Source organism: Cryobacterium frigoriphilum, assembly GCF_004403305.1.
In the GTDB taxonomy this organism is placed as follows: Bacteria; Actinomycetota; Actinomycetes; order Actinomycetales; family Microbacteriaceae; genus Cryobacterium; species Cryobacterium frigoriphilum.
This window is the reverse complement of record NZ_SOHE01000018.1, coordinates 115,344-212,635: the sequence shown is the minus strand read 5'-3', so window position 1 is coordinate 212,635 and position 97,292 is coordinate 115,344. Positions and strand designations below refer to the sequence as shown.

The following is a 97,292-nucleotide window of genomic DNA, read 5'->3' as shown; positions in this document are numbered from 1 at the left end:
CGGCGCCGGCCACAGCGGTTCCAGCGCCGGCCGCAGCGGTTCCGGCTCCGGCGCCTCCGGCAGCGGCGGCGCCCGCCGCAGCGGCGCCCGTGCACGGCACCTCCGGCGGGTCGGGGGGCTAGCCCGTGTCCCGACCGGTCAGCGCGGGCGACATGATTGCCCGCGACGCCCTGCGCGCCGTCTTTCACGACACCGATACCGTTCCGCGCAGCATCTCACGGCGGCAGCGCCTCATGGGCGGCGGGGCCACGATCACGCTGGTGGGGGCATCCGCCGACCTGCTGGATGCCTGTTTCACGCTCGCCGACCGGTGCGAACATCGGTGGAGCCGATTTTGGCCGGACAGCGATATCTCGCGCCTGAACTGGGCCGAGGGCCGGCCGATCGAGGTCGACGCGCTCACCGTGCGCCTGCTCGACAGCATGCGCGACGCCGGCCGCCTCACCGCCGGCGCCTACGACCCGACCCTGCTGCCGCTGCTGCTGCAGACCGGGTACACCGCCTCGGCGGTCGATCCGGCGCGCATCACGCGGCTGCCGACATCCGCTCGGGCACCGGGAAATCTGGCCGGAATCGAGAGCCGCGACGGCGTGGTCTTCATGCCGATCGGCACGACCCTCGACCCCGGCGGTATCGGTAAGGGCCTGACCGCCGACCTCGTCTGCGAGTTCGCACTGGACGCCGGTGCCTGGGGTGTGATGGCCGAAATCGGCGGCGACATCGCGGTGGCCGGTACCGCGCCTGATGGGGCAGCCTGGCGCCTCGGCGTGGAGAACCCGTTCGATCTCAGCGAGCGGTCTGCGGTGGTGCGCCTGAGCCAGGGTGCCCTCGCGACCTCGAGCCAGCGCAAGAAGCGTTTCGGGACCGGACCCGGGGATCGACACCACCTGCTTGACCCGGCCCGACTCGCGAGCGCGGCTACCCGTATTCAGACCGTGTCGGTGATCGCTTCCTGTGGCGCTCGTGCGGAGGCCCTCACCAAACCCGGATTTCTGCGGAGCCCCGACGATTACCTGGCCTGGCTGCCCACGATCGGCGCCGCCGGATTGCTCATCGACGATGCGGGGGCCCAGATGGCCTCCGAGAACTGGAACCTGTACCTATGATCGATCCACACCTCTGGTGGTATGTCACCCGAGCGAGCGCCATCATCGCCTGGGCGCTCATGACCGGGTCGGTGCTGTGGGGCATCCTGCTCTCGACCCGGGTGCTGCGCCGCATCGACAGCCCCGCCTGGTTGCAGGACCTGCACCGCTACCTTGGCGGTGCCGCGCTCGTGATGGTCGGCCTGCACCTGGTATCGCTCATGCTCGATCCGTGGCTGAAATTCACCGCGGCCGAGGCGCTCGTGCCCTTCGCCACGGATTTCAAGCCGCTTCCCGTTGCCCTCGGCATCCTCGCCTTCTATCTGCTGGTCGCCGTGCAGGGCTCGTCGCTGCTGATGCAGCGCCTGCCGCGTCGATTCTGGAAGTTTCTGCACCGGGCGAGCTACCTCACCGTGCTTCTCGTCTCCCTGCACGCCGGGTTCACCGGTACCGATGTGGGCACCTGGTGGTATCGAGCCGTGGCGATCACGCTCATCGGCCTCTCCACCCTCGCCGTCATCGTACGGATGCTCGCGGGCGCGCGGTTCGGTGGCTCGCGAGCCGAGCACCCGCAGCAGAAACGGAGCCTGATTGTGGTGAGCGTGACCACCGTCGCCGACGGCGTGCGCGGCATCCGTCTGGAACTGCCGAACCGGCGGCGGCTGCCCGCCTGGCAGCCAGGTGCCCACCTGACCCTGCACCTGCCGAACGGTCTGCAACGCCAGTACTCGCTCTGCGGCGACCCGGCCGAGCGTCATCACTACGACATTGCCGTGCTGCACACCCGCGAATCGGCCGGTGGCAGCGCCTGGATTCACCAGAACCTGCTGCCCGGAATGACCATCGAGGTCTCGGGGCCGCAGAACCACTTCGCCCGTGAACCGGCCCCGGAATACCTCTTCGTGGCCGGCGGAATCGGCATCACACCGATCAAGGCGATGATCGAGTCGCTGCCGGCGCATCAGGTCTGGCGACTGATCTATGCCGGACGCAGCCGCAGCACGATGGCCTTCGCTGACGACCTCGCGGCGCGGTATCCGGGCCCGGTACGCGTTCACGCTGCTGACGAGAACGACGCCGTGCTGCACCTGGCCACGATCGTGGCCGAGGGTTCACCCGAAGCCGAGGTCTACTGCTGCGGACCCGAATCGCTCATGACCGCGGTCGCGGCCCTCGTACCGGCCAAGCGGATGCACCTCGAGCGGTTTGTTGCCGTGCGGCGTGCGGCGCCCGCGGCCGAGCCGGTGCTCGTCTCGTGCCGCAAGAGCCGGCGGGAGGTGCTCGTGCCGGCCGGCCAGAGCATCCTCACCGCCCTGGAGCAGAACGGGCTTCCGGTGCTCGGATCGTGCCGCACGGGGGTCTGCGGCACCTGCGAGCTGCGAGTGGTCGCGGGCGCCCCGCTGCACCTCGACTCGGTCATGGACGACGCCGACAAAGACCGTCTGCGCATCATCTACCCCTGCGTGAGCCGCGCAAGCACACCCATCCTCGTGCTGGACGTGTGACCCGCACTGCTCACCTGGATAGCCCCGTAGCTAGCCACCGAAGGCGACGAGGTGCCGTTCGGAGCCGTTCAGCAGGTTCTCGTAGACCGCGAGCACGTCGGGGGCCGTGACTCCCTCGGTCGCGGCGGTGAGGTCGGCGATGTCGAGCTCTTCCGCGGTGCGGGCCGCTTCCAGCGCGGCGTCGAGGTTCACCGAACCCTCGGCGAGCAGCGTGTCGTAGAGGTCTTGCGTCACGTCGGTGGAGAAGACACCGGCGGCCAGACCAACGGTCGGGTCGGTCACGTCGTAGCGTTCGAGGAGCATGCTTACGGCGTCGAGGTGCTTGGTCTCGGCCGAGGCGACGCGGGTGAAGACCTTAGCGTCGTACTGGTCGGCGAAGGCGATGTACAGGTCGTGCGCGAGCTTCTCCTCGGCGGCCATCGCCGCGAGCGCGTCGGTCTGCTCGGCCGTGAGGGTGCCGCTCTCGAGGTCCGTGAGGCAGGTGCCGGTTCCCTTTTCGGTGCCCGAGCCCGTCTGCGTTCCCATTGCGTTGCCCTGGCGTCCCGCCGGTTCGCGCTGTTCTGAGGTCGTGCCGGCTGCGTTGCCGGCTGCGTTGCCGTTTCCGGCGGAGTTGCCGTTCCCCAGACCGGCGGCCAGGCTCGGCGTGGCGAGGAGGGCTGTGATGACGACGCCGGCGGCGACGCTGGCCGTGATGATGATGCTCTTACGCATGGTGTGCTCCTGTAGCTAATTCCCTGAGCGGGACCTCGGCTGGTGTGCCTCGGTAACTAGACGATGACGCCCGGGCGTGCAGGCGAGTTGGCGACCGTGTGGAGATGATGTGGAGAACGCCCGGGAGCCGGCATCCGCTCGCGCGCCCGGAGCTAGGGTGAAGTATGCCCACGGTGCTGATCGTCGAAGACGAACGCGATATTCGCGAGCTGCTGCGTCGCTATCTGGAACGTGCCGGGTTTTTCGCCCTCACGACGGGGTCGGGCGCGGAGGCACTCACACTGCTCTCGGCCGCCGACCTCGTCGTTCTCGACCTCGGCCTGCCCGACATTGACGGCACCGATATTCTGCGCGAGATCCATCGGCTCGCCACGCTGCCGGTCATCGTGCTGACCGCGCGCAGCAGCACGGAGGACCGCATTCACGGCCTCGAACTCGGCGCCGACGACTATGTGACCAAGCCCTTCAGCCCCGCCGAAGTGGTGCTGCGGGTGCAGGCCGTGCTGCACCGCTACAGCGGCGTGCCGGCCGACGCGGGGCCGGTCAGCTACGGCGATCGGCGGCTGCGCATCGATGAGGGCACCCACCGCGCGTGGCTCGATGACGTCGTGCTCGACCTCACGCCGACCGAGTGGGGCCTGCTCGCCGCCGTGGCGACCGCGCCGGGTCGGGTGTATTCGCGCTACGAACTGGTCAATCGGGTGCGCGGCTACGAATACGCCGGGTACGAGCGCACGATCGACTCCCACATCAAGAATCTGCGTCGCAAGCTCGGCGCGACCGGGGCGGATGTCGTGCAGACGGTGCTCGGAGTCGGCTACCGGCTGGGCCTGACCCAGGATGTGCCGTCATGATGAGCCGGGTGACCCCCCTCGGTTCGCTCGGACGACGGCTGCTGCTCGCCTTCGTGCTGGTCGCATTGTCGTCGGTGCTCGTGCTCGGCGGCGCCGCGCTGATCGGGGTGGATCGCGGCGTGCAGGTGGCCCAGCAGGATGATCGCGAGCGGATAGCGGCCACCGCGGTCTCGGTCGCGGCCGAGGTGTACCGGCAGGCCGATGGCTGGGAGTCTGCCGACCTGAGCCGGGTCTTCGCGGTCGGGGACGCGGCATCCGCTCGCCTCGCCGTGCTGGATGCCAACGGGGCCACGCTGCAGGCTGACACGGGCGGTGCGGGCGGTGCGGGCGAATCCGGAGGCTCGGGAGGCGCGGGTCAGGGCGCCGGGATGGGCCAGAACGCTGTGACGACCCCGGTTCTGGTCGACGGAGTCAAGGTCGGCGCCGTGCGCCTGAGCTTCGGGGGCACTGCGGGCACCCGCGCCCTCGCCGTGGCCTGGAACTGGATCGCCGTGGCCGCGGGGGTCGCACTTATCGGGGCTCTCGCCGTGAGCTGGCTCGTCACGCGCAGGCTGGTGCGGCCGATTCGCGCCATGACGGACGCCGCCCGGTCGTTCACCGCTGGCGACCGCGAGTGCCGTGTCGCGTCCGGCACCGCATCGCGGGCGCCCGGGGAGCTCGGTGAACTCGCCGTCGCGTTCAACGGCATGGCAGATTCGGTCGTGCGCTCGGAACAGGGCCGCCGCACCCTGACGGCCGATGTCGCCCACGAGCTGCGCACACCGCTGGCCGCGCTGCAGGCGGGGCTCGAGGAACTGCGGGACGGGCTCGTGCCTGCCACTGCCGAAGGGATTGCCGGACTGCACGACCAGTCCCTGCGCCTCGGCCGGATCGTGGCGGACCTGGCCGAGCTGTCGGCCGTCGAGACATCGGAACTGTCGTTGCAACTGGCATCCGTCGATCTGGCAGGGATTGCCCGCGACGAAGCAGCTCACCACGAACCGCGGTTGCGAGCCGCCGACCTGCGCGTCACCGTCGAGGCCGACGATCCGGTTTCGGTGCGAGCGGATGCCGACCGGCTGCACCAGGCCATCGGTAACCTGCTCGCGAACGCTGCCCGGTATTGCCGACCCGGCGACAGCGTGACGCTGAGTGTCTGGGCGGCCGGCGGCGAGGCCATTCTGCGGGTCGCCGACAGCGGTCCCGGAATCGCCGCGGATGAACTGCCGCACATTTTTGATCGGCTCTGGCGGGGCCGTGGTGCGCAACAGATCGCCGGGTCAGGCATCGGCCTCGCCCTCGTGCGCGAGATCATCTCGCGTCACGGCGGAACCATCGTCGCGACGTCGGTGCTGGGCGAAGGCACGACCGTGACCATTCGGCTGCCTGGCCTGCCCTGAACCCGTCGGCGGATGCGCGAGACTGGGTGTATGCCCGACCTCACCCTGCGCGGCGCCGCCGGCAGCCGGGTCGACGGCGAGATCGAGATTAAGCACTCCCGCTTTCTCTGCCGCCTGGTCAGGACCGAGACCGAGGCGGACGCGCAGTCCGTGGTCGACGACGCCCGCAGGGAGCACGTCAAGGCCCGCCACCACTGCTCGGCGTTCGTGCTCGGGCCATCGGGCGCCCCCGATCAGGTGCGACGTGCGAATGACGATGGTGAACCGTCGGGAACGGCGGGCCGGCCCATGCTCGAGGCCTTGACCGGGCGCGGTCTGGTGGACTGCGTGGCCGTCGTGACGCGCTATTTCGGGGGTACTTTGCTCGGTGCTGGCGGACTCGTGCGCGCTTACTCTGACGCCGTGCTGACCACCATCGACGATGCCCAGCGCCGCAGGCTCGTCGTGGGCCGCGAACGCCGCGAACTGTTCACGCTCGCACTGGGCCATGCGGATGCGGGTCGCATCGAAGCCGAGCTGCGTCAGCGCGGAGTGCATATTCTGGGCACCGACTACGGGCGTGAAGCGGTGCTGCGTATCGCCGACGATGACGCCGAGCGGCTCGCCGCGATCGTCGCCGGGGTAACGGCTGGAAGCGCCGCCGCGCAACCGGTCGGCCATGAATGGGTCGACATCGAACCGTGAATTCTCAGGTGTCGGCCGCCTGACGCTCGCGGAACGCGATCATGTTCATGCGATTGCCGCAACGCACACTGCAGAATCGCTTGGACCCATTGCGTGAGAGGTCGAGCACGAGTCCAGAGCAATCATCCGCTTCGCACAGCCGCAGGCGCGCCATCTCATTGCTGCGAATCACGTCGATCAGCGCCAGGGCGGCCTCGACGCGCATCCGCTCGCCGAGGGGCGCCTCGGGCACGGTCGCGTGCAGGTGCCAATCAGACACGTCGTGTCGGGCGAGCTGAGGGAGCGCCTTCGCGTCGCGCAGTATGCGGTTGACCTCGCCCACGGCGTCGTCGCGGCCCTGGGTCCAGACTCGGCGCAGCAGGGCACGGGTCTGCCGCACGTCACGGAGTTCGGCGTCATCGCCGTCGATGCGCCCCGTGAAAGGGATCGGGGCGAGCAGGGCGGCGAGGTCATCGAGCGTTTCAAGCTCGTCCCGGCCGCTGCGGGACGCCCCGGGGTCGGTGTTGCCGAGCATGACCGCGAATTCCAGAGCCTCTTCGGTGTCAGGGGCAAAATGCAAGTTGACTCCTTGCGAGTTCGGTCCTACTGTCAGTGGTATCAGCCAGTTTAGACTATGACAGGCGCGACCGAAGGGCTCACCGTGCAGCTGACAACAACACAGCTGACCACCATGAAGCTGACAACAACGAAGCTGACGTCGATACCGGGCGGCCTCGCCGTCGCGGTTCTCTCGGCCGTGTCATTCGGCACTTCCGGCGCACTCGTGAAGCCGCTGCTTGAGGCCGGCTGGTCGCCCACGGCCGCCGTTACCGTGCGTGCGTTCGCCGCCGGACTCGTACTGTTGCCCCTGGCCTTCGTGGCGCTGCGGGGCCGTTGGGCCGCACTATGGCTCGGGCGCTGGCGCGTGCTCGGTATGGGCGTCGTCGGCGTCGCCGTCACCCAGCTGGCCTACTTCGCCGCGATTCAGACCATTCCGGTCTCGACCGCGCTGCTCATCGAGTTTCTGGCGCCGCTGATTTTGGTCGGCGTCGCCTGGGCCGTCTCACGGCGGATGCCTCGCCCCGCCGTGTTTCTCGGCTCCGCTCTCGCGGTCGGCGGCCTGGTGCTCGTGATCGGGCCGGGGGCGATTCAGGCGGTCGACCCACTCGGCCTGACGTTCGCTTTTCTCGCCGCGATCGGCTGCGCCGCCTACTTCTTCATTGCGGCCCGACCAGACCGCGATCTGCCCCCGGTCGCCCTTGCGGCGTTCGGTCTGATTGTCGGGGGTCTTATTCTGGGGGTGCTCGGGCTGACCGGGGTGCTGTCGTTCACCGCGACGTTCGGTGAATTGCCGCTGTTCGGCGCCGTGGCGCCGTGGTGGGTGCCGATCGCGCTGCTGGTGGTCGTCAGTACGGCCGTGGCCTATGGCACCGGCATCACCGCCACCGGCGTGCTCGGGTCGAGGCTCGCCTCGTTCGTGGGGCTGCTCGAGGTCGTTTTCGCCTCACTGTTCGCGTGGCTCTTGCTCGGCGAGCAACTCACCCCGCTGCAGCTCGTCGGTGGTGTGCTGATTCTCGGCGGCATCGCGGCCGTGCGTTCGGAGCGGGCCGAGGTGCTGCTGCCTCCGGCCGCGGCAATGGTGCCGGCCACGCGGATGACCGCGGAGGCGCCGGAACCGGCGCCCGCGGCATCCGTTCGGTGAAGAGGGCGCTCGGTGAAGCAGGCGCTCGGTGAAGCAGGCGCCCGGCGAAGCAGGCGCCCGGCGAATCGCAGCGGCCGTTAGCGCAGCACGCGCAATTTGCCGCCAAATGTGCGGTCGATCGAGACGCGGCCGGGGCCACGATGTCGGTGGCCGGCACGCCCATGTCGGCGAAGGATGCCTGAGTGCCGGCAATCGTGAATTGGTTGTACTTCTGCAGTCCGTGCTGCAAAAAGACGATCCCGAGAACCACGCGCAGTGCCGTGATCCCGATCTGGTTCAGGGTTGACTTGGATCAGGCTGCAGACATGGGGTCACTTCCGACGGGGCGAATGCGCCGCACAAGTCTGCCACTGGCACCGAATACCGGGAACGAACACAGACTTCTCCGGCACTGGGTCTCTGCCAACCGTACGTGGCCTCGCGCGCACGCCGGTCGGCAATCGCCCGTGCAATCCGATTGCCAGAGTCTGTGCAGGCGCGAGGCGCGCGACGAGCCGCTTTAGACCAGCAGCACCGGGGCTGGATCATCGATCGTCGGCGGGTTCAGTACAACGTCGAGGGCGTCGTTTCGGCTGAGGGAACCCGGAAAGTTATAGCGGGCGAAGCTGCCCGTGGGGTCATCACGCGACTGCGGTACAGCGATCGATGACCGACGAACGATCTCTGAGACGACCGCGGTGACGGCCGCGGAGAGGGTCTGGCCCCGGCGACTACGCAGGCGAACGGAGGCCCGCGGGCCGTTCTCGGCGCCAAACCGCAGCGTGAGCATGCGGGTATGACTGCGCTGTCGGTCGAGCATGTCGAGGCGGGCCCAGGTGATATTGACCAGCGGCGCGGCCCGGTGGCCCGCCCGCAACTCGCCGGTGTCGAAGTTCACCCACGGCTGCGGGTAGCGCAGTCGCTGCACCAGGTAGAGCAATGAAACCAGCGGCACGATTGCGCCGACGGAGAGCAGTAGCCCCCACCAGGCCGAGACATCCGCGGCTCGAGCGAGAGCGGAACCGAGGTTGACGGGCACGATGGCGACGAGCGCAATGTTGCCCGGACCGGCCGCAAAGGTGCTCCACCAGCCCGCCCGGTCGAGTCGTGTCCAGCCAGAGGAAAGCCGTGCCGCCGTCCGCTCGCTGTTTTCACTCACTCAAATAACATACCACTCGCCCCGCTTAGTTTCGCGCGCCGGGGGTTGGGCCGCGCTCGTCGCGCAGGGTCAATATTCAGCCCTTCGATGCGCCTGTGCGTCGATTTCCGCTGGTTGCCCCAGAGTCACGCCCGGAGTCACGCCCGGAGTCATGCCCGGAGTCACGCCCGAGGATCCAGGTCATGGGGCCATCTGTGACACTGCGCGAGCGAGATGTCGGAGAACGCCCCTTGGGGGGAGGGCGGATTCAGGAGCGAGGCACCCATATCGGTGCCTGAGGCGCGGCGTCGACGCCGCGTCCCAAGCGTGTTTGGTCAGCCGAGGCCCGCGTCGTGGATGCAACGGGCGATGTTGACCCGGTTGGTGGCGTCGAGTTTGGTGAACAGATGCCCGACGTGGGTTTTGACCGTCGCGACGCCCATGAACAGTTCGGCGGCGATCTCGGCATTCGAGAGCCCACGCCCGATCGCGACCGCCACCTCGGTTTCGCGGTCGGTCAGCCGCTCGAGCAGCAGTCGGGCGCGCTTTCGGCGGTCGTCTGGTGCAGCGATCACGGTCGCGATGAGCTGCGCGGTGACGCTTGGCGAGAGCATCGGCTGCCCATCGGCGACGCGCCGCACGGCCTCGACGAGCTCGGCCGGTGGCGTGTCCTTGAGCAGAAAACCGGCGGCGCCGTGCCGCAGCGCGGTGAGTACCATGTCGTCGGTGTCGAAGGTCGTCAAAACGATAACCCGGGCTGGGTCGCCGCTCTGCTGCAGGGCTTTCGTGGCCGCCAGGCCGTCCATTCGCGGCATCCGGATGTCCATGAGCACCACGTCGGGTGACTCACGGCCGATCAGCTCCAGCGCCGCACGCCCGTCGTTGGCCTCGCCGACGATCTCGATCGTGGGGTCGCCGCCGAGGATCATGCGCAGACCAGCGCGCACGAGGGCGTCGTCGTCGATGAGGGCCACGCGTATCGTCAGGTCCAAGGCAGCCACGCCCTCAGTATGAAGGACCCCGCATCGGTTCCGTGCTCGATGCGCCCGTCGGCGAGTTCGGCACGTTCGCACAGACCGATGAGACCGACCCCGCCGCCCTGCAGGCCTGGGTCCGCGTGGGGGAACACGGGGTTGGCTGCCCTGAGCAGCAGCAGGTCGCCGCTGTGCTCGATGTGCAGAGTCACCGGCTGGCCGGGCGCGTGCTTGCGGGCGTTGGTCAGGGCTTCCTGAATGATCCGGTACGCCGTTCGGGACACCGTGGGGGACAGCCCAACCAGCTCGGTGATGCTGCCGGTGACGCTGCCGGTGATGCTGCCGGTGACGCTGCCGGTGACCTCGGCGGCGTCCAGGATGGCGGGCGTGGGGGCATCCGTCGCCGCGACCCTGACGGTCATGCCGGCCTCGCGGGCCTCGGCCAGCAGGGCGGGCAGTTCGGCGAGGGTCGGCTGCGCGGGTTCGGGCGGGCTCGCATCGACGCCGGCAGGCCCGCTGCGCAGCACGCCGAGCACCTGACGCAACTCGGTCAGGGCGAGGTGCGCGTTGTCCTGGATGATGCCGGCGGCTTGAGCGGTCTCCTCGCGGGTGAGGTCGGTGCGATAGGTCAGCGCACCGGCGTGCAGGGCGACGAGGGAGATGCGGTGGGCGAGCACGTCGTGCATCTCGCGGGCGATGCGAGTGCGTTCGGCGTCGCGAGCGGATGCGGCCCGCAGCGCCTGCTCGCGCTCTGCGGTCTCGGCCCGCTCACGCAGGGAAGTCAGCAGCGCCCGGCGTGCTCCGATGTAGAAGCCCGTGGCCACGCAGATGGCGTAGATGGCGAGCGCCAGGCTGCCGGATGCCCACGGCCCCGGGTACATCGTGATGCCCGGCACGCTCGCGCGCAGCACCAGCTCGTAGACGACGGTGGCCAGACCCCAGATCACGCCAACGACGGCGACGCCCTTCCAACGTCGGTGGGTGCTCATCGAGATGGTCGCCCAGATGGCCGGGGCGAGCGACGACGCCGACACGGCCGAGAACGCTGCCGTGATGGCGGCGATCGGCACGGGGTGTCGCCGACGCAGCGGCAGGAGGCACAGGGCGAGGGTGCCGAGCGCGATGTCCAGAAACAACAGCCCGCCGACGTAATTCTCGACAGCGGGCGCCAGGTCGTCGATGGAGGGACCGAGAAAGTCGACGGACACGAAGACGAGAAACAGGAGACCGGTCACGGCGGTCACGAGATACCGCCAGATACGTGACCACGGCCGCAACCGCTGCACGTGATCGTCAATCTCCGGCGCAGTGGGCAGGGCGGGAGCGGGCCAGGGGATCATGCTCCCCAGAGTAGGGGGAAGCGTACCGGCCGACCTCCACCCTGCGTCTCGGGTGCCTCCGCCCACAGGTGGAGGCGTCCGAGACCCCGGGGCGATCCGCCCGAAGGTGAGCGCCGAAACGATGGAGACATGATTCAAGCAGAGCACCTCACCAAGCGATACCGTTCCCGGCTGGTCGTCGACGATGTCTCCTTCGTCTGTCGACCGGGCCGGGTCACCGGATTCCTCGGCCCCAACGGCGCCGGCAAATCCACCACGATGCGCATGCTGTGCGCCCTCACCACCCCGAACTCCGGGCGCAGCCTGGTGCTGCAGCATCCGTTTCGAGAATTGCGCAACCCGGGCCGGCACGTGGGCGTGCTGCTTGACGCGAGCGCCCAGCACGGCGGGCGAACGGGCCGCGAAATTCTCGCCCTGTCGGCGTGCCTGATGAGCCTGCCCGCCGCACGGGTGCAGCGGGTCGTCGACGTCGTCGGGCTCACCGCCCGGGAAGCGGATGCGCGCACACGCACCTACTCCCTCGGCATGCGACAGCGGCTCGGGCTCGCCCATGCGCTGCTCGGTGAGCCGCAGGTGCTGATTCTCGACGAGCCCGTGAATGGCCTTGACCCGGCGGGCATCCGCTGGATGCGCGGGCTGCTGCGGTCCTTCGCGGATGCCGGCGGCACGGTGTTGCTGTCGTCGCACCTGCTGCACGAGGTCGAGGCCATCGCTGACGACCTCATCATCATCGGAGGCGGGCGTATCCTGGCTCAGGGCAGCGCGGCCGAACTCACGTCCACGTCCGGGGGGCTCGAAGAACTGTTTTTCGACCTGACGGCACAGCATGGTCGAGGGCAGCATGGTCGAGGGCAGTACGGCCGGGAGCAGTTCGGCCGGGAGCAGTTCGGCCGAGAAGAGGTTGCCTCATGAATACCCTGACCCTACCCGGCTCCGTCCCGACCCTTCGAACGCCCGGTGGCATCACGTTCACCCGACTCTGCGGGGTCGAACTGCGCAAACAGGTCGATACCCGCGCGGGGCTGTGGCTGCTGATTGTGATCGCCCTCGTGAACACGGCGCTCATCGTGCTCACGCTGACGACCGTGCCGCCCTCCGAGCTCACCTGGGCCAATCTGACCTCGACCGCCTCTCTGGCCCAGTTCGTGCTTCTGCCGTTGATTGGAGTGATGGCCGCGACGAGCGAGTGGTCCCAGCGCACGGGCCTCACGACCTTCGCCCTCGAGCCCCGGCGCACGCGGGTGAATCTGGCGAAGCTGGTCTCCGCCGGCCTGCTTGGGCTCTTGGTGATGCTGCTCACCGTGATTGTCGGTGCCGTGCTGAACGTGGTCGGCATCGTCTTTCGCGGCGGAGACGGATCGTGGGCGATGGACTGGTCAATGCTGGCCGGCGCCGCGCTGGCCCTGCTGCTGCTGGTCGCCCAGGGGGTAGCGTTCGGGCTGGCCTTTCTGAGCACCCCGATCGCCATCGTGGCGTACCTGGCGTTGCCGATCGTGTGGACGACGCTCACCATGTTCATCTCCGGGCTGGCCGGACCGGCAACGTGGCTCGACATGAACGTCACGATGCTGTCGCTGATGATGGGAGAGATGAGCGTTCTGGGCTGGGCGCAATTGACCACATCCGTTGCCGTCTGGGTCGGAGTGCCGCTTGCCGTGGGTCTCTGGCGCACCGCCCGCCGAGACGTGGCCTAGCGTGGGCTGCATCACGAAAGGGGGTGGATCGTGATCCTGGCAGTTCTCATCGCTTGCGAAATCGGCTTCTGGGTCGTGATTGTGCTGGGCTTGCTCGCCCGGTACCTCCTCGAGGCCAGGACGCTCGGCCTCATCCTTCTGTCTTTGGCGCCGGTCATCGACCTGGTGCTGCTGATCACGACCGCCGTGCATCTTCGATCCGGGGCCGAAGCCGAGTGGGTGCACGGCCTTGCCGCGGTCTACATCGGGTTCTCGGTCGCGTATGGCCATCAGCTGATCCGCTGGGCCGACATCCGCTTCGCGCATCGCTTCGCCGATGGCCCCGCGCCGATGCGGCTCGTGGGCGCGGATCACACCCGGGCCCGGTGGACGGATGTCGCACGAACCCTGCTCGCCGCGGCGATCTCCGCCCTGGTGCTGTCGGGCCTGACCTGGTTGGTCGGCAACGCCGCGCAGACGGCCGCCCTCGAGGGCGTGAACCGAATTCTGCTCGTGATCTGCGGCCTCGAGTTCATCTGGGCCGTGGGGTACACGATCTGGCCCCGCCCACCGGCTCAGCGTTCCACGGGTGCTGCCTGAGCGGATGCCTAAACTGGGTCGATGCTCTCCTGCCACGACGCGCTGCCCCACCGCCCGCGGCGGGTGCTCGTGGCCGGAGTGTCGGGTGCGGGCAAGACCACGCTCGCCCGACGGATCGCGGCCGTCACGGGAGGTCGGCACACCGAGATTGACGCCCTTTACCACGGCCCGGGGTGGATTCCCCGGCCGGACTTCGTCGACGACGTGCGGGCGTTTATGGCTGATGAAGCCTGGACAACAGAGTGGCAGTACACCGCGGCCCGTCCGCTCCTGGCTGAGCAGGCGGATCTGCTGGTCTGGCTTGATCTGCCGTTTCTGCGCGTGACGCTGCCCCGGGTGGTGTGGCGCACCATCCGTCGCCGAATTCAGCGTTCTGAGCTGTGGAACGGCAATATCGAACCACCGCTGCGCACGATCCTGACTAACCGGGGGCACGTCGTGCGCTGGGCAATCTCAACCCGGAACACGTACCGCCAGCGGGTGCCGCCGCTGGAGGCCCGGTACCCGCAACTCGTCGTCGTGCGGCTGCGGTCGCAGCGCGCGGTCGAGCAGTGGCTGGCGGGTGCGCTCAGCCGGGCGACGCTCTGACGCGGGCGACGCTCTGACGCGGGCGACGCTCTGACGCGGGCGACTGAGCAAAATCGGGCGAACATGCGCAGCGGTCTGGGCAAGAAATCTGCGCCGGCATGCGTGCCCACATGCGTCACGCCGCCCGTGAAAGAAGGCAAAGAATTCGGGTGAGTCTGCGTCAGGCGCCGAGTGACCGAATACGTCGCTGGGCCAAGACGGCCACGCCAACCGCGGCGAGGGCGAGCCAGGCCGCCGCTCCGAGCCCGTGGTGAGAAAAGTTAATGGTGAGGCCACCGGAGACGATGAGAACGATCAGCAGGGCATCCGCTTGCCAGATGATGGCGTTCAGAATCGCGATGTCGCCGACCGGCGTGGGTACCGGCAGCAGCAGACCGATCGGCATCGGTCCTTGTGCAGAGTCGAAAACGCGCACGAGCACGATGAAGACGGCCACGAGCAGCCACCAGAGAAGCGCGGCACCGGACACCCCGGCGATGACGGCCCCGAGCGAGCCGAAGACCAGCGCGGCCAGAAGCGGAAACGCGGTGTGGTATCCGATCATGATTCGGGCGTCGCGACCATAGAGCGACCCGGGCGCCGCATTCTCGGCGGCATTGCGCAGGCCATCACAGCACACGCCCACGGCAAGATAGCCGATACCCGACCCCGCGAGGGCCGTCAGCCAGCTGAGGCCATCGGGCACGGTCGACGTCACGGTGGTGAGCCAGCCGGCGCCGACCAGTGCGACGCAGCCGAACGCGCTGCGCAGGGGAAACCGGCGTGCGGCCGTGAGGTCCCGGTGCAGAATCGCCCACCACAGCGGCCCGGTCAGGGGCATCTGCAGGCGCCGGCCACGCGTTGGCGGGGCGCGCAGCGCGCCAGAGGCCCCCGCAAGGTCGCCGGTCTGCACCAGCGCCCCGATCGACTGCCAGCGCCGCGATTGTGCCATGATCTCGGCGCCGCGCAGATTGTTGAGCAGCGCGGGCACAGCGAGAAGTGTGAGTGGCGACACGGCGAGCGTGATCGCCGGCCACCACAGGGGTGCCGTGCCCGCACTCACTGACTGCCAGAGTAGGGCGAGCCAGCCGCCGGGGGTGATCCAGAGCACGCCGTCACTGCCTGCCGTGAGACCCGTCACGACGAAAATCACGGCCAGCGTCGCCGTGGCGCGGCGAGGCAGGCTCTGCCCCATCAGCCACAGCACCGCAAGCAGCGTCGCGAAGGCGAGGCAGCCGAACACGACTAAGACGGCCGAGACGGATGCCGCCTCCCCGCTCACGATCCGGGCTGCGATCACGAGGCCCGCCGCGGTCACGGCCAAGCCGACGAGCACGCTCGCACTCGCCGCGAAGGGCCGACGCAGGGTTGAGCTGCGCGGCAGGTCGCTGCCGGCGAGAAATTCGGCGAGGAACGGGCTCGGTAGCACGGGACCGCGGGTGCGTCCGAGCATCAGGGCTGCGGCGGCGAGGAATGCCGCAACGACTGCGACGATGCGATAGCTGTCAGGGGAGTCCACCGCGCTGAGAACGTGGGGCTGGGCCAGCCCGCGAACGATCGAGAGCGCGGCCGGCACCGCGACGAGGGCGATGATCAGTAGCACGAGATAGATCAGGTAGCCGGTGTCCCCGGCCGACCTGGCGGGTGCGCCGCTGCGGGTGGCCAGCACCAAGCGGGCCTGGGCGAGCACCGGCGGCTGCCCCCTCACTGTTCGCCGAGCTGTTCGCCGAGTTGTTCGCCGAGTTGTTCACCGAGAGTTATGGTCGTGTCGGCGATCGAGTGCACCATGTCGGCGTTGTGGCTCGCGAAAACAACGGATGCCCCACGGTCGATCTGCGCGCTCAGCGCCGCGACTACGAGGTCTCGGCGGTGCGCATCCAGGCGTTGCTCTGGCTCATCCACGACGAGCACGTCGAAGGGGCGAACGAGAGCCGTTGCCACCGACAGCAACTGAGTCTGCCCGGAGGACAGCTCGTTCACGAAACGGTTGCGGAGTTCGGTGATGCCGAGGGCCTTCATGGTGGCGTCGGCGGCATCCGTCGCCGTGGATCCGGTGCGGCCCCAGGTCGTGGCGATGAATCGCAGGTGTTCGTGGGCGGTCAGTTCGCGGGCGAAGGCGGGCAGGCCGATGCGGGCGGAGATGGCGCGCCGGGCGCCGCGGTTGCGCTCGTCGATGGGGTGGCCGTCGAGCAGAGCCTGGCCGTCGGTCGGCTGTAGTTGACCGCTCAGGATGCGCAGCAGCGTGGTCTTGCCCGAACCGTTGCGTCCCTGCACGGCGAGGGCCGTGCCGGGCTTGACGGTCAAGGACACGGGCGCGAGCAGAACTTCTGAGTCAATCGAAGCGGACACGGCACGGGCTTCGAGGTGGGGCACCGCTCCATCCTCTCGCATGCTCGCCCGAACGAGTGTCGCTACGCGTGTCGTGCGAGGCACCGCATCAGCGCAACAGAGCGAACATGCGGAGAGCGTTCGGGGTGAAATCTGAGCCTTCGGTGAACCCCAGCGCCTGATAGAACGCACGCTGGCCAGGTTCATCGTCGGTGATCAGTACCGTCTGGCGGACATGCGCGTAGTGCTGGGTGACCTGGTCGAGCAGCGCCCGGCCGACTCCGCTGCCTTGGTAGGTCGGTGCCACGAGGATGTCCTGCAGGTAGCAGATTGTCGTGTCGTCGGAGATTGCCCGTGCCAGCCCGATGAGTTCGCCGTTCTCACCTCGTGCGCTGACCACGAATGACGAGTTGTCCAGAGCGCGCCGCAGAGCGAGTGGGTCAGCGGTGTAGGTGCTCCAGCCGACAGAGGCATAGAGCGCGAGCGCCTGGTCATCGGTGATCGTGTCATTCAGGATGGTCGTGAAGGGGAGCATTCACCGAGTCTGGCAGGTGCGGCGTGTGAGGTCACGGGCGTGTGAGGTCACTGGTGTGCGCGGTCCGTGGCGTGCTTGGTAGGTGGCCTGCGCGATCAGTGGCGCCAGAAAAGAGCGAGTTCGAGGGCGTCTGCGCCGACATCGCTCCCGACGCCGACGGCTCTCATCGCACAGCGGTGCACCCGCTCACGCGCGGTCACGGGGAGAGCGGCGGCTCATCGGTCATAGTCGGAGTTGAGGACATCGCGGGTCGTTGCTGAGTCCGCGAGCTAGCAGCCCAGGATCTTCTGGAACACCAGTTGAGTCTGTCACTCGTCTGAGGGAAGAATTATCTCTGATTATTCTGACAATCACTCATATATAGTCTTGAAGTTGAATTCTAGACCCGCGATACTGAGAATATGTCATTGACACTCCCGTCGGACACAGATTCCGACCACGAAGCGGTTGAGGCGCTCGCTGAGATTCAGGAGCGTCTCGCCGAAGTTCTTGCTGGGCTCACCCTCTCACGACCCTCGGACATGGCCGCGGTCGGGGTGTTGGGTGGGTTGGAGGGCCTGGGCCGGCTGGTGGATGCCGCCCGGGTGATCTCCGCGCATGATGTGGCGGGGCGGGCGGCCATTGACTTCGGGTCGGGCAGTCTGATCAAGAAGCTGGGCTGTCGCAACACGGTCGACGTGATCACGGCGGTCACGCGAGTGTCGGTGCGGGAGGCCAAGCGGCGCCTGGCGTTGGGTGCGTTCACTCGGGTGCGCGCGGGGGTCGGGGCGACGTTGCCGGCGCTGTATCCGGTGGTGGGGGCGGCGTTGGCTGCGGGCGAGATCGGGGTGGATGCCGCCGAGGTGATCGTGAACGGTCTTGACGTGGTCTCCCGCCGGGCCGAGCAGAGCAAGTTGGAGGCCGCCGAGCAGGCGTTGGTCACTGTCGCGACCGGTGCGCAGATGCTCGATTCTGACGGTGACCCGTGCCCGGGGCTGGCGTTGCCGCCGGACAACCTCCGTGTGTTGGTGGCGGCCTGGCAGGCCCGGCTCGACCCCAACGGTATCGCTCCGACCGACCGTGCCCGGGAGGCCAAGAGCAGTATCGGGTTCGGTCTGTTGCGCGATGGTCTCTACCCGTTGATCGGTGGTATGACTCCGCTGGACCGCGGCATCATGGAGAAGTTCTGGGCCGCGCACTTCGCCACCAGCAGTCCCACCTTCACCCCCACCGAGAGCACCGAAGGTGCTGATGGTGCTGATGGTGCTGATGGTGCTGAGGGTGCTGATGGTGTTGAGGGTGCTGAGGGCGAGGGCAGCGACGAGGAGGCCCGACAGATCGTCTGCGTCGACACCCGCCCCGCCGGTGAGAAGCGAGCCGACATCGTGCGGGCGCTGTTTGTGGCTGGAGCCCGCGACCCCGGCGCTCCGAGTATCGGCGGTGCGGCGCCGACCGTGATGGTGCACGTCAACGCCGCCGACCTCGAAGCCGGCCGCGGCGTCGGCTGGATCGACGGCCTCGACGCCCCTCTCTCGTTGAAAACCGTCACAGACCTGATGAAGGTCAGCAGCGTGGAACCCGTCGTCTTTGACACAAACGGGCGCATCGTGCAGGTCGGCAGCGTGCAGAACCGCCGCAAGCGACTCTTCGACCACCTGCAGCGCCGCGCCATCACCGCCCGCGATGGAGGCTGCGTCATTCTCGGCTGCACCGTGCCCGCGTACTACTGCGAACTCAACCATGTCGTGCCCTACAGCGAAGGTGGAGACACCGTCATCTCCAATGGCTGCGCCGTCTGCTGGTGGCATCACCAGAGCCTGGACAACATCGGCGGCTGGCGCATCCGCATGATCAACGGCCGACCCCAAGTCAAAGCCCCACACTGGCTCGACCCCACCGACAGCTGGCGCGCACCACAAAAACACCGCGCCACCACGCCCACAACCACTCGGGACTAACGGGCCGAACTGATAGCGGTGCTCCGACCACGTATCGTCGGGAGAGACATCGACGTTTCTCGTTCAGGGGTTTTCGTCGCCGCATCGAAAGGAACCCCTTGGACCTCGACGTGAACGCCCAACTCTTGCTCGCACGCCGTGCCACGGATTTCTTCAGCGACACGCTGAGCGTTCTCCCCGACGCTGAACTGGGTGGCGCGTCACTTCTCTCAGGTTGGACCCGAGGCCACGTGGTCTCACACGTTGCCTACAACGCCCACGCCATCGCGCGGCTCGTCGAATGGGCGCGCACCGGCGTGGAGACCCCCATGTACGAGTCCGTTGCCGTGCGCAACCGAGAGATTGACGAGGGCGCCGCCCTCGACGCGGTGGCGCTGCGCACCCTGTTCAGTGAATCTGCGGCGCACCTCGACGAGGCCTGGAACGACCTGCCGGCGGATTGCTGGGCCCGCCCGGTGCGAACCATGCAGGGGCGCGAGATTCCGACATCCGGCACAATCTGGATGCGAACCAGGGAACTCTGGGTGCACGCGGTGGATCTCGCGGCGGCCGACACGTCGTTCGCGGACGTCCCCGCCGAGGCCATAGACCGGCTGCTCAGTGACGTGGTCGACGCCTGGACGAGCCGCGGGGACGGCGCAGGCCTCATTCTGAACGTGACCGATTCGGCGCTTCCTCTGCGGTTCGGTGAGACCGATACAGAGACCGACACCGCGTCTGAGACCGACACCGCGTCTGAGACCGACACCGCGTTCGCGACCGAGCACACTGACACGGTGTCTGGCACCCGGGCCGCCCTGGCGGAGTGGGCGACCGGCCGCGGCGCCGCGGACGTCAGTTCGACGTCGGGGGAGGTTCGAGTAGCGCCGCGCTGGCTTTGAGCCACGAGCGGGGTCCGGCCGGACGGGTCAGGCCAGGGCTGCCGCGACGTCGAGCCCGGAGCGCACGGCGCGCTCGATTCCATTCGGATGATCACGCAACAGACCGAATCCATCGCCGGCCACAATGACACCGGACGCACTCTGCTCGGCGTCGAAAGTCGCGTTCGGCACCGTGATGCGGGAGTCCGCATAGCGCCAGCGCTTGAGCTCCGAGTTCATGACGCGGGCACCGGGGTAGAGGCGGCGCAATTCGTGCAGCAGAGCGGCGTGCGCGAAATTGGCGTCGACGTGTGCGTGCAGGGCGCTCCACTCGTAGTTCGCGAAGAGTTCCAACCAGACCAAGCCCGTATCGTCGCGGTGGCGCATCCGAATGAGGTCGATCACAGCGGATTCGTCGAGAAAATGTTCGCTCTCTTCCGGGCCCACCACGACGCAGAGCAGCACGTCACGCCGCTCGTACGTCACGGCAGCGAGCGGGGGAGTCGCGTCCGCGCCGCTCAGGCGCAGAATTTCGGCGCTCTGCGGCAGCGGAGCGGTGAGCACGAGCTGTTCGGCCGCGATCGCGTCGCCGGTGCCGTGTGGCACCACGTGGATGAGACCGTTCGTCTCCACCTCGAAGTGAGTGACAAACGTGTGCCGGATCACGGCACCTGCGGCCCACCGCGCGGCGATGTCACCGGCGGGTTCGGTAAAGTTCCATTCGCTGAAACGGTCGCTCCCGGATGCGGGGGTGAATTTGGCTCCGGTACGGCGGGTAATCTCGGCCATCACCTCGTCATCGTCAGCGATGACGTTGGCGACGGATGTGTTCAGCAACATTCCGCCGAGCGGCCGGCTGGCCAGGCGGCCACCCGGCCGCGACCCCTTGTCGAGCAACAGCACAGACCGCCCCCGCTCCGTGAGCGTGTGGGCGATCGTCAACCCGCACACGCCCGATCCCACCACGACGACATCCCACGTTTGCATGTGCGAAGGCTAGTGCACTGCCGACGGGGAATGTCAGAGGTGCCGCGTAACGTTACCCGGACGGGTACCCCAGCGAAAGGACCTCACCACGACATGTCGAACACACTCGAATCCAGTCTCGAATCCAGTCTCGAATCCAGTCTCGAGTCCAGCCTCACCGCCGCGAGCGCCGAGGCCCTCAGCGTACGCGCTCTCTACGAAACGCTCGAACAGCGTTTCAACGGAAAGACCTGGTCGCTCAACGAAATGAGCATCGGGTTCTCCAACGATGTCGGCTACATTGGTCGGCTGTTGCTGGCCCACGACGGCACCTGGCCCATCGACGGTGACGAAACTGCCGAGCTGAAGCACAAGCTTGCCGAATCCCTGTGGTGGACGTTTGTGCTCGCGGACAAGCTCAACATTGATATTGATCAGGCCTTTGCGCAGACGATGACGACCATTCGGGCTGGCCTCGTCGCCACGATCGAGCGCACCGCCCCAGAGGCTGCTGTCGAACGGGAGCCTGCTGTCGAACCGGAGTCTGCTGTCGAACCGGAGCCTGCTGTCCAACCGGAGCATGCTGTCGAACCGGAGCCTGCTGTCGAACCCGGGGCTGCCCGGTAAGGAGCGACGCAGGCCCCGCTTGGGGGTCGGCCCGTCCGCGGATTGGCCGAGGCCGCCGAATAGAGTGTGCGTATGAACCCCGTGCCCCGGAACGACGTGCCCCGGAACGACGTGCCCCGGAACGACGCCGGTGTTGGCGAGTTGAACGTCGATGAGCCGCTCATCGTTGCCCACGAACCGGCAGCCCCGAGCGAAGATTTGCTCGCCCTGGCCCGCGACCACGGCGTGGACACCTGGTTCTGGGGTGACGCCGGCGCGCAGATTCAGGTGAGTCGCATCACCCTCCTCGCCGTTCTGGACGCACTCGGCGTCGCTGCCGCGACCGCGGCCGATGTCGCCAACTCTCGCCGCGATGTGGTCCTCGCTCCCTGGCGCCGACTGCTGCCGCCGGTCGTGGTGCTGCAGCACGGCGCCGCCGCCGGCCTGCCCGTGCACGCGCGGCAGGGCGCATCCGTCGCGGTGTGGCTGATCTGTGAAGACGGCAGCCGCCGCGACCTGCCGCAGCAGGACGAGTGGTGGGACACCCACAACATCGACGGCGTGACGGTGAGCAGACGCATCTTCGGCATTCCGAGCGACCTGCCGCTGGGCTGGCACATGCTGCACGCTGAGACAGCCGGGAGCGTCGCCTCCGCCTCGCTCGTGATCACTCCGCGGCACCTCGACAATCCGCCGGCACTTGACGGGCGCCGCGCCTGGGGCCTGATGGCGCAGTTGTACTCGGTGCGGTCCTCGCGGTCCTGGGGAATCGGCGACTTCGCCGATCTCGCCGACCTGGCCGCAATCGGCGGCGCCCAGTATGGTGCCGGGTTCGTGCTCGTGAACCCGCTGCACGCGGCCGCGCCGGCGCCGCCCGTGGAACCCTCGCCCTACCTGCCGACGAGCCGTCGGTTCTTCCACCCGATCTACCTGCGCATCGAGGACGTGCCGGAATATGACTACCTGCCCGCCGACGACCGCGCCCAGATCGAGTCCCTGGCGCAGCGGATGTACGCGGCCAACAGTGATCCCGACCGTCTCGACCGCGACGCGACCTACGGCGCCAAGCTTGAGGCGCTCGCCCTGATTCACGCGGTGCCGCGCCGCGCGGCCCGCGAGCAACAATTCGCCGCCTTTCGGGCACGGGGCGGAGAGGCACTCGAGGACTTCGCGCTCTGGTGCGCCCTCACGGAGAAGTTCGAGCCCGATGCGCCGGAATGGGACGTGCAGCCGAGCGGCCCGCGCAGCGTTTTCGCTCTCGGGCAGAAGGCCGCACTCGCCGATCGAATCGAGTTCCACAGTTGGCTGCAGTGGCTCTGTGACGACCAGCTCGAGAGCGCTCAATGCTCCGCCCTCAAGGCCGGCATGTCGCTCGGGATCGTGCACGACCTGCCGGTCGGGGTACAGGCCAGGGGCGCGGATGCCTGGACCCTGCACGACGTGCTCGCCGCCGGTGTCACCGTGGGCGCGCCGCCGGACATGTTCAACAACCAGGGCCAGAACTGGTCGCAGCCGCCGTGGCATCCGGGTCACCTCGCCGAGACCGGCTACGCGGCCTACCGCGACATGCTCCGCAGCGTCTTGCGGCATGCCGGCGGTATCCGTGTCGACCACGTGCTCGGGCTGTTCCGGCTGTGGTGGATTCCCGCGGGCGCCAGCCCGACCCAGGGCACGTATGTGCACTACGATCACGAAGCCCTGATCGGCATTCTCGCGCTCGAAGCTCAGCGCGCGGGGGCGATCGTCGTCGGCGAAGACCTCGGCGTGTTCGAACCCTGGGTGCGGGATTATCTCGTCGAACGCGGAATCTTCGGCACCTCGATCCTGTGGTTCGAACGGTATAACGGCGTTCCACTGGCGCCGGAACTGTACCGACAGCAGTGCCTGACGAGCGTGAACACGCACGACCTGCCGCCCACGACCGGATACCTCGCCGGCGACCACGTCACGCTGCGCGAGTCGCTCGGCATCCTCGGCCGCCCGGTCGCCGAGGAGCGGGCGCTCGACGCGGCCGAGCAGGGCGCGGTGCTGCAGCTCGCACGCGAGCGGGGCCTGCTGACGGATGCCGTGGCACCTGTTCAGAAGACCGCCGAAGTACAGACGACCGCCGAAGTACAGAAGACCGTCGAAGCGCTCTATGCCCTCACCGCGCTCACCCCGTCGTCACTTCTCGGCGTCGCCCTCGTCGATGCCGTCGGCGAGCGGCGCACCCAGAATCAGCCCGGCACCGTGGACGAGTATCCCAACTGGCGGGTACCGCTCGCCGGCCCCGATGGTCGCCCCGTACTCGTCGATGACCTGCCGACCAACGAGCGCTTTGCCGCCCTGGTGCGGGCGATCGACGGCATCCGCTAAGCCGCGAAAGTGGGTGACCCGTCGGTCTGGCGGCCTCAGACCGACGCCTCACCCGCTCTCGCGCCGAAGGTTCGTGCGCGGTCGCTGAGGCGGGGGAGAATGGGCGACTGCCGCACCCCGACGATGTTTGGCCTGTGTCGTCACCTGACGAAAACGATCCGCGACCGGCCCCGTGCCCCGCGTCGTGCCGTGCCGTGCCGTGCCGCACCGCCGGAGGGACTTTAGCGTGGGCGAACGCATCCGCACCGTCAAACCCGGGAGCAAGTATCACGGCCAGCGTGGATTCGTGGTCGCGGGGTCTCAAGAACTACCGGGTACAGCTCGATTCGGGCGTTGTGCTCGTCGCGTCGCCGGCGCTGCTGCACCCGGAATAGCCACAGACTCGGGTAACGTCGATCCATGCCGATATGCGACCCATGCTGATTCGCGCGTACAGCGCGCTCGACGCTGAGGCCACACTGGACGTGTTCCGGCGTGCGATTCGGGTCACTGCCAGCCGCGACTACGCACCCGAGCAGATCGCGGCCTGGGCGCCACAGGACATGAACGTCACGGCCTGGGCCGCCAAGCGTGCGGCGGCCGCGACCGTCGTCGCGATCCTGGATGGCCGCGTCGTGGGATTCACCGATGTCGACGATCGCGGCTACATCGACATGATGTTCGTCGACCCGCACGTTGCGGGTCGGGGAGTCGCGACCGCGTTGCTGGCGTGGGTCGTCGAGGGGGCCGAGCTCCGCGGCATCCGTCAGCTGACCAGTCATGTGAGCGTCACCGCGCGACCATTCTTCGAGAAGAATCGGTTCGTTGTCGTCGAGGAGCGGCATCCGGTGCTCAACGGTGTGGCTCTGACCAACTTTCTGATGCGGCGCTCTGAGGTCGACTCCGAGGTCGACTCCGAGGTCGACTCCGAGGTCGACTCCGAGGTCGCCCCTGATGCTGGCGCGACCTAGGCTGGCAGCCATGACGGGCAAGAAGGACCCCAGCGACTCCAGGCTGAATGTGGTCCGCTATCAGATTGAGCGGATGCTGCCCCCCGAGAACCGCGAGGTTTCCGGGCCAGACCCAGAGACCGACAACAAGACCGACAACAAGACCGAGAACAAGACCGAGCGCAACGCGGCCGGGCAATCCATGATGGAAGCCCGAGCCCAATACGTGGAAATGGCCATTCAGCAGGCCATTCGCCGCGGCGAATTCGACAACCTGCCGGGCGCCGGCAAGCCGCTCGCGAACCTCGAGCACGGCTACGACCCGGACTGGTGGATTCGCCAGAAGATCGAACGCGAGAAGATCACCGGCCTCGGGCCGCCCGCCCTCACGCTGCGCACCGAGAATGCCGAGCTCGACGAGCGGCTTGATCGTGCGGCATCCGAGGCAGCGGTCATCGGCATGCTCACCGACTTCAACGCCCGGGTCGTGGCGGCCCGCCGCCAGTTGCAGGGCGGGCCGCCGGTCGTCACCCCCACCCGTGATGTGGCCGAGCAGCTGGCACTCTGGCGACAACGCCGCGCCGCCCGCAGCGAGGCCGCCAAGCAACAGCGTGAGCGTGAGGCCGCTGAACTCGCCGCCATGACCTGGCGCGAGCGCCGCCGAGCCGCTCGCGCCCGGCCCTCTCGGGGCTGATCCGTTCTGAGAAGAGTTGACAAGGGTTGACAAGGGTTGAGAAGGGTTGAGAAGGGTTGAGAAGGGTTGAGAAGGGTTGAGTTACGGAAAAAGCACCCTCGTCGTCGTGACGAGGGTGCTTTTTCCGTAACTCACTGCGGGGAGGCCCGGACTAGCGGCTCGCGCCACCCTTGTCGGCGCGCAGCTCGATGAGCTTGCCGCTGATGCGCGTTGCGGAGAGCTTCGAGAAGACGTCGTTCGACAGATCCGCCGGAAGCTCGACGAGCGAGAACTCGGGAAGAATCTTGATGTGCCCGAAGTCGTCACGGCTCAGGCCGCCTTCGTTGGCGAGCGCTCCGACGATCTGGCGCGGCTCCACCTTGTGGCGCTTGCCGACCTCGATGCGGTACTGGGCCATCGGCTTACCGCTTGAGCGCACGGGACGCTCGCTGCGGGGCGCGTGTTCACGGTCGCCGCGGTTGCCGCGGTCTCCGTAGCTGTCGCGGTTGTCGCGACGGTCATCGCGACCATGACGGTCGTTGCCGCGGTCGCCACGCTCGTTCGAACGGTCATTGGAACGGTCGCCGTAGCGCTCATTGCTGCGCTCGGTGCGCTCTTCACGGTCGTGACGCTGCTGCGCACGCACGTCTTCGGCGTTGAGCAGCAGGGGAGTCTCGCCCTGCCCGACCACGGCGAGGGCCGCTGCCACATCGACCTCCGGCACGTCGTGGTGTGACACGTAATGCGCGATGATGTCGCGAAACTTCGAGATGCGGTCGGTCTCGTCGAGCGCGGCGGTGATGGCGTCGTCGAAGCGGGTCAGGCGTGTGACGTTCACGTCTTCAACGCTCGGCAGCTGCATCTGAGTCAACGGCTGGCGGGTGGCCTTCTCGATCGCGGTCAGCAGACGACGCTCACGCGGGGTCACGAAGCTGATCGCTGCACCGCTGCGACCGGCGCGGCCGGTGCGGCCGATGCGGTGCACGTAGGACTCGGTGTCGATCGGGATGTCGTAGTTGATGACGTGGCTGATGCGTTCGACGTCGAGGCCGCGAGCGGCGACATCCGTTGCGACCAGAATGTCGAGCTTGCCGCTCTTGAGTTGGTTGACGGTGCGCTCACGCTGCACCTGCTGAACGTCACCGTTGATGGCCATTGCCGAGTAGCCGCGGGCGCGCAGCTTCTCGGCGAGCAGCTCCGTCTCGCTCTTGGTGCGGGCGAAGATGATCATGCCCTCGAAGTTCTCGACCTCGAGGATGCGGGTCAGCGCGTCGAGCTTCTGGCCGTAGGACACGATCAGGTAGCGCTGGGTGGTGTTGACGCTCGTCGTGGTCTTGCTCTTGACCGTGATCTCGGCCGGGTCGTTGAGATACTTCTTGGAGATGCGGCGAATCTGCGCCGGCATCGTCGCCGAGAACAGGGCAACCTGCTTGTCGTCGGGGGTATCGGCAAGAATGGTCTCGATGTCTTCTACGAAGCCCATGTTCAGCATCTCGTCGGCCTCATCGAGCACGAGGTACTTGAGCTCAGAGAGGTCGAGGGTGCCCTTGGCGAGGTGGTCCATGATGCGACCGGGGGTACCGACAACGATGTGCACACCGCGGCGCAGCGCAGAAAGCTGCTGGCCGTAGCCCTGTCCGCCGTACACGGGCAGCACGTGCACACCCTTCAGGTGGGCGGCGTACTTCTCGAACGCTTCGCAGACCTGCAGGGCCAGCTCACGCGTCGGCGCGAGAACGAGCGCCTGCGGGTTCTTCTGCGACAGGTCGAGACGGTTCAAAATGGGCAGCGCGAACGCTGCCGTCTTGCCGGTACCGGTCTGAGCAAGGCCGACGACGTCGCGTCCCTCGAGCAGTGGGGGGATCGTCGCGGCCTGAATGGCGGACGGTGTTTCGTAGCCGACGACTTTGAGCGCCTTGAGCATGGCGTCATTGAGTCCGAGGTCGGCGAAAGTGATCGCAGTTGAGGCAGCGTCTGCCTCGCCCTGCGTGGTGGTGTCAGAATGCGTCATACTATCAACGGTAGTCGAAGTCTGCGGTTCGCGCGGTCACTTCGCCGCCCAGCCAAGCCACCAGGGCATCGAGTAGGGCGGCGCTGGCGCTCAGATCGAGGTCGCGGGGATCGGGCCCGAAGATTCCCCAGAGCGGATGCTCCGGGTCATGACGCTGGGGCCCCTGGTCGTTGTCGCCCGGATCGATCGCTGCGTGTTCGGACAGCGCCGGCAGCCGGTCGACGTGCACGAGCTGCGGCCACAGGGCGTGCAGCAGGGTCGTTTCGAACACTCCCGCGTGGTCGGGCGCAATGGGCGCGGTACCGCAGCGATTCACCGCGGTGGCGAAGACACGCATCGTGTGGGTGCCCCGGTCTGATCCCGCGACCGCCCAGTCGGCGGCGATCGTATCGATCATGGTGAGCTGTTCATCGGCGAAGTGCCCGGTGAACAGCACGGCGAGGCGCACCCCCAGTGCTTCCAGCCGCTGCAGAGTCTGCTCCAGATGAGAGCGGATGCCCGCGGCCGAGTGCATCATGATCGTCCACGGGTACTCGGCGTGGCCGCCGCCCGTGCCCTGGTACAGCGGTGGCAGCACGATGCCGCCGTTGTGCCGGGCGCTCGCGACGCAGAGCCCGTGCGCCGTCAGGGCATCGAGCCCGATCGGCAGGTGCGAGCTGTGAAATTCGAGGGTGCCGAGCGGAAGATACGCGACCGCAGTCGCGGCCAGGGCCGAGTCGAGTTCGGCCGGGGACAGGTATTCCGCGCGCACCTCATCGCGCATTCCCTCATCGCGCAAGCCCTCATCAGGCGTTCCCTCATCAGGCGTTCCCTCATCAGGCATAGTAGTTGCGCGGCCAGCGGTGCTCGGCGAGCTGGTCGAGCAGCTCGGTGGGAAACGGAGCACCATCGGAATAGGACACATTGCGGGCGACGTTGCTGCGGCTGCGCATGCCGGCGATCACCGTCGATACCTCGGGTGAGCTCAGGGTGTAGCGGATCGCGGCCTCGGCGAGGGTCGGATAGTACGGCGCGCAGAGGGTCTTGAGGGCTTCGACCCGCTCGAGGGTGTCGGTGAAACGGTCTCCACGGAACATCTCGTGCTGCTGCGATCCGGGCTCCCAGCCGGCGTAGGTGTGCGGGGTCCACTGGCCGCTGAGGGCGCCGGAGTCGAAGGCGACCCGGTCGATGAACGCGGTGTTCGAGCGGGCCCCCGCGGGAAAGAGACGATCGACCGGGCGCTGCTCGAACAGGTTGAAGATCACCTGAATGGAGTCGACGAGGCCGAGGGCAGCGATATCGACACCCTCATCGGGTCGGTAGTCGCGAATGGATACGCCGATCTTGTCAATCTTGCCCTCGACGCGCAGAGCGTTCAGGGTCTCCAGCCACTCCAGATTGTTCACCCCGTCACCGAGCCAGCAGTGCAGCTGCAGCAGGTCGATCCGGTCCACGCCGAGACGGCTCAGAGCGAGTTCGACCCCGTGCCGCAGGTGCCACTGCGGATACCGACCGGTCATCGCCGGATCGTCCTCGGTCGCGTTCGGCCAGACCGTGGGCTGAATCTTGGTAGCGACGTAGACACGATCACCGCTCCACCGACGCAGGGATTCGCCGACAACCTGCTCGCTGTGCCCCGCGCCGTACAGTTCAGCCGTGTCGACGAAGTTGATGCCCTGCTCGTAAGCCGACAGCAGGGTTCCGATCGACTGCTCATCATCGACGGCTCCCCACTGGCCACCCAGCTGCCAGGCGCCAAACGAGATCTCGCTGACGTTCCATCCGGTTCGACCGAAACTGCGGTACTGCACAGGGGTACTCCCTTAAAAAGTTGTTGTGTGTGTGGGTGTGTGTGTGACTAGGGTCAGGCCGGAATGAAAACGGCGCGCATCCACTCGAGTGCGTCGTCGTTCGGCAGGGAGCCGTCGCTCGCATCGTGCCGACCGTAGACCCCGACCCGTTCGGCCCCGAGCGACCGCAGCTGCTCGTCGATGATCTCGCTGCCGTGGCTGTAGGTCTCGTAGCTGCGGTCGCCGAGGCCGAAGATCGAATAGCGGATGCCGGCGAGGCTCGGTTGCGCCTCCTGCAGCGCGTCGAAGAGCGGGCGCGCGCCGCTCGGCAGTTCGCCGTCGCCGTGGGTGGAGCAGACGACGATGTAGGCATCCGTCGGCGTGAAATCGGCGATGTCAAAATCGGTCATGTCGGCCACGACCGCGATCGGGTCGCCTCCGAGTTCGGACGCGAGGTCTTCGGCGACCATCTCGGCGTTTCCGGATTCGGTTCCAAAGAGAATAATGGTGCGGGTCATGAGAGCTCCTCGATCAGGTGGTGGAGTGTCGTGGTGTCGGCGGCACGTGCCAAAACGGCATAGCCCGGCTTGGTGCCGTGGGGGAGTCGAGCGGTGTGGTCGGCAATGATGCAATTCGCGACCATGCGGGCGTCGACCCGGTTTTCGGGGATCGTGCCGCGCGGTCCCCGGCGCAGCCAGCCAACGCAGTAGAGCCCGTCGCCGAGAACGCCCCGGTCGAGGTCGAGGTGTTCGGCCGATTCGTGGTGCGCGCGGCGCAGGGGAGCGTCGGCGTGTTCGGTGAATCCAATCGCCGTGCAGACCGCGTCGGCGGCGATGCTCAGCGTGCCGTCGGTGCCGTCGGTGCTGTCGGTGCTGTCGGTGCTGTCGCTGCCGTGGCTGCCGTCGCTGTCCGGCGTCGCGGGTGCTGCACGAAAGGTCAGGTGCAGGGCCTGGTCGTGCTCGGTGATTTCGTCGGGAACCCAGCCGAATCGAAACCGCACGGTGCGGGTGGCGAGCGGGTCTGACCCGGCTACGAGTGCGTCGACTGCATCTCGCCGAGTGGCATTCGCGGAGGCAGCGTTGTTTGGTGAGGCAGCGTTGTTTGGGGAGGCAGCGTTGTTTGGTGAGGCAGCGTTGTTTGGTGAGGCAGCGTTGTTTGGGGAGTCAGCACTGCTTGTGGAGTCAGCACTGCTTGTGGAGTCAGCACTGCTTGTGATGTCGGCGAGGTCAGCCGGCGCCGCATCGGAGACGAAGCGGATGCCCGCGAGCTTGCCCAGTTCGCGCAGCATGGCCGGGTCGAACTTCGCCGTCTCGGGCTGTGATCGGCCGACGATGTCGATCTGTCGCGCCGGGCCGGCGGTGATCGCCCTGACCACATCGTCGGCGATGCCGAGTTCGCGCAGCTGCTCGGGGGCGGTGAGGAAGAGACGCAGCAGGTCGAGCGCGACGTTGCCGTGGCCCACGATGACGACGCGTTCGCCGAGCCGCACGCCGTCGACCGTCTCGTCGGGGTGGCCGTTGATGAGCCGGGTCAGGCGTCCGGCACCGTACACACCGGGCAGGTCGGAGCCGGGCACGACGGCGAGCGGGCTGCTGAGCGACCGGTCGGCGTGCAGGCCGGTCGCCAGCACGACGATGTCGAAGGCTGCCCGCAGCTGGTCCAGGGTGAAGTCGCCGCGCGAGGCGGCACTGCCGATGAGGGTGCGGCCGGCGAAGCGCACACCGGCCTGCTCGAACAGACGGTCGAACTGCTTGGTGACGGCCTTGGTACCGGGGTGGTCAGGTGCCACACCGTACCTCACGAGACCGTACGGCACGTCGAGCCGGTCGAAGATGACGATTTCGCTGCCCTGCCACTGCTTGCGCAGAAACTGGGCGGTGTAGCACCCCGAGGGTCCGCTGCCGACGATGGCAATCGTCGGCAAATCGGAGGGTAGAGCGCTGCTGTCCATCGCTGCTCCTTTGCAGGTCTGTCGGTGTTGAGGAACGGGGGTGTTGAGGAACGGGGGTGTTGAGGAACGGGGGTGTTGAGGATCCGGGGTAATGACTGTCTGGGGTGCTCGAAAAAGTAGCACGCGCCACCGTCACGGCAGCAGCGTAAATGCACCCGTTCGGGCAGAATTTGGACCGATTTGGCAGGCAGTACGCAGCACCGAACAACTCCCGCCTGCGCAAGTTGTACGGGCGACCGTACGCATCGCCAAATAGGCCTCCGGGCAGGCACTTTCGCCGCAATTTTCGTTGCGGCCGCTGCGGCGATGCAGCACAGTCGGGAAGACCACAACTTCAGGACACGAGGAGCGTCGAAGAGATGCCAGAACACACCGTCAGCGCCGACGAGATCAGAGCCGACAGCACCGCCCGGAGCAGCACGGCCCAGAAATGCCCGTTTCCCGGGGTGACGAATGTCGCAGTTCCGGTCGCTGAGCCGGTCGCTGAGTCGGCCGCAGAGTCGGCCGCAGTGTCGGACGCAGAATCAACAGCAACGTCCGAGCCCGCATTCGATCCGCCACCGGCCGATCTCACGGTTCACTACGACCCGCTCTCGTTCGCGATCTACGACTATCCCTACGACACGTTCAAGCGGTTGCGTGATGCAGCTCCGGTCTATTACAACGCAGACCGCGACCTCTATATCGTGTCGCGCTACGACGACGTGCGGGCCGGTCTCGCCAACCACGAGCAGCTCGTCAATGGGCTCGGCAACGACATGGACGGTACCCACGCCTCCTTCGGCGAGGGCATGCTGGTCTCCCAGGATGGCGCGCGGCACACTGCCCTGCGGCAGGCGGTGCGCCGCACCTTCGCGGCGCGCGAGATTCTGGCCCGCGAAGACGGGCTGCGCGAGTTCACCCGCTCGCTGTTGGCCGACCTGCACGCCTCGGGTGGCGGCGACTTCGCGAGCGGGTTCGCCCTGCCGATGTCGATCGGCATGGGAATCTCACTGCTCGGCTCGCCGGCCGAAGACAACGCCGTCATCGTCGATCACCTCTGGCGGTCGATGGAGCGAACGGTCGGCGAATTCGGCGTGCCGGCCGACGCGGCCGCGGCCAACCAGGAGACCGAGGAGCTGCTCGCGGAGCGCTTCGCAACACGTCGCGCCGAAATCGACGCCGGGGCAGACACCTCCGGGTCCGACGCCTACACGCAGATTCTCATCGCGCAGCAGAAGGGCAAGGTGAAGGCCAGCGAAATGGATGGCCTCGCCCACCTCGTGCTCTCGGCCGCGAGCGATGCGCCGGCCGCGTTGCTGACGAACCTCGTCTACATCCTCGACAAATTCCCGCGCCTGCAGGGCTACCTGCGGCAGCGTCCCGACCTCATCAAGCAGTTTGTTGAAGAAACCCTGCGCTACGAAACCCCCGGTCAGAACCTGTGCCGCCAGGCCACCGAGCAGATCGAGATCGCGGGCGTCACCATTCCCGCCGACTCGCGCGTCATGTTTCTGCAAGGGTCGGCCAACCGGGACGAACGGGTCTACCCCGACCCAGACACCTTTGACCTGTCACGCGAGTTCACGCCGAAGAACCGTGTCATGACCTTCGGTGAGGGGGTCCACGCGTGCATGGGGGCACCCTACGCGCGGCTGGCCGCGAAGGTCATGGTCGAGGAACTGCTGCTCGGGCCGGATATCCGCATCGTCGGATCACCCGAGCGCTGGATCAAGCAGATGGTCAGGGGATTCTCGATGCTGCCGGTGCGTTTCGTGGTGCCAGGGGCATCCGTCGGCCACGCCCGATTCTCGCTGCACGCCGCGCACGCCGAGCACGCCGAGCACGACGAGCACGCCCAGCACGCCCAGCACGCCGAGCACGACGAGCACGACGAGCACGACGGGCCGGACGCGTAAGCGAGCACGGGAGTTGTGCGCCACACTAAGCGAGTGGAACCGTTCATTGTCGAGCACGACTCCCCGCTGACCAAGTGGGGGCAGATTCGCCGTGACCTGCGCGCGCGCATCGAAAACGGTGAGTACCGGGCCGGCGCGAAGCTGCCGACCGAGGCCGAACTCATGGCTCACTACGGCGTCAGCCGAGCCACCGTGCGGCGCACACTGGCGGCGATGACCGACGACGGCTACGTCGTCAGCCGGCGCGGCTCCGGAACCTACGTCACCGGCCGGGGCGGCGCGGGGCGCTTTCACCTCGACCTGAACCGGCCCTGGCGGGACCAACTGCTGCTCGCCGGCCACGACGCCGTCTCCCAGCTGGGCGAGATTCGCGCTCACGCCGAGCTGCCCGCGCACGTCGCCCACTTTTTCACAGCGGAACCCGCGCCGGCCTCCTTTGTCTTCGCGCGCGAGGTGCACCTCGTCGACGGCGTGCCGATCGGGCTGACCGAATCCTGGACCGGGCGCACCGGTACCCTGTTCGACGACCCGGCCGTCGACGTGGCCAACGAGCGGGTGACCGCCGAGTGTTACGCCGAAATCGATTTCGCTACCGCCCTGCAGGCCGGCCTGTTGCGCTCCTACCTCGACGTGCCCCTCATCGTTGTCACCGCCCGCACCCGCCTGGTCACGACCGGCCAGACGGTGGAATTCGCGCGCACCTGGTGGCTCGGCAGCCGAGTGCGGCTGGCCTACCAGCGCGAACTCACTCTCGCCCAGATCGACGTCACCCAGCTGATCGGCCGTCGCGGCTGAACCCGGGGCTGGACGTCGAGAGTTTGCATGATCGTAACCTGCGTTTCACGCCAGCGAGAAGAGCCCGGCCTACGCTCAGACGATGGCTCCCCAACGCGATACTCGACGTCACATCGCCGGTGAATCCACATGATGGAACGGGTCGATCCGTTCATCGGCACCGACGTCACGGACCTGCCGCCACGCAGCGGGCTCGCCGCCGCCTGGTGGTGGCCGAAACCGCAGATCGGCAACACGCACCCGGGGGCAACGTTTCCGCTCGGTATGGTGTCGGCGTGCGCGTATTCCGGGGCCTACCCGACGGGATACGGGCGGCACGACCTGTCGCTCGACGGGGTGCCGGTGCGCCTGCACGAGGGGCAACTCGCCTCCGGATTCACCCACTTTCAGCAGTCCGGAACCGGCGCGATCCGCAAGTACTACAACTACTTTCGGGTCACGCCGATGGTCGAACCGCTCGATGTGCTCGGCCGCAGCTGGGAGCTCTCCGAGGAGGAGGCCGAGGCCGGCTGGTATTCGGCGACCCTGGACTCGGGCATCACCGCCGAGCTGACGGTCGGACCGAAGAGTGCCGTGCACCGCTACACGTTTCCCAAGCACAGCAACGCCCGCATCGTGATCGACTTTTCGCTTGGCGGCCTGTCGATTCCGTACGGCGCGACCATCCCGCTGCGCGCCCATATCGAGTGCCTCGAACCCGGCGTGGCGTGCGGACAGATCACCGCGGAGGGCGTGCCGCTCTCGGTCTACATCGAGTGTGACACCCCGCAGTGGCGCCAGATGCTCTGGTACGACCGGCGTCTGATGCCCGGCGGTACCCGCCTCGACTTCGACCACATCCGCCCGACGACCCTGCGTACCTTCGGCCTGATGTGGGCAGGTCCGAGCGAGCAGGGCGAAACGATCGAGCTGCGAATCGGCTTCTCGCTGCGGGGCGTGGAGCAGGCGAAAAAGAACCTCTACGCCGATTCGCCGCCGGCCCTGAGCCGGTTTGCGGTCCGGAAGGCCTTGACGCAGGAGGCCTGGGGCAGTGTGATCGACGCCATCACGGTCGTGACCCCGTCGGCCGACCGGCAGACGGTCTTCTCGACCGCGCTCTATCACTCGCTGATCAAACCGTGTCTGGCCCCATCGGAGAGCCCGTTCTGGCCGACCGACGGCCCCTTCGCCTTCGATATCAGCACCATGTGGGACATCTACCGCACGCAGCTGCCGCTGCTCACCGCCCTGATGCCCGAGCGCGCGGTGGAACTGGCGACGGCGCTGCTGACGATCTGCGAGGAGGAGGGCAACTTTCCGATCGGCTACCGCATGGCCCGCGGCAGCGACCGGTTCTCCCGGCAGGGCAGCGCCCTCGTGCACACCTTTCTCGCCGACCTCTGCCAGCTCGGCCTGCCCGGCATCGACTGGGACTGGGCCCTCATCCACATGTCCGACGACCTGCGCCGCACCTACGGCGAGGAGTTTCTGCTGCGGGGGGAGGCGCATCCGATCAGCCACACCCTCGACCTCGCATTCGGGTACTGGTGCACGGCGAAGGTCGCCGAGCACCTCGGCGACACAACTCTCGTGAAACAGTTCACCGAGCTCGCGGCCCGGTGGCCAAATGCGTTCGACTCCGAGCTGGGCCTGCTCAAGGACTCCACCTTCTACGAGGGCAGCCGGCACAACTACTCCTTTCGGCTGACCCATGACATGCCGGGCCGCATTGCCCTGAGCGGCGGCCCGGAGCGATTCCTGGCCCAACTCGACACCTTCTTCGGCTACGGCGCCGAACCGGTACAGCAGATGGGTGAAGCCCCGCTCGCCGCCGAGGTGCTGGCCGGGTACGCGCTCGGCCGTTTCGAGGGGCTCAACAACGAACCCGATATGGACGTGCCGTGGGCGTACCACTACCTCGGTCGGCCCGACCGCACCGCCGAAATTGTGCACAACGTGCTGCACCAACAGTTCGGAACCGGCCGCGGCGGTCTGCCGGGCAACGATGACTCCGGCGGCCTCAGCTCCTGGTTCGTCTGGGCCTCGCTCGGGTTGTTCCCGGTCGCCGGGCAGAATCTCTTTCTCGTCAACGCGCCCGCGTTCCAGGAGTCCTCGATGAAGGTCGGCCGGCACACCTTCACGATCCGCACCCTCGGATTCATCGAACCCACACCGGGCGGCCCCGTGCAGTACGTGCAGGCCGCGCACTTCAACGGCGAACCGCTCACCCGCACCTGGCTGCGCGCCACCGAAGTGCACCGCGGCGGCGAACTCATTATCGAGCTCGGGCCGACGCCCAGCGACTGGGGAACCCTCGAGCTTCCCTCCCAGGCCAATCTGTTCCACACTTCCACCCACCCCTGAAACCACCCCTGAAAACCAGGAGCGATCACATGGAAACCAACACGTTCGACACCAACACGTTCGACACCAACACGTTCGGCACCAACACGTTCGGCACCAACACGTTCAGCAACAGCAACCCCGTAGCCCAGGACCGGGCAATCGACAAGCGGCTCGTCATCGTGGTGCGCGCCGATCCGGTGATCTGCGGGCACTCGGTCGAGGCTCGCAACCTCGCCGAAACCGCCCTCGAGCGCGGCTTCGACGAGGTGCGCATTGTGACCTGGCCGATCGAACAGCTGCAGAAGAGCGGCCTGCCGCTGAAACCCCTCGGCTCCGTGCTGCCCTACAGCGCGGGCATCGTCGTCGAGCGCCCCGAACCGGTCGGCGACTACAAGGTCATCGACGGTCGGCACCTGGCCGGCATCACCGGACGTCTGATCGAGCTGTTCACCGACGGCGTGCCGACCGTGTGTCTCTCGCTGTACCTGAGCCCGCACACCCTTGCAGTGACGGACGCCGTGCGCGCCGCCCGCGGAACCGGTTTGCCGGTGAACGTGACCACCATCGCCGAAGCGGTGGGCAGCGATGTCACCAACGTCGTGCGCACGGCGGTGGATGCGGGGCGCTTCGGGGCCGCCGCGCACATCCTCTCGAGCTATCTCAGCCAGGACCACTGCGTGGCCGTGTCCGAATACACGCGGGAGCTGATTCTCTCCGAGGCCGCCCTCGTCGACGCGCAACACGGCACCCGCTACGCCGCGCAGTGCCGTGACCGGGTCTCGATCTCGTATCCGGCGATCGACGCCGACTCGTACCTCGACCTCGACGAGTCCGTGCTCGTCGACGTACTCGCGGCCCGAGGTTTGGTGCCGGGCAGCTACATCCTGTTTCTGTCCCGGCTGACGGCGGCCAAGGGCGTCGACGATCTCATGGCCGGCTACGCCCTGAGCGCGTCGAGCCGGAATAAGATCCTCATCATTGCCGGTCGGGGGCCGCAGGAACAGAACCTGCGGGACCTCGCGGCGCAGTCTCCGGTGGCCGACCGCATCCGCTTTCTGAACGATGTCGGCGACGCCGAGAAGCCGTATTTGATGGCCGCCTGCGCGGCCTTCGTGCTGCCGAGCAAGCCGCGGCCCGAGTTTGTGGAGACCTTCGGCATCGCCCTGGCCGAGAAGATGCTTGCCGGCGGCGGTCCGGTCATCACGACCCTGACCGGCGGAATCGGCGAGGCCGTGGGCGACCACGCGATCATCGTGCCGGTGGAGGATCCGCAGGCGATTGCATCCGCCATTGACCACGCCCTGCTCGAGACGAGCGACGCCGAGCGCACCGATTGGGCCGCCCGTGCGCGCGCCTACGCGATGCAGTTCGACCGCCGCGTGGTCTTCGACCGGATGTTCTCGCTCACCACCCACACGGTCGGTGCGGCGACCGCCGCCGCGAGCATTGCGGCACCTCCCCGCGAGTGAGCAATATTCGCTCGTGGCTCAGTCGTGGCTCAGTTCGGGGGAGGGGGAGGATAAGGGGGCGGGGCGCAGAGAGTCGACGGCGGCGTCGCGGAAGGCGCGCGACGGGGGAGCGTTGAAGTGGGTGCGGCCGGGGATCTCGAAGAAGGAGGCCTGGGGGGCGGCCGCGGCGAGTGACCGGGAAGCGGCGAGGATGCGATCCTCGCTGCCGGTGGCGAAGAGCAGCGGCTGCGCCGGGGCATTGTCGGCGCTCGGCTGCGGGCCGCCGCGCATGCCCTCGACGAGGGCGACCAGGGCGGCCAGGTCATTGCCCGGCAGCGTCTTCGCCATCTTCAGGTAGACGCCGGTGAGGTGGTCGGTGACCTCGGTTCCGTGTTCGAGGTGGGCGCGGGCATCCGCGATCTGAAAGCGCTTGAGCGGATCGCCGTCGGGGATGCCGCCGAGTACGGCTTGGCTGATGCGGGCGCCGAACGCGCGAGCGGCCGCCCAGCCGACGCGGGCGCCGAGGGAATAGCCCACGTAGCGCGCCTCGCTGATGAGGTAACCGTCGAGCACCAGCTCGACGTCGGCGACGAGTAGCTCCATTGTGTACGCGCTCGCGGAGTGCGGCTTGTCGCTCGCGCCGTGGCCGCGCTGGTCGATCGCGATGACGTGAAAGCCGGCGCGCAGCAGATCACGGGTCCAGCCGGTGGCGTACCAGTTGGCCACCGCACTCGAGGCGAAGCCGTGCACGAGCAACACGGTCGGGTGGGCCGGGTCGCCGAGCTCATAGGTGGCGATCTGCACCCCGTCCGTGCTCGTGACGAACCGGTGGGGTGGTGCGGTGCGCGGGGACATCCGTCTATCACACCACGGATCTATCCCACGCATCTATCTCAGCACGGATGCCCGCGCCCGCGGTTCGCCGCAGCCGCCGGTTCGCGGGAGGATGGGACCATGGCGAATACGACAGACCAGCCCTGGGCGACCAACTATCAGCCGGGAGTGCCGGCCGAGATTCAGCTGCCGACGGAGTCGCTGGTCGATATGCTCGACCGGGCGGTCGCCGAGGCCGGCAGCGCTCCGGCCCTCGAATTCTTCGGCCGCCGCACCAGCTACACCGAGCTCGGCGATCAGATCGACCGCGCCGCCGAAGGCCTGCGCCACCTCGGCGTGCGCGCCGGCGACCGTGTTGCGCTGATTCTGCCGAACTGCCCGCAGCACGTGGTGGCGTTCTATGCGATCCTGCGCCTCGGCGCGGTCGTGGTCGAGCACAATCCCCTCTATACCGCCCCGGAACTGCGGCACCAGTTCGAGGACCACCAGGCCCGCGTGGTGATCACCTGGGACAAGGTAGCGGCAACGGTGCGCGATTTTCCCGCTGACATCGAAATCGACCACGTCGTCGCCGTCAACCTGCTGACCGAGTTCCCCACGGTGAAACGCCTGGCGCTGAGCCTGCCGGTGAAGAGCCTGCGGGCGTCCCGGGCGGCGCTGACAGCGAAGGCCCCCGGGACGATCGCCTGGAAGGACCTGCTCGGCCATGGCCATCTCGACCCCGAGCACCCGCGCCCCGGCGTGCACGACCTCGCGGCGATCCAGTACACCTCCGGCACCACCGGCCGCGCCAAGGGCGCCATGCTCACGCACTTCAACCTGTACTCCAATGCCCTGCAGGGCGAAGCGTGGATGCACGGCGCCGAGTACCGCAAGGAGATCTTCTACGCGATCCTGCCGATGTTCCACGCCTTCGGCCTCACGCTGTACCTGACCTACGGCATCCGCAAGCAGGCGCTGCTCGTGCTGTTTCCGAAGTTTGAGCCGAACATGGTTCTCGACGCCATGAAGAAGTCGCCCGCGACGGTGTACTGCGCGGTGCCGCCGATCTACGAGCGCACTGCCCGCGCAGCCCAGGAGCGCGGCATCTCGCTGCGGTCGTGCAAGTACTGCATCTCGGGGGCGATGAACCTGCCCGACCACGTCGTCGAGCTGTGGGAATCGGTCTCCGGCGGACTGCTCGTCGAGGGCTACGGCATGACCGAGTCCTCCCCGGTCGCCCTCGGCAATCCGTTCCACGCGACCCGGCGGCCGGGAACGATCGGCGTGCCTTTCCCCTCCACTCTGATGAAGGTCGTCGACCTCCACGACCCGAGCATCGAGGTCGCGCCGGGTGAACCCGGCGAGCTGCTGCTCAAGGGCCCGCAGGTGTTCCAGGGCTATTGGAACAACCCCGAAGAGACCGCGGCGGCGCTGCTGCCGGGCGGGTGGCTGCGCACCGGTGACGTCGTCACCGTCGATCCCGACGGGTTCACCACCATCGTCGACAGGGCCAAGGAACTCGTGATCACGGGGGGTTTCAACGTCTCGCCGTCGGAGGTTGAAACCGTGCTGAGGCTGCACCCCTCGGTGGTCGACGCTGCCGTCTTCGGCAAGCCGCTCGAGCGCGGCGGAGAAATGGTCGTCGCGGCCGTGGAGCTCGAGCCCCGCGCGACCCTCGACCAGGAGGCCCTGCGGGAGCACTGCCGTGAACACCTCGCGGCGTACAAGATTCCGCGACGCATCGTTCAGATTGAGAACACTCCGCGCTCGCTTCTGGGCAAGATTCTGCGCAAACAGGTGCGCGAGCAGGTTCTGCCGACGCTCTGAGCGGCGGCTGGCGGCGGCTGGCGGCGGCTGGCGCCGATTAAGCCGCAGAATAGGGATGTGCCCGATGGGCACAGCCCAACGACAGGAGTCACCGGTGACCGAGCACGCAGAACCCATCAGCACCCCAGCCGCAGACAGCACCCCAGCCCCTGACAGCAACGCAGCCGCAGGCCCGAGCGACGCGGTCGTCGACGGCGTTTTCGACCTCGCTCGCGAGGGGCACACCGATCAGTTGGGCCAGATGCTCGATGCGGGCGTGCCGCTCGATCTGCTGAATGGCCGCGGCGACTCGCTGCTCATCGTCGCGAGCTATGCCCAGCACACGGACACCGTGCGCGAGCTGCTGCGGAGGGGCGCGGCGACATCCGTCGTCAACACGATGGGGCAGACCGCGTTGGCCTGCGCCGTTTTTCGCAATAATGAGGCAATTCTGCGGGTTTTGCTCGAAGCGGATGCCGACCCCGACCTCGGCGCGCATCCTGCGGCTCAGATCGCGGATCAGTTTGGCCTGCCGCGCATGCGTGAGGTCATTGAGTCGTTCGGGCCGGTCGGCGCCTAAGACGAGTCTGCTCATTCTGGCGCAGGGACGCCCTGCCCGGTGGCGAATTCAGGAGATCTGCCGGCGGGCAGCGCCACGACCACCGGACCAGTGCCGTGGCGGCGCCGTCACCGGGCAGATCTCCTGAATTGGCCACGTGTGGGCACGTGTGCCCGGATCAGCCGCGCCCGGGTAATGCGCCGATCGCGCCTTCGGTTGCGAAGGCGCGATCGGGTGATGCGGTGTGCGGTGTGTGGTGTGTGGAGCGTGCTGCGGTGGGTTAGACCGCGGCGACCTCGACGGGGGCGGCCTGCTCGGTGGACACGTTCACGAGAACGTCCTTGAGCAGCAGCTCTCCGGCCTCTTCATCGGTCAGGCCCTGCGCGAGGGCGAGCTCGGACACGAGAATCTGGCGGGCCTTTTCGAGCATCCGCTTCTCGCCGGCGGAGACGCCCTTGTCCTGGTCGCGGCGCCACAGGTCGCGCACGACCTCGCTCACGCGATAGACACTGCCGCTGGCCATTTTTTCCTGGTTGGCCTTGTAGCGGCGCGACCAGTTGCCCGGCTCCTCGGTGAACGGGTTCTGCAGAACCTCGTAGACGGCCTGAACACCGGCGGCGTCAATGACGTCGCGCACGCCGACGAGTTCGACGTTGTCAACGGGAAGCTGAATCGTCAGCTCGCTGGTGTGCACGTTGAGGGTCATGAACTGCTTCTCTTCGCCCTTGATCGTGCGGGAGTTGAGGGCCGTGATGGTGACCGCACCGTGGTGCGGGTAAACGAGAGTTTCGCCGACTTCAATATTCATAGAGAGACCGTGTTTTCTGTAGGTGGTGCAGCGGGCAAGTTTGTGAGGGCTGAGGGCTGAGGGCTGAGAGGCTACGGGGCCGCGGGTACTACGTTTGGGCTTCGAGCACCCAGACGGGCAGTAACCCGACCAACTGGTCAACCAGATCGTCGTCGGAGACGTCGAGCTGGCCGCGCATCCAGGCGCTGATCAGGGTGAGGGCGCCACCGGCCACATAGGTCGTGACGAGCTCGACGTTGACATCGTGCGGCACCGAGTGCGGGGCGAGCACCGATTCGAGCATCTGGGTCGCGTAGGCGTCGACGATCTGGTCATAGGCGCTGCGGGTGAGCGGCAGCGCGAGCACGCTGGCGTAGAGCGGAAAGTTCTCGACCATGTGCGCCACGAGTCGGGTGTAGCCGACGCGGGCGGTATTCTCGCCACGGACGACGTTGTGACCGTGCTGCTCGGGACTGCTGAGTTCGGGGACGCTGAGTTCGGAGTTGAGATCGGTGAACTGGGCACGCAGGTATTCGGCGGCGAGAACGTCGAGGCTCGCGAAGTGCGCGTAGAAGGAGCTGCGGCTGATGCCGGCGATGCGCACAATGTCCGGCACGGAAACGGATGCCGACTGGTCGGCAATCAGGGTGCGGATCGCGGTGAAGATGAGCTGCCGGGTGCGTTCGGCACGCGGGTCCGGGGCGGTGCGAACCTCACCAGTGCGCACTTCAGGCGTACGAGCTTCAGGCGTGCGAGATTCAGGCGTGCGAGATTCAGGCGTGCGAGCTTCGATTGGCGTGCTCACGAGGGAGCTGCTTCCGAAGGTCATCAGATCAGTATAGCACTTCTCGGACAGGTGTCCGATAAGCGGGCGGAAGTGGTGTGCTGAGCGTGCTCATCGGTGTTCACGTGGGCCTAGTCTCGAACCATGAATCGTTCCCTCGCACGCGGTCTGGTGGTGCTGCAATTTGTGTTGCTGATCACGCTCATGGTGCTGCCGCACGCATCGCTGTGGCCGCGCGGCGGTGCCGTGTTCGCGGCCGTTATCGCTCTCGCCGCGATCGGGCTGGGCCTCGCCCTGCTCGGTGCTGTTGGCCTCGGTAGGTCACTGACGGCGAGTCCGATTCCGCGTGACAACGCGGCACTGGTCACCTCGGGCGTCTACGCCATCGTACGGAGCCCTATCTATACCGGCCTGATGACCGGCGGGGTCGCGCTCGTGCTGATCGGGGCATCCGTCGGCCATGTACTGGTCTGGGCGGCCCTCGTCGTGTTGCTCGCGGTGAAAACGCGCTGGGAAGAGCAGATGCTGCTCGCAGCGCACCCGGAATACCGGGCCTATGGTGCCCGCGTCGGACGGTTTCTGCCGGGCGTCGGCCGGTTTCGTCGCTGACCGGATTAGCCACTGACCGGATTAGTCGCTGACCGGATTAGCCGCTGACTGCATGGGTCGCTGACTGCGTTCAGGGAATGTCGGCGGGCCAGACCAGTACGACGGCGCCGTCCCTCGTTGCGTGAGTGTCGTCGTGGCCGCTTTGCCTGCGGCAGAGCACCAGGTCGGCGTCGTTGGTGAGGTACGGATCTCGGCAGGACATTGCGTAGCCGGTGTAGTCCATTTCAAGCAGAAGTTCGTCGTCGGTCATGGTTCGATGTTTCTGTGTGGTGCCGCTGGGCCTGGTGCCGCTCGAGCTGTGCGGCAAGCGTAAATCGACCCCGCATCAAACGCGGGAAGACAACACGAGACTTAATCAGGTTGTAACAGTGGTTCCGCGGTCTTGGCGCCGTGGATTCAGGTTCCGAGGTAACGTCCCGGACGATGGTTGAGGGCCAGCACCAGGTTCAGCACGACCGCGCCGGCCGCCGACAGCAGCGCGACGAGCGGGGAGACAACGGTGAGTGCCGCCAACACGATGGCGACATCGAGCACCATCTGCACGTAGCCGGCGCGCCAGCCGAGGCGTTCCTGCACGATGAGGGCCAGAATGTTGAATCCACCGAGACTTGAGCGGTGGCGAAACAGCACGAGCAGCCCGACTCCCACCACGAGGTTGCCGAGAAGCACGCCGTAGACCGGGTTGAGGTCGTCGATCTGCAACATGAGCGGGTGCAGCGACGAGAACAGCGAGACGAGCGCAACCGCTGCGACGGTGCGCAGGGTGAAGTTCCAGCCCTTCTTCCAGATCGCGAGCAGAAAGAACGGCACATTCACGGCGAAGAACAGTACGCCGAAGGGCACGCTTCCCACATAGCTCAGCAGCAGGGCCAGACCCGCGGTGCCTCCCGTGACGGCAGCGCTGGATTTCAGCAGGAACAACCCGAATGAGGCGATCAGGGTTCCGGTCAGAATGCCGAGTACGTCTTCAAGTAGCGAGTGCCGCGGTGCCGCCTGCGGGATCGCGGACGACGCCGCTACCCTTGACGACGACGCATCGTCGGGACCGGGAACGGTGGGATCAGAAACGGTGGGATCAGAAACGGTGGGATCTAGCACTGTGACATTTTCGACGACACCCCGCCTCAGCGCAACTCGACGCCTGCGGTAACGAATTGAGGGCAGGTGTGGTTACCCCGAGTATGACGATTCCGCTCTCCATTCTTGACCTCGCTCCAATCGCCCCCGGGCAGAGCATTCGGCAGAGCCTTGCGGCCAGTGTCGCGCTCGCCCAGACGGCTGAAAAGCACGGCTACACCCGGGTCTGGTACGCCGAGCACCACAACATGCCGACCATTGCGTCGTCGGCGACCAGCGTGCTGGTGGGCCATGTTGCGGGGCAGACCCGCAGCATCCGTCTGGGATCGGGCGGTGTGATGCTGCCCAACCACTCGCCGCTCGCGATCGCCGAGCAGTTCGGTATGCTCGCCGAGCTCTACCCGGACCGCATCGACCTGGGCCTCGGGCGTGCGCCCGGCAGCGACCAGACCACCGCGCGGGCGATGCGCCGTGATCCGCGGGCCTCTGACCAGTTTCCGCAGGACGTGATGGAGCTGCAGGCCTTTCTGCGCGATGAGTCGATCGTGCCAGGCGTGCGTGCGATTCCCGGCGCCGGCACGAATGTGCCCCTGTACATTCTGGGATCCTCGCTGTTCGGAGCCGGCCTCGCCGCCGCGCTCGGCCTGCCCTACGCGTTTGCCTCGCATTTCGCGCCCGACTCGCTGCACGAGGCGATCGCCCTCTACCGGCGTGACTTCGTGCCCTCGGCGCAGCTCGCCGCGCCGCACTTGATCGTGGCGGTCAACGCGATCGCCGCCGATGAGGCAGCGGATGCCGCGGCCCAGTTCACCGTTATGCGTCGCTCGCGGGTGCGCGCCATGATGGCACGCGGCCCCGCGGCGCCCGAGTACACCGATGCGCAGATTGACGATTTTCTCACCACCCCGAACGGACACCAGATCGCCAACATGATGCGCTACACCGCGGTCGGCACGTCCGACGAGGTGGGCGAGTATCTGCGCGACTTCGCGGCGGCGACCGGAGCGGACGAGCTGATTATCGCGCACGCGTCGCAGCACATTGAGGCGCGGCTGCGATCGGTGGCGCTGACGGCTCAGGCGATGGCGCAGCCGGCGCTCGCGGATGCGGGCGTCTAGTCTGGCCACATGACCCCGGATGCGCTCGTCGACCTCTGCCTGAGCCTGCCGCAGGCGGTGGAGACATTTCCGTTCGGCGAGGAGATCAGTGTCTTCAAAACGAGCGGCAACGGCAAGATCTTCGCGCTGAGCGCGCTCGCGGGCGACCCATTCACGGTCTCGCTCAAGTGCGACCCGGAGGAGAGCCGGGCGCTGCGCGAGGAGTTTGCGGGGCACATCATGCCGGGTTACCACCTGAATAAGAAGCACTGGATCACGGTGGTGCTCGACGGGGCCGTGTCCGACGGTGGTGTTGTCGACGGCGGTGTTGTCGACGGTGGCGGTGTTGTCGACGGTGGCGGTGTTGGCGACGGTGGGGTGCCGCACGAGCTGGTCGAGCAGCTGGTGCGCGACAGCCACGCCCTCGTGCGCCCCAAGATGCCGCGCGCCCGCTGACCCACCGCTGCCCGTGCTGCCCGTGCTGCCCGTGCTGGCCGTGCTGGCCGTGGTGCCCGTGGGTTGAGTCGCGGAGATCGTGCCCTCGTGGGCGACATGAAGGTGCGAAGTCCGCGATTGAGTGCCGCGGCCGTCGTGGGGCGCACGATCCGGACGCTGCCGCGACCGAGCCCGGACGTTGCCCGGGATCATCCCCTAACAGCACCTCAGACGAAAGTGCCCTGTGCACAACCCCCGTGACCCGAGCGAATCGCGCCAGTGTGGTGGCATGACCGCACGCATCCTGCTTCCCGCCGACCTGTTCGGCAGACCGTTCCGCATCAGCGCCGGCGTCAGTGCCGGCGCTGGCCGGTCACGGCTCAACGGTGGTGATCTCGCCAGGCCACTGTGGGGCATCCGCTCGGGGGAGCCGTTCGGTCACACAACCGCCGAGTTCTGCCGTGCTCTGGGACCCCGGTTGTCGCCCGACTCCTTCTTCAGCCACCAGACTGCGGCACAGCTGCTCGGCGTTCCGCTGCCGGCGCGGCATGAACGGGCGCGACCGCTGCACGTCAGCGTTGCCGTTCCGGGGCGGCCGATGGATGCTCGGGATGTGATCGGCCACCTGCTGAGCATTACCGCCGACGAGATTGTGCTCTGGCGCGACCTGCCGATCACAGGGCCGGCCCGCACCTGGCTCGACCTCGCGGCGGTGCTCAACCTGGCCGATCTCGTCGCCGCGGGGGACTACCTGTTGTACTGGCGGCATCCGCTCACGACGATTGCTGCGCTGACGGATGCCTTGGCGCGTTATCCGAGTCGCCGCGGCTTGGTCATGGCCCGCCGCGCCCTGCCTTTGCTGCGGGACCGCGCCGAATCGCGAAGGGAATCGAAGCTGCGTGTGTTCATCGTCGAAGCTTGATTGCCTGAGCCCGAGTGCAACGGCGACATCTACGATCCCCAGGGGGTGTTCCTGGCCCGCGGTGACCTCGTGTATCGCGACTATCGGTCACTTCTTGAGTATCAGGGGGACTACCACCGCACCGATCGGGGGCAGTGGCGCCGCGATATCCGTCGCCTGGGCCGGCTGGAAGACAACGATTGGCACATGCACCAGTTCACCGACGATGACCTCGCCGCCCCCGTCGAGCTCGTGAGTCGCATCGAGCGGCGCCTACGGGCTCGCGGCTGGTTGGGTGTGCGCGGTCAGGTGAGTTAGCCCGCAAGAGGACGCCGCGCGCGGGTGAGTAGCGGAGGGGAGCCTGGGGCGAGGTCGGTGCGGTGCGCACGGGCTTGAGTCGCGGACTTCGTGCCTTCGTGTGGGGGTGAGGGTGCGAAGTCCGCGACTCGACGGCCGTTACGTCAGCAACGCAATCAGGGTCTCGCGGGCGCCGACCGTGTGCAGCAGCTCGAGCGCCCGGTCGTAGGCCGCCACAAACGTCGCGTTGTCGACGAGGTCGCCGAAGAGATCGCGGTCGTTCAGGAACGAGTGCCGATCAGCGGCGAACCCGGCGGCGTTGGCCATGACGCGCTCCCTGAGGCGGTCGGCGACCTCGATAGGCTGACCCTGCTCATCCGTTCCCTCCGCGTACCGAGCCCAGCTCGCCACGATTGCTGCCGACAGCTCGACCGACCGCCCGGCCTCCAGCTGGTCGACGATCACGGGCACGAGCCACTTCGGGATGCGGTCAGAGGACTCGTTGCAGAGCCGGGCGACGGTGTCGCGCACGTTCGGGTTCGAGAACCGGGCGATGAGATCGCTCTTGTACGCCTCGAGGTCGATGCCGGGAACCGGCTTGAGCGTGGGGGAACCCTCGTCGTCCATGTAGGCGCGCAGGAACCCGGAAATCAACGGGTCGCCGGCGGCGTCGTGCACGAGCCGGTATCCCATCAAGTGAGCGAAATAGCAGAGCCCCTGGTGGCTGGCGTTGAGCAGACGCAGTTTCATGAGCTCGTAGGGCTCGACGTCGGCGACGAGCTGGGTACGCACCTGCTCGTAGGGCGGGCGGCCGTCGGTGAACGAGTCCTGCAGCACCCACTGGAAGAACGGCTCGCAGACGACAGGCCAGGCGTCGACGACGCCGAAGGTCTCGGTGACGAGGTCCCGGTCGGCATCCGTCGTGCCGGGGGTGATGCGGTCGACCATGCTGCTGGGAAAGCTGACGTTTGCGTCGATCCAGGCGGCGAGTTCGGCGTCGCGGGCGGTCGCGAAGGCGACGAAGGTGCGGTGGGCCACCTCGCCGTTGTTCTGCAGGTTGTCGCACGACATGACCGTGAACGGGGTCACGCCGCGGTCGCGGCGGCGGCGCAGGGCCTCGACGGTGATGCCGAAGACCGTTGCGGGCGCGGCGCCGGGCACCAGGTCGGCCACAACCAGCGGGTTGCCAAGATCGAAAGCCCCGGTCACGGGGTTGATGTTGTAGCCGCCCTCGGTCACGGTGAGCGAGACGATCTTGACGGCGGGGCTGGACATCCGCTCGATGACGGCTTCAACGTCGTCGGGGGCGAACATGTAGTCGTTGATCGAGCCGATGACGCGGCCCTCGAGGTGGCCGTCGGAGTGCTTCTCGACCAGGGTATAGAGGCCGTTCTGGGCCGCCATGACGTCGCGCATGTGTGCGTCGCCCGGCAGCACGCCGACGCCGCAGATGGCCCAGTCGCGGGCGAGGGCCTGCGTCACCGGGTCGTCGCTGCTCAGCAGGTCGTCGATCATGAGGGCCTGATGCGCGCGGTGGAAGCCGCCGACGCCGAAGTGCATGATGCCGGCGGTCAGCCCGGTGCGGTCGTAGGCGGGAACCCGCACGGTGGCGGCGAGGGCGGGCAGGGCATCCGTCGTGAGGGCGATGCCGGCCGACAGAGTGGGTGTGGTGGGTGTGGCGAGTGTGGTCACGATGGGTCTCGATTCGGTTGTGCGAGGTGAGTTGTGCGAGGTGACGGGAAGGGGTCAGCGCTGCAGTGCGTCAGCTGGCGCAGCATCATTCAGCGGGATGCGGGCCGGCATGCCGTGAAAGCCGGGCTGCGTGCCGCGCAAGACGGATGCCATCACCGCGGCCACGAGGTACAGCACGGCAAAGAGCACCACGAGGCCGAACGCGCCGAGGGTGCCGTAGAGCAGGGCGACGAGCAGCGGGCCGGCGAAGACGGCCGCTCCGATGCCGAGGTTGTAGGAGCTCATTGCGGCGCCGGGCTGTTGCGGGGCGAGCGACACGGCGATCGCGGAGAGCGGAACGAAGCCGGCCAGACCGATGCCGAAGATCGCGCCGACGATGAGGGTGAGGCCGTAGGCGAAGGGCCAGCCCTGGCCGATGGCGTAGACCGGCACGACGTAGAGGCCGATCATCGAGACGGCGCAGAGCACGGCGCCGAACCAGGTGACCGTGCGGCTCCAGCCGAACCGGTCGCCGAGCGCGCCGAAGACGAGGTTGAAGGGGATGTTCACCGCGTAGATGACGGTGGTGAGAATGAGGAACTGGCCGATCGTCCAGTCGAACCGGTCGACGAACAGGGCCGGGAAGAAGATCGCCATGCCGTAGGTGGGGATCGAATTGATCATGCGGGTGAGCATGACGAGCAGGACCTTGGGCTTCGTGGCGAGCAGTGTCAGGCCGTAGGTGAGCACCTTGACGACCTCCTCGGGGTTGTCGACGAGGGGCTTACGGCCGATCTTCTCCTTGACCCCGATGAAGGCCACGAGAGCGCCGATCACGACGAGAACGAGGGAGACCCAGAGGGTTTCATACATGGACAGGTGGAAGAGGTCGAGGGCGCCGGTCGCGACGAGCGCGCCGAGGGTGGGCAGGCCCGCGGTGAAGGCCACGTAGAACCAGCCGATGGAGCTCGCGAGGTGCTTCGGGTTGGCGGTCGCAGTGATCCAGACGAGAAAGCCGTAGGCGAAGAAGGGATAGCCGAAGCCGCGCAGGCCGTAGGTGATGAAGATGAGCATGACGTTGCTCGAGGTGAGGGCCACGGTGAGAAACAGCAGATTGAAGACGACCCAGATGCCGGCGCCGATCATCATGACGCGGCGCGGTCCCCAGAGGTCCGAGAGGGCGGCGGAGAGGAATGCCGCGATTGCCACGGCAACGCCGTAAACGGTGACGAGGGTGCCGACGAGGGGAATGGTGAATCCGTGGTCACCGGTGAGGAACGGAGCGAGAATGTTGGTCTCGACGCCGTCGCCAATCATGAACAGGGCCAGTCCGATGTACCCCCACAGCAGCGGGCGTGGCAGACCGAGCCGCTCGAGCAGCCCCTCCCTGCGTGGTGCTGAGCGGGTCGTGCCTGGGTGGGTGAGAGCCGGAGCTGCCATTCTTCGCGTCCTTACGATGGTCCAGTGATCACGATGTACCAGTGATCGAGCGAACCCAAACTAACACACGATCTTTCATATTTAACACGCACCTTGATAGATAATGGCGTCATGGCCGCGGATGTCGCATCCGATTTAACAAGACCGGTGCAGCCATCTATCATTACGCTTATGAAGCTTGCCCACGTCAATGACGACGACACCCCCGATACACCCGCGTCCGCTGACTCCCGTGACGGACTCACCGCCCCCGTGCGCCGCAGCGAACTGGTGCGCCACATCGAGGCGCACGGCCCGGTGCGCCTCGAAGAACTCGTCGACATGTTCCGAGTCAGCGCGATGACCATTCACCGTGACCTCGACTACCTCGCTCGCGAGGGTCTCATCGAACGGGTGCGCGGTGGGGCGCGAGCGAAGCCGCATCCGTTTGCCGAACAGGATGTACGCCTGCGCCGCGTGACCCGCGTCGCCCTCAAGAACGCCCTCGCCGCCGAGGCAGCACTGCTGATCCGGCCCGGCGACGTCGTGGCCTTCGACGACTCGACGACGGTTGCCGCGATGCTTGCCCACCTCGGCGAGCGGGCACCGAGCGCGGTGGTCACCCACGCGCTCGGGCTGATGCGAGAACTGACCCTGACGCATCCGCAGATCACCCTCGTGGGCCTCGGCGGCCAATACGTGCTCGAGACGGACTCGTTCCTCGGTGCCGTCGTGGTCGAACAGCTCAGCAGGGTGTCGGCCGACGTGGTCTTCGTGTCGACGACCGCCCTCAAGAACGACGCCCTGTTTCACCCGGATGCCGCGGCTGCCGAAACGAAACGGGCCCTGCTGGCGCGGGCCGACCGCACGGTGCTGCTACTCGATGACACCAAGTTCGAGGGCAAGGGGCTGTACCACGTGGCCGACCTGGCCGACTTCGACGATGTGGTCGTCAACGCCGAACTCGCGCCGGAGCACCGGGCGAGCCTCGACGCCCTCGCGGCACGCGTGCCCACCCTGCAGATTCACTACGTGTCCGCCCCGACCGGGGGCTAATTCAGGAAAAGTCGTCGACATCGCGGGAATCGGCCGGATTTCGACAAGCGGATGCCCGTTCTTCCTGAATTAGCCACGGGCGTGACGCAGCCCGGGGTGGGAGAGCGGGGGTGGCGAAGCCGGCGGGGCTAGATCAGGCCCTCGGCGGTGAGCCACTCGGTGGCGACGTCGCGCGGCTCTTCGCCGTCATTGTCGACCTGGCCGTTGAGCTCGGTGATGACCTCGCTCGTGAGCGCGGCGCTGATCGGCGCCATGATCGACTCGATCGCCGGGTTCTCGTCGAGGGTCTCCTGACGCAGCGTGAGCGCGCCCTGGTACTGCACGAAGAAGCCCAGGTCGTCGCTCAGCACGGCCAGGTCGTTGGAGACGATGCGGGCATCCGTCGAGAAGACCTCGCCGAAGTTGCAGGATTCGCCGACCTGCGTGTAGATCAGGTTGAGGTCGAGCTGCACGACCTCGGAGAACTCGAAGCCGTAGGCGCCCTGCAGGCCGGGGAGTCCGTCGTCGCGGTTGATGAACTCGGCGGCGGCGCAGACGGCCGACTCGGCCGGGTTGGCCTCGATGTAGGCGGCGGCGTCGCTCATCGTGACGAGGTCGTTGTCCTCGGCGAAGGCCGTGGGAACGGCGATCCGGTAGGTGTTCTCGAAGGGGGCCGGCTCGAGCCAGGCCACACCGTTGGCGGCGTCGGCCTCGGCGACGGCGGCGTAGAGGTCATCCGGAACGTCTTCGGTGCTGTTGCCGAGAATGTTCACCCAGCCGGTGCCGGTGTAATCCCAGTACAGGTCGATCTCGTCGCTGACGAGGGCCTCACGCACGGTGGCGCTGCCCGAGATGCCGGTGCGGTCGTCGATGCTCGCTCCGGCATTTTCGAGGGCGACGGATGCGATCTGCCCCAGCAGAATGGATTCGGTGAACTCCTTGGAACCCACCGCGAGCTCGACACCGGCGAGTTCGCCGGTTCCGGTCGCCGTGTCGGTGTCGGCGACGCCGCATCCGCTGAGCAGAACGGCCATGCCGGCACCGAATGCCGTGAGAAGGGTGGCCTTGGTCTTCATGTTTCTTCTTTCGTAGGGTGGGGCGTTACAGGCGGTGGGGCATGACAGGCTGTGGGGCATGACAGGCTGTGGGGCGTTACAGTCCGGTGGGGCGCAGGAAATCTTCGGCCAGGCCGGCCAGGTAATCGATCAGCAGGGCCAGTACCGCGGTGAGCACGGCGCCGACGACCTGCACGAGCACCCGATTGGTGCTGAGACCGGCGACGATGACGTCGCCGAGCCCGCCGGCGTTGATGTAAGTCGTGAGGGTCGCGGTGCCGACGTTGATGACGAGGGCCGTGCGCACCCCGGCGAGGATGATCGGCACGGACAGCGGCAGTTCGAGGTGGCGCAGCACGCCGAAGGCGGACATGCCCATTCCCCGGCCCGCCTCGAGCACGGACTCGTCGACCTGCTCGAGGCCGACCATCGTGTTGAGCAGCACGGGGATGATCGCGTACAGCACGAGGCCGACAACGGCGGCCTGAAACCCGAGAAACAGAAACGCGACGGCGAGCAGCACGAGCACCGCGATCGTCGGAACCGCCTGCGCGAGGGTGAGCAGGGTCAGCAGATAGGGGCGCAGGCGGCGGGCGAACGGCCGGGTCAGCAGCACGCCGAGCGGCACGGCGATGGCCAACGTGATGACCGTCGAGACGGCCGTCAGCTGCAGGTGCTGCCACACGGCGGTGCCGAGCGCGGTTGCGGTGAGAGCCCGGGACTCGATCGAATCGAGCTGCTGCGCGGTCACGTAGAGGTATAAGCCGAGGCAGACGAGGGCAAGAATCGCGGGCATCGCGAGGTAGCCGGCGAGCGAGCGGCGCGGCGCGTGCAACGGCTCGGGCGCGAGCCGTTCCGGAGTCAGAACGAGGGTGCTCACGAGCCGATCACCGGGGTGCCGGCCGGGTCTTCCGTGAAGCGGGCACGCGCCCGGGCGACGGCCGCGGCGCGCATCGAGCGGATGGCGTCGGTGATCTGATCGATATCGACCACGCCCTGGTAGACCCCGTGGGCATCGACGACGATGCTGACGCTGAACCGTGCGGTGATCAGCTCGTTGAGCGCGTCGCTGAGGGTTGCGTGCGGTTCCACGACGGCCTCGGGCACGAGCCCGATCTGATCGAGGGGGCTGCCGGGGTGGCGGTCGAGGTCGTCGGGAGCGACCCAGCGGCGGGGGCGCCCGGCGTCATCGAGCACGAGCACCGCGCCCTTGTCAGAGCGGCGCAGCACGTCGAGCAGCTCGGCATTGTCGGCGCCTACCCGCACGGTGGGCCACTGCGTGAGGGTGATGTCCGAGACGTGGCTGAGGTCGAGGCGCTTGAGCGAGGCGCCGCGTCCGATGAAGTCCGACACGAAATCACTCGCCGGTGCGGTGAGAATCTGCTCAGGAGTGTCGTACTGGGCGATCTGCGACGGCCCCTGCAGAATCGCGATTCGGTCGCCCATCTTCAGGGCCTCGTCGATGTCGTGGGTGACGAAGACGATGGTCTTGCGCACCTCGCGCTGCAGGCGTAGAAATTCGTTCTGCAGGCGGTCGCGGGTGATCGGGTCGATCGCGCCGAAGGGTTCGTCCATCAGCATGACGTCGGGGTTGGCTCCGAGCGCGCGTGCCACGCCGACCCGCTGGCGCTGGCCGCCGGAGAGTTGCTTCGGGTAGCGGTCGCGGAAGGTCTCGGGCGCCATGTTGACCATGGTGAGCAGCTCGTCGACGCGAGCGGCCACGCGGGCCTTGTCCCAGCCGAGGAGTTTCGGTACCGTCGCGACGTTTTCACCGATGGTCTGGTGCGGAAACAGCCCGACCTGTTGAATGACGTAGCCGATGCGGCGGCGCAGGGCGTCGGGGTCGGTGGTCGTGACGTCGTCCCCGTCGAGGATGATGCGGCCCGAGGTGGGCTCCACGATGCGGTTGATCATCTTCATCGTGGTGGTTTTGCCGCATCCGCTCGGCCCGACCAGTACGACGATTTCACCCTCGTAGATGTCGAGCGAGAGGTTGGAGACGGCATCCGTCTTCTGGCCGGGGAAGCGTTTGGAGAGGTTCTCGAGGCGGATCATGACCTTGCCGGTGCCGGGGGTGCCGGCGGGGCTGCTGTTGCTCGGGGTCATCGGATTCCTTCGGACGTGGTGAGCTTGCGGATGACGTAGAAGAGCACGTCGAAGAGCACGGCGAGAACGACCACGCCGAGGGTGCCGGCGAGCACGAGGTTCACGGCGACCGGGGTGCCGACCCGGGCGAGGCCGGTGAAGATGAGGTCGCCGTAGCCCGGTCCGAGCACAATCGATCCGATCGCGGCGATACCGAGCAGCACGAGCGTCGTGACGCGCACGCCCGTGATGATGACCGGCCAGGCGAGGGGCAGCTCGATCTGGCGCAGAACCTGGCCCCGGCTCATGCCCATGCCGAGGGCCGCCTCGACGATGGCCGGGTCGACCTCGCGCAGGCCGGTGATGGTGTTGCGCACGATCGGCAGCAGCCCATAGAGGGTGAGGGCGACGACGACCGGCAGAAAACCGAGGCCGAGCGGCCCGATCAGCAGGATGAACAGTGCGAACGAAGGGATGGTGAGGAATGCCCCGGTCACGGCGAGAATCGCCTCACGGGAGCGCGGCTGCCGGTAGCTTGCGACACCGAGTCCAACGCCGATTATCGTGGCGAGCAAGACCGAGGCCCCGACGACGGCCGCGTGTTCGAGGCCGAGTTCGAGCATGTCGTCCCCGCGGTTGATCAGGAATTCGACGAAGTCCATGCTGGTCCTTTCGCCCGTGAGCCTGTGTCTGCCGGCCACGCCAGGCGAAGAGAAGATGCGCAAGAACCGCATCCGTAGTACTTAAAGGCTGCAAGCCCGTCTGTAATCTTAGCGCACGGGCATGAATCATTCCCCGGGCCGTTCGCGGACTAGCGGAAATCGGCGGCGTGCAGCTTGGCGACCTCGAGCAGGGTCGCCTGGAAGGCGACCTCGGCGGCCGCGCGCACCCGGTCGTGCCGGTGTGCGAGCAGAATTCGCCGCGACGGCGCGGTCGTGCCCAGCGATACGATCGTTACCCCGGGATGCTTGTTGACCACCGCCGTGCGCGGCGCCAATGCGACGCCGAGTCCCGCGCTCACCATCGCCTGTGCTTCCTGGTAGTCGTTCGCGCGGAAGGCGATCCGGGGAGTGAAGCCAGCGGCCTGGCAACTGCGTTGCAGCACCTCGACCACGGGGTGGTTGTCGCCGCGAACGATCCATTCCTGGGACGCGAGTTCGGCCATTTTGATGTGCTTGCGTCGGGCCAGCGGATGCTCCTTCGCCACGATCAGCGCCGTCGCGTCGTCAAAGACCTGGGTCAGGGAAAATCGCTCGGGGTCGATGCGGTTCCACTCGTAGTCCCAGAGCAGCGACAGTCCGACCTGCCCGCTTTCGAGCATCTCGATGAGGTGCTCGAAGCGGCTGCTGCGCACGTCGAGGTCGATGGCGGGGTACTGCTTGCGGAAGGTGTTGATGACAATGGGCAGAAATGACCCCCCGAGGGTGGGAAATGTGCCCAGAGCGAGGTTGCCGCGCCCGAGTCCGGCGATCTCGGCGAGATCGGCCTCGGCCGCGTTCATCTGGCGCAGGATCTTGCGGGCATGGGCCGCCAGCACGTGGCCGGCCTCGGTGGGGATCATTCCGCGGGTCTGCCGCTGCAGAAGGGGCTGGCCGATTTCCTGCTCGAGGCGTCGCAGCTGCTGCGAGACCCCCGAGGGGGAGTAGCCCAATTTGTCTGCCGCGGCCGTGATGGATCCAAGTTCGACGACATCGAGCAGCAGCGCGAGTCTTTTGATGTCCAGCATGCGTCTCCGGTATGAAGTGATACTTCAGGGTATTGAACAAAGGTACAGCATCATTGCAGTCCCCTTTATCGCGCTGATTCCGGAGTCCTTCGCCGGAATCGCCCGGAAGACAGCATTTTGTTCTCGAGTGCATGAAGTAGAACTGCACGACTATGCAGAAATGTGCGTTTGTCTTTCAGTCTGAAACCCCGCAGGCTCGGGGAAACGAATGGCCCGCATAAGCCGGACCACGGCACCGACTCACAATGGCGTAAGGACGATCATGGCAAGCATTCCGGCAACCTGGATGCGCGGGGGAACCAGCAAATGCTGGGTCTTCGAACGGGCAGACCTGCAGGTCGCGGGCAAGTCCCTCGACGAGGTTCTGCTTCGTCTCTTCGGCAGTCCCGACGAACGGCAGGTGGACGGTATCGGCGGTGGCACGTCCACGACGAGCAAGGCCGTCATTCTCGCCGTCTCGGCAAACCCCGACGTCGACGTCGATTACACCTTCGCTCAGGTGGGCATCGCCGAGAATACGGTTGACTGGGGCAGTAATTGCGGCAACTGTTCCGCAGTGGTCGGACCCTACGCGATCGAACGTGGCTGGGTGAGCGCCCAGAACGGCACCACCGCGGTGCGCACCCTGAACACCAATACCAATCAGCTGATCCTGCAGCGGGTGCCGACGCCCAATGGCGCGATCGAGCGCACCGGCTCGCAGATGATTCCAGGGGTGCCCTTTCCGAGCATGCCGGTCGGACTCGGCTTCCTCAACCCGGCCGGCAAGACCACCGGGCGGCTGTTCCCCACCGGCCATCCCGTCGACGAGCTGACCTTCGACGGCAGCCCGGTGCGCGTCACCCTGATCGATGCCGGTGCCCCGGTCGTGATCATTGACGCCGCCACGATAGGGCTCGACGGGCTCAACAATCCGGCGGCCATCGACTCCGACTCCGTTCTGCTGGCCGGGCTCGAGCGGTTGCGCCGGGAGGCCGCCGTGCGCATGGGCCTCGCCGCCACGACGGATGCCGCGGCGCGAGCCATTCCGAAGGTCGCCCTGGTCGCCCGCACGCAGGCCGGAGACGATGCCGACTTCGCCGTCAGCATGCTGTCCATGGGACGGCTGCATCCAGCGCTCGCAATCACCGGCAGCGTCGCCCTCACCATGGCCGCTCACGAAGCAGGCACCATCGTGCGGGAACTCAGCCGCGAACTCGTCGGTGCCCGTGCCGGTGGCGGTTCGACCGGGCGGGCCTCGCAGTCACGGCCTGACGCCCAACTCACCATGCGCACCCCGGCCGGGCTCGTCGAGACGTTCTACGAGGATGTCGATGGCATCCCCGTCGTGGGAGCCGTGCGCAGCGCGCGTCGCCTGGCCAACGCCGAACTGCTACTGCCAGAAGTCTGGTGACGAGGCCGCTCCGAGTCGCCCAGACTGGTCAGAGCGCCGCTGATCTGGCCTATATCACCTGAGTCTTTAGTCATTCACGTCACAGTTCCAATAACAAAGTTCACGTAACAAAGGGGTTGCACATGGAAGTACACATCGAAGATCTTCGCCTGGCCTACAACGGGGTCCCGGCGATTCGGGACCTCAGCCTCACCATCGGTGACGGCGAGTCGATCGTTCTGCTCGGGCAGTCCGGCTGTGGCAAGACGAGCACCATGCGGTGCGTGGCCGGACTCGAAGAACCCACGGGAGGCAGCATCCGCATTGGCGAGCGCACCGTGTTCGATGCCGTCGCGAACGTCAACGTTCCCTCCCACAAGCGCAATGTGGGAATGGTCTTCCAGTCCTACGCGGTCTGGCCGCATAAGACCGTGCTCGAGAACGTCATCTTTCCGCTGCGGATGAAAAAGGTCGGCCGCCGCCAGGCCCGCGCCGACGGCCTCAAGACCCTCGAACTCGTCGGTCTCGGCCACCTCGCCGACCGGGGGGCGAGCCTGCTCAGCGGTGGCCAGATGCAGCGTGGAGCACTCGCCCGCAGTATGGCCATGAAGCCGAGCGTGCTCATGCTCGACGAACCGCTGTCCAACCTCGACGCCCGGTTGCGCGACGACCTGCGCGTGGAACTCCGGCGCATCCAGGTCGAACAGGGCCTCACGAGCCTCTATGTGACGCACGACCAGCAGGAGGCACTCGCCCTGGCCGATCGCATCGCGATCATGCGCGACGGGATCATCGCCCAGCTCGGTACCCCGCAGCAGATCTACTCCACCCCGGCTTCGGCCGCCATCGCCTCCTTCCTCGGGGTCACGAACGTCTTCCCCGTGACGTCCACTCACTCCGCCAACCGGGTCACGCTCATTGAGCACCCGCTCGAGCTTGCGGTTGATGAACCGATCGAGTATCCCGAGTCAAGTGCCTGCATCCGCCCCGACGACATTGATGTGCGTCCCCGGGAGACGCGCATCGGCGAGCGCAACCGGTTCGCCGGCGAGGTGACCGTCGCCGTATTCCAGGGGGCCAGCATCCGCTACCAGGTCAAGCTCACCAACGGGCCCGTGATCGACGCGATCTGCCCGCAGAACGCCCACGGAGTACTGGCAGTTGGCAGCTCAGTGGACGTGAGCATCGATCCGTCCAGCATCATGGTTCTGCCGAACGAAGTCCCCGAGGTCCGCGTCAGCGAACGGGTCGCCGCATGAGCGTCACCCTCGACCGCCCGCCCGTGAACAACGCCCCGCCGCCCGCGCCGAAGCCCGCGCCAAACCCCACGGTGACACCGCGCCGACGGATGCGAATCGGTCGCGTCGTCGTGAGCGGCCCCTTGCTCCTCCTGGTCGGTTTTCTCGTGCTCGTCCCCGTGGGATTCGTCGTACTCGCGGCGTTCAGCACCTCGGTGCCCCGGCCGGGGAACATCGACTTCGCCCTGACACTGGAGAATTTCCGCACCCTCGCGGATCCAAGCGTGATGAAAGCCACCGGTAACTCGCTGCTCATCGCGTCGCTCGCGACCCTCCTCGCGCTGATCATCGGCGGCTTTCTCGCTTTCATCACGGCGAGGTCTAACGTTCCCTTCCGGGCGTTCATTTATGCCATCGGGCTGATGCCGTTGTTCCTGCCCTCCTATGTGGGCGCCCTCGCGTGGGCGATCCTCGGCAGCCCCTCGGCGGGCTTGCTAAACGTGGCCCTGCGCGACCTGGGACTGGATGCCGTCGTTGACGTGTACTCGTTCGGCGGCGTGGTCACGGTGATGGCGATCTTCTATGCGCCGTACGCCTTCCTGATGATCCACAGCGCCATGTCGATGATGAACCCCGATCTCGAAGACGCGGCCGGCGTGCACGGTGGCTCGATGGCCCAGACCCTCAAGAACGTCACCTTCCCGCTCGCCTTGCCCGCGATCCTCGGCTCGGGGCTGCTCATCTTCATCCTCGTGCTCGAGAATTTTCCGGTGGCGCAGGTGCTGGCCACCCCCGCCGGCATCGACACGCTGCCGACGTACATCTACCGGGTCATGATGGCGACGCCGGCCCGCGGTAACGATGCGGCCACCGTCGCTATCGTGCTCGTCGGGTTCGTGCTGTTGCTCACGTCGCTGCAGCGCCGCTACCTCGCCAAACGCTCCTACACGACCGTGACCGGCAAAGGGATGAAGGCCCGCCGGGTCGACCTGGGTCGGGCGAAGTGGCCTGCCGTTGTGTTCGCCGGTGGGTACTTTCTGATCGCTGTGGTGCTGCCGCTGCTTGCGCTCCTGCTGACCGCGGGCCGCGTCTCACCGTACATGTCCTCGTTCCGCGACCTGGCGGCGCCCGGCGCGCTCGACTTCTCGGTTTTCGGCGAGATCCTCTCCTCCGCGGCGTTCTTCGGCGTGGCTGGAAACAGCATCTTTGTCTCCGTGCTGGCGGCAGCCCTCGGTACCGCGCTGGCCTTTGCCGTCGCGTACGTCATCAACCGCACGCGGGCCCGCGGCCGGGCGCTGCTCGAGGGAATCTCCATGGTTCCGCTCGCGGTGCCGCACATCGTGCTTGGCATCGGGCTGCTCTGGACCTGGCTGATCATGCCGATCCCGTTGTACGGCACCATCTGGGTGCTGGTGGTCGCGTTCCTCGTCGTGCAGATGCCGCAGGGGCTGCGCAGCGTCAGCGCGTCGATCCAGGCCACCCATCGCGACCTGGAGGACAGCGCCGTGATGCTCGGTGCCCGCCGGGCCAAGGCGATCACGTTCGTGACCCTGCCGCTGATGAAGGTGACCCTCGCGTCATCGTTCCTGTTGCTGCTCATGCTTAGCATGCGAGAACTGACCGTGCCGTTGTTCCTCTATACGACCGACACCAAAATTCTCTCGATCGAAATCTTCGACCTCTTCGAGAACGGCGGAGCTGCCCAGGAGGCCGCCGCCATGAGCGTTGTCTACTGCGTGATCATGTTCATCGTCTCCTACCTGCCGCAGCGTTTCGGTAACCAGAAGCACTGAACATGACCGCGAGCATGACCACCCCACTGGCTCCCGGCATCGCTGGGACGGAAAGAAGGATCCCCATGAAAAAATCGCGTATCGCGTACTCAGCACTGGCGCTGGCTACCGTACTCGGACTCACGGCCTGCGGGGCCGGCCCCAACGGAGCCGACCCCGCTGCCGACCCCACCCGCGACGTGTCCGACGGCCTCACGATCAACGGCGAACTCATCGCCGATGCCGCCCTCATGGCGGCCGCGGCCGGCGGCACCGTTGTGATGTACACCGGGGCCAGCCCTGAGTCGGAGCAGGCGGTGCTTGACCAGTTCACGGCCGAAACCGGCATCGGTGGAGAAATGACCAGGATGGCTCCGAACAAGCTGTCCGAGCGGGTCATCAGTGAAAACGCGGTAGACAAGCTCAGCGCCGAGATCATTCGCACCGCCGACAAGATGATGGCCGCAGAATTCGTCGAGCAGGGCGTGTTCGTACCCTATGAAACCCCTTTCCAGCAGAATCTCGCATCCGTTGAGGGGATCGTGCAGGAGGGTAACGGCTACATCACCCACGCCTATGGCACCTATGGCATCGCCTACAACACTCAACTCGTTGACCAGGCGGACGCCCCGGGCTCGTGGGCAGAGCTGGCCGACGGCACCTGGAAGGACAAGTTCGGGCTCGTCTACGCTGGTTCCGGCGGGGGCAACACTAGCCTCGCAGCCTTCCAGATCCGCAACTTTGGCGAGGAGTACCTGGCCGACCTCGACGCACTTGAACCGCGCATTTTCGACTCAATGTCGACCCAGCTCGATGCCCTTGCTCGCGGTGAGATCGAGGTCACCCAGGTTTCGTTCCAGGGAGCCTTCGCGTCGAAGCTTGCGGGCGCACCGATCGAGGTCGTCGTGCCCGACGAGGGGCTGAACGGAGTCGCCTATGGTATGGGCATCACCCCTGCCGGGCTCGACAATCCCGCGGCGCAGGTCTTCTACAACTGGACCATGTCTCAGGCCGGGCAGACCCTGCTCGCGGAACAGTCCTACGCTCCGGCACGCACCGACCTCGGCATCGAAAGCGCAGGCGCCGACGAAATGCAGGTGTATGAGGGCACCGACTCGACCGATTTGGGTCTTGCCGCCGTCGATACCTGGAAGCGCATCTTCAGCTACGCCGGTTAGGCGAGAAATCGGCCGGGCGGGGCTTGGTCGAGGGCGCCGGACTCCGAATCGGGTCCGGCGTCTTTCGTGCGCTGCGCTGCCGTGGGGGCGTGTGTGCGGGCGCCCCGAGCGGCGGGCCGTGGCGTGTGACGCCCCGATTCGCGACCCGGCCGGGCAGTCGCCCTGCCGGATACGCTGGGCGCATGAGCGAAACACCTGGCACGGTAGGCACAGCCCCTGTCCATCCCGGCCCGGCGCATCCCGGCCAGGCGCAAGCCCCGCTCCCGGCCCGCTCCGAGGCCCTGCTGCACGCGCTGCGCACGACCGTCGTCATCGCTGACGGCGCGATGGGCACCATGCTGCAGGAGCACAACCCCACCCTCGACGACTACCAGCAGCTCGAGGGCTGCAACGAGATCTTGAACGTGAGCCGCCCCGACATCATCGCGGCCATCCACGATGTCTACCTCGAGACCGGCATCGACGCCATCGAGACGAACACCTTCGGCGCCAACTGGTCGAACCTCTCCGACTACGGCATCGAAGACCGCATCGAGGAACTCGCCCGGATCGGCGCCGAGATCGCCCGCAGCAGCGCCGAGAAGTTCGAAGCGAGCGACGGCCGGGTGCGCTGGGTGCTTGGCTCGATGGGCCCCGGCACCAAGCTGCCGAGCCTCGGCCACACCACCTATGCGCACCTCAAGGCCACCTTCGCCGAGCAGGCCCTGGGCCTGATTCGAGGCGGCGCCGACGCGTTCCTCATCGAGACCTCGCAGGACCTGCTGCAGACCAAGAGCGCGGTGAACGGATGCAAGCAGGCCGCGGCCGAGAGCGGCATCCGCTTGCCAATTTTCGTCGAAGTGACGGTCGAGACCACCGGAACCATGCTGATGGGAAGTGAGATCGGTGCCGCGCTCACGGCGCTCGAGCCGCTCGGAATCGACGCGATCGGCCTCAACTGCGCGACCGGGCCGACCGAGATGAGCGAGCACCTGCGGCACCTCTCCAAGTTCTCGCGCGTTCCCGTGATCTGTATGCCCAACGCCGGACTGCCGCAGCTGACGAAGACCGGGGCGAGCTACCCGCTCACCCCGGAGCAGCTGGCGACCGCGCACGAACAGTTCGTCAAGGAATTCGGTCTCGGCCTCGTCGGCGGATGCTGCGGCACGACCCCCGCACACCTGACCGCCGTGGTCGAACGGCTGCGGGGAACACCCGTGAAGGCGCGCCTGCTCGAAGCGGACCCGGGCGTCGCGAGCCTGTACCAGCACGTCAGCTTCGACCAGGACAGCGCATTTCTCGCGATCGGGGAGCGCACCAACGCGAACGGGTCACGCGCCTTTCGCGACGCGATGCTCGCCGAGAACTGGGACGAGTGCGTCGATATCGCCCGCAGCCAGGTGCGCGACGGCGCCCACCTGCTCGACGTCTGCATCGACTACGTCGGCCGCGACGGTGTCGCCGACATGAAACAGGTCGTCTCCCGGCTCGCGAGCGCGTCGACGCTTCCGCTCGTCGTCGACTCGACCGAACCGGCCGTGCTGCAGGCCGGCATGGAACTGATCGGCGGCCGCCCGGTCGTCAACTCGGTCAACTTCGAAGACGGCGAGAGCGCCACCTCCCGGTTCGGCCGCATCATGCCGCTCGTCAAGGAGCACGGAGCCGCCGTGATCGCCCTCACCATCGACGAAGAGGGCCAGGCCCGCACCGCCGAGCACAAGGTGCGCATCGCCACGCGGCTGGTCGACACGCTCGTCAACGTGTGGGGCATGCGCGTCGAGGACATCATCGTCGACGCCCTCACCTTTCCGATCGCGACCGGCCAGGAGGAGACCCGCCGCGACGGCATCGAGACCATTGAAGCGATCCGCCAGATCAAGGCCCGGTTTCCCGGCATCCACACCACGTTGGGCGTCTCGAACGTGTCGTTCGGCCTCAACCCGGCCGCCCGTTCGGTGCTCAACTCGGTCTTTCTGCACGAGGCGACCGAGGCGGGCCTCGACTCCGCCATCGTCAACTCGGCCAAGATCGTGCCGCTCGCCTCGGTGCCCGACGACCGCCGCAAGGTGGCCCTCGACCTGGTCTGGGACCGCCGCGAATACGACGCCGACGGCGCCCTCACCTACGATCCGCTCGTCGCACTGCTCGACCTGTTCGCCGGCGTCGACTCCGCTGCCTTGAAAGACGAGCGTGCCGCCGAACTGGCCGCCCTGCCGGTGGGGGAGCGACTGGAACGCCGCATCATCGACGGCGAGGCCAAGGGCCTCGAGGCCGACCTCGACCTGGCCCGGGCCGGTGGGCTCGCCGCCCTCGACATCGTCAACGTGCACCTGCTCACGGGCATGCAGGTCGTCGGCGCCCGCTTCGGCAGCGGCGAGATGCAGCTGCCGTTCGTACTGCAGTCCGCCGAGGTCATGAAGGCCGCCGTCGCCCTGCTCGAACCGTACATGGAGAAATCCGAGGCGGCCGGCAAAGGCACGATCGTGCTCGGCACCGTGCGCGGCGACGTGCACGACATCGGCAAGAACCTCGTCGACATCATCCTCACCAACAACGGCTACGACGTGATCAACATCGGCATCAAGCAGCCGATCGCGGAGTTCATCCGGGTCGCCGAAGAGAACAATGCCGACGTCATCGGCATGAGCGGCCTGCTCGTGAAATCGACGGTCGTCATGAAGGAGAACCTGCTCGAGCTCGAGGCTCGCGGGCTCGCCGCGAAGTGGCCGATTCTGCTCGGCGGCGCCGCCCTCACCCGTTCCTACGTCGAAGACGACCTCGACAGCGTCTTCGGCGGCCAGGTGCGCTACGCCCGCGACGCCTTCGAGGGCCTCGCGCTGATGGAACCGCTCGTCGCGATCGCCCGCGGCGCCGACCCCTTGGCGGTCGGCCTGCCGGCGCTCAAGAAGCGCATCCACAAGAAAAGCCTGCTGACTCTCACCGAACCGGACGAGATGCCGACCCGCTCCGAGGTCGCCCGCGACAATCCGATTCCGGTGCCGCCGTTCTGGGGCACCCGCATCGTCAAGGGCGTCGCCCTCGCCGAGTTCTCGGCCTTCCTCGACGAGCGTGCGACGTTCATGGGGCAGTGGGGCCTGAAGCCCAGCCGCGCCGAAGACGGCGCGAGCTACCAGGAGCTCGTCGACACCGTCGGCCGGCCCCGGCTGCGCTACTGGCTCGACCGCATCCTCGGGGAGGGAATGCTCGACGCATCCGTCGCCTACGGCTACTTTCCGACTGTCGCGGAGGGCAACGACCTCGTTGTGCTGCATCACGGCGACGACCCCACCGGCCTGGTCGGCCCGGCCGGCCTGCTCGCGCCCGACGGCGGCTCGGGCGGCCCGGTCGGCAGTGACCGGCTGCGGTTCAACTTTCCCCGGCAGCGCCGCGACAAGCACCTGTGCCTGGCCGACTTTGCTCGGCCGAGGGAGAGCGGGCAGACGGATGTCGTGGCCCTCCAACTCGTGACGGCCGGCTCCCACGTCGACTCGGTCACGGCGAAGCTCTTCGCCGACAACTCGTACCGCGACTACATGGAGCTCAACGGGCTCACCATGCAACTCACCGAGGCCCTCGCCGAGTACTGGCACTCCCGCATCCGCGCCGAGTTCGGCGTCGGCGCCGAAGACCCGACCGACGTCGCCGGCATGTTCAAGCTCGAATACCGCGGCGCGCGCTTCTCGCTCGGCTACCCGGCGTGCCCCGAGATGGAGGACCGCCGCAAGGTCGTCGAGCTGCTGAAGCCCGAGCGCATGGGCGTCGAGCTGTCGGAGGAGCTGCAGCTGCACCCGGAGCAGTCGACGGATGCCTTCGTGTTCCATCACCCGGAGGCCAAGTACTTCTCGGTGTAGCTACTTCTCGGTGTAACTACTTCTCGGTCTAGCTTCTGGACCCTGTGTTTCGGCCGGGGCTGACTGGGCCTCTCGCGCAACCTAGGTGCCGAGGGTAGGTTAGGCGCCTTGCTGGTCGACAGGGGGGTGTTCGGCGATGCAGAAGAGGTTGCCTTCCGGATCGGCGAGGGTCGTCCACTGCACGTGCGGGTATTCGTCCAGGACATCCCATCTGTAAACGGCACCGAGCCCGATGAGACGTTCGACCTCCACCTGCCGTGACCCCCACGGGACCGTCAGGTCCAGGTGAGAGGCCTGATGTTCGGGGCGGGGAGCGGTCACGGGGTGAAAAAACATCGCGAATCCCCCCGGGCCGACGGGTGGCAGGTAGACGCTGTTGCCACCGGGCGAGGGCATGGCGCCGGTGATGTCCGCCCAAAATCCGGCTAGCATCGACGGGTCCTGGGCCTCGAGGTTGATCGCACCGAGGGTGATCTGATGAGTCGTCATCTGAGCCAGAATATCAAGGCCTACTGGTTGGCCTCCCCCCATCCCGGGTGGTGAGCGTGCGGCTAGCGGGCGCCGGTCTGCTAGCTCAACTCGGTCACGAACCCGATTTTGTTGGCCTATAGGTCCTTGGAGCGCGACGGGCTTATCGTCACCCGCACTGCTGCGGGCACCCGAGTCGCCCCCGGCGCGTCCCGAACACCACAGGCGGTCGTCGAGCAGGCCCGAGCACTCGCGGAGGCTGCGGTGAGCGCGCACGTCTCCGTCGCCGACGCTATCGCGATCCTCCGTGCCGTCTGGCGAGCAGACGGCACCGTGTGATTCGGCCGTGGTCGCCCGTCTGCTCGCGCAGTCAGAACGGTGGGGGAGTGTCTGTGTCGATGGCCGGTGTCTGGATTGGGGTGGCGGGGTCGGTGTAGTAGACGTGGCCGGTCGGGGCGGTCCAGGCGAGGACGCCGTCTTTTACCTGGACGAGTTGCCATCCGGTCTGGTGTTTGAGTAGGTGGTGCATTTTGCAGAGGTGTGAGAGGTTGTCGTGGGTCATTTGCCCGCCGAATTGGCGGTCGAGGGTGTGATCGATTTCGGACAGCCGGGCGGGTCGGCCGCAGCCCATGAACCGGCAGGTGCCGTCGCGGATCTGCAGAAACCGTTTCAGGTCTGCCGGCACCTGCTCGGGGTTCTGGCCCACCGAGAGCACCGCTCCGGTTTCGGGGTGGGTGAGGATGCGGAGCCAACTTGTCGCGGTACCGGCCAGTCGGCGGGCCGTCTCAGCGTCGATCGGGCCGTAGCCGTCGAGCATGGCGGGCTCGTCATCGTGACCCATCAGGGTGAAGACCGGGACGGTCACGTGCACCGTCGCGACGATGCCGGTGCCGAGGCCCTCGGCGGTCACGCCGCGCAGCAGCAGCTCGCTGGCCACGTCCGAGCGCAGCTGGGTCAGCGTGCGCGTCTCGTCGGAGCCCTGCATGCTGATGGCGAGGTCGGTGATGCGCGCGTACGCGGCGCCGGCCCAGTCGGCGGACTGGTAGAACTCCAGCATCGCCATGCCGTCGTGCCGTGGCCGGAATCGTGCAGATCGGTCGCTCAGGCAGATCTCCCGGCGCTTCTCAATCGACCACGGATGCTTGCGCTCGCGCACCTGGCGTGCCACCGCCCGAAACCGTACCGGCGTGGTGCGGGCTGCTCGGGGCAGGACCGCCGCCTCGAAGTCTTCGAGGGCTTCGTCGGGTAGCGCCCGAATTTCTTCGACCACGGTGCGGGCGTGCTTGTAACTGATGGTGCCGTCGCCGAGGGCGGCGAAGGTCTGCGGCAGCCGGTTGACCAGCATCGAACTTTCCAGCAGGATCCGGCCGGCGCTGACCTCGGGGATGCGCAGTGCACAGGCCACTTCGGCTCGCAGGCTGCGCATGGCCACTTCGTAGCCATCCCATTGCGCGCCGGTGATCGGGATGCCCGGCAGCACCGCCCGCTCGGTGAATTCCTGCGCGGCAGCGATCGCCACGGCCCGGTCGTGATGCGCGGCCGCCAGGCGCCGCTCGGTGTCTATGATCGCGTCGATGTGGGCGGCGCGCTCGGTGGCGAAGCGATCGGGCGGCACCGGGATAGCATCCGGATCTGCGGGCTCGTCATGCTCGATGTCGGCCCACCGCTGCAGGTCGTAGTCGGCCAGAACCTGCACGTCGACCCAGTCGTCCGTGCCAGCCCGCTCATCCGAGCCAGCCCAGCCATCCATAGCAGTCCAGTCAGCCGCGGCAGCGCCGCGGCCGCCCGGGTCATCAGGCGGGGGACTTTCCTCACTCTCAATAATCTTCATGAGCATTAGTCAACACCGAGCCACCGACACTCCAGCCCCGATCAGACCCCGAATCGGGCCTAAATCAGTGATAACCAAAAAAACTTTCCAGTATTCTTCGTTGATTCCTCATCAGCAGCATCCGATCTGCCACTCACTCTCCGGGTAGCAGCAATCGGGGATCGTGCGCGCCTACTCGACCGCGTCCGGTGGACCTCGCTAGCACCGTCTCCGCCGGGAACGCCGCAACATCGCGGTGTTCTACTTTCGATCTACAATCGCCGGGTCGGTGAGATGCCCGGTCGGATAGCTGCCGGGGTCGTACATGAACTCGCGGAGTTCTTGTGGGCACCGGCACGCCGCCGCGATCTTGCGCGCCCACTCGACCGCCTCCTCGCGGGTCGATAACTCCAGGATGGTGAACCCGCCCGTGAGTTCGCTGTCCGGATAGGTCTGCGCGCTCACCGACCCGTCGGCGGTGACCAGCACGGGGCCCAGCTTCTCGTCGATGCCGCCGCCGTAGACATAGACACCGGCGGCTTTCGCTTCTTCGATCACCGCGCGAGATTCGGCGGCGACGATCGGGAACTCCTCGTCGGTGAGCACGAGGGCCTCGCTGGGGAAGGAGATTAGGTAGGCAGTCATGCCTCGATAATGCTCCGCAAGGCGCAGGGCGGCAATCCGGAGCACAAATTACTGCTGCTTAGGCAGGCCGCGACGGTACACATAGCGCAGTCAGATCAGAGGCTCGTCATGGGTCTGTCGCACGCACCAACCGGCCCCGCCGTGAGCGCTGCAGAAGTCGAGCGCCGCATCCGCTTCGCTGATGCCGCGCTCGGAGCGGCCGGTCATCAGGTCTCGGATCCCGCGGTGCTCACGATTCACCGTCGGCTCGCCGCGGAGGAGATATCCGGTGATGACCCCCGTGCACTGGTCGTGTTCTTCGCGCAGCTGGTGGACAACGCCGGCGACCGTGCGGCGGGACCCGGAAGCGTGACTGCGGTTGATAACTCAGCGCGGTGTCAGCGCGGTATCAGCGTGGCGACAGCTTCGCGCGGCGCAGGGCGGCGAGCACGGCGGGGCCGACCAGAACGAGCCCGACAGCAGTTGTGACGGCTCGCACGGTGTCCCACGTCAGCGTGGACGTGACGAGGGAGTACAGGGCGAAGGACGCCAGGTTCTGGCCGGGGGCGGCATCCGCTGAGTACGAGATATCGGTGCCGCCACCGACCGCGAACGGCCAGAACCAGAGGTTCATGACCAGGCCGAACAGGTAGGACGCGGCGATGCCGTAGCCGACCAGCAGGGCGATTTCGAGGCGCGGGCGGCGGGCAAGGCCGGGGCGCATGCGCGGCAGCAGGCCCGCGCCGGCTCCGACCCAGGCGCAGGCGAACATTTGGAACGGCGTCCACGGGCCGAAGCCGCCCCAGAGCAGCGACGAGACCGCGATGGTCAGCAGGCCGAGCAGAAATCCGAACCGGGCTCCGTACGCCCGGCCGGCCAGAATGAGCAGCACGAAGACCGCCTCGACGCCGCCGACACCGGTGCCGGCGATGCGCACTGCCGCGCCGATAGCACTCAACACGCCGAGCAGGGCGACGGTCTTGGCGGTGTACATCTCGCGGTCGAGGGTGAGCGCGAGCGCGACGATAAGCGCCGGTACAAGAGCGAAGGCGACGAACGGCACTGCGGCTTGGGCGTCGGCGGGGACCGCAGAGACCGCGAACGGCCAAGCGAAGGCGGCCGCGGCGAGCAGGCTGCCGGCGCCGAGCACCGCGGTCGTCCAGCGCTTCCTGGCCGCGGTTCGCGGGCGGATCGATGCCAGGGCGGCCGGGGCAGCCGGGGCAGTCAGTGCGACACCAGCACGGGCACGATCCGGGCTGCTTCCATTCTTATCGTCGTCGTGGCGACCCGTGCGGCAAAATCGTGGTCGTGGGTGGCGACGATGACGGCTCCCGTGCTGTCGGCGGCGCGCGTGAGGGCCGCTCCGACGAGGGTGCGCGCCTGCGGATCGAGTCCCCGGGTCGGCTCGTCCACGAGTAGCAGCGCCGGCGCGACCGCGAGCTGGATCGCGATCACCAGGCAGAGCCGTTCGCCGGCGGAGAGATCCCGCGGGTGCCGGTCGAGCAGGGCGGCGAGCGTGGGCCCGGCCTCACGGCCGAGCAGCCGGGCGAAGACCTGAATGGTGGGCGTCGTCACCCGCCGGGTGCGGTCGGCGCGCCGACACTCCTCGCGGACCGTCGTCGAAAACAGCAGGTCGTCGACGTTTTCGGGCACGAGGGCGACGAGGTGGCGACGGGTGCGGCGCGTCAGGGACTGCACGTCCTGACCAGCGATGAGCACCGTTCCGGGGCCGCTCGGCAGCGCCATTGCCTGCAGCAGGCTGCTCTTGCCGGCGCCGTTCGGGCCGCGCAGCGCCACTATCTCTCCCGAACGAATGCCGAGCGAGACATCATCGACGACGGTCTGAGCGCCGAGCTGAACGCTCAGGCCCCGGATGTCCACGAGCGGCTGCCCGAGTCCGGCCGCGGTCTCGATCGCCGTGCGCAGTGGGGGCTGCCGGAGCGGCACCACCGACTCGGACTCACCGCCAGAGGGGAGGGGCCGGGCGGCCGGTGTTGTGGGCCGGTCGTCAGCGGTACGGACCAGAACGCGGGAGCCCTGAATGTCGAGCCAGGCATCCGCTACCCGGGCGAACTCAGCGGTGTTGTGCTCGGCGACGACGACGCAGACGGGTGCTTCGCGGGTGCCGTGAGCGAGACCGTCGAGCACCCCGCACACCCGCTCGCGGGCGGCATCGTCGAGATCCGCGAGGGGCTCGTCGACGAGCAGCAGGGTCGGACGCCCCACGAGGGCCGCCGCGATGGCCACGAGCGTGGCTTCCCCGGCCGAGAGGGCCTCGATCGGGCGCGCCAGCAGGTACTCGATCGCCAGGCGGGCGGCAACCTCGAGCACGCGTTCGTGCACGAGGGCCGAGGCGGCCCCACGCACCGCGAGGGCGAAGCCGATCTCGTCGTGCACGGTCTCGGCGGCGAACGCGAGACGCACGTTCTGGCTGACGACGCCGACGACGGTGGCGGTGTCGCGGGGGGGAGTGAGCTGCCGGTCGACGCCGGCAACCTCAATGCGACCGCCCTGGCTGCCTTCGTGGAAGTGTTGGAAGAGTCCGCTCAGGCTGTGCAGCAGGCTGCTCTTGCCCGAGCCGGTGGGGCCCGCGATCACGGTCAGGGTACCGGGGGTGAGTTTGATGGAGAGGCCCTCGAGCCGCCACGGGCCGTCGAAGGTGAGGGAGGCATCCGTCATCGTGACCGGGTGGGCGACATCACCAGGGAAGGGGTGAATGGCGAGGGGATGCCCGGCGGCCAGGCCGCGGGTCTCCATCGAGGCCGCAAGGGCAAGGGCGCGCTCGATGGTCTGTTCGAAGACGGGCACGAGCAGCGCCGCGGCGCCGCGTTCGCCGCGCAGCTGCCGGGCGACGCGCACCCGACGCACCGAGTCGAGCAGAGCGGGAAAGGTTCCCCAGGCAATGACGAGCGAGCGAGAGATGGCCCGCAGGGGGCCGCGGCCCGCGCCGCGGGCAAAGAAGCGGCGCACGTCGATGACGGCGTTGAGCAGGCCGAAAATCAGGATCACGGCCGCGACGGGGAGCGCGCTGAGGGCCGCGTTACCGAGCCCGACGGCGGTGATCTCGCCGAGCAGGGTGACATGACTGAACGGCCCAGCGAGGCGCAACTGGGGCAGCTCGACCACTACCGGGCCGGGCCCGCCGACCCCGCCGAAGAGCACGCGATAGACCACGCGCAGCAGCACGAACCCTACGGCGAGCACGACCGCGGCCTGCAGCGGTCCCGGATGCAGCCGAAACACTAGCTGCCGGGCGTGGGAGTCTCGGTGCCGGTCGTGTAGACGAGGCCGAGCGTCTCTCCGGGCGCGGTCTGCAGCGAGCCGAGGCCCTCCTGCGCGTAGGCCCAGTCGGCGTCGGGGGTGGACTTCACCCAGAGCGCCCAGTAGGCGTAGGCCGCGGGCATCGAGGCGCAGGACTCGGTGAAGGAGGCTTCGCCAGCCACCTCGACGGTCTCGTCGGCGGCGGGGCGGTCGTTGACGCGGCACACGATCTGGTCGCCGTACTCCACTGTTCCCTCGGTGCTGATGCCGGCGGTCTGCATCACAGCGGATGCGGCGAGGGCCCCGTCTGCGTCGACGCACTCCGTGAGCGGGTCGGCCTTGAGGGTTCCGAAGTCGACGACGACGCTCACGCCGCTACAGTCTGCGGTGCTGGACTCTGCGGTGCTGGACTCTGCGGTGTTGGACTCTGCCGTGCTGGTGAGGGGGGCTGTCGAGGGTGCGGGCTGCGCACATCCGCTCAGGGCAAGCGCGGCAATCAGGGCCAGCGCGCCCGGGGCATATGTGCGCAGTGTTCTTTTCATGGATTCAGACTAGCGAGCGCGAGGAGGTGCCCGGACGACATGACGTTTTGTGCGGGCGGGCCAGCCACGGGTCAGTCGCGGATGCGCACGGCCGTCTCCCGCAGATACTGGTCGACCCGGGTGTAGGCGTCGCGGGTGAGGGCTTTCCAGAATTCGACCGCGAGGCGCGGGTCGTCGAGCTCGAGCTGGGCGATCGCCTCGGCGCTCAGCACCCGAAGCTGCACCGGACCGTCGGCCTTCTCGGTCGTTTCCTGGCGGTCGTCGCTGCCGAGTGCGAGTTCGCCGAAGGTCATGCCGGCGCTCAGGGTCGTCAGTTTCACTCGCTCGCCGCCTGGCCCGGTCACGATCGTGCTGATTCTGCCCGAGACGATGAAGAACACCCCGCCGAAGCGCTGTCCCACCCGGCGCACGATCTCGCCATCGTCGCAGGCGCGTGATTCCATGCGCCCGGCCAGCGCCTCAGCATCCGCTGGCGCGAGGGCGCTGAGCGCGGGGGAGTCGGCCGGGGGCACCGGCGTCTGCACGCGCAGGGCCGGTAAATAACGTGCAATCAGCACATTCTCTGCGTATTCCACGGCTGAGCTTCGGGTGTCGAAGGCGCGCACGTGCGGCCCCAGATCGGCGAGGGTCTCGGTGGCGGTTCCCTCGGTACCGATCAAGAGCAGCTCTCGATTAGCGGCGGCCAGGCTGTGCTTCAGGGCGGACAGCATCCGCAGGGCAACGGCGCCGACCTTATCGACACGGCGCAGGTCGAGAATGACCAGCTGCACCTCGTCGGAGAGAGCACAGACCTCGCGCAGCGTGGATTCGGTGCCCGCGAACAGCAGATCGCCGCTGAGCTCAATGACCCGCGCGCGGTGGCCGTGTTCGGCCAACATTGCGGCGGCCTCCTCGGGGTGACGGATGCCGGAGGGCAGCTCGGTGATGTCGGTGGAGGTGCGAATCGTGGAGCGCCCGCTGCGGGCGGCGCGCACGAAGTGCAGTTCAAGCTCCCGTGACAGGCGCTGGCTGGTGGCGACGCCGCGCACGCTGTTGCCGTGGGCGTCGAGGCGCGGTGAGAACACGGCCACGCCGATCTGCCCGGGCAGCACGGCGAGGGTTCCGCCGCCGACCCCGGACTTGGCCGGCATGCCCACGGAGGTCAGCCAGGCGCCGGCATCGTCGTACATCCCCGAGGTCATCATGACCGACAGCACCCGCTCGACCGGGGCCAGGTCGAGGGCCGTGACGCCGGTCACCGGGTTGGTGCCGCCGTTGGCGAGGGTCGCGGCCATGATCGCGAGGTCCCGGCAGGTGACGCGCACCGAGCAATGCCGCAGATAATTCTCGAGCACCGCGGTCGGGTCGTCTTCGATGATGTCGAAGGAACGCAGGAGGTAAGCGAGAGCGTGGTTGCGGTCGCTGTGCCGGCGTTCGGCCTCGAAGATCGGCTCGTTTACGCTCAGTTCGCGGCCGGCACAGTCGGAGAGCACCCGCACGATGCGTTTGATGGCGCTCTTGCCGCCCGAACCCTTGATCAGCGAGGTCACGGCGAGGGCTCCGGCATTGATCATGGCATTGTCCGGGCGGCCCGTTCCTGCCGCGAGGGAGATCTCGTTGAACGGGTCGCCGGAGGGTTCCACGTCGACCTTCGCGTCGACGGCGTCGAAACCGAGGTCACTCAGCGCGAGGGCGTAGCTGAAGACCTTCGAAATGGACTGCAGCGTGAACTCGGTGCGGGTATCGCCTACCTCGTAGACGTGCCCGTCGGCCGTCGCGAGGCAGATGCCGAAGCAGTCAGGATCAGCGCTGCTCGGAGCCCCGCCCGGCGTGTACACCGTGCCATTCCGGTTCTGGACTATCTCCGCGTGGAGGTCGTGCAGATAATTCTCGACGGGTGATTCCAACGGAATCAGGCCTGGGCGCTGAGGGTGTCGCCGGTGGGATCTTCGGCGGTCGCGTCGGCCAGGTGCTGCCCGCCGACCGGCATGCCGGCCCACGAAACGAGCGTCCAGCCATCCGCCTGAGAACCGGTCAGTTCGACGACACCGGTGTTGTCGAGGTTGTTCAGTCCCGCGAATTCGGGCGGCACATTCGCGGCCCGAGCCGCGGCCCAGACGCGGATCGCGGCGCCGTGGCTGAAGACCGCGGCCGTCTCGAGCTCGGCGCTGACCGCGGAGATATCGGTGTCGAACCGGGCGAAAAAGTCGTGGCCGGTGCCCGCTCCCGGCATGCGCACGTCGAGGTTGCCGGCGCCCCAGGCGAACACGGTCTGCATGTATTTCACGACGGATGCCTGATCGTTGCGCCCCTCAAGCTCGCCCGCCTCGATCTCGTGCAGGCCGCCGGCAATCTGAACGTCGAGGCCTCTGGCCACGGCGAGGGGACCCGCGGTGAGCTGGGTGCGTCGCAGCGTCGAGGCGAAGATGGCGTCGATGGGTTCGTTTTCGAGCGCTCGCGGGATGACCGCGGCCTGCTGCTCGCCGAGCGTCGTCAGGCCCGGGCCGGGATGGTTGGTGTCGAGCGAGCCGAGAACGTTGGCGGGCGTCTGGCCGTGACGGATGAGGAAGAGTCGCATGGTGTCTCCAGCTTAGGCAGTGAGCCTGGGTCATGCGTCGGGTCATGCGTCGGGTCATGCGTCGGGTCAGTCGTCGGCGGGCGGTGTGCCGAAGGTCTGTCGGGTACCGGCTCAATACCCGGTCGACTTGGCCGTTGGCCGGCAAGGGGCCACACTGGACCGTCGACTCCGCTCGTTCGGATCGACCGCTCACCTCGTGAAAGGGTCCCGACCAGTGCGCCGCACCATGTTCAAATCCAAGATTCACCGTGCCACCGTCACGCACTCCGACCTGCACTATGTAGGGTCACTGACCGTGGACCGTGATTTGCTCGATGCCGCGGACCTGCTGCCCGGCGAGCTCGTCAGCATCGTCAATGTGAACAACGGCAACCGGTTTGAGACCTACCTGATCGCCGGGGAACGCGGCAGCGGGGTGATCGGCGTCAATGGTGCCGCGGCCCGCCTGGCGCACCAGGGCGACCTCGTGATCATCATCTCGTACGCGCAGATGAGCACCAAGAAGGCGCGCGTCTTCGAGCCCTCGGTCGTGCACGTCAACGAACGCAATGCCATTGTCGCGGTCGATTCGGATGCATCCGCTGCCCACGTGGCCGGCCTGATCAGGCCGCCCTTATCCGAGCCCCAATCCGAGCCGAGATGAGGTCGCGAGTGAGCAGTTTGTGCGCTTCCCTGGCTCGGGAAGCGCCACAACTGCTCACTCGCGGGGTTGTCGCTGGCGGGCGTGAGCCGGGGGTCAGGCGGCGCGCAGGCCGTCGATGAGGGGCGTGGTCGGGCGGCCGATGAGGGCGGCCAGCTCTCCGGAGGTGCCGTCCAGCAGGCCATCGCGAATGTTGCCGTCGAGGGCGACGACGAAGCCGACGGTACCCGCGTCGAGGCCCGCGTTCTGCAGAATGCCGGCATGCTGCTCGGGGCTGACCGGAGTGAAGACGACGGGAATATCCAGCAGTGTCGTGAGGGTCTGGGCCATTTCCGTGCCGTCCCAGGCGACATCGCCCGACAGCTCGTAGATCTTGCCCTCGTGTCCGGCGCTGGTCAGAACTGCAGCCACGGCCTCGGCGTAGTCGGTTCGGGACGCGCTCGATACCCGGCCGGTACCGGCGCTCGTGAGGTAGGTGCCGGTTTCGCGGGCCACCGAGACGAGGTTCTGGTAGTTCTCGGTGTACCAGCCGTTGCGCAGGATCGTGAAGGGGATGCCGGCGGCGCGAATGAGCTCTTCGGTCGCTTTGTGCTCGGGGGCCAGGATCAGGGCCGAGGTGTCGGCGCGCGGGGCGCTCGTGTAGACGATACGTGAGACGCCGGCTGCTTTCGCGGCATTGATCGCGTTGGTGTGCTGCTGCACACGCTGGCCGACCTCACTGCCCGAGACGAGCACGAGGGTGTCGGCGCCGGTGAGGGCGGTGGCCAGGCTGACCGGGTCGCTGTAGTCGAGACGCACGGTGTGCACACCCGTCGCGGCCAGTGTCGCGAGGCGCTCGGGGTTGCGGCCGGCGCCCGTGATGTCGGTGGCAGCGATTCCGCGGCTGATCAGGTGGTCAATGATGAGAGCTCCGAGGTGTCCGGTGGCTCCGGTGACGACGATTGACATGGCATTCCCTTCGCGGGCCGCGGTCTGCGCGCCCGCCGAATGCAACCCGGGAGGTGGGAGATTCCTTCCCGGTTCCGTGCGGTTGGTCTGATCCGGGTTGGCCAGATCCCGGTTGGCCAGATGGCTGGCCTGATCCCTGGCGGTTCAGAAGCCGATCGCCATCCGCACGCCCAGGGCCAGCATGACGGCGGCGATGATGCCGTCGAGCACCCGCCAGGAGCTGGGCCGGGCAAAGAACGGCCGCAGCAGCCTGGCCCCGAACCCGAGACTCGTGAACCAGACAAAGCTCGCGGCGATCGCGCCGCCGCCCCACCACCAGCGGGCAGCCTCACCCTGCTGATTGGCGACGGATCCCAGAAAGATCAGGGTGTCGAGGTAGACGTGCGGGTTCAGCCAGGTCAGCGCCACGATCGTGAGCACGGCCGCCTTCATGGTGATGCCGCCCGTGCTCGACGCGACGAGCGCCTTCGGCCGGAACACCCGCACGAGAGCGAACAGCCCGTAGGCGAGCAGAAAGGCTGCACCCAGAAAGCGGATGACCACGAGCGCTCCCGGAGCCGTCTCGACGAGGGCACCGATTCCCACGATCCCCGCCAGAATGAGCACCGCGTCGCTGAACGCGCAGACCGCAACGGCGGCGGCAATGGTGCGGTTGGTGCCCGCGATGCCGAGGCGCAGCACAAAGGCGTTCTGGGTGCCGATCGCGATGATCAGGGCAAGGCCCGTGCCCAGACCGAGGAGCGCGGGCACGAGGGTGTCGAAAACGGTCATGAGTTTGACGTTAGAGCTACTGTGGGGAGGTGTACAGCTAATGTTTCTTGGGATACCTAAGCGAGGCTTATGATGCGGTTTCAGATGGATCACCTGCACGCCCTCGTCGCGGTGCTCGAGGAGGGCACCTTTGAGGCGGCGGCACGTCGGTTGCGGGTCACGGCATCCGCTGTCTCGCAGCGCATCAAGGCCATGGAATTCACTGCCGGACAGGTGCTCGTGCAGCGGGTCACACCGGTCACGACGACCGCCGCGGGGGATGTCGTGCTGCGCTATGCGCGGCAGATGCAGCTGCTCGAGGCCGATACCGTGCGGGCGCTCGATGACGATCTGATGCACGCCGGCCGGCGCTCTATGGCGCTCGCCGTGAACGCCGACAGTCTCGCGACCTGGTTTCTGGAGGCGCTCGCCGCGCTGCCGCCGACGGTCGGCGTGGTGTTCACGATCAGCCGGGAAGATCAGGAACACACGACGAGCCTGCTGCGGGCCGGCACCGTGATGGCGGCCGTCACGTCGACGCCCGAGCCGGTGCAGGGCTGCCGCTCCGAGAAACTCGGCATCATGCGCTACCGGGCGGTCTGCAGCCCCGCGTTTCGGGCCCGCTGGCTTGAGGGCGACGCCTCGCCCTCACGTTTGGCCGGGGTGCCGGTCGTGAACTTCGACCGCCGCGACCGCCTGCAGGATGACTTCTTTCGCCGGGTCGTTGGCCACGATCTCGACGCGCCCCGGCAATTCGTGCCGACGTCTGCCGATTTCGCCCGCGCCGTGGTGCTCGGGCTCGGCTGGGGGCTGCTGCCCGAGCAGCAGTGCCTCGCCGAGATCGCCCGCGGTGAGCTGATCGAGCTGGCGCCGCACTCGCCCATCGATGTGCCGCTGTACTGGCAGCGCTGGACGCTCGACTCCCCGCTGCTTGACGACGTGACGGATGCCGTGCGTTCCACCGCCGCGGCCCGGCTGCACGCCCTGTAGGGGGTGCGAACCGGAAATCGTGCGCTCGATGCGTGTTCCTCGGTTGTACGGTCGACGTATGCCTGCTCCCGCCACCCGCATCCCCGCGCCGCTGCTCATCGTGGGTGGAATGTTCTCCCTGCAGTTCGGGGCGGCGCTGGCACAGTCCTCGTTCGACACCGTCGGGCCGCTCGGAGCGACCCTGCTGCGGCTGCTGTTCGCGGCCGCGATACTCGTGGTGCTGTTTCGCCCGAAGGTGTGGCGCTGGGGATGGAAGGCCTGGCGGGCGGCGATTCTGCTCGGAATTGCGCTCGGTGCGATGAACCAGTTCATTTACCTGTCGATCGCGACCGTGCCGATCGGGGTGGCCATCACGATTGAGTTTCTCGGGCCGCTCGTGCTCGCGATGGTGCAGTTGCGCCGCTGGAGCGACGCGATCTGGGCGTTGCTGGCGCTCGCCGGGGTCGTGCTGCTCGGCGTTCAGGCCGTCACGGGTCTGGACCCGCTCGGTGTCGCCTATGCGGTCGCCGCCGGCATCTGCTGGGCCGGGTACATTCTGGCAAGCGCAAACCTGGGCAAGGCCCTGCCCGGTACGGGTGGGCTCGCCGTGGCGATGGTCATCGCGGCCGTCGTCGCGGTGCCGCTCGGGGCATCCGGTGCCCTGAACGTTGCGCTGCAACCCTCGCTCATCGCGTTGTTGCTGCTGGTTGCCGTGATGTCGTCGGCTATTCCGTACGCCCTGGAACTGCGCGCGCTGCGCACCCTGCCGACCCGAGTGTTCGGCATTCTGCAGAGCGTCGGGCCGGCGGCCGCGGCGATCGCCGGGTTCGTCGTGCTCGGGCAGGGACTGCAGTGGCAGGAGATCGCGGCCCTCGTCTTCGTGTCGGTCGCGAGCATCGGAATCTCCCTGAGCTCCCGGCCGCGCACCTCCCCGGCCGCGCGGATCGAGATTCCGGGCTAGACCACCCGCTCCAGCAGCTAGCCGGCTGCGGCTGGCGGGCGCGGGCCCAGCGTGATCTCGGCGACGGTTCTGACCCGCGGATGCTCGTGGTTCTGCCCATCGACGACCCCGGTCTGCCAGGTCAGCCGAACGCCGTCCGGCACGATGCGCAGGCTCGCGAGGCAGTTGTCGAACCACGGGCCGGTCACCCCCTTCCACCGAAACGGCGGCTCGGGAACCCGGGCCGAGCGGGCGAGCAGCCCGCTCAACCGCCGCGAAGCGCCGTATGACAGCACCGCCGAGAACGATCGCAGCAGCACCGGCAGGGGATTGCGGATCGGCGAACAGACGGCCTGCACGATGCGGCTGCCCGAGCCGCGCTCCACCTCTTCGACGTATGAGTAGTGCACGTCGCCCGAGAGAAACATGATGGTGTCGGGCGCGTCGCCGCGTCTGCCGTCGGCCAGTTCGGTCGCCAGCGCCGCGACCTCGTGAAAGCTGCGCTGGAACGCACCCCAGTGTTCCAGGTCGACGGCCTGTCGCATCCGCTCACCGAGAGCGGCGGCCGGGCGCCCCCAGGCGCCCTCGGAGATCGCTTCGTTCCAGGATTCCAGGCGCTGCAACCCGGTCGGCAGCAGAAACGGCAGCGACGTACCGATCAGCACGTGGCGAAAGCCGCCCTGCAGATGCTCGCTCAGCCACGCCGTCTCGGATTCGTCGAGCAGGGCACGGCGGCTTGGATCGAGCACCCGGGTGGTGCGGGAGTCGAGCACGATCAGGCGGGTGTCGGTGAAGTCGCGGCAGTAACTCCACCGATAGGTCGACGGATGCTGATCACAGCGCGCCGCGAACGCATCGAGCACCTCGCTGAGGTCGAGCTCGGACTGGTCGATTTCGTCGATTTGGTACTTTTGGTCGATCTCAGCGGTATTGTGGGCGCACACCCGCTGCCAGATCTCGTCACTCGCCCGCTCGACCGGGGAGAGATTGCCCAGGTGCTGATAGACCCAGTACGACGCCAGCCCCGCCACTATCCGGCCGTGCCACCACGAGGTGGTCTCCATCTGTCGTTTCCAGCTGAGCGAGGCGTTCCAGTCGTCGCGAATATCGTGATCGTCGAAGATCATCGCGGTCGGCACGGTGGAGAGCAGCCACCGGTTGGCCGGGTCGGTCCAGGCGAGCTCGTAGAGGTGCGCGTACTCCTCGAAATCGGCGAGTTCCTCGCCGGGCGGTTCGCTGATCTCCCGGCGGCCGCGGATGAACACCTGCATGGCCTCGCTCGTCATGTCGGCGTAGACCTGATCACCCAGAAAGAGCACGAGATCGGGGCGGGCCGCGTTCACGGCGGCCTGGCCGGTTGCGGCCAGGCGCAGGGCGTAGGCGCGCAGCGCATCGACCCCGTGGGTGCGATTGCCGAGCCTGTCGTGCGGAACGCTCGTGCGGCACGACCCGAAGGCCAGGTGCAACGGGCGGTGAGTGCGCAGGGTCGCGATGACGGATGCCGGGAAGTCCGAGTTAGCGGGCGGCCAGACCTGGGTGCCGGCGATCTCGACCGTGTAGGCAGTGACCGATCCGGGTTCGAGCCCGTCGACCTCGACGAGCGCGTAGTGATGATCGTGCACGGCGAACGTCTGCGCCCGAAAGGTCTGCGCCCGAAACGTCGAGGCACCGGTGCCGCCTGTCGCGATGCTCACTGACACCGTTGCGGCATCCCGAGTCTCGAACCAGAGGCTCGCCGAGACCTCGTCGACGTAGCGCAATAGCGGGCCCAAAATCAGGGGTGACGAGGTCATTCCCCAGTTCTACATGGCTCGGCCCCGCACGGCCAGCTTTTTTCGCGTTACGGCCGGTCTGACCGCTCGTACGTGACGAATCGGTAGCGGATGTCCGTGCGCGACAGTATCCATTCGCTCGCCTGCGCGATCCGCCACGATTCATCAATGAGCGGGGCCACCGTGTCGCCGGCGACCTGCAGATCGAGTTCGGTCACTTCGAGCCGGGTCGCGAGGGGCAGGAATCGGGCGTAGACCTCGCCGCCGCCGATGATCCACACGACAGACGTCGTCGCGAGAACGAGCGCCTCGGCGGGAGAATCGGCGACGTCCGCGCCAACGCCTGACCAGGACGCGCTGCGCGTGACGACGATATTCTGCCGCTTCGGCAGCGGGCGAAAGCGCTCCGGCAGGGAGTCCCAGGTGCGTCGGCCCATGACGACGGTGCCGCCGGCGGTCAGTTCCTTGAATCGCAGCTGGTCTTCGGGCAGGCGCCAGGGGATCGTGTTCTGGCTGCCGATGACGCCGCCGCGGGCCTGGGCCCAGATCATGGCGACCTCGGGCACGCCGGCTTGCGCGCGCTCAGACGGCAACGGGGGCCTTGATGCTCGGGTGGTGCTGGTAGTCGACGACCTCGAAGTCGGTGTACTCGTAGTCGAACAGGCTGTCCCGCGCGGCCAGTTTCAACGTGGGCGACGGATACGCCTCGCGGCTGAGCTGTTCGGCGACCTGATCGCGGTGGTTGTCGTAGATGTGGCAGTCGCCGCCGGTCCAGACGAAGTCGCCGACCTCGAGGCCCACCTGCGCGGCGACCAGATGGGTCAGCAGGGCGTAGCTCGCGATATTGAACGGCACGCCCAGAAACAGGTCGGCGCTGCGCTGGTACAGCTGGCAGGAGAGCTTGCCGTCGGCCACATAGAACTGGAACAGGGCGTGGCAGGGAGCGAGCGCCATCTCGGGAATGTCGGCGACGTTCCAGGCCGAGACGAGCATGCGTCGGGAGTCGGGGTCGGTGCGCAGGGTCTCGAGCACCTGGGCGATCTGGTCGATGTGCTCGCCCGCGGGAGTCGGCCAGGAGCGCCACTGCACGCCGTAGACCGGGCCGAGCTCGCCAGCGGCGTCGGCCCACTCGTTCCAGATCGAGACGCCGTGCTCGCGCAGCCAGCCCACATTGCTGTCGCCACGGAGAAACCACAGCAACTCGTAGGCGATCGACTTGAAGTGCACGCGCTTCGTCGTGATCAGGGGAAACCCCTGGCTGAGGTCGAAGCGCAGTTGCGCACCGAACACGCTTGTGGTGCCGGTGCCGGTGCGGTCGGCCTTGGCGGTTCCGTTCTCGAGGGTGTGCCGCAGCAGATCCTCGTAGGGCGTGGCGACGGCCGGGGTGGCGGGGGTGGCAAGTCGTGAAGTCATCGTGTTCCAGCGTAATCGTGTTCCAGCGAAAAGGCATGCGAGCGCTGACGCCCATCTCGGGGATACGCAGTTGAGACACGGACTTCGTGCCTTCCTGCCCTGGCACAGGCACGAAGTCCGGGTCTCAGCCCCCGGCGTGGCCGCAAGCTCAGCCTGAGCGGGCGGGAAGAGTCGGTTCCGCGGCGAGCAACGCCGCCCACAGGTCGGCACGCGCCGGGAACGCGCTCAGATCCCGCCCGATCAGGTGTTCGATCTGGCCGATACGGGCCCGCACGGTGTGACGGTGCAGGCCGAGCAGGTCGGCGACGGCGCCGAACTGGCCGTTGTGCTCGAGCCACACACGCAGCGTCCGCACCAACTCTGATCCGTGGTCGGCGTCATGGGCGAGCAGGGGCCCGAGGGCCGCGAGAGCGATGGTGCGGGCATCCGTTCGGGCCAGAAGCGCGAGTACCCCCTGCCGGGAGATCGCCGCGAACTCCACGACGCCGGGTGGCGCTTCACACGCCCGCTCGAGCGCCTGCGTAGACTGCGCGAGCGCCGCGGGGAGGGCGTCGTAGTCGCTCGGATCGGAGATCCCGGCCCAGGCCCCGAAGAGGGAGCAGACCTCGGCGGCGATCTCCGTCTCGTCGGCCCGCACACACAGCACGACGCTGCCGGGCAGGATGCTGGCGGTCACGACGCTGGCGGTCACGACGCTGGCGGTCACGACGCTGGCGGGCACGCTGTCGGGTGCGTCCGGCCGCGGGCCGACCGGACCCACGCTCGTCGTGCCGTCATCACGGTCGGCGAAGAACAGCGTTCCGGGCCGGGCCTCCACCCGCAATTCCAGCCATTCAGTGAACGCGGCGTGACGTTGTGCCGCCACCCGCACCTGCACGATCCGCACCGGCGCGGCCGGAAGTGGCCCCCACACCTTGTCGGCGACCCCCTGCACGAGGCTGAGATCCCCGCCGATCAGGGTGCGCAGCAGCCCGGAGCGCAAGTGCCCGACGAAAAGCGCCAGGGCACTGTTCTGCTCGAGGGCCAGCCCGGCAAGTGCGATGACCGACGTCACCACGCTCTGACTGGCCCGGTCGAGCACGGTCGAGCCGCCGAGCGCGAGCACTCCGCGCAGTGCGCTCGGGCGCCCCAACGTCTGCAGCGTGAGTGTCTCCCCGCCAGCGATAACCGAGCTGCTGGCCCGTTGCCCGTCGTTCAGCAGCCGTTTGGCCTCGCGCTGCACGGTGTGCAGCGCTCCCTCGCCAGCGGATGCCGCAGTGGATGCCGCAGTGGATGCCGCAGTGGATGCCGCCGCCGAGACCCCGCCGAACGCCGTCGCCGGAAACACCCGGTCCAGCGCGCCCGTGACATCGAACAGGGCGACCCAATGGTCCAGCTGCCGGCTCAGCTCCGCGAGGGTCGCGCTGAGCCCGTCGGGCCGCAGCGCCGCGAGGGCAATCGCATGCTGGGCTGCCAGCGCCCAGGTCGAGCGAGCGAAGCGCTCCTCGGCAATGAGGTCGCCGGCGAGCCGTTCGACCGCGATGAAGGGGGTGCGGAACGGTACCTCGAACAGCGGCAGACCCTGATCCCGGCAGGCGGCGCGGAGCTGTTTCGGCGTTCCAGCCCGCACGACCTCGGTGCCGAAGCCGAGCGCAACGACCCCGCGGGCCCGCAGCCGCCCGACGTAGGCGATGTAGCCAGCATCCTCGTGGCCCTGGGCGTTCTCGTTGTCGCTTTCGTCGCTCTCTCCGGCGCCGAACTGAGTGCCGGTCGTCAGCAGCAGATGCCCCGCAGCAAGAAACGGCGTTGGGTCGAGCAGATCAGAGCTGTGCACCCAGACGACGGATGCGTCCACCGCGTTGGTGGGCAGCCCGCCCTCCGGAGTCAGCAGGGTCAGGGCCAGTTCGGGCCGGGCGAGCAATCGTCGCAGAGTGGGGAGCATCACGGACCCTCGGTTATTGGTCCAGCCGGGTCTTATACAGCCGGGTGAAATCTTCTGCTCACACTGTACAACGCGGCAGAGCGCGACGGTGGCCCGCTCCCTACGATGGATCTCGGCCGGAACACCCACCACCTCGAACTGGAGCAGCCAGATGACACTTGCAGACACCGCAGCACGCACCGCCTCGACTCAGCAGGCCGTTCAGCAGGCCGTTCCGCTCGGCGGCCCCTCGCTGCCCCAGCAACGCCGCCTCGTCACCAGCATCCCCGGCCCCAAGTCTCTGGCCCTCACGGCGCGCAAGAATCGGGCCGTCTCTGCCGGTGTCGGAGTGACACTGCCCGTCTACGCCGTCGCGGCGGGCGGGGCGGTGATCGTCGACGTCGACGGCAACTCGCTCATCGACCTGGGCTCCGGTATCGCCGTGACCGGCGTGGGCAACAGCGCCCCCGCACTCGTCTGCGCCGTGACCGAACAGCTCGCGCAGTTCACCCACACGTGTTTCTCGGTGGTGCCCTACGACTCCTACATCGACGTGGCCGAGGCCCTCAATCGCCTCACGCCCGGCGACCACGACAAGCGCAGCGCCCTCTTCAACTCCGGCGCGGAAGCGGTCGAAAACGCCGTCAAGATCGCGCGTCACTTCACCGGCAAGCAGGCCGTGGTCGCCTTCGACCACGCCTACCACGGCCGCACCAACCTCACCATGGGTCTCACCGCCAAGAACCAGCCCTACAAGAACGGATTCGGCCCCTTCGCCGCCGAGATCTACCGAGTGCCCACCTCGTACCCCCTGCGGGACGGCGGCCTGACGGGTGTCGAAGCTGCTCACCGCACGATCAGCCAGATCGAGAAGCAGATCGGCGCCGACAACCTCGCTGCCGTCATCATTGAGCCCATCCAGGGTGAGGGCGGTTTCATCGTTCCCGCAGCGGGCTTTCTGCCGACGCTCGTGGACTGGTGCCGGGCCCACAACGTGGTCTTCATCGCCGACGAAGTACAGACCGGCTTCGCCCGCACCGGGGACATGTTTGCGTGCGACCACGAGGCAATCGTGCCCGACTTGATCTGCACCGCGAAGGGCATCGCCGGCGGCCTGCCGCTGTCCGCCGTAACCGGGCGCGCCGAAATCATGGACGCACCACAGGGTGGCGGCCTGGGCGGTACCTACGGCGGAAACCCGCTCGCCTGCGCGGCGGCACTCGCGACGATCGCGACCTATGAGAATGAGAACCTCGTCGCTCGTGCCCGACACATCGGAGCGATCATCGGGGCGCAGCTCGGGGCGATCGATGACCCGCGCGTCGGCGAGGTGCGCGGACGCGGCGCCATGATGGCGCTCGAACTGATCGACCCGGCCACGGGGGAGCCCGACGCGGCGTTGACCGCCCGAGTGCTCGCATCCGCTCACGCCCAGGGGGTGCTGCTGCTCGGCTGCGGAACCTACGGCAACGTCATTCGTCTGCTGCCGCCCTTGAGTATTACGGATGCCCTGCTGATCGAGGCTCTCGACGTGCTGGCGGAGGTTCTCGCCGCTTCGTGAGCCACCCCTGCGGTCTGACGTCGGGGCCCGACCTCGGGGCCGAGTCCTCGGGCCGAGTCGCCGGGCCGAGTCGGCGGGCCGGGACCCCGAACTAGGTCAGATCGCGCAGGCGGGAGGTCACGCCGGTACCCGCGCTGCCCTTGCGCTCGCTCGTGATGGCGATCACGAGCAGCACGGCGCCGGCAACGGCAAGGGCGATCCACCACAGCAGCGGATTGATGGTGCGGCCGATCTGCACCATGAACACGACGATGATCTCGATCGGCAGCACGCACAGGCTCAGGATGAATGGGGCCGCGAGGCGCCGCACCGAGCCGATCACGATCGCCGCGAGGGCCAGACTCATGACCATGATCGCGCGCCAGGTGAGTGGGTCGGTGCCGGTCGCGAGTATCGACGGCAGGAAGATGACCACGAGGCCCGGCGTCAGCAGGCGCCACGAGCCGTTGAACCCGTTGGGCCAGGCGGCCCAGGCCGCCCAGGAGTGCGAGCGGACTGCTCCGACCGAGCGGGCGAGGCCGCTCTGTGCTTTCGGTTGCAGTGCATTCGGGTGCCGTGCATTCGGGTGCAGTGCTTTCGGTTGCAGTGGTCTCGGTTGCAAGCCCAGCACTCCCGCCAGCAGCAGGGCAACGCCGAGCGGCAGGGACCAGGCTTCGACCCGCAGCTCTCGTTCGCTCCAGCCCGCGACGGCCGTGCCCCAGGCGAGCGCAAAGATGAACCAGGCCGGGGGCAGGGAGACCGCTGTGGAGCGCGCGAGCCAGACCGTGACGAGCATGAAGCCGAGCAGGGCGAGCGTGAGGGCCATCAGGGTGATGATCGAGAAGGGGTCATGGCGAATCGCCGTGATCGGTCCGGCGACCAGAAACGAGGTCGCGGCCGCATAGCGCCAGCGTGAGGGCACCGCGGCGAATGCCCGCTCGCCCTGCTCGCGTTGCGCCTGCAGAACGGCGCCGGCCCCGATCGCGAGCAGCACCGCCACGAGGCTCAGCCCGAGCACGGGCAGCATGACGAGTGCGTCGGCGGCCAGGTCGAGCCGGTCGGCGCCGAGCCCCCACCGCACCGCCTGCACGGCACCCGCGCTGGCGGCAATCGTGGCGACCCACAGCGTCGGAGCCCGCAGCGCGCGCAGCGCCTCGAACCGGCCGCCGTCGCGCGGCTCCGCGGTGTCCGGCGCCATGGCCAGAGCGTTGGCCTGTGGTTCATACTCAGTCCGCTCGGTCCGCTCGGTCCGCTCGGTCCGCTCGGTCCGCTCGGTCCGCTCGGTCCGCTCGGTCCGCTCGGGCTGGTCGGGCGCCACGCCGAGCCGTGTCTCGTTCGACGGATGCCGCATCACGATTCTGCCGAGCACCACGAGCAGGAGCGCTCCCGCGAGCAGCCCATAGCTGCGCCAGGGCGTCGTGACCTCCAGGCTGCTCGGCGTGACGACGAGCACGGCCAGGCTCGGCACGACGGCGATCAGCAGTCCGGTGGTGAAGAGTGAGTCACCGTCCCGGCCGCGATGCGTGAGCCAGGCTCCGACGACGACCGCGGCGAGCGCCGGCGGCAGCAGATACGGTTCGAGTACCTCGACGCCCTGGATCGCCCAGACACACCACAGGGCGCCGGTCCAGCACGTGGCGGCCGCCCACCAGGCGAAGCGGTGGTGGATGGTCAGGGCGCTGGCGGCGGCACCGACCCCCAGAATGACGAGCACGAGAAAAGTCGTCTCCAGCCCGGCGGCGATGCGCACGAGGGCGAGCAGCACCGCGAGCGCCCCGGTGACTCCGGCGGAGACCTCGATCCAGCGACGGGCGGCATCCGCTTCGGCGATCGAGATACCCGAATTCGCCAGCCATCGCGCAATCAGCGAGGCCAGCGGAATGGTCACCGCGACGATCACGGCCACGATCGGAAGTACGATCGGCGATCCGCTCATGGGCAGCTGCGCGCCGAGGCAGACGACCACGACGGCGAGAGACGGCACGAGCAACGCGGCGGCGGCCGAGCGCAGCAGCAGGGTCATGCCGGTTCGCCGAGTGGTCAGCAGAGTGAACGCCAGAGCGAAGGCCACGCCGGTCGAGAGCGCGGTCCAGCCGCTGCGTTCCAGCAGTACACCGACGACACCGGTCATGAACGGCACCGCGGTCACGATCAGCGCGGCGTACCAGCTGCGCGGCGTCAGCCAGGTCGTGAGCGTCGTGGCCAGCGCGAACAGCAGTGCGAGAGTCGTCGTGAGGCAGAGCACCGCGATGCTCTCCACGCGCGCGAGATCGAGTGCGGTCGCGAAGATGACCAGCGCGTAGGCGTAGCCCACGCCGAAATAGACCGGGCGCGCCGCGGTGGGCCGGGTCTGGGCCACCGCGACGAGCACCAGCACGGCCGCAGCGCCGACCCACACGGTTGATGAGGTCTGGATCCAGCCGACGGTTGCTGCGAGCATGAGCAACACGTGTGCGCCAACGATGAGCGGGGTGCGCACCGCCGCGGCAGCCTGCACGACGGACCCGACCCGCACGAGTACCACGCTCACCGCGACGGCCAGCACGAGCCCGATGATCGACTGCACGGGCCGGTCGAAGCCGTTCCAGCCGGTGACGGTCAGCAGCACGAGCATCAGCGCCGCGAGCGCCCGGCCGCGCAGGGTCAGGGTCCTGCCTTCCCGACCGGCCAGCGGCACCTGATCGACCGGCAGCACCGGGTCGGCCAGCGGCACCGGGTCGGCCAGCGGCACCGGGTCGACCAGCAGGGCCCGGTGCGCGAGCAGGGACAGCGCCCACAGCGTCGCCGCGGTGGCCGTGACACCACCCAGGGTGGCCAGCCCCAGGGTCGGCGACACGATAAACGAGTCCGAACCGCGTGTCTCGAAGCCGAGCACGAGCGTCAGGACCGGGGAGAACAGCTGAAGTCCGGCAACAAAGATGGCCGGCAGTGCGCCGAGCAGGGCCACGACCCAGGCGCCAGAGACGAGGCTGGGCCGGTTGACCGTCACCGTGCCGCGCAGCGCCGTGATGCCCACGAGTGCCGCGCCGGTGACGAGCGGTACGAGGGCCACAATCCACTCATCGTCGGGCAGGTTAAGGGTGAACGGAAGCAGGCCGATGGCGGCCACGGCGAAGGCTCCCGATGCGAAACTCCAGAACCGGGGGAGTCCGTTCCAACTGCCGAGGGCGGCCACCACGGCCAGGCACGCGAGGATGCCGGCGGTGCCGAAGACCCGCGCCGCGCCGAGGGGAACGTCGAGAACCGCGAGTTGCACGAGGGACACCCCCACTGCCGCGACCTGAATGACCAGGGCGGTGCCGCGTTCCACGCCGAGGGCCGTGCCAAAGCGCGGGGCCAGTCGCCGCACGAGTGGGTGCAGGCCCAGCACCACGGCCGCCACGACGAGGCTGCCCAGCACCGCAGACCAGACGCTGCCGCCGGCTGAGCCGAACAGGCCCGGTGTGAGGGCGAGACCGACGACGGCTGTCCACACCCACGTTCGCACCCGGGCCCGCGCGCCGATGAACATGAGTGCTGCCGAGGAGACGAGGGTGCCGATGCCGGCGAACACGAAGGGGCTGACCCCGAACGGGGCCAGCTGAGAGAATGCCCACACGTCGAGCAGTACGAAGACCCCGCCGAGCGCGCCGACCGATTCCGCGGAGAACTGCAGGCCGCTGCGCGCGAAAAACCAGGCACCGCCGAGAAAGACCGCGGTGATGACGGCGATGATGGTCGTGCGCCCGGCAAAACTCGTGAGCTCGGGATTGAGGAACGTGAAGACGAGCGCCGCGACGGCGAGCAGGGCGGCACCGGCCACGGAGAGCACCGACTGCACGCTGACCTGCGAGCTCGGGTCTGCCGGCGCCGCGGCGACTCCGGCGGCCGCCCACTCTGGCACCTGATAGTTCGGAAGGGCGGCGGCCGGGGCCGGCGAGTTCAAGGGCGAGTTCAGGGGCGAGCTCACGGTCGGGCTTACGGACGAGCCGACCGGGGCGCCCCACGCGGCGGGGCCGGTCGTGGTCGGCAGCCGGCCGATGATGCGCTGGCGGGCACCGAGGGCATCCGCTGCCTGCGACGAGGCCGCCGCCAGTTCGACCGCGACCGGGCCGCCGAGATCGGCGCCACAGTCGCGGCACCAGCCGGGTTCCCGCAGCGCCGCGTCACAGCGCGGGCAGATGTGCGGGTCGACGAGATACCGAACAGCGCTCTCACTCCAGGTTTTCCCCATGCGGGCAGTCTAGGGGTGGCCTCCCACGCGCCGGCAAGGCCCGGGCAGGGTTAAATGTTCGATCGCGTAAACAGCACCTTCGTTTCAGAAACGAAGGTGCGATCTGCGCGACTCAACCAAACGACCGACCGGAAAATCCGGCTAATTCTGGGTGAATCCCGGAAAATCTAGAAGAGCGAGGCGATCGAGCGCAGCAAGACGAGCGCAATGGCACCAATCGACAACCCCAATCCGGCCAAGACCAGGCCGCGGCCGCGCGCCCGAACCGGAATCACTCGGTAGGCCTGCATCGTGAAGGTCAGCCCGATCACGGCGACGATGACGGCCGGAAACGGAAACACAATTGCCAGCACGAAGCCGCCGAGGGACAGCCAGAACCCCGGCACCCGGCCGGGCGTCTTCGTGTAGTCGGCCCGGGGTGCACCCAGAGTGAAGAGGTTGTTGCCGTTTATGTTCGCGCGCGGGTCGTTCACCGTGGGGCCTCCAGAAAATCCAGAAAAGTCGTTCTGACAGTCTCACACACGACGCACACCGGCCGACTCGTGCCGGCTCACGCCCCGCGTCGGGTGTTCGCTCAACAATCGTTTCGGTTAAAGTTGAACCCGGGGCGGGAAAGGAACAACAACGTGAGTGAGATTGCGGCCGAATTGGCGCGGGTGCGCGAGGCCTTCGACAAACCCACCCTGCGCCTGCTGGACCGCAAATGGGCTCCGTTCGTGCTCGCCGTCTTCAAGAGTTCTTTCAGCCGGGACCGCCGCAGCGTGCAGGCCGATCTGCTGCACACCCAGGTGGATGCCTACCTCGCCGACCTCCGCAGCGTCGGCAGCGAGGTGCCAGGCAAGAACGGCCGCGCACTGTGCGTGCAATGGATGAACGACCTGTGGCTGTACCGCGAAATGGGGGACAACAGCTCGGACAACGGAGAGGAGTTCTACTCCCTCACCTCCCACGCCCTCGAGGCGCTGCTGCTCGTCGACGGCCTCGCCCGCGACCGCGCGCTGATCAGCGAGTCCCGCCTCACGACGATCGTCGACACGGCCAGGCACCGTGCGACGCAGGCGAACCCGGATCGGCAGGAACGCATCCGTCGCCTGGACCAGGAGATCGCCGAGAAGCAGAGCGAACGTGATCGTCTGGATGCCGGCGGCGACGTCGCGAGCGCCTCCAACGAGCAGATGCTCGAGGGCTACGCCAACCTCATCGACCTGATCAATCAGCTGCCGAGCGACTTCAAACGGGTCGAAGAGTCCGTCGCCGGCATGCACCGGCAGATCATCAACGACTTCCGCGGTGAGGAACGCCCGATCAGCGAGGTGCTCGACGACTACCTCGCCAAGACGGATGCCCTGATGACCTCCACCAAAGAGGGCCGTGCCTTCGAGGGCGCCTTCGCCCTGCTGCGCAACGACACGCTCATGCTCGCGCTCAAGAACGACCTCGAGACGATCCTGCTGCACCCCTTCGCGCTCGAACTGTCCGCGACCGACCGCCGCGGCTTCATGGGCACCGTCGGCCTGATCCGCAAGGGTATCGACGACGTGCTTACCCAGCGCAACGGCCTCAGCACGACCCTGCGCGAGCACATTGTGAACCACGACGTCGTGAAGGACCGCGAACTCGAGCGGATGCTGCAGGGCATCAACAAGGAACTCGCCGTCTGGATGCAGACGGCCGGCCCGCGCGCCACCGTCACGGCGGAACTCATGCCGGGCACCCTGGAGGTGGAGCACCTGCAGGAACGGTTCTACGATCCCGCCGCCCATCTCGCGCCGCCGGAGCTCGACGACGTGATGGGTGACGCACCCGAACCGCCGAGCCTCGACGCGATGCGCCAGCAGGGCGGTCCGCTGCTCGAGGAGATGCGCGACGCGATCGTGACGGCCTTCAGCACGGGGGATGCGGCATCCGTCGGAGCGGCGTTCAACGCGCTCGCGGTGACGCTGCGGCGCCCGGTCGAGATTCTGGGCATGCTGCAGATCGCGACGCAGGTCGACGCCGTGCACCGGGCCGAGGCCGTGGAAAGCTTCGAGACCGTGCGGCCCGACGGCAGCGTGCGCAGCTTCACCGTGCCGCGCATCATGCTGACGGATGCCGAGACCGCAGCCCTGGCCGCCCTGCCGTACGGCCCGACCGAACCAAACCAGACTTCAGACGAGAATGAGTGAGCGGCATGACTGACAACGAGACGGACGACCGCACGGACGCTACCGGAGACGATACAAGCGTCGAGCGCGACCCGGCCAGCTTCTCGCTGTTCGAGGGCGACGAAGGCGGGCTCAGCATCGAACAACGCCGCACCCTCGTGCTGCTGCTCAAGCACCGCTACATCTCGGCCGCGCTGCAGCCCGCGGAATGGCAGACCCTGCTGGCCTCGCAGAGCCTGCTGCGCTCGCGCCTGAACGACGTCTTTCTCGACCTGCACGTCGACCTGCACTACGAGGTCGCGTTCAAACGCCAGGCCGTCGCCGAGGGCGGCGACCGCTTTCCGACCCTGCTGCACGATGTGGCGTACACTCGCGAAGAGACGATTCTGCTCGTGCTGCTGCGCCAGCGGTTTCGCAGCGAGCGGGCAAGCGGTCAGGAGATCGTGCTCGTCGACCGCGACAATCTCGTGGACAACGTTGCGCACTTTCGCCCGGAACACGCGACCGACCGTTCCGGTGATGCCCGCCGGGCCGCGGCTGCCGTCGACAGCCTCGCCAAGGCGCGGGTGCTGCTCAAGACGAGCGACGCCGACCGGTTTCGAGTGTCGGCGGTGATAGAGGTGCTGCTGCCGGTCCAACGGCTCGGCGAACTACTCGACTGGCTGGTCAGCCAGAACGGGGCCCCAGCGAGCCCAGCGCCAGACCTCGCCGACAACTTAGCCCTGCCCGCCATCTGGAGCCCCGCGAATGACTGATTCCCCCCTTTTCTACATCGACGGCTCGACCGAGGGCACCACCCAGTGGAAGGCCGAGTCCTTCCAGATGGTCAACTGGGGCGGCTTCCAGGGCCACCACGAGATTGCCTTTGCGCCGACCGCGACGCTCGTCTCCGGGGCCTCCGGTACCGGCAAGAGCAGCCTGCTCGACGCCTACCTCGCCCTCATGATGCCCTCCGATACCCCCTTCAACGGTGCGAGCAATGATGCCGGCTCCGGCCGGGCGCGCAGTGTCGACCAGCGCAACCTGATGACCTACCTGCGCGGAAAGACCGACTCCAGCCGCGAGGCGGGCACGGGCGCGTTGCAGGATCAGGTCTTGCGCGGTTCTCAGGAAGCCACCTGGGGCGCCGTGGCGATGACGTTCATCGACGACAACAACCGCCGCTTCACGGTGCTGCGGGCCTACTTCGTGCCGCGCGGGGCGAGCAAATTCGCTGACCTGTCAATGAAAATGGCGACGATCGACGGTCGCCTCGACCTGCGTGACCTCGCCGAGGTCACCGAAAGCCGCTTCGACAAACGGGCACTCAAGAACCGTTTTCCCGAGCTCGACATCTTCGACACCTACGCCGCATTCGCCCAGACGCTGTACACGCGGCTCGGCATCGGGGCGAACGGCGAGGGCGGCAAGGCCCTGCGCCTGCTCGCCCGCATCCAGGCCGGACAGCAGGTCAAGACCGTCGACGGCCTCTACAAATCGATGGTGCTCGAAGAACCGGCGACCTACGCCGCCGCCGACAAGGCCGTCGCGCACTTCGAAGACCTCGAACGGTCGTACCGGGCCATGGTCACCGAAGCGCAGAAGGCCCAGGTGCTCGAACGCATCCCCGCCCTGCACCGCGACTATGAGGCAGCGAGCGAGAAGGCCGAGCTGATCGATACCTTCGGGGTGCACCGCGCCGGCGATACTCCCTTCGTGCTCTGGCGGCTGCTGACCGAGCGCGCCCTGCTTGACGGCGCGGCCGATCTGAACGGCGCCGAACGTCGCGGCAACCTCGTCGAACTGGCCCGCGCCCGCGACGCCGAGACCGAGCTGAAGGCCCGAGTCGCCGCGGTTCAGGCCCAACAGCGCGACAATGGCGGCGACGTGCTCGCGAGCCTCGCGAACGATCTCGAGCAGCTGGGCAACCAGCGTGATGACGTTGCCGCCGAGCGTGCCACCTTCGACGCCCGGGTGGCCGTGCTCGAGACGCCGATCCACTCTCAGCCCGAGTTTCTGGCCGCGCAGACCGTCGCGGCCGACTTTCTCGGCACCTTCACGCCGGCAGCGGATGCCCTCGACGCCGACCGCGCAACCCTGCAGCGCACCTCCTATCCCGTCGAGGAACAGATTCGCGCCCTCAAGCAGGAGCACGGCTACCTCGCCGGCCGGGCGAGCCTGGTGCCGCAGCACCTGCACAACGCGCGGCTGATGATCGCAGAGGCCGCCGGCATCCCGGCCGAGGACCTGCCCTTCGTGGCCGAACTCATCGACCTCGCCGCCGACGAGGAGCAGTGGCGCCAGGCGGCCGAGGTCACCCTCGCATCCGTCGTGCGGGTCATGCTCGTCGACGAGACGAAACTCGCCGCCCTCAGCCAGGCCATCGACCCCTTGCGCATCCCGGTGCGAATCCACTTCGAGGGTGTGCCGTTGCGTGCTTTCGAACCGGTAGCCGGCGACGCCCGCTATGTCTCGGGCAAGCTCACCTTCGTCGACTCGCCCTTCAGCGGCTGGGCCCGCGAGCGGGTGCAGGCAACGAACCTGGACGCGCTCTGCGTGGCCACGCCGGCCGAACTGGTCGGCGACGGCCCCCGCGTCACGCCGAGCGGGCAGACCCGCAACGGCTCCCGCGGCGCCCACGGCTGGAATCAGGACCAGAAGTCCATCATCGGCTTCTCCAGTCGCGCCCGTCTCGACGACATCACCACGGAACTCGCCGAGTGCACGGCGACGGCGAACGCCGTGGCGAAGGAGGCATCCGCTCTCGGCGAGCGCATCGCGGATCTGCGCGCCCGCAAGGCCGCCCACCAATTCGTCGCGGATGCCGCGTGGCTCGGTATCGACGTGCCCGCCGCCGAGTCGAAAATCGCCGACAAGCAGGCCGAGCAGGAACGGGTGCTGGCCGGCAGCGACGTGCTGCGCGCCCTGAAAGAGGAGGAGGCACGCCTCGCCGGCGAACTCGAGGCCGCCCAGAAGCTCAAGCACTCCACCGACCAGCACGCCGTGCGGCTCGGCGCCGAACAGGGCCACATCGTCGATGACCAGGACGTGGTCACCGACGGGCTCGACCGCATCGAGCGGGGCGACTCCGTGGTCTTGACCGCCGACAACGCCGCGCACCTGGACGCCCAGTTCGCCCTCGTCGGCGACCAGCACGACCTCGCAGCCTTCGCGGGAGGCGTGAAACGCCTGCGGGAGCGCCTGACGGAGCAGTCCGCACAGGACCGTGGCGCCGCCGCAAGCGCCCGCGACTCGCTGTTGCGCATTTTCGAGACGTTTCAGAGTCGCTGGCCCGACCCGAACATCGGGGTGTCGATGGAGTCGTTCACGAGCTACAACGACATTCTCGACGCCGTGTACACGCTCGGTCTGCACGAGCGGCGCCAGGAGTGGAAGCGCCGCCTCGCGGCGTGGAGCGGCCAAGACCTCGTGCCGTTGGCCGGCGCGTTCACGACCGCGATCGAAGAGATCGAAGACCGGCTGCGGCCCATCAACGAGATCCTCACGACGCTGCCGTTTGGTGCGGGCCGTGACCGGTTGAAGATCAGCCTGCGACGGCTGCACCGCGACGATGCGACCGCATTTCGACGCGAACTCACGCTGCTGTCGTCGGGCGCGACCGAACTCTTCACCGACGAGCAGACCGAGAACCGCTTCACCCGGCTGCGGGCGTTCATGGCGCTCATTCGCAAGCCCGACGGCGGCGGTGAGGGCGGTGGCGGCCGCGGCGACGGCCAGCGCGAGCTTCTGCTCGACGTGCGCAAGCACGTGGAGATCACGGCCGTGCGCCTGACTCCCGAGGGGGTCGAGGTCAGCACCTACTCATCGCTCGGAGGCAAGAGCGGTGGCGAGTCGCAGGAGCTCGTGGCGTTCGTCGTGGGGGCTGCGTTGCGATTTCAGCTCGGCGACGAGAGCCGCACCCGACCCCGATTCGCGCCGGTGTTCCTCGACGAGGGTTTCGTCAAGTCCGACGCCGAGTTCGCCGGTCGAGCCGTCGCGGCGTGGAAGGGACTCGGTTTTCAGCTCATCGTCGGTGCCCCGCTCGACAAGGTCACCGCGCTCGAGCCGCACATGGATCTCGTGCTGTCGATGACCAAGAACAACACCACCGGGTATTCCTACATCACGCCGCTTGTTTCGACGTCCCTGTCGACCCCGGTGCCCGCCTAGGAGGTCGCGAGTTCAATCCCCGTTACTCATCCGCTCGTCGGGAGCGTCGCCCACGGTGAGCACGATCTTGCCGCGGGTCTGCTCCTCGGTCAGGTAGCGCAGGGCGGCGACCGCTTCGGCGAGCGGATACGTTCGGTCGACGACCGGCATCAGATCGCCATCTTCGACCATCTGGGTGACGACCGCGAAGCGGTCATTCGGTGCCTTCGCCCCCCGCAGCCCGGGCAGTTGCTTCACGAAGGCGCTGCGCAGCATCAGCGGGAAGAACCGGCCGAGGCTGCCCATCCACTTGTGTCCGGTTGCGCCGTAATGGTCGTGCCCCACGAGCACATAGGTGCCGGTGGGCGCGAGCACCCGCCGGCAGCGGGAAAACGGATGGTTGCCTGCGATGTCGAGGATCAGATCGTAGGGCTTTTCGAGGTGCTCGTGCACCCCGATCTCCTCCTGGGTGTAGTCCACCCGGGTGTAGTCGACGACCCGGTCCGCGCCGATCGCCCGCAGCATGTCGAGCTTTTCGGGGCTGTCCACGGCCGTCACGTGTGCGCCGAAGGCGTGCGCGAGCTGCACCGCGAAGGTGCCGACGGCCCCACCGGCGCCGTTGATGAGCACCCGCTGGCCGGCCCGGATGCGGCCCTCGTCACGCAGGCAGCCGAGAGCGATGCTCGCCGACGTGGGGATCGCGGCGGCCTGTTCGAAGCTCAGCCGGGTCGGCATCGGCGCCAGCCGTTTGGCTGGCACCGCGACGTATTCGGCGAAGGACCCGCCGTTGTGCCACTGGTTCACGCCGACACACTCGCCGTAGACGGCGTCGCCCGGTCGAAAATCGGTCACGAATGGCCCGACGGATTCGACGAGGCCGGCAACATCCGTTCCCGGAATCGCGGTCTTCGGCCGCCGCACTCCCGAGCCCATGAAGCGCAGCGCGTAGGGTTCACCGCGCACGGCGTGCCAGACGTCGGCGTGAACGGATGTCGCCCGCACCTTCACGAGTACCTCGCCGTCACCGGCGGTCGGTTTAGGCACATCCCGCAGCTTCAGCACGTCGAGGGGCCCGTAGGTGTCCTGCACAATTGCCTTCATCGTGGTCTCCTGCTCCGTCGCGGATAGCTGAGCGTCACACCGTCGCTGCACACAGTAGACCCGCGCGGTCGACCCAGCGAAGAGATCTAAACTAGGTGTTTGGAATTGAGGGGTTGGCACTTGAGGGGCACACACGTGGATCAGGAACTTCAGCGTGAGCAGGACTACGTCACCGCGCTTTACTCGCGGCTGGACGCCCTGCTGAGCGAGGCCGAGCAGCAGCTTCGCGACGTGCGATCGCTCAACGTCGGCGGCAACCACCAGGCCCGCACTGAACGGGATTCCTTTGCACGGCTGTACCAGGAACGCATCGTGCAGCTGCGCGACGTCGACGATCGGCTCGCGTTCGGGCGGCTGGAGACGGCCCCGGAGACGCCGGATGGGGCATCCGTCTACCGGTATATCGGCCGGGTCGGACTGCGCGACGAAGCCCTGCACCCCATGCTGCTCGACTGGCGGGTGCCGCT

85 protein-coding genes and 1 pseudogene (1 of these 86 only partly in view) are annotated in these 97,292 nt (G+C 67.6%); 42 read left to right on the top strand and 44 right to left on the bottom strand.

The window, feature by feature from the left end; translation table 11 throughout:
* Nucleotides 1-125 precede the first annotated feature (125 nt).
* On the top strand, nt 126-1,106 hold the full coding sequence (locus tag E3T55_RS05135) for an FAD:protein FMN transferase (RefSeq protein ID WP_198418517.1): 981 nt from the start codon (nt 126-128) through the stop codon (nt 1,104-1,106).
* The gene (locus tag E3T55_RS05130) at nt 1,103-2,590 is read left to right on the top strand and encodes a 2Fe-2S iron-sulfur cluster-binding protein (RefSeq protein WP_134518485.1); all 1,488 of its coding nucleotides are present in this window, start codon (nt 1,103-1,105) and stop codon (nt 2,588-2,590) included. Before E3T55_RS05135 ends, E3T55_RS05130 begins: the two co-directional genes overlap by 4 nt.
* Nucleotides 2,591-2,620: 30 nt before the next feature.
* Here E3T55_RS05130 and E3T55_RS05125 read toward each other — a convergent pair whose 3' ends face one another.
* On the bottom strand, nt 2,621-3,301 hold the full coding sequence (locus tag E3T55_RS05125) for a ferritin-like domain-containing protein (RefSeq protein ID WP_134518484.1): 681 nt from the start codon (nt 3,299-3,301) through the stop codon (nt 2,621-2,623).
* Nucleotides 3,302-3,465: 164 nt separating this feature from the next.
* Here E3T55_RS05125 and E3T55_RS05120 point away from each other — a divergent pair, with 164 nt between their 5' ends.
* From E3T55_RS05120 to E3T55_RS05110, 3 genes are read left to right on the top strand one after another with little or no spacing between them, the layout of a single operon-like run.
* Nucleotides 3,466-4,155, top strand: a complete 690-nt coding sequence (locus tag E3T55_RS05120) for a response regulator transcription factor (protein ID WP_134518483.1) — start codon at nt 3,466-3,468, stop codon at nt 4,153-4,155.
* Between the two features lie 8 nt (nt 4,156-4,163).
* Nucleotides 4,164-5,534, top strand: a complete 1,371-nt coding sequence (locus E3T55_RS05115; RefSeq protein ID WP_198418516.1) for a HAMP domain-containing sensor histidine kinase — start codon at nt 4,164-4,166, stop codon at nt 5,532-5,534.
* Nucleotides 5,535-5,564: 30 nt separating this feature from the next.
* Complete coding sequence (locus E3T55_RS05110; protein ID WP_134518481.1) at nt 5,565-6,218, top strand: IMPACT family protein; 654 nt, start codon at nt 5,565-5,567, stop codon at nt 6,216-6,218.
* A 4-nt stretch (nt 6,219-6,222) separates the two neighbouring features.
* Here E3T55_RS05110 and E3T55_RS05105 read toward each other — a convergent pair whose 3' ends face one another.
* The gene (locus tag E3T55_RS05105) at nt 6,223-6,777 is read right to left on the bottom strand and encodes a CGNR zinc finger domain-containing protein (protein WP_174775429.1); all 555 of its coding nucleotides are present in this window, start codon (nt 6,775-6,777) and stop codon (nt 6,223-6,225) included.
* 54 nt (nt 6,778-6,831) lie between these two features.
* Between E3T55_RS05105 and E3T55_RS05100 the strand changes: the two genes are divergently transcribed.
* Entirely contained in the window at nt 6,832-7,899 is a 1,068-nt protein-coding gene (locus tag E3T55_RS05100; RefSeq protein ID WP_241992878.1) for an EamA family transporter, read from the top strand.
* A gap of 136 nt (nt 7,900-8,035) precedes the next feature.
* Here E3T55_RS05100 and E3T55_RS20930 read toward each other — a convergent pair.
* The 4 genes and pseudogenes from E3T55_RS20930 to E3T55_RS05080 form a co-directional block, all read right to left on the bottom strand.
* Nucleotides 8,036-8,155: pseudogene (locus E3T55_RS20930) on the bottom strand (DoxX family membrane protein); the annotation flags it as partial.
* A gap of 243 nt (nt 8,156-8,398) precedes the next feature.
* Complete coding sequence (locus E3T55_RS05090) at nt 8,399-9,037, bottom strand: hypothetical protein (protein ID WP_134518480.1); 639 nt, start codon at nt 9,035-9,037, stop codon at nt 8,399-8,401.
* Nucleotides 9,038-9,351: 314 nt separating this feature from the next.
* On the bottom strand, nt 9,352-10,017 hold the full coding sequence (locus tag E3T55_RS05085; protein ID WP_255455378.1) for a response regulator: 666 nt from the start codon (nt 10,015-10,017) through the stop codon (nt 9,352-9,354).
* Nucleotides 9,999-11,330 carry a sensor histidine kinase gene (locus E3T55_RS05080; protein ID WP_134518479.1) on the bottom strand — a complete coding sequence of 444 codons (1,332 nt, stop codon included), beginning with the start codon at nt 11,328-11,330 and terminating at the stop codon, nt 9,999-10,001. The genes E3T55_RS05085 and E3T55_RS05080 overlap by 19 nt, the downstream gene beginning before the upstream one ends.
* Nucleotides 11,331-11,459: 129 nt before the next feature.
* Here E3T55_RS05080 and E3T55_RS05075 point away from each other — a divergent pair, with 129 nt between their 5' ends.
* Genes E3T55_RS05075 through E3T55_RS05060 form a run of 4 tightly spaced genes read left to right on the top strand, consistent with a single transcriptional unit; the run spans nt 11,460 to nt 14,191 of the window.
* Complete coding sequence (locus E3T55_RS05075; protein ID WP_134518478.1) at nt 11,460-12,242, top strand: ABC transporter ATP-binding protein; 783 nt, start codon at nt 11,460-11,462, stop codon at nt 12,240-12,242.
* A complete protein-coding gene (locus tag E3T55_RS05070) occupies nt 12,239-13,024 on the top strand; it encodes an ABC transporter permease (RefSeq protein WP_134518477.1) in 786 nt (261 codons plus the stop codon). Before E3T55_RS05075 ends, E3T55_RS05070 begins: the two co-directional genes overlap by 4 nt.
* Before the next feature lie 30 nt (nt 13,025-13,054).
* Nucleotides 13,055-13,603: a hypothetical protein gene (locus tag E3T55_RS05065; protein ID WP_134518476.1), complete on the top strand. Its 549-nt coding sequence runs from the start codon at nt 13,055-13,057 to the stop codon at nt 13,601-13,603.
* Between the two features lie 21 nt (nt 13,604-13,624).
* The gene (locus E3T55_RS05060) at nt 13,625-14,191 is read left to right on the top strand and encodes a P-loop NTPase family protein (protein ID WP_134518475.1); all 567 of its coding nucleotides are present in this window, start codon (nt 13,625-13,627) and stop codon (nt 14,189-14,191) included.
* A gap of 160 nt (nt 14,192-14,351) precedes the next feature.
* Here E3T55_RS05060 and E3T55_RS05055 read toward each other — a convergent pair whose 3' ends face one another.
* The 3 genes from E3T55_RS05055 to E3T55_RS05045 all read right to left on the bottom strand — a co-directional run bounded on the left by E3T55_RS05055 (nt 14,352) and on the right by E3T55_RS05045 (nt 17,033).
* Entirely contained in the window at nt 14,352-15,878 is a 1,527-nt protein-coding gene (locus tag E3T55_RS05055) for a hypothetical protein (protein WP_134518474.1), read from the bottom strand.
* Nucleotides 15,875-16,543, bottom strand: coding sequence for an ABC transporter ATP-binding protein (locus E3T55_RS05050; protein ID WP_166791682.1), 669 nt, complete (start codon nt 16,541-16,543; stop codon nt 15,875-15,877). Before E3T55_RS05050 ends, E3T55_RS05055 begins: the two co-directional genes overlap by 4 nt.
* Nucleotides 16,544-16,607: 64 nt before the next feature.
* Nucleotides 16,608-17,033 (bottom strand): GNAT family N-acetyltransferase, encoded by a 426-nt coding sequence (locus tag E3T55_RS05045; protein ID WP_134518472.1) that lies wholly within the window; start codon nt 17,031-17,033, stop codon nt 16,608-16,610.
* Nucleotides 17,034-17,434: 401 nt separating this feature from the next.
* Here E3T55_RS05045 and E3T55_RS05040 point away from each other — a divergent pair, with 401 nt between their 5' ends.
* A complete protein-coding gene (locus E3T55_RS05040) occupies nt 17,435-18,970 on the top strand; it encodes an HNH endonuclease signature motif containing protein (RefSeq protein WP_134518471.1) in 1,536 nt (511 codons plus the stop codon).
* A 98-nt stretch (nt 18,971-19,068) separates the two neighbouring features.
* On the top strand, nt 19,069-19,851 hold the full coding sequence (locus tag E3T55_RS05035; protein ID WP_241992877.1) for a maleylpyruvate isomerase N-terminal domain-containing protein: 783 nt from the start codon (nt 19,069-19,071) through the stop codon (nt 19,849-19,851).
* 27 nt (nt 19,852-19,878) lie between these two features.
* On the opposite strand, the gene E3T55_RS05030 is transcribed toward E3T55_RS05035, so the two are convergent.
* Nucleotides 19,879-20,817 (bottom strand): FAD-dependent oxidoreductase, encoded by a 939-nt coding sequence (locus E3T55_RS05030; protein ID WP_134518470.1) that lies wholly within the window; start codon nt 20,815-20,817, stop codon nt 19,879-19,881.
* Between the two features lie 93 nt (nt 20,818-20,910).
* Here E3T55_RS05030 and E3T55_RS05025 point away from each other — a divergent pair, with 93 nt between their 5' ends.
* From E3T55_RS05025 to E3T55_RS05010, 4 genes are all read left to right on the top strand, one after another.
* The gene (locus tag E3T55_RS05025) at nt 20,911-21,423 is read left to right on the top strand and encodes a hypothetical protein (RefSeq protein WP_198418515.1); all 513 of its coding nucleotides are present in this window, start codon (nt 20,911-20,913) and stop codon (nt 21,421-21,423) included.
* Between the two features lie 72 nt (nt 21,424-21,495).
* Nucleotides 21,496-23,757 (top strand): 4-alpha-glucanotransferase, encoded by a 2,262-nt coding sequence (malQ, locus tag E3T55_RS05020; RefSeq protein WP_134518469.1) that lies wholly within the window; start codon nt 21,496-21,498, stop codon nt 23,755-23,757.
* A 416-nt stretch (nt 23,758-24,173) separates the two neighbouring features.
* Nucleotides 24,174-24,707 (top strand): GNAT family N-acetyltransferase, encoded by a 534-nt coding sequence (locus tag E3T55_RS05015; protein WP_241992876.1) that lies wholly within the window; start codon nt 24,174-24,176, stop codon nt 24,705-24,707.
* A 10-nt stretch (nt 24,708-24,717) separates the two neighbouring features.
* Nucleotides 24,718-25,380, top strand: coding sequence for a DnaJ family domain-containing protein (locus E3T55_RS05010; RefSeq protein WP_241992875.1), 663 nt, complete (start codon nt 24,718-24,720; stop codon nt 25,378-25,380).
* 151 nt (nt 25,381-25,531) lie between these two features.
* Here E3T55_RS05010 and E3T55_RS05005 read toward each other — a convergent pair whose 3' ends face one another.
* From E3T55_RS05005 to E3T55_RS20540, 5 genes are read right to left on the bottom strand one after another with little or no spacing between them, the layout of a single operon-like run.
* On the bottom strand, nt 25,532-27,370 hold the full coding sequence (locus tag E3T55_RS05005) for a DEAD/DEAH box helicase (protein ID WP_134518467.1): 1,839 nt from the start codon (nt 27,368-27,370) through the stop codon (nt 25,532-25,534).
* Nucleotides 27,371-27,374: 4 nt separating this feature from the next.
* Nucleotides 27,375-28,148: a creatininase family protein gene (locus E3T55_RS05000; RefSeq protein ID WP_241992874.1), complete on the bottom strand. Its 774-nt coding sequence runs from the start codon at nt 28,146-28,148 to the stop codon at nt 27,375-27,377.
* Between the two features lie 37 nt (nt 28,149-28,185).
* A complete protein-coding gene (locus tag E3T55_RS04995; RefSeq protein ID WP_134518466.1) occupies nt 28,186-29,160 on the bottom strand; it encodes an aldo/keto reductase in 975 nt (324 codons plus the stop codon).
* Between the two features lie 53 nt (nt 29,161-29,213).
* The gene (locus E3T55_RS04990) at nt 29,214-29,657 is read right to left on the bottom strand and encodes a flavodoxin domain-containing protein (RefSeq protein WP_134518465.1); all 444 of its coding nucleotides are present in this window, start codon (nt 29,655-29,657) and stop codon (nt 29,214-29,216) included.
* Nucleotides 29,654-31,090, bottom strand: a complete 1,437-nt coding sequence (locus E3T55_RS20540; protein WP_198418514.1) for an FAD-dependent oxidoreductase — start codon at nt 31,088-31,090, stop codon at nt 29,654-29,656. The genes E3T55_RS04990 and E3T55_RS20540 overlap by 4 nt, the downstream gene beginning before the upstream one ends.
* A 359-nt stretch (nt 31,091-31,449) precedes the next feature.
* On the opposite strand from E3T55_RS20540, the gene E3T55_RS04980 reads away from it, so the two are divergent.
* The 4 genes from E3T55_RS04980 to E3T55_RS04965 all read left to right on the top strand — a co-directional run bounded on the left by E3T55_RS04980 (nt 31,450) and on the right by E3T55_RS04965 (nt 37,577).
* Complete coding sequence (locus tag E3T55_RS04980; protein WP_134518464.1) at nt 31,450-32,988, top strand: cytochrome P450; 1,539 nt, start codon at nt 31,450-31,452, stop codon at nt 32,986-32,988.
* Nucleotides 32,989-33,021: 33 nt separating this feature from the next.
* The gene (locus E3T55_RS04975; protein ID WP_166791681.1) at nt 33,022-33,783 is read left to right on the top strand and encodes a GntR family transcriptional regulator; all 762 of its coding nucleotides are present in this window, start codon (nt 33,022-33,024) and stop codon (nt 33,781-33,783) included.
* A gap of 129 nt (nt 33,784-33,912) precedes the next feature.
* Complete coding sequence (locus E3T55_RS04970) at nt 33,913-36,126, top strand: glycoside hydrolase domain-containing protein (RefSeq protein WP_134518462.1); 2,214 nt, start codon at nt 33,913-33,915, stop codon at nt 36,124-36,126.
* A gap of 29 nt (nt 36,127-36,155) precedes the next feature.
* Nucleotides 36,156-37,577 (top strand): glycosyltransferase, encoded by a 1,422-nt coding sequence (locus E3T55_RS04965; RefSeq protein WP_134518461.1) that lies wholly within the window; start codon nt 36,156-36,158, stop codon nt 37,575-37,577.
* An 18-nt stretch (nt 37,578-37,595) separates the two neighbouring features.
* Here E3T55_RS04965 and E3T55_RS04960 read toward each other — a convergent pair whose 3' ends face one another.
* Nucleotides 37,596-38,411 carry an alpha/beta fold hydrolase gene (locus E3T55_RS04960; protein WP_134518460.1) on the bottom strand — a complete coding sequence of 272 codons (816 nt, stop codon included), beginning with the start codon at nt 38,409-38,411 and terminating at the stop codon, nt 37,596-37,598.
* 99 nt (nt 38,412-38,510) lie between these two features.
* Here E3T55_RS04960 and E3T55_RS04955 point away from each other — a divergent pair, with 99 nt between their 5' ends.
* Together E3T55_RS04955 and E3T55_RS04950 are read left to right on the top strand one after the other, a co-directional pair.
* On the top strand, nt 38,511-40,199 hold the full coding sequence (locus E3T55_RS04955) for a long-chain-fatty-acid--CoA ligase (RefSeq protein ID WP_134518459.1): 1,689 nt from the start codon (nt 38,511-38,513) through the stop codon (nt 40,197-40,199).
* Between the two features lie 94 nt (nt 40,200-40,293).
* Nucleotides 40,294-40,758 (top strand): ankyrin repeat domain-containing protein, encoded by a 465-nt coding sequence (locus tag E3T55_RS04950; protein ID WP_198418513.1) that lies wholly within the window; start codon nt 40,294-40,296, stop codon nt 40,756-40,758.
* 259 nt (nt 40,759-41,017) lie between these two features.
* Here E3T55_RS04950 and E3T55_RS04945 read toward each other — a convergent pair whose 3' ends face one another.
* Complete coding sequence (locus E3T55_RS04945; RefSeq protein ID WP_134518457.1) at nt 41,018-41,545, bottom strand: CarD family transcriptional regulator; 528 nt, start codon at nt 41,543-41,545, stop codon at nt 41,018-41,020.
* A gap of 88 nt (nt 41,546-41,633) precedes the next feature.
* Entirely contained in the window at nt 41,634-42,251 is a 618-nt protein-coding gene (locus E3T55_RS04940) for a TetR/AcrR family transcriptional regulator (protein WP_166791680.1), read from the bottom strand.
* On the opposite strand from E3T55_RS04940, the gene E3T55_RS21150 reads away from it, so the two are divergent.
* Both E3T55_RS21150 and E3T55_RS04935 read left to right on the top strand, forming a co-directional pair.
* Nucleotides 42,156-42,413: a pentapeptide repeat-containing protein gene (locus E3T55_RS21150; protein WP_420897970.1), complete on the top strand. Its 258-nt coding sequence runs from the start codon at nt 42,156-42,158 to the stop codon at nt 42,411-42,413. The genes E3T55_RS04940 and E3T55_RS21150 overlap by 96 nt on opposite strands.
* A gap of 39 nt (nt 42,414-42,452) precedes the next feature.
* On the top strand, nt 42,453-42,917 hold the full coding sequence (locus E3T55_RS04935) for a methyltransferase family protein (RefSeq protein WP_134518455.1): 465 nt from the start codon (nt 42,453-42,455) through the stop codon (nt 42,915-42,917).
* 70 nt (nt 42,918-42,987) lie between these two features.
* Here the strand turns inward: E3T55_RS04935 and E3T55_RS04930 are convergent, their stop codons facing one another.
* A complete protein-coding gene (locus E3T55_RS04930) occupies nt 42,988-43,167 on the bottom strand; it encodes a hypothetical protein (protein WP_134518454.1) in 180 nt (59 codons plus the stop codon).
* A gap of 146 nt (nt 43,168-43,313) precedes the next feature.
* On the bottom strand, nt 43,314-44,015 hold the full coding sequence (locus tag E3T55_RS04925) for a YitT family protein (protein WP_134518453.1): 702 nt from the start codon (nt 44,013-44,015) through the stop codon (nt 43,314-43,316).
* 83 nt (nt 44,016-44,098) lie between these two features.
* Here E3T55_RS04925 and E3T55_RS04920 point away from each other — a divergent pair, with 83 nt between their 5' ends.
* The 4 genes from E3T55_RS04920 to E3T55_RS04905 all read left to right on the top strand — a co-directional run bounded on the left by E3T55_RS04920 (nt 44,099) and on the right by E3T55_RS04905 (nt 46,745).
* Nucleotides 44,099-45,112, top strand: a complete 1,014-nt coding sequence (locus E3T55_RS04920; protein ID WP_134518505.1) for an LLM class flavin-dependent oxidoreductase — start codon at nt 44,099-44,101, stop codon at nt 45,110-45,112.
* A gap of 9 nt (nt 45,113-45,121) precedes the next feature.
* Nucleotides 45,122-45,547, top strand: coding sequence for an MmcQ/YjbR family DNA-binding protein (locus E3T55_RS04915; RefSeq protein WP_134518452.1), 426 nt, complete (start codon nt 45,122-45,124; stop codon nt 45,545-45,547).
* A gap of 268 nt (nt 45,548-45,815) precedes the next feature.
* A complete protein-coding gene (locus tag E3T55_RS04910) occupies nt 45,816-46,448 on the top strand; it encodes a hypothetical protein (protein WP_134518451.1) in 633 nt (210 codons plus the stop codon).
* The gene (locus E3T55_RS04905) at nt 46,449-46,745 is read left to right on the top strand and encodes a hypothetical protein (RefSeq protein ID WP_134518450.1); all 297 of its coding nucleotides are present in this window, start codon (nt 46,449-46,451) and stop codon (nt 46,743-46,745) included. It begins immediately after the preceding gene.
* 138 nt (nt 46,746-46,883) lie between these two features.
* On the opposite strand, the gene E3T55_RS04900 is transcribed toward E3T55_RS04905, so the two are convergent.
* Nucleotides 46,884-48,416: a mannitol dehydrogenase family protein gene (locus tag E3T55_RS04900; RefSeq protein WP_478213435.1), complete on the bottom strand. Its 1,533-nt coding sequence runs from the start codon at nt 48,414-48,416 to the stop codon at nt 46,884-46,886.
* 54 nt (nt 48,417-48,470) lie between these two features.
* Nucleotides 48,471-49,835, bottom strand: a complete 1,365-nt coding sequence (locus tag E3T55_RS04895; RefSeq protein ID WP_134518449.1) for an MFS transporter — start codon at nt 49,833-49,835, stop codon at nt 48,471-48,473.
* Between the two features lie 171 nt (nt 49,836-50,006).
* Between E3T55_RS04895 and E3T55_RS04890 the strand changes: the two genes are divergently transcribed.
* The gene (locus tag E3T55_RS04890; RefSeq protein WP_166791679.1) at nt 50,007-50,870 is read left to right on the top strand and encodes a DeoR/GlpR family DNA-binding transcription regulator; all 864 of its coding nucleotides are present in this window, start codon (nt 50,007-50,009) and stop codon (nt 50,868-50,870) included.
* Nucleotides 50,871-50,998: 128 nt separating this feature from the next.
* On the opposite strand, the gene E3T55_RS04885 is transcribed toward E3T55_RS04890, so the two are convergent.
* From E3T55_RS04885 to E3T55_RS04865, 5 genes are all read right to left on the bottom strand, one after another.
* The gene (locus E3T55_RS04885; RefSeq protein ID WP_166791678.1) at nt 50,999-51,925 is read right to left on the bottom strand and encodes an ABC transporter substrate-binding protein; all 927 of its coding nucleotides are present in this window, start codon (nt 51,923-51,925) and stop codon (nt 50,999-51,001) included.
* A 76-nt stretch (nt 51,926-52,001) separates the two neighbouring features.
* On the bottom strand, nt 52,002-52,784 hold the full coding sequence (locus E3T55_RS04880; RefSeq protein ID WP_241992873.1) for an ABC transporter permease: 783 nt from the start codon (nt 52,782-52,784) through the stop codon (nt 52,002-52,004).
* Nucleotides 52,781-54,010 (bottom strand): betaine/proline/choline family ABC transporter ATP-binding protein, encoded by a 1,230-nt coding sequence (locus E3T55_RS04875; protein WP_134518446.1) that lies wholly within the window; start codon nt 54,008-54,010, stop codon nt 52,781-52,783. Before E3T55_RS04875 ends, E3T55_RS04880 begins: the two co-directional genes overlap by 4 nt.
* A complete protein-coding gene (locus E3T55_RS04870; RefSeq protein WP_134518445.1) occupies nt 54,007-54,651 on the bottom strand; it encodes an ABC transporter permease in 645 nt (214 codons plus the stop codon). Before E3T55_RS04870 ends, E3T55_RS04875 begins: the two co-directional genes overlap by 4 nt.
* A gap of 149 nt (nt 54,652-54,800) precedes the next feature.
* The gene (locus tag E3T55_RS04865) at nt 54,801-55,715 is read right to left on the bottom strand and encodes a LysR family transcriptional regulator (RefSeq protein ID WP_134518444.1); all 915 of its coding nucleotides are present in this window, start codon (nt 55,713-55,715) and stop codon (nt 54,801-54,803) included.
* Nucleotides 55,716-55,977: 262 nt separating this feature from the next.
* On the opposite strand from E3T55_RS04865, the gene E3T55_RS04860 reads away from it, so the two are divergent.
* From E3T55_RS04860 to metH, 5 genes are all read left to right on the top strand, one after another.
* Complete coding sequence (locus E3T55_RS04860; protein ID WP_134518443.1) at nt 55,978-57,108, top strand: PrpF domain-containing protein; 1,131 nt, start codon at nt 55,978-55,980, stop codon at nt 57,106-57,108.
* 122 nt (nt 57,109-57,230) lie between these two features.
* Nucleotides 57,231-58,346 carry an ABC transporter ATP-binding protein gene (locus tag E3T55_RS04855; RefSeq protein ID WP_134518442.1) on the top strand — a complete coding sequence of 372 codons (1,116 nt, stop codon included), beginning with the start codon at nt 57,231-57,233 and terminating at the stop codon, nt 58,344-58,346.
* Nucleotides 58,343-60,118, top strand: coding sequence for an ABC transporter permease (locus E3T55_RS04850; RefSeq protein WP_241992872.1), 1,776 nt, complete (start codon nt 58,343-58,345; stop codon nt 60,116-60,118). The genes E3T55_RS04855 and E3T55_RS04850 overlap by 4 nt, the downstream gene beginning before the upstream one ends.
* A 65-nt stretch (nt 60,119-60,183) precedes the next feature.
* Nucleotides 60,184-61,275, top strand: a complete 1,092-nt coding sequence (locus E3T55_RS04845; protein WP_166791677.1) for an ABC transporter substrate-binding protein — start codon at nt 60,184-60,186, stop codon at nt 61,273-61,275.
* Between the two features lie 182 nt (nt 61,276-61,457).
* Nucleotides 61,458-65,105, top strand: coding sequence for a methionine synthase (gene metH, locus E3T55_RS04840; RefSeq protein WP_134518440.1), 3,648 nt, complete (start codon nt 61,458-61,460; stop codon nt 65,103-65,105).
* A gap of 99 nt (nt 65,106-65,204) precedes the next feature.
* Here metH and E3T55_RS04835 read toward each other — a convergent pair whose 3' ends face one another.
* The 8 genes from E3T55_RS04835 to E3T55_RS04795 all read right to left on the bottom strand — a co-directional run bounded on the left by E3T55_RS04835 (nt 65,205) and on the right by E3T55_RS04795 (nt 74,367).
* Entirely contained in the window at nt 65,205-65,594 is a 390-nt protein-coding gene (locus E3T55_RS04835) for a VOC family protein (protein WP_134518439.1), read from the bottom strand.
* A gap of 349 nt (nt 65,595-65,943) precedes the next feature.
* Nucleotides 65,944-67,404, bottom strand: a complete 1,461-nt coding sequence (locus E3T55_RS04830) for an HNH endonuclease signature motif containing protein (protein ID WP_166791676.1) — start codon at nt 67,402-67,404, stop codon at nt 65,944-65,946.
* Nucleotides 67,405-67,644: 240 nt separating this feature from the next.
* Nucleotides 67,645-68,028, bottom strand: coding sequence for a YciI family protein (locus E3T55_RS04825; RefSeq protein ID WP_134518437.1), 384 nt, complete (start codon nt 68,026-68,028; stop codon nt 67,645-67,647).
* 388 nt (nt 68,029-68,416) lie between these two features.
* Nucleotides 68,417-69,157 carry an ECF transporter S component gene (locus tag E3T55_RS04815; protein WP_166791675.1) on the bottom strand — a complete coding sequence of 247 codons (741 nt, stop codon included), beginning with the start codon at nt 69,155-69,157 and terminating at the stop codon, nt 68,417-68,419.
* Between the two features lie 74 nt (nt 69,158-69,231).
* Nucleotides 69,232-71,211 carry an ATP-binding cassette domain-containing protein gene (locus E3T55_RS04810; RefSeq protein ID WP_134518434.1) on the bottom strand — a complete coding sequence of 660 codons (1,980 nt, stop codon included), beginning with the start codon at nt 71,209-71,211 and terminating at the stop codon, nt 69,232-69,234.
* A 38-nt stretch (nt 71,212-71,249) separates the two neighbouring features.
* Entirely contained in the window at nt 71,250-71,810 is a 561-nt protein-coding gene (locus tag E3T55_RS04805) for a hypothetical protein (RefSeq protein ID WP_134518433.1), read from the bottom strand.
* A 71-nt stretch (nt 71,811-71,881) separates the two neighbouring features.
* Complete coding sequence (gene glsA / locus E3T55_RS04800; RefSeq protein WP_241992871.1) at nt 71,882-73,627, bottom strand: glutaminase A; 1,746 nt, start codon at nt 73,625-73,627, stop codon at nt 71,882-71,884.
* Between the two features lie 74 nt (nt 73,628-73,701).
* Nucleotides 73,702-74,367, bottom strand: a complete 666-nt coding sequence (locus tag E3T55_RS04795; protein ID WP_134518431.1) for a histidine phosphatase family protein — start codon at nt 74,365-74,367, stop codon at nt 73,702-73,704.
* A gap of 214 nt (nt 74,368-74,581) precedes the next feature.
* Between E3T55_RS04795 and panD the strand changes: the two genes are divergently transcribed.
* The gene (gene panD / locus E3T55_RS04790; protein WP_134518430.1) at nt 74,582-75,010 is read left to right on the top strand and encodes an aspartate 1-decarboxylase; all 429 of its coding nucleotides are present in this window, start codon (nt 74,582-74,584) and stop codon (nt 75,008-75,010) included.
* Between the two features lie 93 nt (nt 75,011-75,103).
* Here panD and E3T55_RS04785 read toward each other — a convergent pair whose 3' ends face one another.
* Nucleotides 75,104-75,955 (bottom strand): SDR family oxidoreductase, encoded by an 852-nt coding sequence (locus E3T55_RS04785; RefSeq protein WP_134518429.1) that lies wholly within the window; start codon nt 75,953-75,955, stop codon nt 75,104-75,106.
* A 144-nt stretch (nt 75,956-76,099) separates the two neighbouring features.
* Nucleotides 76,100-76,726: a LysE/ArgO family amino acid transporter gene (locus E3T55_RS04780; protein WP_134518428.1), complete on the bottom strand. Its 627-nt coding sequence runs from the start codon at nt 76,724-76,726 to the stop codon at nt 76,100-76,102.
* Nucleotides 76,727-76,810: 84 nt separating this feature from the next.
* Between E3T55_RS04780 and E3T55_RS04775 the strand changes: the two genes are divergently transcribed.
* Together E3T55_RS04775 and E3T55_RS04770 are read left to right on the top strand one after the other, a co-directional pair.
* Nucleotides 76,811-77,695, top strand: coding sequence for a LysR family transcriptional regulator ArgP (locus tag E3T55_RS04775; RefSeq protein ID WP_241992870.1), 885 nt, complete (start codon nt 76,811-76,813; stop codon nt 77,693-77,695).
* A gap of 58 nt (nt 77,696-77,753) precedes the next feature.
* On the top strand, nt 77,754-78,635 hold the full coding sequence (locus E3T55_RS04770; RefSeq protein WP_134518427.1) for an EamA family transporter: 882 nt from the start codon (nt 77,754-77,756) through the stop codon (nt 78,633-78,635).
* Nucleotides 78,636-78,652: 17 nt separating this feature from the next.
* On the opposite strand, the gene E3T55_RS04765 is transcribed toward E3T55_RS04770, so the two are convergent.
* From E3T55_RS04765 to E3T55_RS04750, 4 genes are all read right to left on the bottom strand, one after another.
* Nucleotides 78,653-80,407 (bottom strand): alkaline phosphatase D family protein, encoded by a 1,755-nt coding sequence (locus tag E3T55_RS04765; RefSeq protein ID WP_134518426.1) that lies wholly within the window; start codon nt 80,405-80,407, stop codon nt 78,653-78,655.
* A gap of 47 nt (nt 80,408-80,454) precedes the next feature.
* The gene (locus E3T55_RS04760; RefSeq protein ID WP_277613485.1) at nt 80,455-80,979 is read right to left on the bottom strand and encodes a dihydrofolate reductase; all 525 of its coding nucleotides are present in this window, start codon (nt 80,977-80,979) and stop codon (nt 80,455-80,457) included.
* Nucleotides 80,969-81,799, bottom strand: a complete 831-nt coding sequence (locus E3T55_RS04755) for a thymidylate synthase (protein ID WP_134518425.1) — start codon at nt 81,797-81,799, stop codon at nt 80,969-80,971. Before E3T55_RS04755 ends, E3T55_RS04760 begins: the two co-directional genes overlap by 11 nt.
* Before the next feature lie 148 nt (nt 81,800-81,947).
* Nucleotides 81,948-83,720, bottom strand: coding sequence for a PucR family transcriptional regulator (locus E3T55_RS04750; RefSeq protein WP_134518424.1), 1,773 nt, complete (start codon nt 83,718-83,720; stop codon nt 81,948-81,950).
* Nucleotides 83,721-83,871: 151 nt separating this feature from the next.
* Between E3T55_RS04750 and gabT the strand changes: the two genes are divergently transcribed.
* Nucleotides 83,872-85,260, top strand: coding sequence for a 4-aminobutyrate--2-oxoglutarate transaminase (gene gabT, locus E3T55_RS04745; protein WP_134518423.1), 1,389 nt, complete (start codon nt 83,872-83,874; stop codon nt 85,258-85,260).
* Nucleotides 85,261-85,351: 91 nt separating this feature from the next.
* On the opposite strand, the gene E3T55_RS04740 is transcribed toward gabT, so the two are convergent.
* Nucleotides 85,352-89,452, bottom strand: a complete 4,101-nt coding sequence (locus E3T55_RS04740; RefSeq protein ID WP_134518422.1) for an SCO7613 C-terminal domain-containing membrane protein — start codon at nt 89,450-89,452, stop codon at nt 85,352-85,354.
* A 167-nt stretch (nt 89,453-89,619) separates the two neighbouring features.
* Nucleotides 89,620-89,925, bottom strand: a complete 306-nt coding sequence (locus E3T55_RS20185) for a hypothetical protein (RefSeq protein WP_166791673.1) — start codon at nt 89,923-89,925, stop codon at nt 89,620-89,622.
* Between the two features lie 153 nt (nt 89,926-90,078).
* Here E3T55_RS20185 and E3T55_RS04735 point away from each other — a divergent pair, with 153 nt between their 5' ends.
* Genes E3T55_RS04735 through E3T55_RS04725 form a run of 3 tightly spaced genes read left to right on the top strand, consistent with a single transcriptional unit; the run spans nt 90,079 to nt 95,745 of the window.
* Nucleotides 90,079-91,617 carry a DUF3375 domain-containing protein gene (locus E3T55_RS04735; RefSeq protein ID WP_166791672.1) on the top strand — a complete coding sequence of 513 codons (1,539 nt, stop codon included), beginning with the start codon at nt 90,079-90,081 and terminating at the stop codon, nt 91,615-91,617.
* A 5-nt stretch (nt 91,618-91,622) separates the two neighbouring features.
* A complete protein-coding gene (locus E3T55_RS04730; RefSeq protein WP_134518420.1) occupies nt 91,623-92,351 on the top strand; it encodes a DUF4194 domain-containing protein in 729 nt (242 codons plus the stop codon).
* Nucleotides 92,344-95,745 carry an ATP-binding protein gene (locus E3T55_RS04725; protein ID WP_134518419.1) on the top strand — a complete coding sequence of 1,134 codons (3,402 nt, stop codon included), beginning with the start codon at nt 92,344-92,346 and terminating at the stop codon, nt 95,743-95,745. Before E3T55_RS04730 ends, E3T55_RS04725 begins: the two co-directional genes overlap by 8 nt.
* 12 nt (nt 95,746-95,757) lie before the next feature.
* Here E3T55_RS04725 and E3T55_RS04720 read toward each other — a convergent pair whose 3' ends face one another.
* Nucleotides 95,758-96,825 carry an NAD(P)-dependent alcohol dehydrogenase gene (locus E3T55_RS04720; protein ID WP_134518418.1) on the bottom strand — a complete coding sequence of 356 codons (1,068 nt, stop codon included), beginning with the start codon at nt 96,823-96,825 and terminating at the stop codon, nt 95,758-95,760.
* A gap of 135 nt (nt 96,826-96,960) precedes the next feature.
* Here E3T55_RS04720 and E3T55_RS04715 point away from each other — a divergent pair, with 135 nt between their 5' ends.
* Nucleotides 96,961-97,292, top strand: the 5' portion of a protein-coding gene (locus tag E3T55_RS04715) for a HelD family protein (RefSeq protein WP_134518417.1). 1,930 nt of this gene lie beyond the right edge of the window; only the first 332 of its 2,262 coding nucleotides appear in the window; it begins with the start codon at nt 96,961-96,963; the stop codon falls past the right edge of the window.

Excerpts from the sequence above, each read along its gene's own strand:
- E3T55_RS05130 (WP_134518485.1), top strand. The coding sequence starts at position 1,103 with ATGATCGATCCACACCTCTGGTGGTATGTCACCCGAGCGAGCGCCATC.
- E3T55_RS05125 (WP_134518484.1), bottom strand. The coding sequence starts at position 3,301 with ATGCGTAAGAGCATCATCATCACGGCCAGCGTCGCCGCCGGCGTCGTC.
- E3T55_RS05120 (WP_134518483.1), top strand. The coding sequence starts at position 3,466 with ATGCCCACGGTGCTGATCGTCGAAGACGAACGCGATATTCGCGAGCTG.
- E3T55_RS05110 (WP_134518481.1), top strand. The coding sequence starts at position 5,565 with ATGCCCGACCTCACCCTGCGCGGCGCCGCCGGCAGCCGGGTCGACGGC.
- E3T55_RS05100 (WP_241992878.1), top strand. The coding sequence starts at position 6,832 with ATGACAGGCGCGACCGAAGGGCTCACCGTGCAGCTGACAACAACACAG.
- E3T55_RS05080 (WP_134518479.1), bottom strand. The coding sequence starts at position 11,330 with ATGATCCCCTGGCCCGCTCCCGCCCTGCCCACTGCGCCGGAGATTGAC.
- E3T55_RS05075 (WP_134518478.1), top strand. The coding sequence starts at position 11,460 with ATGATTCAAGCAGAGCACCTCACCAAGCGATACCGTTCCCGGCTGGTC.
- E3T55_RS05070 (WP_134518477.1), top strand. The coding sequence starts at position 12,239 with ATGAATACCCTGACCCTACCCGGCTCCGTCCCGACCCTTCGAACGCCC.
- E3T55_RS05060 (WP_134518475.1), top strand. The coding sequence starts at position 13,625 with ATGCTCTCCTGCCACGACGCGCTGCCCCACCGCCCGCGGCGGGTGCTC.
- E3T55_RS05045 (WP_134518472.1), bottom strand. The coding sequence starts at position 17,033 with ATGCTCCCCTTCACGACCATCCTGAATGACACGATCACCGATGACCAG.
- E3T55_RS05040 (WP_134518471.1), top strand. The coding sequence starts at position 17,435 with ATGTCATTGACACTCCCGTCGGACACAGATTCCGACCACGAAGCGGTT.
- E3T55_RS05030 (WP_134518470.1), bottom strand. The coding sequence starts at position 20,817 with ATGCAAACGTGGGATGTCGTCGTGGTGGGATCGGGCGTGTGCGGGTTG.
- E3T55_RS05025 (WP_198418515.1), top strand. The coding sequence starts at position 20,911 with ATGTCGAACACACTCGAATCCAGTCTCGAATCCAGTCTCGAATCCAGT.
- malQ (WP_134518469.1), top strand. The coding sequence starts at position 21,496 with ATGAACCCCGTGCCCCGGAACGACGTGCCCCGGAACGACGTGCCCCGG.
- E3T55_RS05015 (WP_241992876.1), top strand. The coding sequence starts at position 24,174 with ATGCTGATTCGCGCGTACAGCGCGCTCGACGCTGAGGCCACACTGGAC.
- E3T55_RS05010 (WP_241992875.1), top strand. The coding sequence starts at position 24,718 with ATGACGGGCAAGAAGGACCCCAGCGACTCCAGGCTGAATGTGGTCCGC.
- E3T55_RS05005 (WP_134518467.1), bottom strand. The coding sequence starts at position 27,370 with ATGACGCATTCTGACACCACCACGCAGGGCGAGGCAGACGCTGCCTCA.
- E3T55_RS04990 (WP_134518465.1), bottom strand. The coding sequence starts at position 29,657 with ATGACCCGCACCATTATTCTCTTTGGAACCGAATCCGGAAACGCCGAG.
- E3T55_RS20540 (WP_198418514.1), bottom strand. The coding sequence starts at position 31,090 with ATGGACAGCAGCGCTCTACCCTCCGATTTGCCGACGATTGCCATCGTC.
- E3T55_RS04980 (WP_134518464.1), top strand. The coding sequence starts at position 31,450 with ATGCCAGAACACACCGTCAGCGCCGACGAGATCAGAGCCGACAGCACC.
- E3T55_RS04970 (WP_134518462.1), top strand. The coding sequence starts at position 33,913 with ATGATGGAACGGGTCGATCCGTTCATCGGCACCGACGTCACGGACCTG.
- E3T55_RS04965 (WP_134518461.1), top strand. The coding sequence starts at position 36,156 with ATGGAAACCAACACGTTCGACACCAACACGTTCGACACCAACACGTTC.
- E3T55_RS04960 (WP_134518460.1), bottom strand. The coding sequence starts at position 38,411 with ATGTCCCCGCGCACCGCACCACCCCACCGGTTCGTCACGAGCACGGAC.
- E3T55_RS04955 (WP_134518459.1), top strand. The coding sequence starts at position 38,511 with ATGGCGAATACGACAGACCAGCCCTGGGCGACCAACTATCAGCCGGGA.
- E3T55_RS04945 (WP_134518457.1), bottom strand. The coding sequence starts at position 41,545 with ATGAATATTGAAGTCGGCGAAACTCTCGTTTACCCGCACCACGGTGCG.
- E3T55_RS04935 (WP_134518455.1), top strand. The coding sequence starts at position 42,453 with ATGAATCGTTCCCTCGCACGCGGTCTGGTGGTGCTGCAATTTGTGTTG.
- E3T55_RS04930 (WP_134518454.1), bottom strand. The coding sequence starts at position 43,167 with ATGACCGACGACGAACTTCTGCTTGAAATGGACTACACCGGCTACGCA.
- E3T55_RS04920 (WP_134518505.1), top strand. The coding sequence starts at position 44,099 with ATGACGATTCCGCTCTCCATTCTTGACCTCGCTCCAATCGCCCCCGGG.
- E3T55_RS04915 (WP_134518452.1), top strand. The coding sequence starts at position 45,122 with ATGACCCCGGATGCGCTCGTCGACCTCTGCCTGAGCCTGCCGCAGGCG.
- E3T55_RS04910 (WP_134518451.1), top strand. The coding sequence starts at position 45,816 with ATGACCGCACGCATCCTGCTTCCCGCCGACCTGTTCGGCAGACCGTTC.
- E3T55_RS04895 (WP_134518449.1), bottom strand. The coding sequence starts at position 49,835 with ATGGCAGCTCCGGCTCTCACCCACCCAGGCACGACCCGCTCAGCACCA.
- E3T55_RS04890 (WP_166791679.1), top strand. The coding sequence starts at position 50,007 with ATGAAGCTTGCCCACGTCAATGACGACGACACCCCCGATACACCCGCG.
- E3T55_RS04885 (WP_166791678.1), bottom strand. The coding sequence starts at position 51,925 with ATGAAGACCAAGGCCACCCTTCTCACGGCATTCGGTGCCGGCATGGCC.
- E3T55_RS04875 (WP_134518446.1), bottom strand. The coding sequence starts at position 54,010 with ATGACCCCGAGCAACAGCAGCCCCGCCGGCACCCCCGGCACCGGCAAG.
- E3T55_RS04870 (WP_134518445.1), bottom strand. The coding sequence starts at position 54,651 with ATGGACTTCGTCGAATTCCTGATCAACCGCGGGGACGACATGCTCGAA.
- E3T55_RS04865 (WP_134518444.1), bottom strand. The coding sequence starts at position 55,715 with ATGCTGGACATCAAAAGACTCGCGCTGCTGCTCGATGTCGTCGAACTT.
- E3T55_RS04860 (WP_134518443.1), top strand. The coding sequence starts at position 55,978 with ATGGCAAGCATTCCGGCAACCTGGATGCGCGGGGGAACCAGCAAATGC.
- E3T55_RS04855 (WP_134518442.1), top strand. The coding sequence starts at position 57,231 with ATGGAAGTACACATCGAAGATCTTCGCCTGGCCTACAACGGGGTCCCG.
- E3T55_RS04850 (WP_241992872.1), top strand. The coding sequence starts at position 58,343 with ATGAGCGTCACCCTCGACCGCCCGCCCGTGAACAACGCCCCGCCGCCC.
- E3T55_RS04845 (WP_166791677.1), top strand. The coding sequence starts at position 60,184 with ATGAAAAAATCGCGTATCGCGTACTCAGCACTGGCGCTGGCTACCGTA.
- metH (WP_134518440.1), top strand. The coding sequence starts at position 61,458 with ATGAGCGAAACACCTGGCACGGTAGGCACAGCCCCTGTCCATCCCGGC.
- E3T55_RS04835 (WP_134518439.1), bottom strand. The coding sequence starts at position 65,594 with ATGACGACTCATCAGATCACCCTCGGTGCGATCAACCTCGAGGCCCAG.
- E3T55_RS04830 (WP_166791676.1), bottom strand. The coding sequence starts at position 67,404 with ATGAAGATTATTGAGAGTGAGGAAAGTCCCCCGCCTGATGACCCGGGC.
- E3T55_RS04825 (WP_134518437.1), bottom strand. The coding sequence starts at position 68,028 with ATGACTGCCTACCTAATCTCCTTCCCCAGCGAGGCCCTCGTGCTCACC.
- E3T55_RS04805 (WP_134518433.1), bottom strand. The coding sequence starts at position 71,810 with ATGAAAAGAACACTGCGCACATATGCCCCGGGCGCGCTGGCCCTGATT.
- E3T55_RS04795 (WP_134518431.1), bottom strand. The coding sequence starts at position 74,367 with ATGCGACTCTTCCTCATCCGTCACGGCCAGACGCCCGCCAACGTTCTC.
- E3T55_RS04785 (WP_134518429.1), bottom strand. The coding sequence starts at position 75,955 with ATGTCAATCGTCGTCACCGGAGCCACCGGACACCTCGGAGCTCTCATC.
- E3T55_RS04780 (WP_134518428.1), bottom strand. The coding sequence starts at position 76,726 with ATGACCGTTTTCGACACCCTCGTGCCCGCGCTCCTCGGTCTGGGCACG.
- E3T55_RS04775 (WP_241992870.1), top strand. The coding sequence starts at position 76,811 with ATGGATCACCTGCACGCCCTCGTCGCGGTGCTCGAGGAGGGCACCTTT.
- E3T55_RS04770 (WP_134518427.1), top strand. The coding sequence starts at position 77,754 with ATGCCTGCTCCCGCCACCCGCATCCCCGCGCCGCTGCTCATCGTGGGT.
- E3T55_RS04765 (WP_134518426.1), bottom strand. The coding sequence starts at position 80,407 with ATGACCTCGTCACCCCTGATTTTGGGCCCGCTATTGCGCTACGTCGAC.
- E3T55_RS04755 (WP_134518425.1), bottom strand. The coding sequence starts at position 81,799 with ATGACTTCACGACTTGCCACCCCCGCCACCCCGGCCGTCGCCACGCCC.
- E3T55_RS04750 (WP_134518424.1), bottom strand. The coding sequence starts at position 83,720 with ATGCTCCCCACTCTGCGACGATTGCTCGCCCGGCCCGAACTGGCCCTG.
- gabT (WP_134518423.1), top strand. The coding sequence starts at position 83,872 with ATGACACTTGCAGACACCGCAGCACGCACCGCCTCGACTCAGCAGGCC.
- E3T55_RS04740 (WP_134518422.1), bottom strand. The coding sequence starts at position 89,452 with ATGGGGAAAACCTGGAGTGAGAGCGCTGTTCGGTATCTCGTCGACCCG.
- E3T55_RS04730 (WP_134518420.1), top strand. The coding sequence starts at position 91,623 with ATGACTGACAACGAGACGGACGACCGCACGGACGCTACCGGAGACGAT.
- E3T55_RS04725 (WP_134518419.1), top strand. The coding sequence starts at position 92,344 with ATGACTGATTCCCCCCTTTTCTACATCGACGGCTCGACCGAGGGCACC.
- E3T55_RS04720 (WP_134518418.1), bottom strand. The coding sequence starts at position 96,825 with ATGAAGGCAATTGTGCAGGACACCTACGGGCCCCTCGACGTGCTGAAG.